Consider the following 108,637-nt stretch of genomic DNA (forward strand, 5'->3'; position numbering starts at 1 on the left):
CCCCTCCTTTTTTCCGCCGCGCCCGCCCCCGCCACCCCGCCCCGAGGCTTCCGTGGCGGACGGGTACCCCGGCGCCGGGCCGCCCCGCCCCCCCCGGCCCCCCCCCGGGCCCCCCACGGGGCGCTCTCGGCTGCCGCGCCGGGCCGGCGAGGTCCGGCACGGCAGCCGAGGTCAGCCCAGCATCACCCGTTGCGCAGCCGGTACGCCCGGATGACCGTCTGGTCGAGGCTGTTGCCCGCCCGGTCGGTGACCGAGGTACGCAACGACACGTACCCACCGGAGCGGGGGTGCTGGACCGTCGCGGTCCACTTCGTGCCGGTCGACCGGACCGTGGCCGGCTGCCAGGTCCTGCCGTCGTCGTAGGAGACCTGCACGGTGACCTTCTTCGGCGTCACCGCGACCCCCTCGTTGCCGAGCACCCGCAGCGGGATGTCGAGGCGCCCACCGGCCGGCGCCGCCGAGTCGCGGTCCAGCTTCGGATCGAACCGCACCACCATGACCGGCAGGCGTTCCCAGTCGTCCCCGGCCGGCCGGGCGGACCGGAACTGCCAGGTCAGAGCGACCTCGGTGGACAACTCGGTGAAGCTGCGCCGGGAGGAGGTCTCCAGTCGGTACGACGCCGCTTCCGGCGGCACCTCGAAGAAGCCGAAACCGGCGTCGAGCGCCCCGGTGTACTCGTCGACCAGTTCGTCGCCCCGATAGAGCGCGGTCCGGCCGGTGTCCCCGTTAGAGACGCCACCGTGCCCGGCCGCGTCACCGTGCAACGGGATGTCGATCCGCATGAAGTCCTCGAGCCGACTCGCGCTGCTGAACGGGGTGTCGTTGCGCAGCAGGGTCGGCCCGATCGGCGCGGCGTTCCACACGTCCCGGTAGGTGCGGCCGGCCCGGTATCGCTCCGACGCGCCGTAGAGGATCTTCCGGAACTCCTCGTCGAGCTCTCCGTCGCCGCTCTGCGCGACGCGGACGCCGCCCGACCAGGCGGTGTCCGTGGTGCTGTGGTACTCGGTCCAGGCGTCGCCGACCGGCACCGACGCGCTCGCGGTCCAGCCGTACACCCCGTCGAACTCCGCCGACATGCTCCGCTCGATCACGTCGCCCAGCCGTTCGCCGCGCAGTTCGTGCCGCACGGTGGCCAACTCCGCGCGCCGCACGTCCTTGCGGTAGCCGGTGGGCAACCGGCCGGGGAATCCCTCACCCAGGTGATAGATGTACGGGCTACCGGCGAAACCGCCGTCGCCATCCGGCCTGGCCCACTGGTGCGCGACGAAGCCGCTGATGTGGTCGTGGGTCGCCCGGTCACCGAGTTGGGCCGTGTAGATGCTGTCGAAGTCGCCGGCCCACACGTCGATCTTCGCCGGTGAGTTCTCGTACATGTCTACGAGCACCCCGGCCTGCACCAGCACCGGGCGGGCGGTGCGCTCCGGCACCGTCGCCGTGATCCGCTTGGCCTTCCGGGCGTCCAGCGTGATCGTCAGGTCCCGGGTCAGGTCGATCTCCGGTCGGCTGAGCACGGTGCTGCGCTCCCGCTCGCCGAACTCCTCGACGAGGCCGGTCACGGCGTAGCGGCCGGTGGGGATCCGGATGGTGGCGGGTCCGCCGGACGTGCCGTCGAGCGCCTCGTACGCCGGACCGTCGATCCCGTTGACCAGCGTCCAGTACGTGTCGGCCGCCGCCCCCGTCGAGTCGAGGTGCCGAACGGTCAGGTCGTAGCTCTCCACCTCGCGGTGCACCCCGACCGGGACGACGGTGCGCAGTTGGCCGGCGGTCGCGACCAGGTGCCCGCTGTAGTAGCCGTCCGCCCCGTCGACGCTGGTGTCCACCGTGGCGGCGACCTCGGCGGTGCCACCGGCCGGCACGGTGACCTTCGGCGCGGCGGTGCGGAACATGCCGGCGGGGGCGGCCTTGCCGTCCGGCCCGATGATCTGCCAGGTCAGGTCGAGGGTGAGCGGCTCGGTCCCGTCGTTGCGGAGGGTGACCGTCCGGGTGATCGGGTCGTCGTCGTGGTGCGGCCACTGGGTACGGCCGTACGACACGCTCGGCGGATCGGCGGTCACCGCCTGCCCGACGGCCCGCGCGACGTCGACCAGCCCCGCTCCCTGCTGGTACGCGGTGTCACCCGGCCGCGGGTTGGCCGAGCCCATCAGGGTGGACTTGAGGCGCGTCGCGTCCCAGTCGGGGTGCTGCTGCGCGAGCAGTGCCGCCGCGCCCGCCACGTGTGGCGCAGCCATCGAGGTGCCGGACTCGGCGACGTAGTGCTCGCCGACCGGTACACCCATCACGCCCTCGGCCGCCCGGGCGGCGACGATGCCGACGCCCGGCGCGGTGATGTCCGGCTTCACGGCGTCGTCACCGACCCGCGCGCCCCGGCTGGAGAAGTCCGCGAGACTTCCGTCCCGGTCGACCGCCCCGACGGTGAGCGCGGCGTCCGCGCTACCCGGCGAGCCGACCGTACGCGCACCCGGTCCGTCGTTGCCGGCGGAGACCACGAAGAGTGCGCCGGTCTGCGCGGTGAGGGAGTTCACCGCCTCCTCCATCGGGTCGATCTCCGGCCCGTCCCACCCGCCGAGGCTCATGTTGATGACCGTGGCCTGCTTGTCCACGGCCGCCCAGTGCATCGCCGCGAGGATCGCCGAGTCCTCGCACCAGTCGTCGCAGACCTTGGCGGAGACCAGGTCGGCGCCCGGGGCCACGCCCCGGTACGTGCCGCCGGAGGCGGTGCCCCGACCGGCGATGGTCGAGGCCACGTGCGTGCCGTGCCCGAACCGGTCGACCGGGTCGCCGTCCGGCAGGAAGGAGACCGCCTCGGTCACCGCGTCGGCCAGGTCGGGGTGGGTCAGGTCGACGCCGCTGTCGATGACCGCCACGGTCACCCCGACGCCGGTGAATCCGGCCTCGTACGCGGCCGGCGCGCCGATCTGCCGTACCCCACGATCCACCGCCGGTCGGCGCTTCCCGTCGAGCCAGATCCGTTCGACGCCGGGAATGCGGTCGGCCGCCTCCGGTCCGCCCCCGGTCAGCTCCGTCCAGACGTCGGCCAGGTCGCCCTTGTCCGCGCTGACCGCGACGCCCTCGATCGCCGGCAGCGCCCGGTCCACCCGGACGTCGCCACCGGGCACCGGCGAGCCACCCCGCCGGGCGGCGCCCCCGTCCGGGTACGCCATGATCATCGGCAGCCGGTCGCGAGCCGCGTCGTGGTAGCCGTACTCGATGAGCTTGCTGACGTTGAACAGTCGACGGTCCAGCACGCCGGAGGCGATCAGCGGCACCGCGTCCACGGGTACGACGTGCAGCTCGCCGCCGATCCGGTGGGACCGGAAGCGCATGTCCGCGCGATCCTTCGCCGGACGGATCGTCACCCGACCGCCCCGGTCGACGGTGATCCGGTCCCCCGTGATCAGCGTGACCGTGGCCGGCTGATGGTCGGCCCTGGCCGGCGTCCCGCCACTGCGGCCGGGTCCGCCGCCACCGGGCGTACCGCCGCCCGGCGCAGACCAGCCGGGTTGCCCCAGCCCCAGCACGAGAGCGGTGGCCAGCCCGGCCGCACCGATCCGTTTGAGTCCCCTCATCAGACCTCCACATCAGACGATCAAGACGTAGAAGCATCATCCGGACCACTCATCAGATTCCTGTTAGGACGGATCATTCACGGGCGCGCCGCAACACGGTGGAGCGGCATGGTCGATCATTGAGCGGTGATGGATCCCGCCGCGTCGTCGGCCGCTCCCGGTGGGTTCTCGTTGGCGGTTCCGCCCTTGTTCGCCGCGCTGGCTCCCGCGCGAAGCGTCCTCGTCGCCGGGGCCGGCGGAGGCTTCGACCTGTACGCCGGCCTGCCCCTGGCGCTCGCCCTGTCCAGTGGTGGCGCTCAGGTGCACCTGGCGAGCCTGTCCTTCTCCGAACTCGAACTGATCGACCGCACCGCGTGGCTGACGGAACATGTCGCGGCCGTGCAGCCGGACACCGGCAGCCCGGACTGGTACTTTCCGGAACGCACTCTCGCCCAGTGGTTGGCGACGCAGGACCTCCCGTCGACCGTGTACGCCTTCCCACCATTGGGCGTCCAGCCGCTACGGGCGGCGTACCGGCATCTGGTCGAGCACCTTGATGTCGACGCGGTCGTCCTGGTCGACGGCGGCACCGATGTGCTGCTGCGCGGCGACGAGAGCGACCTCGGCACCCCCGTGGAGGACATCACCAGCCTGGCCGCCGTCACCGCCCTGGACGTGCCGATCAAGCTGGTCACCAGCCTGGGCTTCGGCATCGACGCGCACGACGGCGTCAACCACGTCGAGGTCCTGGAGAATCTCGCCGCACTCGACCGTGAGGGCGGCTACCTGGGCGCACTGTCGATACCCAACTCCAGCCGTGAGGCGACCCTGTACCGCGACGCGGTGGCCCACGCCCAGCACGCCACTCCGGACCGGCCCAGCATCGTCCAGGGGCAGATCGCCGCAGCCACCCGTGGCGCGTTCGGAGACGTCCGATTCACCCGACGCACCAGCGGAGGCGACCTGTTCGTCAATCCGCTGATGGCGATCTACTTCACCGTCGACCTCGACGCGCTCGCCGCGCGGTGCCTGTACCTGGACCGCATCGAGAACACCATCGGCCGGCGACAGGTGATCGCACGCATTCAGACGTTCCGCGACGAACTCCTCCACTACCGCGTTCCCCGCGCCTTCCCGCACTGACCACCCCTCCCGTTGCCGGCCTGCGCGATCCGGGGCAGCTCTGTCGTACCCGCCTGAAGAATGGTGGGCATGTCGCAGCAGACCACGCACCGGCACCATGCCATCGACTACGTCGAGCTCACCGTCACCGACCTGGCCGACGCCAAGCGCTTCTACGCCGACGCGTTCGGGTGGCAGTTCACCGACTACGGGACGGCCTACGCCGGCATCCAGGGTTCGAGGCCCGGGTCTGAGGTGGGCGGTCTGCGCCTGGATCGTCGCTTCCACTTCACCGACCCGAGTGGAAACGAGCTGGGCGTCTGGGCCGAGGCGTAGTGGCACGCAGACAGTGACGAGAGGTCGGCGCCGGGCCGGTCGGTCCTCTCGTCCTTGGCGCCACCGGCACGAGCGTCGGGGGCGCAATCGGCACCAATGCCGGATACCCTTGCCGCATATGGCTACTTACCGCAGCGCCTCAGTGCTCCTTTCCGCCGACGGCACCAGGACCCCCGGCACCGCCGCACTCTTCGCCGAGCCGGCCCGCAAGGGTGGGATCCCGCCGTGGGCGGGTGACTTCCGGCCCGCCAACAGCGCCGGCAACGGCCCCAAGAACGCGGTCGGGAAGACCTTCACGTTGGAGCTGCCCGACGGCAGCACCGGCACGGTCGTGGTCCAGAGCCTCAAGCGCGGCAAGGGGGGCGTCGTCCTGGCGCTGATGGGCGAGGACGCACCCCCCTTCTGATCACGGCGACGGATCGCCGCCGCCTGCTGGTAGCACCGGTGACAGCGGGCGGCGGCGCTGCGTCACGACCAGGCGCCGGCCGTCGCGGCCCGCTCGGCGTAGGTGTCGAAGTCGATCGGTTCACGTCCGAGCAGCCGCCGCACCGTGTCGGTCGGCTCGGCGAGGTAGCCGGCCCGCATGCCGGCGAACATGAGGTTGAGCGCCGTCGCGTCCGCCTCCGACCAGCCCTCGGCGAGCACCTCGGTCCGGTACTCCTCCGGCGTCAACTCCACGTACTGGATCGATCGGCCGGACGCCTCGGCGATCGTCGCCACCGCCTCGGCGAAGGTGAGTGCCAGTCGACCGGACAGCTCGTACACCTGTCCGTGGTGGCACTCCTCGGTCAGCAGGGCCGCCGCCACGTCGGCGATGTCCTGGGCGTCGATGAAGGGTTCCGGCGTGGCGCCCATCGGCAGGGCGAGGCGACCGTCGACCAGCGGTTGGCGCCACAGGTCCTCGTCGAAATTCTGGTGGAAGTTGTTCGGGCGGATGATCGTCCACTCCACGCCGGAGTCGCGTACCGCCTGTTCCGCGCCGAGCATGCTCGGCGAGAAGTCGCGGTCGATCTTGTCGATCCCGCGTCCGGAGAGCGCCACGAATCGGCCGACGCCCGACTTGACCGCCGACGACACGAAGGCGTCGGCCACTGCCGGGTCCGCCGGGGCCGTCAGGTAGACAGCCGAGGCTCCCGCCACCGCCGGCTCCCAGGTGGCCGGCTCCGTCCAGTCGAAACGCACCTCGCCCGAACGGGAAGCCGCCCGTACCCGCTCGCCCGACGCCCGCAGCGCGCGCACCAGCCGACGTCCGGTCTTCCCGGTCCCCCCGATGACGAGGATCTCGTTCGCTTCTTTCGTCATGACCACGAGTCAACCCGCCCGGCCAGCGGCAGGACATGGCTCGTCGTACGCCCGGCATACGCGATCGTCCGCACCCCTATGGTGAGGCGATGGACCCGTTCGACACTCTGCTGCGGGACGTACGCGCCGAGGGTGCCGCCTTCGGCAGATCGGTACTCACGCCGTCGTGGGCGCTGCGGTTCACCGACGGCGCACCCCTGACGCTCTGCGTACCGCTGCGCGGCGAGGCGTGGATCGTCCATCCGGAACGCGACGAGCCGACTCGGGTGCGGGTCGGCGAGGCAGTCGTCGTGCGGGGGCCACGCCCCTTCGTCCTCTCCGCCGAGCCCCGGTCGACCTTCCGGCCCGACGAGCTGCGCGACGTCGACTGCCGCCAGTCGTCGGACTCCCGGCCACCGGTCCCGGGCACGGCCGAGCAGATGCTGCTCCTGGCCGGGGCGTACCACGTCCGGGGTCAGGCCCCGCAGCGGCTGCTCGGAGTGCTCCCGCCGGTGCTGGTCGTACCGGACGACCACGACTGTTCGTCGCTACGTGACTACCTGGACTTCCAGCTCGGCGGGTGCCGCCCGGGTCGGCAGGTCGTGCTGGACCGTCTGCTGGACTGGCTGCTGGTCTGCACGATCCGGGACTGGTTCGACCAGCCGGGCGCCGAGGCTCCCCGCTGGTATCGGGCGCTGGGCGACGACACGGTGGGCCCGGTGCTCCGCGCCATGCACGACGCCCCGGGTGAGCCGTGGACGCTCGCCTCCCTGGCGGCCCGGGCCGGGGTGTCCCGCACCACGCTGGCCAAACGATTCACCGAGCTGATGGGCGAGCCGCCGCTGACCTACCTGACCGACTGGCGGATGACCCTCGCCGCCGACATGCTGACCGACACCACCGCGACGGTCGCCGCCATGGCGCGTCGACTCGGATACTCCGACGCCTTCGGCTTCAGCACGGCCTTCAAACGGGTCCACGGGGTGAGCCCCAGTGAGCACCGCAGGCTCGCGCAGTCCGCAGGACAGGTGGCGGCGACGATCGACCCACCACCTTCGGGGCAGGTCCCCCGGCAGCCTCTCTCCCGCTGACGCCCTGACGAACGGGCGGTCGGCCTCAACCAGCTTGGGCAGGTGGGGCGGTGATGATCCGGTCGACCAGTTCCGGCACCCACTCGACGTACTCGACCTCGGCCCCACCGGCATGCCGGGCGTACAGGTAGCGGCCGGTCGGGCTGGTCGCCTCCGGCGTGGTGACCAACCCGCCCTCGGCGGTCAGCGCGGCCACGACGGCGTCCAGATCGTCGACGACGACGGTGGCCGAGGCATGCGCGTAGCGGGCGCGTTCCTCCGATGGGCCGGCGATCACCAGGAAGTCGCCGAGCGCGGCCAACTCGATCGCGTCGAAGGCGAATCGCAGATCCGGTTCCGCGCCGACCAGGGTCCGCAGCGACGGCAGCGAGGCGTCGAGGTCGTCCACCCACAGCCGGGCGTACGTCTTCAAGACGGTCATATCCACTCCTGTACGTTGAGGTCGTCGACAAGACCGTAGGGCCAGCATCACGGATGGGTAAGTACGCACCTTTCGGTAACCGGTGCGGGTGAAGGAGCAGCGGCACGTGGACGAGCCCGGCACGCCGGCGGCGGCGCAGGTGGACCAGGTGCACCTGGTGGCTCGCGAGGTGTTCGACGTGGTCGGCACCAAATGGGCCCTGCCGGTCATCGAGGCCATCGGTGCCGACACGCGTCGCTTCGGCGAACTGCGCCGGACCATCGCCGGGATCAGCCATCGGCTGCTCACCGCGACGCTGCGGCAGTTGGAACGGAACGGAGTGGTCGACCGGACGCTCCACCCGACCGTGCCGCCCCGCACCGAATACCGGCTCACCGCCGCCGGCCTGGAACTCCATCAGACGATCAACGGATTCTGCCGGTGGAGCCGCCGTCATCTGGACGAGGTCCTGGCCTCCCGCCGCCGGTTCGAACAGACGTGACGTCCGTACTCGCCGGCCGCGCGGTGGCGGCCCGTACGGTGGGGCCCGGACGAGGAAGACTGGCCGGTATGGCTGACGAAGACGACGCGAAAGCGGCGCTGCTGCACTACCTGCGGATGACGCGCGAAGACCTCATCTGGAAGCTCGACGGACTCAGCGAGCGCGAAGCCCGACTCCCCCGTACGCCGACCGGCAACAATCTGCTGGGGATCGTCAAGCATGCCCTGAACACCGAAGCCGGCTACTTCGGGCCCACCTTCGGTCGCGCGTTCCCGACCCCCGAGGAACTGGTCTCCGAGTCGACTTTCGACGAGGACCCGCAGGCGGACTGGTACGCGCGTGAGGACGAGACGAAGGATGGCCTGATCGACCTGTATCGCCGCGTCGCGGCCTTCGCGGATCAGACCATCACCGAGCTGCCGCTCGACGCGCCCGGACGGGTGTCGTGGTGGCGGCCGGAGCGGCAGGCGGTGACGTTGCAGCGGGTCATCATCCACGTGACCTGGGACCTCACGCGTCATGCCGGTCACGCCGACATCATGCGCGAGCAGCTCGACACGGCGATCGGCCTACGGCAGGACAACACCAACATCCCGACCGACTATCCGTGGCCGGAGTACCTCGCCAAGCTGACGCGACTGGCCGACCGCTTCGCCTAGCCGCTCCGGCCGGTCACCGCCTGTGGACGACGTTACGCTGGCCGCGTGCGGTTGGCACTCCCACATCCCCTGGGACAGCGAGGCGCCCGGTGGCCTGCGGCTGCTCAATCCCGGTTCGCCGACCGACCGGCGGCGTCAGCCGTACGCGACGTACCTCACCGCCGAGGTCGGCGATGGTCGGCTCGACGCCGTGACGCTGCACGAGGTGCCGCGATGACGAGGGGTGGACCGGCGGTCGGATCGGCATAGTCTGGGGACATGCCGAGAGCGATCTGGAACGACCTGGTCGTCGCCGAGAGCACGGACACCGTCGTGGTCGAGGGGAACCACTACTTCCCCCGTACGGCGCTCCGCGACGACCTACTGCGCAATTCCGACACGCACACGTTCTGCCCGTGGAAGGGCACCGCGTCGTACTACACGCTGGAGCACGACGGGAAGAGCAGCGTGGACGCGGTCTGGTTCTACCCGGAGCCGCTGCCGGAGGCGGAGATGGTCCGGGACCGGGTCGCGTTCTGGAAGGACGTCGAGGTCGTCGGGGAGGACTGACTCCCCGTCACACCCGACTCACCGTTTCCGGCGAGGTGCTGCTCGCCATCACCGGCCGGGTGACCACCAGCGCGGTCACCCAGAGCACCACGGCCGCGCCGAGCGAGGCGACGGCCGCTGCGAGTTCCGGCATTCCCAGGACGTACGAGACGAGGGACCCGACGGCCACCAGGGCGAGCGCGAGCGCTGTGCCCAGGTACTCGCGTTGCCGGAGGATCGCGACGAGCGGCACGAAGTGCGCCGCGACGATGGCAAGGACGAGGGTGGGGATGAGCCTCGGGTGTCCGGTCGGTATGGCGACCAGGCAGACGCCGCCGATCAGCAGTCCCTGCACGGCGCCGACCTGGTTGAACCGGCGCATCCAGGACGCCGCCAGGCGGCGGGTGACCTGCGGTCGAGGCCGCGTCAACCCCAGGGCGAGGACGATGGCGGTGAGCACGGTCGCGGCGACGAGCAGCGGGATGCGCGCGGCGGCGGGCGCGACGTGTAGGCCGGAGACCGCCCAGAGCAGCGCGAAGCCGGCGAGGACGAGGGTCCCGGTGCGGGCCAAGGCGCGCTCGGACACGGCAACCTCATCGGCGCGCGTCTGGGTCGATCCGGTCCCGGTCATGACGCCCCCTTCCGTGGTCGTGGTCATGGCCGCCGTTCGCTCGGAGACACTTGGTGAACTTCCGATCATCATAGTGAACATTTGTGCACCAGTCGACTCAGGGGCCGCTCCGAGGGCCTCAGCCGAAACGACTCGGCCCAGGAGGCGCACTCAGCCGTCGGCCGGAACGGGGTCCTGGATCGCGGTGCCGGAGTACAGCCGGTCGATGGTGTCCCACCAGCGTCGGAGGCCGTCGCGACCCATCGGATCGGTGCCGAGCACGTCGGTGATGCGGTCGCGCAGCAGGATGATGGACAGCTCATGGGCGAGCAGCACGACCGCGAGCTGTGCCCGGTCCACGTCCCGGGCGACCGCGCCCGCGTCGGCCATCCGGTTCATCAGCGAGTCGGCGAACCCCTGCAACATCCGGTACGCCTCGACCGAGCGCGACGTGGTGCCGACGAGCAGGTGCGCGAGATACCGGGTGGCCGCCGGAGAGGACAGCGCGTCGGCCGACGCGAGGAAACCGTCGGGCGGACCGGAACCGGCCGTCTCGGCGAGCGCCTCCAGCGCGTTACCCAGCACGCCCAGCACGTGCGCGTCGACGGCGGCGACCAGGCCCTCCCGCGACCCGTAGTGCTTGATGATGAGCGACTGCGAGACTCCCGCGCGCTCCGCCACCTGCTTGAGCGACGCCGCCGTCGGCCACTGCTCGCCGAAGAGCTCCAGAGCGGTATCCCGAATGATCGCCTTCGCGGTGCGATCCTCGGGTGCATACATGTTCACCACGGTAGCAACCCGGAGCATCGTCAGGCCGGGCCGGCAGTGCCACCGGCGTCAGCTGAGCGCCTCGGCCATTCGTCGCACTCCTTCGGTGACCAGCTCCGGGGTGGTGCCGAGGTTGAACCGCGCGTGTCCCGCGCCGCCGGTGCCGAAGACCGGGCCGGGACTGAGCGCCACCCGTCCGCGATCGAGGAAGGTCGCGGCGGGGTCGTCGCCGAGGCCGAGGGCGCGGCAGTCGAGCCAGGCCAGATAGGTGCCCTCGCCGGGCCGGTACCGCACCGCCGGGAGGTGGTCGGCCAGCAGCCGGGTGAACAGGCGACGGTTCTCGTCGAGATCGGCCAGGAGGGCGTCGAGCCATCCGACGCCGTCCCGCAGGGCGGCGACGTGGGCCAGCACACCGACGTGGCTGGGGCTCTCGTTGACCCAGGCGGGGATGCGGGCGAGATCGTCGACTGCCGTGGGTCCGGCGACGGCGACGGCGGCCTTGAGACCGGCGAGGTTCCACGCCTTGGAGGCGGAGATGACCGAGAAGCCGTTCTCGGCGCCCGGCACGCTCAGGTACGGCGTGAATCTCGCCCCCGGCAGCACCAGCGGCGCATGGATCTCGTCGACCACGACGCGGACACCATGCCGGCCCGCCAGCGCGGCGACCTCGGCGAGTTCGTCGGCGGTGTGCACCGTGCCGGTCGGGTTGTGCGGGCTGCACAGCAGGTACGCGGGCCGGGAGCCACGACGTGCCGCGCGCCGGAACGCCTCGTCCAGGACCGCCATGTCGAGCCGACCGTCCTCGCCGAGCGGGGCCTCCTCGATGGGTCGACCGGTGCGCCCCACGACCTGGTAGAACGGCGCGTAGACCGGGCAGTTGACCACGACGGCGTCGGTCGGGCCACAGATCACGTCGAGGACCTCGACGATGCCGCTCATCACGTCCGGGACCATCGTGGTGCGTTGTACCGCGATGCCGTCGAAGTCCCACCGGTCGCGGGCGAAGGCGGCCAGCGCCTCGGCGTAGTCGGTGCCGGCGGGGTAGCCCGTGTCGCCGCGCCGGACGGCCTCGGTGATCGCGTCGACGACCGGCCCGGCCAGCGGCGCGTCCATCTCCGCCACGAACATCGGCAGCACGTCGCTCGGGTAGGCGCGCCACTTCTCGCTCGTCCGCTTTCGGAGCTGTTCCAGGGTGAGCTGCCGCAGGGGTGTGGTCTCGGAGGTCACGACAGCGAGACTAGTGACTCGATCTTCCGGCAACGCCGACGGACGACGGTGTCCGGTAGGGTGCTCGGCGGCACGAACTGTTGCGAGGTGCCCCACCCGTGGTGGGGAGAATCGGGAAGCCGGTGAGAATCCGGCACGGGCCCGCCGCGGTGACCGGGGAGCTGCCGCCCACGCGCGTCACGCGCAGCCACTGGCCCGCACGGGCTGGGAAGGCGGGCGGTGAGGTGACGATCCGGAAGTCCGAAGACCGGCCTCGCGCCTGGTTGCCCTGCGCCGTGGCCAGGGCCTGGAGCGCAGCGGGAGCCTGCCCATGATCAACGAAGTGTACGAGGTCATCCACGCCCGTCGGGACGTACGCGGTCAGTTCACCGGCGCGCCGATCCCGGCCGAGGTCCTCGATCGGGTGCTGGCCGCCGCGCACGCCGCGCCCAGCGTCGGTCTGTCGCAGCCGTGGGACTTCATCCTGGTCAGCGATCCCGCGCTGCGGGCGGAGTTCCACCGCCACGTGCAGCAGGAGCGGGACGTCTTCGCCGCGACCCTGAACGGGGAGGAGGCGCGCCGGTTCTGCCGGATCAAGATCGACGGGGTGCTGGAGTCGACCCTGTCGGTCGTGGTGACGTACGACCCGGACCGGGGATCCCCGGCGGTGCTGGGTCGGCACGCCATCGCCGACGCCGGCCTGTACTCGGTGTGCCTGGCCATCCAGAACCTGTGGCTGGCGGCCACGGCCGAGCGGCTCGGCGTGGGCTGGGTGTCGTTCTACCGGGAGCCGTTCGTGCAGGAGCTGTTGCGGATCCCGGCGGGTGTCCGCCCGGTGGCCTGGCTGTGCCTGGGTCCGGTCACCCACCTGGAGCAGGTGCCGGACCTGGAGCGACACGGCTGGCGGCAGCGCCGTCCCTGGCGGGCAGCGGTGCACCGGGACCGCTGGGAGCCTTCGGGCCACTGACCCCGACGGCGCGAGGGTGCGTCAGCCGGGGGCGAGGAGGCAGAACTCGTTGCCCTCCGGGTCGGCCAGGACCGTCCACGGCAGATCGTCGCGGCCCACGTCCACGGTGGTGGCACCGAGAGCCCGCAGCCTGGCCGCCTCGGCCTGCGGGTCGTCACCGGGGTACGGGCGGACGTCGAGGTGGACCCGGTTCCACCCGGTCTTCACGTCGGGCGTACGCAGGAACTGCAGGTACGGACCCACGTCCGCAGCGGAGCGCAGCACCGCCGCACGGTCGGTCACCTCGTGCAGACGCCAGTCCGTGGCGGTGCTCCAGAAGTCGGCCATGGCGCGCGGGTCCGCGCAGTCGACCACGACGGCGGCGACCGGTCCGATGTCCCGGTGCGGCGGGCGGGGGTCCAGGACGCAGAACTCGTTGCCCTCCGGGTCGGCCAGCACCGTCCACGGGACGTCACCCTGGCCCACGTCCGCGAGGGTGGCGCCGAGATCCTTCAGGCGCGCGACCGTCGCGGCGTGGTGGTCCGCCGAGGTGGTGGCGAGGTCGAGGTGCACGCGGTTCTTCGCCGTCTTGGGTTCGGCGGAGACGACGAGGTCGACGAAGACGGCGATCGGGTCGGGATAGGCGACGCCCTCGGGTTCGAGGTTGGTGACGCCGGGCTCCTCGCTGGAGATCCCCCAACCGAGCGCCTCCGCCCAGAAAGCGCCCAACGCGGAGTCGTCCCGGGCCTTCATGTTGATCTGTACGAGCCGTGTTGCCATCCGGCGATGCTAGCGGCATCGCGAGTCGAATTCGATTCACTTGACACTGGTCGATACACCTCCGTGAAGTTTTGGGTTTTATGCCCGGCTTGTCCGCATTGGAGTTCTATCGTGTCCCTGCGTGACAGCACGCCAACGGGGATGCACGAGGAGGACAAGTTGACTGGACCGACAGGGATGACGACGGGCGAGTCGAGCAGTCGAGGAAACCGTCGCAAGCTCAAGGCGATCCTGGCCGGCGGGATCGCGCTCGGCCTCGGCGCGACGATCACCCTCGCCGCCTGGAACGACTCCGAGTACGCCTCGGGCACGTTCACCGCCGGTAGCTTCAGCATGGAAGGCAGCACGGACGGCACCACCTACGCCGAGCACCCGACAGCCGGCACGGCGGCGTCGTTGGCGTTCAGCACCGGCTTCGACAACATGAGCCCGGACGACGTGGTCGCAGCCCCGTTCGCGGTGCGCCTGACCGCGGCCACGACGTACGACGCGACCGTCACGGTGGCGTCGGCCACCCCCGCGCCGCCCACCTTCGCCGGCCTCACCTACGGCATCGCGACCGTCCCGACCTTCGGCGACTGCAGCCCGACACCCACGACTCCGACCTGGATCGTGCCCGAGGGCACCGCACTCGACTCGGTGACCGGCGCGGTGTCGTTCAACCTGACCCAGGGCACTCCGCCCACGACACCCGGTGCTCCGGTGTTCCTCTGCTTCGTCGTCACGGCGGATGCCGGTCTGGTGCAGGGCACGTCGGTCACGGAGACCTGGCAGCTTCTCGCCGAATCCGTATAGGTGGTGGCCGTGGTCAACCGTCGAACGCCGGCCGGGACACCACGGCTCCGCCGGACCCGTGCCGTACTCGCCGGTGCCCTGGTTCTCGGCCTGGGCACGACCTCCACGCTCGCCGCGTGGACGGACGGCGAGTACGGCACCGGGTCGTTCGCGGCCAGTGTCTTCGGCACCGAGTCGCAGACCGCCTCCAGTACCTGGGCCAGCCACACCCCGGCGGCGAACGCCGCGACGCTGGCGTTCAACGCGACGGCGATGTCCCCCTCGGTCTCGTTCTACGCCTATCTCGACATCCGGACGACGGCCACGACGAACGTCGGCGGCAGCGTCGCACTGACCAGTTCGTCCAACAACGGCGGTGCCCTGCTGCCGGCCCTGGAGTACCGCGCGGTGCGGACCGCCACCACCAGCACCACCTGTGCCGCCGCCGCCTTCACCGGTACCCCGACATGGATCGTCGGGCCCAGCTACCTGGGTGTCACCTCGGTCCCCGGGTCGCCGGTGTCGTCGGCCATCACGGCGCCGGCCGGCGCGACACCGCAGTTGCGGTTCTGCTTCGAGGTCCGCGTCCAGTCCGGTGCCAGCAACTCCTACCAGGGCACCACCGGTGCGGTCACCTGGGAATTCACTGCCACGTCTACGTAAAGGACACCTCGGATGGTGGGACGAGCGCGTCAGCGGCGCGGACTCCTCGCGCGGGTCGGCGACCTGGTGCTGACCCTGCTCGCCGTCGGCGGGACGGTGTGCGTCGTCCTCGTCCCGCTGGCGTTCTTCTTCGACATCTCGCTCATCCTGTTCAAGACCGGGTCGATGAGCCCGACCATCCCCGCCGGATCACTGGCGGTGGTACGGGAGATCCCCGCGTCCGAGGTCGCCGTCGGAGACGTCGTCACCGTCGACCGCACGCCGCTGGCGCCGATCACCCACCGGGTGGTCGAGATCGCCGACGGCGGCGGGTCCACGCGGCTGCTGACCATGCGCGGGGACGCGAACGAGTCCAACGACGCCGCGCCGTACGCGGTGAACCGGGTGCGGCTGGTCGAGTGGTCGGTGCCCCGGCTCGGGTACGCGGTCCGCACCGTGTCGAACGTGTACGCGATGAGCGTGATCACGATCGGCATCGCCGCGATCGTGACCTGGGCGTTCTGGCCACGCGCCGAGCCTCAGCCGCCGGGGCGTCATCGGCGGCCGGGCCGGTCGGGGCCGGACGGGGCGGATGGTGCGGTGGGCACGGCCGTGCGCAGCGGCTCGGCCCTGCGGTGCCTGCTCCTGGCCGTGACGGTGCTGCCGGGCGTGACCGCTGCGGTGCTGGCGGCACCCGGCCCGGCCCGTGCGGACCCGAACGAGGACGTCATCCGGAGCCGGTTCCTCACCCTGGTCTCGATCGGCGACGAGGCGCGGATGACCAACATGGCACCGGAGGAACCGGTGCCCTGGCAGGTGGGCGTCTCGGCACACGCGCAGCAGCCCGGCACGGTGACCATCTCGCTGTCGGCCTTCGGCCCGCTCGCCGCCAGGCCGGACGGACTCCAGGTGACGGCCGCCGTCTGCCCGCAGCGGTGGGTGCGGGGCGCCTGCCCCACCGGCCAGGAGCAGCAGGTCCTGGCGGACGGTCCGGCCACCAGGTTGACCACGGCACCGTTCACCATCAGCTCGATGCGCGCCGACCAGCAACGGTGGGTCCTGGTCACCGCGAGTCTGCTCGCGGGTTCGACGGCCTCCGGGTCGGCGGACCTGGTCGTCACCGCGACCGGGTTCGGTGACCGGGCCTCGGCCGGCGGCACGGTCGGGCCGCTTCCGCGTACCGGGCCCGACCTGCGGACACCGTTGGCCGTCGGGGCCGGCGCGCTGCTCGCCGGCCTGCTGCTCGTGCTCGCCGTACGCAGGCGTCGGGTCCGGGTGGAGCAGCCGTGAGGCGTCGGTGGAGGCCGGCCCGACGCACCTGGGCGAGGACCCGACGGCGCTGGGTCGTGGGTACGACGCTGCTCGCCTTCACGGTCGGGGTGCTCGCACCGCCCCGGTCGACGCTGGCCGCCTGGACCGACACCGAGTACGGCCTAGGGTCTCTGCAGGCCGGCACGGTCAGTCCACCGACCAACCTGCAGTGCAGCGCGGGTGTGCTCACCCCGCCGACCTTCACCTGGACACTGCCGGCCGGCGGCCTCACCCGCAGCGGCTTCACGTGGTCGCTGTCCGGCGGCTTCACCGGCGGCGGGACGCTCGGCCCCACCGCCACCAGCGTCACGGTGCCCGGCGCGCTGCTGGGCATCGGCAGCGGCACCTTCCGGCTGGTCGCGAACGGACCCGGTGGCTGGACGTCGACCCAGGTCACCGGCACGCTCGGCATGGTGACCGCGGTGCTCTACACCTGCAGCGTGCCGTAGTACCGCGACAGCCGTGCTCCTCGCACGGCTCAGGGCTGGGCCAGCAGCGCGAGGAACCTGCGCAGGGCCGGGTTCGTGCTGTCCCGGGGCCAGGCCAGGGCCACGTCCACGGTGGGCGTCGGGGCGGTGAAGCGGCGCAGGCGTACCCCGCGCATCCGCAGCGCGCGCGCCCGGCCGGCCGGGACGGCCGCGACCACGTCGCCCTGCGCCACCGCCCGCAGCAACTGCTCGTCGTCCGGCTCCTGCCGGACGAGCCGGAAGCCGCCGCGCGGCCAGACCTGCCCGATCGTCCGGTCGAACATGCCGGGGCCGTTCTCCCGGGGCCACATCACGGCCGGCAGGTCGACCACCTCCGCCCGGCTGATCCGGCGTCGACCGGCGGCCAGTGGGTGACCTGCGGGAAGGGCCAGCAGCAGTTCCTCGGTGTCGACCGTCCGGCAGGCCAGCGCCGGTTCGTCGAGCGGTGGGCGGACGAACGCCGCGTCGAGCCGACCGGCCAGCAGTCCGGCCACGTTCGGTGCCGTCCAGGCCGTCTCCGGGACCACCTCGACCTCCGGGTGGGCGGCCCGGAACCGGGCCACCAGATCGTCGACCCGACCGCCGCGCGCCGACCGGGTGTACGCCAGCCGCAGCCGGCCACCCCGCCCGTGCACCAGACCACGGATGCGGGCGGTCGTGGCGTCCACCTCGGCGAGCAGCCGAGCGGCTTCGTCGGCGACCCGCGCGCCCACCTCGGTCAGCGTGCAGCCCCGGCTGGTGCGGTGCAGGAGCGGCACGCCGAGCTGACGTTCCAGCGCACGGATCTGCTGGCTGAGCGCGGGTTGGGCGACGCGCAGCCGCGCGGCGGCCCGGGTGAAGTGCAGTTCCTCGGCGAGTACCGCGAAGTACCGCAGTCGGCGCAGGTCGGACCAGGCTTCCAGGGCCGGCGCGTCGGACATGCAGCCACCATAAGCGGCGCTTATCGCCGACTGCCCCGTTTCGTCTTGGACGTCAACGCAGCGTCGCCGCCACGATTCGAGACAGGCGGTCCGACCGACGGGAGCGAGCGATGACGGCAGCGACGGACGTGGTGGTGGTCGGCGGCGGGATCGTCGGGATGACGGCGGCCGTCACCCTGGCGCGACGCGGGGCGCGGGTGACCGTGCTGGCGGCCGACGATCCGGCGGACACGGTGTCGACGGTGGCGGCCGCGGTCTGGTATCCGAGCCACACCGACGAGGATCCACGGGTGTCGGACTGGGCACGTCGGACCCGGATCGAGTTGAGCCGCCAGGCGGCCGACGGCGTACCGGGGGTCGTCGACCGGCCGACCCGGATGCTGCTGCGCGGCCCGTACACCGGCCCACCGTGGTGGTCGGCGGCCTGCGCGGACCTGGTGGCGGAGTCGGCGGCGGCGCCGTACACGGCAGTGCTGCGGTTCACCGCGCCGACGGTGGAGATGACGCCGTACCTGGCCTGGCTCCGGCAGCGGTTGGAGGCCGACGGCGGGCGGCTGGTACGCCACCGGGTGGACCGGCTCACCGACGCGTTCGACCTCGCGCCGACGGTCGTCAACGCGACCGGCCTGGCCGCCGGTCGGCTCGCCGCCGACCCGGCCGTCCACCCGGCGCGCGGGCATGTGGTGTTGGTGGCGAACCCGGGCCTGACCGTCTCGGTACGCGACGAGGACGACCCGGCCGGGATCACCTACGTGCACCCGCGCCGACACGACGTGGTCCTCGGCGGCACCTACCAGCCGGGCGTGGGGCACACCGCGCCCGACCCGGACACCGCGCTGGCGATCCGACGGCGCTGCGTCGCCCTCGTGCCGGAACTCGCCGACGCCCCGGTGCTCGGCGAACGGATCGGGCTGCGTCCGGCCCGCCACGGCGGCCCACGGGTCGAGTTGGACCCGTCGGCCGGCCCCGGGCGCCGGCTCGTGCAGGCCTACGGGCACGGCGGGGCCGGGGTCACCCTGTCCTGGGGGTGCGCCGCCGAGGTGGCCGACCTCGCCATGGGCACCTGAGCGGGGGCACGACTGTCGGGGCCACCGGCCGCCACCACGCGGAGCCGATGCGGGAAGGACTTGACGCACCGCCGACCATCGAGCAGGGTCGATTTAATCGATGCTGTGACACGGGGAGGACTGATGAGGGGTCTCGTCACCACCGTCTCGGCTGCGGCCCTGCTGTTCCTGGCCACGGGCAGCGCGCCCGCCGGCCCGCCGCCGACCGACGCGCCCTGCACGGGGCAGATCCACGCGAACCCGGGGTTCGAACGCGGCACCACCGGCTGGACGGCCGGCCCCCGCATCGTCGTGCTCGGCGACGCGGCGCGGCCGGCACACGACGGCCGCGCCTACGCCACCTTCGCCGGGCTGGACGTCACGCGGTCGGACCTGCTGCGTACCACCGTGACCGTGCCGGCCGACTGTGACCTGACGGTCCGCTTCTGGGTCCGGACCACGACCACGGAGATCAGCCGGAGCGATTACCTGAACGTCGGACTGGCGGTCACCGGGATACCCCCGAAGACGAGATTCTCGCTGGCCTTCGACGGTGGGGCGCAGTGGCGCGAGTACGCGATGTCGACCGGAACGGCGACGACCGAACGCACCGCGACGGTCAGCTTCGTCGCCAGCGAGACGGCCGGCAACGGCGTCACGGCCTTCGACGTCGACGACGTGACCTTCACGTTGAGCTGACGCCGGAGTGGCCGTCGCGGCCGGGCTCGGACGTCTTCTCGGCGTCCGGCATCGCGGCGAGGACCTCGTCGAGACGCTGGTAGCGCTCCTCGGCCCGCTGGCGGTACCGCTCGATCCACCCGGCCATCAGGTCCAGGACCTCCACTTCGAGGTGGGCGGGCCGGCGACGCCCGTCCTGGCCACGGGTCACCACGCCGGCGTCCTCCAAGACCGCGAGGTGCTTGGCCACGGCCTGGAGGCTCATGTCGAACGGCTCGGCCAGCTCGGTCAGCGTGGCGTCCCCGGCGGCGAGCCGGGCCACGATCTGCCTGCGGGTCGGGTCGGCCAGCGCCGAGAAGACGGGCGACAGCGTGTCCGTGCTCATGCCCGCCGCCGTCGAATGGTCATGCGCCCTGCCCGGCGAGCAGCTCGTCGAGCTGCTCGTAACCTTCACGGACCCCGGTCTCCATACCCGAGGCCAGGAACGCGTCGCGGTCCTCGAACGAGTCGACGAGAGCGGTCGCGGTCAGTCGGGTACGCCCGCCCAGGTCCTCGAAGGAGAGTCGTTCCAGCGCGACGCCGTCGGGCATCCCCTCGAAGGTGAAGGTCTGGACGATCAGCTCACCCGGCCGCACCTCGTGGAAGCAGCCCCGGAACCCGCCCTCGAACCCGTCGGTCTGCTGGACGTAGCGGAACGACCCGCCGCTCCGGCAGTCCCACGCGTCGATCACGGTCGTGATGTCTCGCGGACCGATCCAGCGCGCGAACAACTCCGGATCGGTGTGCGCCCGAAACACCGCGTTCGGCGGGGCGTCGAACTCGCGGGTGATGATCACCTGAGGGACCGTGGGGTCGGCCACGATCCGGGTCTCACGGGTACTGGCGGTCATGGTGGTGTTCTCCTTCGCGGCAACGTCGACAAGCATGGTGAACTGCTATTTCAACCACGCGGTTGAGCATCGCAGGGCACCCCGATGATTGTCAACCCGTTGGTTGAGTAACCTCGGTCGGGTCTCGTCCGCCGCCGAAGACGGCTCTCAGAGACCGACGTCGCGGGCGAGGAGGGCCGCCTGGACCCGATCGGAGACCCCGAGCTTGGCGAAGACCGCAGAGAGCTGGTTGCGGACCGTCTTCTCGCTCAACCCGACCCGGCGGGCGATGCGGGCATTGGTCTCGCCGGCCGCCAGGTAGCGCAGGATGTCCCGTTCGCGCGGGGTGAGCTGGTTGAACGGTGCCGGCAGCTCCACCGGTTGGCGTTGCAGGCCGGCCAGCACCCGAGGGCCGACCCGGGGGCCGAGCACGAGTCCACCACCGGCCACGGTACGTAGCGCATCGATGATCACGTCGGGGTCGGTGTCCTTGAGCAGGTATCCCCGGGCGCCGGCGTGCAGCGACCGGCTCACCACCTCGTCGTCGTCGGCCATGGTGAGCATGAGCACGGCCGTCGTCGGACGATCCCGCACGATCCGGCGGGTGGCCTCGACACCGTCGACGTCGGGCAGGCCGACGTCCATGGCGACCACGTCGACCGGCTCGGTCATCACCAGGCGGATCGCCTCGGCGCAGGTGGCGGCCTCCAGCACGGCGGTGACCCAGTTCTCCCCCTCCAACATGATCCGTAGTCCACGGCGGACCACCGGATGGTCGTCCACGATCAGCACCCGGCTCTGTCCGGACATCTCACGCCCCACTTCCGGCCCGACCGCCTCGACCGGCCCGCCTCATGTTGTCAGCCGGGTTCGTCCACCGGAACGGGGGCCGACGCGATCGGCTGGACCGGCAGTCGTACCCGTACCAGGGTGCCCTGCGGTGTGCGGTCGATCAGGTCGCACTCGCCGCCCAGTTCGGCGGCGCGTTCGCGCATGGAGTCCAGGCCGACACCGCCCGGACGTCGGGCGCGGACACCGACGCCGTCGTCGGCCACCTCGACGACCAGGGCGCGGCCCCGGCGGACCACCACGTCGCAGGCGGTGGCCTGGGCGTGCCGGGCCACGTTGGCCAGTGCCTCGCCGACGATCCGGTACGCCGCCACCTCCACGGCGGCGGGCAGCCGGTCCAGTTCGTCCTCCACCCGCAGTCGCACGGACAGGCCGGGGCCGTCGAAGCGCTGGCACTCCGCCCGCAGGGCCGATTCCAGTCCACGGTCCAGGGCGGGTGGACGCAACTGGTCGACCAGTTGCCGTACCTCGGCGGTGCAGGTCCGGAGGTCCTCGGCGAGCCCGTCGAGGATGCCGACCAGCCGCTGCCGGTCGGTGGCGAGCTTGCGGGCGGCCCGTACCTGCATGGACATGCCGGCGAAGGTGGGACCGAGCCCGTCGTGCAGGTCGCGACGCAGCCGGCGCCGCTCCTCCTCCCGCGCGGTGACCAGTCGCTCGCGGGAGGCCCGCAGGTCACGGATCAACCGTGCGGTCGCCGCCGCCACCGAGGCGTGCAGGGCGACGTCGCTGAGCAGACGTCGCTCGACGGAGGTGAAGCGGGTCCCGGGGGTACGGTGTGCCACTACCAGCGAGCCGACGCGCTCGCCGTGGGTGACCATGTCGAACCGTTCCACCGAACCAGTGGGCCGCCCGTGTTCGGCGTGCACCCTCGGGGACCGATCCGGGTCGTGGTCGGCGGTCAGCTCGACCGCGACGTAGGGCACCTGGAGGGAGCCGGCGACGGTCCGGGTGAGCAGTGGCAGCACGGCCTGCGGCTCGACGGTCCGTTCCAGCAGCTCCCCGAGGCGGGCCAGGACCGCGTACGGTTCGTCGCGCTCGCCGTAGAGCAGCCGGTTGACGCCGCGCTGCACCCGGTGCCGCAACGGCTCGAAGGTCACCGCGATCAGCCCGGTGGTCACCAGCGAGGCGTTCGAGGTGTCGCCGCGCAGCACCAGGTCACGCAGCAGGCTCACGGTGGAGACGAAGGCCACGATCAGCAGCAGGCTCATCACCAGCCACACCAGCGTGCGGTTGATCACCTGTTCCAGGCCGTAGAGCCGATAGCGCAGCACGGCGAGTGTCATCGCCCCGGGAATGGCGATCACCATGAGCACCCAGGCCCCGGAGAGGTTGAGCGCGTCGAGCACGAGTCCGAGCAGGAACAACGCCGCGGCGGCGAGCAGGCAGGCCAACTGCTGGCGGATCTCACCGGTGGCGCGGCGCCAGCGCACGGCCAGCGAGAACAACACCGCCAGCAGCGCCAGCACCTCGACGCCGATCGCCAGCAGGGCGATCTGCACCAGCGTACGGGCCTGCGCGGTGGCGGCCGGCTCGGCCGAGAGCAGCAACCGGCGGGGGTCGCTGAGCGCGGCCACCGCCAACGCCACGGTGGCCACGGCGGTGGTGACGACGATCAGGTACGCGACCGGACGCCACCGCCGTCCCGGCAGCCGGCCGTCGGGGAAGACCAGCAGGGCGAGGATGACCAATCCGTACGGCGGCCACCAGAGCCACTGCCCCACCCAGGCGACCGGGGTGATCCCGGTCCAGCTCAACGACAGGGCGGCCACGGCGGCGGTGAGTCCGGCCGCGGTCATCAGCCGGCCGACCGGGTGGCCCGGCACACCGGCGAGCACCAGCGTGCCGAGCGCGGTGAACGCGGCGGCCATGCTGGCGGTCACCGCGACCGGGCCCTGGGCGGCGGCGTCCCGGCTCCACAGGTGGCCGATCACCACGAGCAGCGCGACGGCCGTCCCCGCCACCGCCAGGGCCCGACGGCGGACGGTCACTGGTGGCGGGGTCGGCGACAAGGGAGCCTCCGGGACGGTCGGAAAGGTGTCGGGTCAGCGAGCCCAGCCCGCCGCGTGCATGGCATTGTGCAGCAGATTGCCCCGATGGCCGTGTGAGTGCCACGGCAACGCGTCGATGACTTCGGTGAAGTTCGGAGCGTCGCAGTCGGGCAGCTCGGAGAGCACCTCCTCGACGTCGATCCGGTGGTCGCCGAGCACCTGCGGGCGTTCCCGGACGAACCGCTCGACGTGCGCCAGGACCGCCTTGAACCGTTCGCGCAGGACCTCCGGCGCGGCCGGGCGGGGCGACGGGTGCAGTTCCGCCAGCTGCCAGTCCTGCGAGAAGACCGGGATCAACTGCCGGCCGGTGGGGTCGAAGAACTCCACCGGGCCGTCGAGCTTGTCGTAGTGCCTCTGCTCGTCGAGCAGTTCGGCGAGGTTGCGGTAGACGTGGCAGAAGGTGTCGTCGCCGGCGACCAGCACGATGCGCGGGTCGGTGTCGGCGGAGGTGGCGTCGGGCGTACGGGTGGGCAGGGTCATGGTGGTCTCCTCAGGATCACGCGAAGCGTAGACACGCACGGGGTCCACAGTGGCACCGTCGCGGGTGTCGCAATCGTCGACGAAGGTCCGACCTGCCCATCGTCACCCGGCGGGTGTCCCGCCGACCCGGGGCGGATGTCCCGGGTCGGCGGGATGGTGGCCCGTCCGGTCAGCCCAACTGGATCGCGTAGCTGGCCGCGCGGGTCATGTCGGCCGTCGCGGTGACGTCCGGCAGCCCTTCGACGTGCGCCTTGGCCTTCACCCGCCCGGACCAGTGGGCGTACCGGGCGGCGAGCTGGTTGGCCCGCAGCTCGGCGGCGCCGAACAGGCACGCGCTGAGCGGGTCACGGGGTGCGCCGCTGGTCGCCTGCGGGCAGCCGGCACCGTACTGGCCCTGGTTGACCAGGGGGTTGAAGCCGGACCGGTCGCCGCCGCACGGGTCCCAGCCGTCGACCTGCGTGCAGCCGTCGTAGTTCGCCAGCGCCTGCGCCATCGCGTTGTGCAGGTGCCGGTTGGCGGACTGGTCGGCGTCGCTGCGGGGCCGGGCCCAGTCAGCGGGCAGGCCGTGGCTGCCGAAGAGCAGACCGCGCAGGCCGTCGTCGGACTCCAGGGCAGTGCCCCAACCCAACTCGGTGTACGCCTGCAGCAGTCGCAGCGCATCGGAGACCTTCTTGCCCTGCTGCCACAGTGCCTTGGCCGAGTCCCAGGTGCCGGGGTCCGGGGCGGCGGTGCCGCTGCCGGCCAACATGACCCGGTAGAAGTACTTCTGCCGACCGGCGAGCATGCTGGCGGCCTTGGCCCGGGCGGTCGCCGTCTGCGCGTCGACCGCCGGGATCGCGGCGGACTCGAAGGCCGTCCGATAGGTGGTGTTCCACCGCTCGTCGAGGAACTTGCGCTCGTCGTGGCAGTAGCCGTCGGGAATCTCCGAGCGGACACTCCAGGAGCAGTAGACGCCGATCGGGAAGACCCGGGTGGCGCTGCGGACCTGCTGCCAGTCCCCGCCGGCCCACTTCACCCGCGACCGTACGGTGATCTGGAGGTCCCCGCTGGTGGTGTGGAAGCGGGGTCCCTCGTTCTCCACCACGTTGACGAACTGCGCCTCGTAGCAGCTCGTGAAGGAGGGACGGTGGGCGGGCGGCAGGCCATGGGCGGCCAGCTGGAACGGGTTCGGCAGGGTGTTGTGCCGCAGGGTCGCCGGGACGGCGCGGTTGCCGAGAGTCCCGGTGCAGGGGCTGATCGAGCCGGTCTCGCCGATCCGGTTGGCGGCGGCGATCTGCTGGTCGGGGCTGCCCCACATGTCGTACTCGGGAATCGCGTCGCTGCCGTTCCAGAGCACCGCGCGCCGGACGTTGTCGGCCTGGTCCCGCCAGCCGTTCATGGCGGTGCGGTAGTCGGCGACCAGCGCGGTGAACAGCGGGTTGGTGGCTCCGTCGTCGGTCGGCTCGCTGAACTGCCGGACCCGCTCGTTGATCTCGTCACCGGCCAGGGCCACCGCCTCGGCCCGCCCGGTGTCGATCCGCCTGGCGTACTGAGGGTTCTGCAGTTGCAGGATGTTGTAGGTGCGGGCGGCGGTCTTCCAGGCGGCGGCGTTGGCCACCGGTCCGGTGGTCCAGGCACCGCCGACCCGATGACCGGCCCACTGGGTCAGGTAGTTGATCGAGCCCTCGGGCAGGAAGAGGTCGAGCTGCGAGACCGGGTCGACGGTGCTCGTCCCGGCCGGGACGGTGAAGGTGCCCTCGGCGGCGGCGCGCAGCGTGGCGAACTCGAACGTCGGCGACTCGGCCTTCGGGAAGTAGGTGTTGATGTAGTCCGGGATCGGTTCCCCGGTGATCTCCTTGTGGTGCACGTAGGTGGTGATGACCGTGTTCAGCGGGTCGCGGGCGATGTTCTGCAACGCCACATGGGTGGCGAGCGCCATCGCGTCGACCTTGCGTTCGATGGTCTGCAACTGGGTGGCGATCCGGCTCAGGTTGGCGTGGACCTGGTCCAGCGACCGGGTCAGTGCGTCGAGCTGGGCGACCAGGTTGGCGTACATCTCGCCGAGCGCCGCCTCGATCCGGTCGAAGCGCCGGTCCATACCCTGGGCCAGGCGGTTGATCTGGTCCCGGAGCTTGCCGATCTCGGCCTGCACGGCGGCGTTCGGGTCGCCGCCACCGGCGAACAGACCGATCAGGCTCACCGCCGCGCCGAGCAGGTTACCGGTGAGCACCGCGGTGCCCATGGCGATGGCGGCGGTGCTCAGCCCCTGACCGAGGACGGTGGTCATGTACGTGTTGATGGCGGTGACCGAGGTGACGATCGCCTTGCCGATCGTCTCCAACTGCTTGCCGAACTTCTTGTCGTGGAACCCCATCACGGTGGAGAGCACGCTCACCGTGGAGCCGAGCCCCTCGAAGATGGTCTTGTTCTCGGCGGTCTTGCGCTTCTCCTCGTCGATGACCGCCGAGGTCGGCTTCGGGTCGCCGTTGAGCGGGTAGGTCGCCGCCCTGGCTATCACCTCGTCGGCCCGGGCCCGTCCGCCCGCGTCCAGCACGGCCAGCGCCGCGTAGGCACGGTCCTGCACCAACGCGCGGAAGGCGGCCGGGTCGTCGCGCTCGTCCCGGATGGCGGCCAGCGGCACGTAGTGGCCGAGCGTGCCGGCGTTGCCGTCCGGACGCGGTTCGTGGATGCGGGTGGCCAGCAACGTGTCCACCGGGGTGCGGACCGCCGTCTTGGTGCGGCCGGTGAAAGCGGCGTCCCACCCGACGGTCAGCGGGTCGTCCACCTTGGCCCGTCGGTGCAGCTCCATCCAGGTCTCGCGGACGACGTCGCGGGACTTCGCGTTCCACGCGGCGTCCTGGTAGCCGCCACGGACCAGGTTCAGCATGTCCGGTACGACGTTGGCGCCCTCGGCGCCGACGGTGCTGTCCAGGAAGGTCCGCACCGTCGGGCCGGTGAGCACCGCGCCGCTGCTCGGGGTGTCCCCCAGCCGCGCGAGCAGGGCCATCGCCAGGGCGAAGCGGGACCGCTCCTCCCCGCTGCCGTCGGGCGCCACCGTGGCGACGGCCGCGCGGGTGCCGTTGGCGTGTGCTGCGACCTGGGCGGCGTCGGCGTTCGGGTTCGCCGTGCGCCAGTCCAGCAGTTCGGCGGTGAGCAGGGCATCGGTGAGCCCTGGGACACCGTTGTCGTGGAGCTGCACCACGGCCGCGAAGAGCGCACCGTGCACGGTGTGCTCGTCGAACGGCACCTGCTCGACCGCCCGCGCCGGAGTCTGGTGCATGGTCACGGTCAGTACCGCCGCGATCCCGACGGCACACCACCGTCCGAGGGTGCCCCGGCGGCCCGGGGGCCTGCCGTGTCGGCCGGGCGGTCTGCCCGACCCCTTCGCCGCTGTCGTCACCACGTGTGCCTCCCATGACCGGGACCGGACGGGCCGGGCCGCATCGAACCTGACCGTTCCGAGGCTGGTGGACGGGGTGTCCCGGAGGGCAGGGACGACCGCCCGTCGTCCAGGGACATCCGTACCGGCCGGGTGCGTGACACGAGGTGTGTGACAGGGCCCGTGCGGCGGACCTCCGGACGGAGGAGGCCCGTTAGGCCGATGGTCGAATCCGGCTCACTCCGCAGTGGGAGGCGAATCTCGCGCCTGAGTACGATGCGTCCCGACGGGGACGCATCGATGCTATTTCCATGTCTCGTACTCTTCGGACACTGAAGGTGGTGGCCACCAGCCTCACGCTGGTCGCCACGATCGCTGTCGTACCCGCCTCCGCCGTGGCGCAGCCCGGGGCGTCCGCCGGCAAGCTGGACCGCGCCGAGTTGCGTGCCGCACTGGCGGCCGTGCCCGAGGCCGGCGTGCCTGGTGTGCTGGCCGCCGTGCGCGACGGCCGACACGACTGGCAGGGTGCCGCCGGCCAGGCGTTCGTGACCAAGCCGCGACCGATGCAGCCGCAGATGCGTCACCGCATCGGCAGCGTCACCAAGACGTTCGTCGCCACCACCGTGCTCCAGCTCGTCGACGACGGCCGGCTGGGTCTGGACGACCCGATCGGGCAGCGGCTGCCCGACGTGGTGCCGGGCGAGCTCGGCACCCAGGTCACCGTCCGGATGTTGCTGAACCACACCAGCGGAATCGGCAACTACACCAACGCGATGATCGACTCGTACGCGGCGATCGACCGGATGCAGGTCACCACGTACGCGCCGGCCGAGCTGGTCGCCATGGGCCTGGCCATGCCGCCGACCAACGCACCGGGCGAGCGTTTCAGCTACTCGAACACCAACTACGTCCTGGCCGGAATGCTGATCGAGGCGGTCACCGGCAACAGCACGGCGGCGGAGGTGCAGCGGCGGATCCTGCGACCGTTGAAGCTGACCGGCACGTCCTTCCCGGGCACCGATCCGACGATCCGTGGCCCGCACGGTGGCGCCTACTTCGCCCCCTTCGGCGTTCGTGACATGAGCGAGTTCAACATGAGCTGGGGCGGCGCGGCAGGTGAGATGATCTCCACCACGGCGGACCTGAACACGTTCTTCCGGGCGCTGCTCCGTGGTGACCTGCTCCGTCCGGCCACCCTCGACCAGATGCTCACCCGGGTGCCGATGGTGCCGGAACTGCCGGCGGCCGGTGGCTACGGTCTGGGCATCTATTCGCTGCCCACCCCGTGCGGCGAGTTCTGGGGTCACGACGGCGCGGTCATCGGTCACCTGACGTACTCGCTGCACAGCCGGGACGCCGCCCGTCAGGTCTCCTCCGGGATCAACCTCAGCCACTACCAGCTCGGGCTGCCCGATGCGCATCCGATCGACATCGCCTGGCAGACGTTCGTGCTCACCGCGATCTGCCCGGCCAGCGGGGTGAACAGCCGTTCGGCGCAGGCGGCGCCGCAGTTGCCCAGTGTGACCCGGATGCCGGGCAACGACGCGGTGGTGGCGGGGCCCTGACCCGTCCGGACATCGACGGTTCACGGGCGATCCGATGATCGCCCGTGAACCGGTTTGGTCGGTGCGCGATCGGGAAGATCTTCCACATGTCTATCTGGAGCAGGTTCACCCAGCGGCGTAGGCGGAAGATCGAAGAGCAGCGCAACGCGGCCGTGGCCAGGGCCATGGCTCGTGGCGCGACCCCGGAGGAGGCAGCGGCCGCCGGAGACCGCGCGGCGCGCGGTGACACCGCCACCACGATGTTCCGCATCTCCAACATCTGATCCGTCCGTGTGGCCGGGACGCCACCGTCCCGGCCGCACGTGCGGCGCGGGGGCGTCGGTGTCGAGAACACTTCCGGCCTACAACCGCCCCCGGGCATTGGCTCGGCGTTCGATGATCTCCTGTGTGGTGAACCAGGCGAGCGGCCCCAGGGCGCTGATCACGAAGGCCGGCACCGGTATCCACGGAATGTGGTCCATGGACACCGTGACCAGACCGGTCCCGAAGGCCAACAGGGCGGCGACGCGGACGTACGTGAAGCTCAGGTTGTCCCCGAAGAGGTACTTCGGCCGTTCCCTGCGCAGCCGCCACAGCCGGTAGACCTGAAGCGCCGTGAGGACGAAGGCGGGCGGCAGGAACAGGAACAGCAGGGCGGCTCCCGGCGTCCAGGGATGCCGCACGTACTGCCCCTCGACGGTGACGAGGTGGCCATGCAGCATCCCCAGCCGTACGACCTGCCCCTCCTCGACGTCGAGGAACGTCGCCCGGCTCTGCATCGTGGAGACCCGATCGCCGCCGCCCGGCAGGCGATACCGCACCTCCTGCGCGCTGCCGTTGCCGCCGTACCCGCCGACGGCGGACGAGTAGTCGACCTCCCGCACCTCCGCCGGAGTCGGCACGAGCGTGCCCGAACGGTAGGCGGCGTACGCGGCCGTCTCCACGGCCACCCGGTGTCCGACGTAGGTCAGCAGGACACCCGCGAGCAGACCGGACACAAGTGCCACCCAGACGCGGAAGCGGACCTCTCCCCCGTCGATCGGTGGTAGACCACCACGCCGTCGTACTGACGCCATGCCCACCACGGTAGGGAACCGCCACCACTGTCCGTGGCACCCGTCAGGCGGATGACTCGCGCGCGGGTACCGTGCGGGACGTGCCGTAGGTGGTGCCGGCGCGGTCGCGTTCCAACCAGCCGGCGTCTACCAGCATCCGCCGAGCACCGGCCACGTCGTCGGTGACCGCGGACAACCGCCGGTTGATCTCGTCCTCGTCGCACGGACCGTCGAGGTCGAGGAAGCGGACCAGCATCTCGGCCAGCAACTCCCACCGTCGCGACAGGGTCGGCGGAAGCGTGGTCAACCGGCCGTGGGAGAAGAAGTTCCGCAGCTCCGGATAGATCACGAGCAGGCGGCTGATCGGCTGCTGACGGTCCAGGTCGGCGGCGGTCTCCCGGAGGGCGTCGAGCCGAGCCCGGTAGACCCCGGTGCCGGTGACCACGCCGATCGCGTGGAGCCGGGCGAGGGCCGCTCCGGCCTTCGGCACGGGGATGTCCAGCGCCTGGGCCAACTGGGTGGCCGTGAGGCCGTCCTCACCGCGGCGGGCCAGTTCGGCCAACACCTGTAGGCGCTCGGGAGCGGAGAGCGCGGCGAGGATCTCCGCGGCGTGCGCGGCTTCGACGGACATCCGATCATTCTGCCCAGCGCCGTTCGGGGCCGGCACGCGACATCGCAGGTTGTCGTGTGGATCATGACCACGTATCTTTACTGCCAAGATCAGGCAATTGCAATCTACCGGCAACAAGGTGGTGGGTCGATGTCCTTCGTGCTGAGAGAGCTGGACGGAGCCGGGCTGCGGCAGTTGGTCGCGCAACTCCATCCGATCTACCGGGAGTGCTTCGCGGCGGCGCCGTGGAACGAACCGGCCGAGAAGATCGCGGACTTCCCGGCCCGGCTCGCACGGCACACGGGTCAACCCGGGGCGTACGGCTGGATCGCCGAGAAGGACGGCGAAATCTGCGGTGCGGTATACGGGTGGCCGGCACCAGCAGTGCTGCCGGCGGCGAACGCGTTCGACATCGCGGTGCGGAAGGCCGCGCCGCCAGACGTGGCGGCGCGGCTGGTGGCACCGGCGATGGTGGTGGCAGAACTGATGGTCCCTGCGGCACGTCGAGGACGGGGGTTGGGCCGGGAACTGCTGGCGCGTCAGGTCGGCGACCGCCCTGCGTGGCTGGCCACCCACCCGGAAGCGGCGGCAGCGCGGCTCTATGAGCGGGCGGGCTGGCAACGCCGGTTCTCGTATCAGGTGGAGGGTCAGCCGTTGACGGTGTTCACCCGGGCGGCGGTGCCGATGGGCCGCTGAGGGCGCGGTCCGCGTGTACATCAGGGCGGTCCGCGTCCCACCGTCGTGCTCATCGGACGCCGCTCTCCACGGCCGCGACCGGAGGCAGTTCGGGCCGCGTCAGATGCCGGGAGACCCGCAGATCGGCGCGGCGGACCTCGAGCACGTGCCGTTGGTCCAGGTGGTGCCAGGGCGGGGTGGGCTGATCCCAGCCGGTCGAGGCGACCACCACCCGATCGGGTTCGACGAGGTAGTTGAGGGGGAAGAACCCCGGGCCGCGACGTCGGCTGACGGCGGAGTCCGGGTCGTGGTCGGCGTAGGCGAACAGGGACTGCTCCGTGAGCAGCAGGCAGTTGAGGCCGCTGTGCCGGGTGGCACGACGCCGCACCTCGGCTGCGGCCGAACTCAGCGCGGTCACCGGGTCGGTGCGGCGCAGGAACTGCCGGACCAGGAGGAAGAACCGTTCGCTGTCGGTCGTACCGGTCACCGCTTCGCGCATCGCCGGTTCGAGCAGATCGTCGACGGCGTCGGCCGGGGAGAAGTCACCGTTGTGGGCGAAGGCGACCGTCGCCGACCGGAACGGGTGGGTGTTGGCGAGGACGAGCGGTGACCCGGGATTGGCCAGCCTGATGTGCAGCAGGGCGGCATCGGTGGTGATCCGGCTCAGCGCGGAGGTGAACTCCTCGCTGGTACGGGCCGACGTCGGCTCCTTGTCGACGCGGAGTTCACCGTCGTGCCAGTGGGCCACGCCCCAGCCGTCGCCGTGTTCGGCCGACAGTTCGGTGAATCCGGGCAGTTCGGTGGCGAGCAGATCGGTCAGGCGACCGGCGGACGCGCCGACCACACCCAACAGACGGCACATGGGCATACTCCCGGGGTTAGGGCGGGCGGTCAGCTACGCCGCTGCAGTACCGCAGCGAGCCACGACAGCAGCGCGTTGACCGCGACGAACATGAGGGTCATCACGAGATAGGTCTGAATGAGGGCGTGCGTGTACTCGCCGAGCACCCGACCCGCGTGGAGCAGTTCGAGGAAACTCACCACGTAGCCGAGCGTGCTCTCCTTGAGCAGGCGGATGAACTGCGTCACCAGCGCCGGGGCGACGCGGCGCAGCGCCTGCGGGAGCACCACCAGCCGCATGGTGGCCGCCGGGCTCAGACCCACGCAGAGCCCGGCCTCGGTCTGTCCTCTATCGACGGCGAGGATCCCGGCGCGGAAGATCTCGGCCAGGGCGGCCACGTTCGAGACCACGATCGGTACGACCAGTTGCCAGAAGATCGGTAGCCGCAGCCCGAAGCGGGGCGCCAGGATCAGGAAGGCGAACAGCAGCAGGAGGATCGGCACCGCGCGGAACAGTTCCACGTACGCCACCGCCGGCCACCGGATGACCCGCCGCCGGGACAGCCGGCCGAGCGCGACCAGGAACCCCAACGGCGCGGCGATGACGGCGCTGACCCCGGCGGCCAGGAGGGTCGCCGCGAGGCCCCGGAGCAGGAAGGCCATCACGGGCCACTGCCCGAAGATCGTCCACTTGGCGGGGTCGAGTTGGCCGTGGGCGTGGAATTCGGTGATCGCCCGCCAGAACAGACCGACCAGGAGCACGGCGGTGCCGATGGTCGCCAGCCGGATCCATCGCCGGCCCCGGGGACCCGGCTGGTCGAACAGGGCCTGCTCGGACACGCTCATCGCTCGATCGCCACCTTCTTCTCCAGCAGCCCGGTGACGAAGCCGATGCTCAGGGTCAGGATCAGGTAGAGCGCCGTGCTGACCAGGAAGGTCGGGCCGGCGTCGGCGAACTCCAGGTTGATCAGGTCGGTCTCACCGGTCAGCTCGGTGACGCCGACCGCCGCGGCGAGGGAACTGCTCAGGGCGATGGCGATGAAGATGTTGCCCAGCGGCTGGACCATCGAGCGGAAGGCGCGCGGAAGGATGACGTGGCGCAGACTGCGTGCCGTGGTCATGCCCAGCGCCCGGGCCGCTTCCGCTTCACCGGGCGGTACGGTCCGGATGCCGGACCGGATCGTCTCGGCGATCAGTGCCGCCCCGTACATCGCCATCGCGGTGGTGACCGTCCAGAACAGGTCGTACAGAATCCCGATCTCGGGCAGCCCGAACACGAACAGCACCAGCAGGACCAGCAGCGGCGTGTTGCGCATGAACTGCACGTAGACCGCGGCGCAGAACCTCAGCAGCGGCACCGGCACGATCCGCATGATCGCCACCACGGTCCCCAGGACCATGGCGCCCGCGAACGAGGCCGCGGTGAGCTCGATGGTGACCAGGAGGCCGGCTCCCAGCCGGCCGAGGTGGCTGAGCACGCCGTCGACCAGCGGGAACCCAGCCACCTCCGACACGTACGACACGTGGATCGCGCTCAGCTTCCGGCGGCGGAGCCGAGAACCGGCGGGGCCGGCGGTTCACCCTCGATCGCGGTGCCCACGGTCAGCTTCCAGATCCGGTCCCACAGGCCGGCTTCGATGATCTTGGTGAGCCATCCGTTGACGAACGTCTTGAACTGCGCGTCGCCGGGCGGCAGTCCGATCCCGTAGGGGTCCTCGGTGAACGGCTCGCCGACGACCTTGACCTGCGGGTCGCGCTGCGCGTTGCCGAGCAGGATGGCCTGGTCGAGCACGTACGCCTCGGCCCGGCCCTGGCGAAGCGCCTGGACGCACTGGTCGTTGGTCTCGAGCAGGAGCAGCTTCGCGTCCGGCACCACCTGCTTGAGGGTGTTGACCGCCGTGGAGTTGGCCTGGGTCACGACCGTCCGACCGGCCAGGTCCGACGGCTTCGTGATGCCGGTCTCCGCCTTCTTCACCAGGATGGAGGTGCCCGAGTTGAAGTACGGTCCGGCGAAGTTGATCTTCTCGGCCCGGGCCGGGGTGATGGTGTAGGTGGCGAGCACCGCGTCGACGGTGTCGTTCTGCAGCAACAGCTCCCGGGTCTGGGCCGTCACCTGGACCAGCTCGACCGACGGCGTCCCGGTGATGTACTTGGCCAGGAGCTGGGCCAGATAGGCGTCGAAGCCGGACACCTTCCCGGTGGTCGGGTCCTTCAGCGAGAACAGGGCTGCGGTGGCGGTGCCGCCGACGCGCAGGGTGCCCGCCTGCTTGATGGTGGCCGCCCGACTACCGGCCGGCAGATCGGCCGGATCCGCGACGGGGGCGTCGGCCAGGATCTTCTCGATCGACTCGCCACCCGCTCCCCCGTCGGCGGCAGCGGTCCCGGGCGGTGCCGGCAGGGGGGCGGAGCTGCACCCCGCCGTCACGCCGAGGGCGGTGGCCAGCGCCACGGCGGTGGCCAGGACGACTGCCCGTCGACCCGAGGGCCGGCGTCGGCCGCGAGCGGCCAGGGCGGTTGACGGTTCCACTATGTCTCTCCTCAGGGGGTGTCCGGGGACTGCGCGGGGGTGGCCCGGTGAACACGGGCCGTTCGTGGTCGGTCGTGGACAGGACGGTGCCGCCGACGGATGCATTTGGCACCGTCCGATAGCGAGGGTCAGCCGGATCAGGCCGCGGACAAAGCATCGGTCCGACGCCGCCGAACGTCCAATCAAAACGTCACCGAGCATTCATAAGTGGTCTTTATGATTCAGCTCGTGTTGGACACGCATCAGTTGCTCATCCTGGCCGAGGTGGCGCGCTATGGCTCGTACACCGCCGCCGCCAAAGCACTCGGCTATTCCCAGCCGGCCATCAGTTATCAGATGCGGCTTCTCGAACGCACCGCCCGGGCGCCACTGGCGATGCGGGCGGGACGAGGAATCGTGCTGACCGAGGCCGGCCGCCGGCTGGCCGACCACGCCGAGATCGTGCTGACCGCCCTCGCGGCCGCCGAGTCCGAGCTCAGGGCGATGAGCGAGCAGCGGGCCGACACCGTCCGCCTGGGGGCGTTCCGGAGCAGCTGCGCCACCCTGGTTCCCAGGCTGTTGGACCGGCTCGCCCGGAGCACCCCGGACGACGGCGCGGACCCCGCACCGCAACTCGTCGTACAGCAGGTCGAACCACCCGAGGCCGCGCAGCTCCTGCGGTCAGGCAAGATCGAGATCGGCCTGCTCTGCGACTGGAGCAACGAGGGCACCGCCGACGCGGAGCGTGGCCTGCGCCGCGTCTCGCTGATGACCGATCGCCGGTGCGTCGTGGTGCCGGCCGACCACTGGCTGGCCCGGGAGACGTCCGGCGGTGACGAGGTCGACTTCGCCGACCTCGCCGACGAGCCGTGGGTCATGGAGACGGTGCGGGACCGCTTCCTCGCCGCCTGCGCGGCGGCGCGTTTCGAACCCCGCCTGGTGGCCACCGCGGACGACCATGTCACGATCCAGAACCTCGTCACCAGCGGCGTCGGCATCACCCTCATGAACGAGCTGGCCATCTCGGCCCACCTCGACAGTCGGCTGCGCGTCCGGCCGCTGGCCAACTGGCCGCAACGTCGGATCTACGCACTGGCGTCGCCGGAGGTCCTGAGCGAGGCGCCGGTCGCGCACACGGTGCGCGAACTGCGCACGGCCGCGCGCACCCTCCGGGGCCGCCTGCGGTCGGCCCCGATCGGCGTCCAGCGCCCTGGACTTCAGGCGGCGTAGGGGCCGCTGCGGGCGCGCCGCACGGGACGAGGCGCGCCCGCAACTCCCACTTAACCTATAGGTTAACGGGTGCATTGGATCACACTTGCTGACATCGCACCGCCGCCGGACCTAGCCTGTCGGCATGAGTGCAAGCAGGTGTCCCATTCGACGCCGCTCCGTCGAAATCCTTCGGTTCTGCGGCACCACTGGCTGAGCGTGACGACGAAGCCGCACACGGCTTCTCGATAGCGCCGTCGGTGGCTTCGACATCGCGGCGCATTTCTCCGCTCCGGCAGTCATTCCTGCATTTGTCATGCGCGGGTAGCGCATTCCTCGATCGCATCGCTCCGCCGTTGCGAACGGTCGTGCCCTCAGGCGGTGAACCGGTACGCGGACCGCCGTAAACGAAGGGGGGAACCAGCGGTTGACATCGCCACAGGACGAATCCGGGGAACAATCGACGCCCGCGGGCATCACCGAGGCGGTACGGCAGTACGGGTCGCGGTTCGACGGCATGCAGGGACTCGAACACATCGCGCCGGTGCCCGAGGCCGTGGTCCAGTGGCTGCTCGCGCAGGTGAAGGCGGCGGCCGGTTCGCGCGGCTCGCACGCTCCCCTCGACGCGGACCTTGAACGGCGTCTCACCTCGGACTACCTGCTCACCGAATGGCCCCGGATCCGCAGCGAGACCGGGTTGCCGCTGTCGAGCCCCGCAGACGGCGACCGGACCCCGTGGCTGCGGGTGCTGCTGCGCGACGCGGTGGAAGCGGACCCCGACATCGAGCAGATGCCCGACGGCCCACCCGTCACGCTCCAGCGCTGGGCGTTCGGCGGATGGGAGGTGGCGGAGAGCGGCGGCGCAAGCGACCTGCGGACCGTACGGGTGCCGTTCACCTATACGCACCCGGTGCCGGCGGACAGCGGCAACGTACTGCGGCGGTTGGCTCTGACGGTGCAGCCGACCGTGACGTACAACCAGGCGTCGACCTCGGCGACGGTCACCGGTGCGGTGCAGGCGCTGACGCTGTTGCGCAGTCGCGAACGCTCGTGGCCGTACCGCTACCGGATGCGGTGGCAGCTACGCATGGGCGACGACGTGCACCGTCCATGGGCCGACCTGGAGAGCCCACCGCCCGAGCGGTTGACGGTGTGGTTCCCGAAACACCTGGTGGAGGCCCCTAGCCCGGACGCGGAGCCGCTCGTCCCGGCGCCGCTGGACATCCTGCGTACCGACGTGCCCCTGTTCGGTGTGCAGTCGGTGGCGAACGCCGACCTGATCTTCCGTGATGTCATGGCGTCGTTCCGGCCGCAGCTCGCGGCGTTGTCGGAGGCGTCCAGACGGGACCTGTGGGAGTTCTTCGGCGAGTACAGCCTGCGCGCGAACATCCCGTTGTCGTGGACGGGCAGCCACCCGTCGCCGCTGTTGTTCGACGACGACGGGTTCGTCATCGGATATCTCCGGATGCGGACGGCGTTGGTCGCGCGGGAGGTCACCGGTCCACCGACGCAGGACGCCGTGCTGGAGTCGCACGTGCTGCGGATCCTTCGGGTCGACGGTTCGGCAGAGGTCACCAACGCGGTCGGCGTCGACGTCTTCGCGAATCTCGGCATGTCGGCGCCGTCCGCCGATCCCGACACCGAGCCGACCGGTGGGTCCGTCCGGGGGCAGGTCGGTGCGCGGCACCAGGTGTCGCACACGCTGGGATCGGGTGGTGGGGCGCGCACCTCGCACTCGCTGCGGGTACGCAAACCGCTGATCCCGCAGGCCGTCGACGTGATCTTCGAGGTGGAGCTGGTTCGCGCGACCGGTGCCGCGGCCCGCCCGGAACCGGTGACGCCGCTGGGCTCCGGCGTGACGCACCGGGCGATCCTGCGGGTGCCGTCCGCGGACGTCGTCAGCCGACGACCGACCACACCGCGCTACCTGCCACCCGAGATCGCGCAGCTCCGCTCGATCGGCGTTTCCACCACACCGTTGCGGGTCACGGCCGACGACTCGTTGTTCGCGGCGGTCGAGACCTGGCTGACGGAGCACGGCTTCCTGCCTCCCGAGGACGAGTCGGCGCTGGAGAAGCTGACCGACGAGGCGACCAGGGTGCAGCGCCTGGTGAACGCGCGCAAGCTCGACGTGGCCCGCTCCGGTATGGGGCTGCGCGGCGCCGTGGACGAGATGATCGAGGGTGGCTATCCGATCGTCTTCGAACTCCCGGTCCGTGGCGAGATCCAGCGTGCCGAGGCGCGCATCGTCGCCGAGCGTCGCTTCACCGGCGGACCCCAGGGAGGGGCCGTCCACTTCCTGTTCCTGCCCGACGTCCAGACGCTGAACTGGACCGGTTCGACCCTGCCTGCCAGTGAGGGTCGTAGTCGTTCGCCGTTCGGCTGGAACGGTGGCGTCGCCGGTTCCTCCACCAACCCGGCCGCAACGACCGAGGCGGATCGGCCGGTGCAGGGTCTCTCCGGCGGCGTCAACCGCTTCTCCCGGCCCGCCACCATCACCGACACCAACATCGGGTTCGGACAGGAGTCGTACGCCCTCAACCCGACCGGTGACGGTTCGCAGGCGTTCCAGGTGCCGGTGCGGTTCCGCCTGGAGATCTCGTGGAGCCACGGCGATTCGCCCCCGCCGACCGAGGCCGACGGAACGTTCGCGGTGGCGGTGCCCACCTATCGCACGCTCGCCGAGCCGGCGGAGATCCGCCCGCACCGGGATCCCGCGCCACGGGGTGTCACCGACCAGGATCGCGCCAGCCTGGACCAACCAGACGAGGCGATCTACCGCAACGGGGTGCTGCGGTTGCCCAGCCTGGCGCACGTGGACCGGGTGGAGGGCAGCCGGGTGATCCGGGCGGTGGTCAAGGCACTGATCGGGGCCGGACGCCACACGGTCGCCGCCGCCGACCAGCCCGCCGCCGTACTCCCCCGCATGCCCGGGGCGTACCCGGTCGACGACGTGCTGGTGCCGGTCGGGGGCGACCTGGAGATGCAGCCGGTGCGGCCCCCACGCAGGCTGCCGGGTGTGGCCGAGACGGATCGACCGCTCCCCATGCCCGGCGCCTTTCCGGTCGACGACGCGATCGCACCGGTGGCGGCCCTCGGTGACGACGCCCCGGCCCCGGAGAACCGGATGGTCTGGCCGTGGGGCGGTCGCACGGCCCGATGGCTCGGCGAGACGGCGATGTCCGGGTGGGCGTGGTTGCGGCGGCGGACGATCGGCGAGCCGCTGGACCGACCGGAGACCATGGCGCAGGAGGTGGCGCACGCGGCGTTGTCGCCGCACCATCTGGTGGCCAATGCCCTGCAGGTCTTCAACAACCAGTACGTGACCGAGAACATCGGCGGGCACGGCATGGTGTCGGGCACCGACGTGTCGGTGACGGTCGAGGGCTATCTCACCGACGTGAGACTGCTGCCCGCGCCCGGCGTCATGGACATGGAGAGCTGGCTGCAGTCCTTCGACGGTTCGTCGCAGACGGCGGAGGACAGCGTCGGGTACGAGCTGCCGACGACGCTGACCGGCACGTACGGCAGCGTCACGCAGTTCGTACCGTCCGGGACGTACACCCATCTCAGACGGACGGACACCCGCACGACGTTCAGCGACAACACGATGGCGTTCCGGGTCACGACCGAGAACGACGTCACGGTGCTCCGCTTCTCGGCGAAGGCCGTCTATCTGATCACGGTCACCAAGGGCATCCGCAACGTGGTGGCCGGGACGCTCGCGGGCCGGCCGTTCGCCGAGTGGCAGGTGGTGGTCGAGCTACCCGAGGCCGTGGAGTTCCTGCTCGTCGAGAACGACCTGCTCAACCACCCGGAGTTGCGGCAGATCCCCGGCGTCGCGCCGGCCGAACCGCAAACTGTCGCGATCGCCGACCGCACGCTGCCCTCCTGGTTCGTGCACGGCCACGGCAGGCTCGGTTTCGGCGTGGCCACCGCAGTGCTCCCCCGGGGTCCACGTCCGCAGTTGCGCACCCACGTCCGCGCGCTGGTCGAGGCCCAGGCACCGGGGGTGACCCGCCCCGGCCACGCCGCCTACCTGCCCGGTGTCCGATCGCGGATCGCCGACCACACGTCCACCCTGGGGTTGCGGACCCTGATCAACATCGGTCCCGAGGGCCGCGCCTCGTTCCACTTCGTGCACCGGTCGTGGCTCGGGCCACGGCTGGTGGAGGTCGAGTTCCGCGCGCGGCCGGTGGAGGACGCCACGCAGCTCACGGCACGGCGAGGCCGGCCGACCTCGTCCAGCGCGGGCCTGGACACCATCCTCGCCCACGCGTCCGGCGAAGGCGGCTCACTGCAGACTCCGGGCGCGAGCAAGCAGAGCGTCACCCGGGTCGTCGCCAACAGCGCTGCCTTCTCCCCGATGGCCAAGCAGCACGGCCACCAGGCACAGCCGACTCTCTCGATCGGCACCCAACACCAGCGTGTGCAGACCGCGACGTCGCTGCGGGAGTACCGCACCTGGGAACGGACGATCACCACCACCCAGTTCGACCGTGTCCCCTACACGCTCGGCGTGGCCGTCCGCTCGATGCCGTTGGACGACGCCCTCGTCGTCCGGGTGGGCCGGGCCGCGCTCAACGGGCTGCTCACCCCGGGCCGTCTCGTCCGGTTGGCCTGGCCGAACCTGCCGACGCTCAGTGCGGTCGGTGAGTCGTCCCACGCCTTCGCGGCCCTGGTCACATTGCGTTTCAGCGAGGCGGAGACACCGCGGGTCCGGGTCGCGGACCCGCGGCGGGTCTCGCCACTGCTGCTCGCCTCCGCCCCGACCTCCGTCGTACCCCCGCCCACCGACGCGGTCGTCATCGAGCTGGAGATCCCGGCATCGGTTCGGGCCCTGGTCACCGGCCCGTCCTGGCGGCCGAGCCGACCGTTCTCCGTGTACGACTTCGACGCGGTCACGCAGCTCGCCCAGGCCATCCGGACCGTCGACCCGTCCCTGGCCGACGACGATCAGCTGCACAACTCCACGTCTACCGAAGGCATCTTCGTCCGCCTGTCCAGCCTCGCCCGCACAGGCCGGGTCACCATGCTGGAACCCGCCGCGGTGGGCCGGTTACTGGGCCGCGCGGGCAGGCCGGGCACGTCGCTGCAGTTCGCTCTCTTCTCCCCACAGTCCGCCAGCTCCAGCCGCAACGTCGCCATCGACGGCATCAACGCCAACACCGACAGCTTCACCACTACCGTGGCCGGATCGGTGATCCCGACGATGACCTTCGGCGACGCCCACCCACTGACCCGGGACGTCACCAACACCGGTGGCCCGACGGTGCCGGTTCTCGGGGTCGACGCGCCGCACGGTCAGGGCGTCGGCGGCTCGGCGCAGCGCCGCGAGATCCTCCGGTTCGGCACTCCCATGGAGTCGGCCGCCGGGCTCGGCACACCCGGGTACCAGGTCGTCGCCGTCGCCGTGGTCCGGGTCGACGGTCCCCACGGCACCCGGTGGGTCGTGGGCAACATCGAGATGCGCACCACGGAAGCCCCGCCCGTCCCGGCACCGGTCGAGGTGGTCACGCCCAGGGCACCGGTACCGCCCACTCCTGCCCCGGACGTCGCGCCGACGCGTGCACCGAGCATGGCTTCGTTGGACGTCACACCGACACCGCCGCCGCGTACGCCCAGCGTCACCTCGCTGGATGTCGCACCGCCACCGCCGCCGCGTACGCCGAGCATTGCCTCGCTGGACGTCGCGTCGGCCTCGCCGGTGCGCTCCGCACCGCGTACGCCGCGCATCGCGTCGATGGACGTGGACGTGGAACCGGCGGTGGTGATCGCGCACGACGACGTCGCGCCCCTCGGGGCCGAGACCGGCGCGGAGCAGACGCCGGCCGACCTGCCGTCCACGTCGGCGGCCCCACCGTCCGTCGCGTCGACGGTCCGCGCGGACGGCGGTTCGGCGGTCGTCGTCGCCGACCCTGTCCAGGACGACCCGCTGATGCCCGAGGAGATCAGATCCGTGGACGGGGTCTGGTTCGCCGGCGCCCCGCCGGGACCACGTGACGAGCTGGCGCTGACCTCGCTGACGCAGGCAGTGCGGGCGGCGGGAGCGCAGCGGCACGTGGTGATCGTCAACACGCCCCGGCTACAGCCGCAGCACGCCTCCGTCGTCGCGGCGATTCGTCAGGCGGTGGATCGGCTCGCCTGGTGGGACGGGCGTGGCGTGGTCGTGGCGGTGCTGCGCGCCGACTCGCTGCTGGAGGCGTGGCTCGACCGTGCGGCGGTGGTGACCGTGCGGCGGGTACCGGCACCGGTCGACAAGGACCGGGTGGCCCTGGACACCGTATGGGAGCTTCGCGGCACGGGTGGTCGGCGCGAGCTGTTCCGGGAACGACCGACCGCCGACCTGGTGATCGCAGCGGTCGAGGCGAGCCGGGCGGTGGCACGCCCACCGCTGCCACGGGACCTGGCCCGGTGGCTCTCCACCAACACCTGGCCGCAGCGGCAGGCCATTCTCGACGAGTTCGGGGAGCGGCTCGTACGCCCTGAGCTGCTCGACGCGCTCGAACAGACCATGACCGCCGAGGGACGCCCGGGGGGCGTCCTGACCTGGCTCGATCAGGTTGGTCCGTGGCAGGTGGCCGAGCGCATCAGACGCGACTCGGAACGCGTTCGCCACGAGCTCGGGGTGGCCGATTCCCACAGCACGCGGCGCGGGATCGCCAACCGGGTGCTGGAGGAGATGTGGGCGGAGAGCCGCGCCGCTCGGGAACTCGCCGCGATGTCCGTGCTCCTGCGGCGTGAGCTGGCCGCCCGTGAGGACACCGCACCCCCGGGTGAGGCGGTGACCGCCCCGGTCGTCACCGACCCGTGGAGCCCACCTCCACCGGTCGTCGGGCTGTCGGCCGAGCAGATGTTCGCCTACCTCACGCGCAGCGAGCCGGAGTGGCGGGATCCCCACGCCGGCCGCTTCCTGCTTCGCGCGGTGTTCGACCGCCAACTGTCGTACGACGACTACGCCGCACTGGTCCTGGCGGGCGGCACCAGCACGAGCCAACGGGTGGAAGGCGTCATCGCCACGGCGGTCGCCGTCGTCCTGGAGCTGTCCCGCCGGGTCCCCGATCAGGACCGCGACGAGGAGGTGCTCCGCAGCATCGACGACGTGATCACGAGCGTGCAGTGTCTGATCGACCCGACGCTGCGGGTGGAATGGGTGTCGCGGACCGACCCGGCCTGGTGGAGCGGTACGCCGCTGGCCGCCAGGCTGCACCGCGACGGGCGGCTTTCGTCCGCGTCAGCCCGACTCGACCACCTCGCCGCGCTGATCGCCTCGTGCGGCTACTGATGCCGACGAGTTCTGCCGCGACATCGGCTACGTCATCCCCGACAAGGGTGCCCTGACCCTGGTCCTCTCGACATCCGGGGCTGCGGAGAGCAATTCATGTTGGATAGTGTCTGCCTCGCTACGGCGTGTGTTGGACGCCAGTGCCCCGCAGTGGACCGGAAGGACGGCATGGCCAGCATCGAGCAAGTCAAGGCCGAACTTGCCCAGGCAGCCGAGCAGTGCAACGCCACGACGAACCAGATCAGAGCCGCCATCGAGGGCACCGAGCAGGTGCTCTCCCGGCTTCGGGCGGTCGCGGCCGGCACCGGACATCCCGCGATCTCGGAGGCGATCAGCCGCGCCGAACAGAGCAAGCAGCGGCTGATCGAGGCCGCCACCGTCCTCCAGGGCAGCACCCAGGCCGCCCGGCAATACATCAGCATCCTTGGCTGACCGGTGAGCGTCGGCGAGGTCAAGGCAGCTCTCGGCGAAGCCAACTACCTGCTTGAGCAGGGCAAGAAGACGGTTGAGGGTGTCGGCGACTCTCTGGACGTAGTCTCCGGGCTCGTCCTCGCCACCCTGCACGACAGCCGACGGGACGAGGCAGCACAGGCCCGCAAGGCCATCGCCGACGCGGTACGCGAGGTGAAGTTGACCCTGCGGGCGATTACTGCCGCACAAGAAGCCGGCAACGCGTACCGGAAGGTGTTGGGATGAGCAGCATGCTCGCCCAGGTCATCGCTCAACTCAAGTCGGCCGTGGACGACCTGGACGGGCTCGCGGTCCGTGCCACACGCGCCGCCACGGATGTCACCGGGGGAAACGCGATCTACGCGGAAGTCGGTACGGGCACCGACCACGCAACGATGCGCGCCGCAGCGATGCAGAGCCGTGTCGGCGCCGACAAGGCTCACCGGCTCGCGCGGTTGAGTAGCAATGCCGCCCGACACATCGCCGCCTATCTGAACGTGATCGCACCCGGTTCGGCCGATCAGCCGGCCAGCGCAGGGCCGCCCTCCGGAGAAGAGCTACTGGCCGACAGCGATCAACGTGACCTGGGCCGCGCGAAGTTGAAAGGGTTCCTGAATCGGCCAGCCCGGAAGGCTGACGATGTTCAGGACCACGCGAGCACGACCGCCGACACGATCGAAAAATGGACCAGCGTGTTCCGTGACCGCAACGGCCCCAGTGGATCACACTCAACCGGAACCGCCACCCCGACAGCACCTGTAGCCTCGCCACGGCCGAAGATCGACGCTGCGGAGGCCGCAGGCAACCTCGCAGTCCTCGGCATCCTGGTGGGCGTTGCGGCACATAGGGTCACTGCGGTGATCAACGAACGGATAGCGAGGTTCAGAAGACGTGGACGTTAATCCGCTGCGCGACCTGATTCGGGCTCTCGCCAGGGCCGACTGGGATGCCGCCGACGCCGTGGCAGCCGACATCAGGCAGCACGGCCTACCCGGCAGCCTGCGGCTGATCGAGGCCGCTTTCGCCCTTGCGGTTCATCGGCACCTCGGAGCCAACGCCACCCCCACCGACATAGCCGCCTTCGTGTCGTCAGCTCGCTCCCAGTACCAGCAGGGTGCGACCCCACCCGCCCTTGAGGTGGAGGGCGTCATCCGGGCCGCTGTGGGCGAGCCGGAACTGATCGACAGCCTCACTGCCGAGACCGTGTTGGGAATCGAGATCTTCGTCCTCGGACAGATTCTCCTTGAGTCGAACCTGACCTCGACCGAGCTGGACGAGTTCGTGGCCGAGGCCGAGCAGCTCGCCGCCGAACACCCGTCGTAGCCAAGATCACCGACTGATCGACCCGCCTTCGGTGCGGTAGCACCTCAATGCGTAGACGGCTGACGGCTCGCCGTCCGACGCATTGATGCAGCCCAGCGTCGGTTCGCACTGCTTGCCAGAAGTGGCCTTCCCTCAGCTCTGCGAGTCGGCGGGACTTCCGTCGGACCACAGCGACTCGAAGTGCTCCACGTACCGGTCGAACACTCCGCCGTCCTGCGCACGCCGCAGGTGCAGCGTCACGGAGTCCTGCCCGAGCCCTGCACCGATGTGGGTGGCGACGATGGCCTCATCATCGAAAATCCAGACGGACATGGCGATATGGCGATCGGACAACCGGACCGGAACCCCTGCGTCGACCTTGCTGATCTCAGCCCGTGTCATCGCGATGCGCGTCGCCAAGGTGAGCGGGGTCGCTTCCAGCCGGTCTCGTTCGGCCGTGACCGGACTGTCCGGATCGCCGAGCAGGAAACGCACGTCAGCCCCGGCCTTGGCCTTGGCTGCGAGGACTGCGGCACCATCGGGCACTTCCAGCCACACGAAGTAGCTGGTGTAGCCACCGAACCACAACCGGGATTCGGCACGCGCGATCGCTTCGCGGAAGATCGATCGGGGAAGATCGGCCCGGCGCGGGTACATGCCGACCAGTTCCCGGTCAGTCCCAAGCTTCGCAGCGCGCCGGATGATGTCGGGCCACAGCATGCTCACATCTTTGCTCAACACCTCGGCGGCCCGCACCCTCGAACGAGGATGCGGCACACGTCCCCGGCTTACCCACCGTTCCACGGTCTTTGCGTCTACATCGCACCGTTCAGCTAGGTCAGCAGCGGTGAATCCGGCCGCCGACATTGCTCTCCTCAGTTCATCGTTCCGCGCCACGGCAGGGACCTTTCGAAGACGTCCCCGCATAGTCTCACGCTGGCGGTGCAACCGTCCGTGACGCACCGGCAACCTTTCGCATATGGCGACACTCGCCGTCAGGGTGAGGGGTAGAGGCTCGGCACCTTCCCTGCTCCCAGCGCACTCGATATGCAAGGGGAACCGTGGCTCACATGGCTATATCGGTCATACTCGGCGGGCTGGTACCGGGATTCCTGCTCGGGCTGTTCGCGTTTCGGGTGAAGTCGCGGTGGTGTCCGCGCTGTGGGGAGTCGACCGACGCCATGCCCCCGGCCGGGGGCCACAGATGACCCATCGGCGTGACCACAACTCCGCACCCCTGGGGCGGCGGGTGGCCGAACTGCGAGCACACCGGGGCATGACCCAGCAGGCGTTCGCGGATCGGCTCGGCAAGTCGAAGAGCTGGGTCGACAAGGTCGAACGCGGCGTACGTCAGCTCGACCGGTATTCGGTGATCCAGGAGATCGCCGACGCGCTGCGCCTCGATCCCGAGATGCTCCTCGGTCCCCGCCGGCCGCCACCCACGACGCCGAGTCTGGACGGCGTCGACGCGATCCGGGCCGCACTGGCCCGCTACCAGCACCAGCCGGAGCACACCGTCACGGCGCACCAGGCCGGCCGACAGGTCGCGCACGCCTGGATGAGCTACCAGCACGGCCGGTACCCGCAACTCGTGGGAACCCTGCCCGGCCTGCTCGACGCGACCCACGGTCTCCGAAGTCTGCTGGCGTCGACCTACCGGATCACCGCCGCCGTACTGGTCAAACTCGACCACGCCGACCTCGCCTGGCTCGCCGCCGACCGAGCCGTCGCGACCGCCGCCGGTGACCCCGCCCACGCCGCCAGCGCCACCATCGCCGTCGCCCAGGCGCTGCGTACCCTCGGCCATCACCGAATCGCGCTCACCGCCGCGCTCACGGCGGCGGACACCACGGACGACGACGCCGTACGCGGCACCCTGTTCCTCCAGGCCGGGCTCGCCGCCGCCGGTGACGGTGACCGTCGCAACGCCCACGACCTGCTCGACCACACCGCCGTTCTCGCCGAAGGCCCCCTCGACCACACCGACGAACACCACACCGGCTTCGGGGCGGTCGCCGTCCAGGTGGCACGCTGCCTCGCCGCCCACCGCCTCGGCGACACCGTCGAAGCCGTCCAGCGACACGAACACGCCCTCGCCAGCGACGGCTGGTCACGACTCCCACCTGAACACCGCGCGGCTCACCTGATCGACGCCGCCCGCGCCTACCTCGACGTCGGCGATCCCGGCCGGGCCGGACACGTACTGCTCGACGCCGACAGCGTCGCGCCCGCCGAGGTCCGCAGTCGCCCTGTCGCGCGTACCCTCCTCGCCGAGATCATCCAGCGCGGGCCCGCACCGGCCGACGTCGCGCGACTGGCCGCCGTGATCGGCCTGATCCGCCAGCCCTGACCACGCGACCCACGAGTCTCGACCTCGCCCGGACGACCTTGAGGCATGGTGCACGAAGTACCGCTCGGCGAGCTGATCCGCGCCTTCCCCCGAATCCTGGGCAGCGCCGCCCGTCGTCAGTTAGTGCCCGCGTGAGTGGGACGAAGATTGACTTCGGGTCGTGCGAAACGGAGACTCACTGGCGCGATTCGCGGCCCAACCCTGGCTATTCTGAACGCCCGTTCCGTGACTGTGGGAGATGGGCGTGGAGCCACGATGGAATGCGGACCCGACGGCGACGTTCACGCGACGACTTGGCCGCTCGGCTGGTGAGCTGGGCGAGAGTGGCGGCACGACGACCTGCCCTGACATCTGGGAGCTCTCGAATGGTGACGTGGCGGTCATCGGCCGCGACCTGACCGATGCCTACGCCAGCCGGCTTCCGGACGGCGTCAGCGTCGGCAGCGACGAGCGTCTGGTCGTCATCCCGCGCAGCATGATCCTCGCTGCGAAGCCGGACATCCCGGATGCGTGACCTGCTCCGGATGACGTCCGGGGAACGGCTGAGTCTGTCGGCCTATGAGGCGGACTTCTACGCCACGGTGGAGTCCATTGACGAGCCGATCCTGAAGACCGAGCGGATGCAGACGTTCCGGGAGCCCGGCAGCCCGAGCTGGGAGGCGTTCGACGCGGGCAGGTGGGACGAGGCGTTGCTGATCGCAGCGCAGCCCAACCCGGATCTGGCGCAGTTCTTCGCTCTGCTCGCCGAGCGAGAATCCGGGCTTCACCGTCTGCGGATCGTAGAGCTACCGCTCACGCCGTACCTGATCTGGGAATTGAATTTCCTCCGTTTCCGCGCCGAGGCTGGTGAGCTCATTCGGGTGCTCACCGCCGACAAGGTCTGGGAGTACGAGCAGGAGCACGGCGTGGTGCCGGAGCTGATGGTGGCTGGCGACAGGGCCGTGTACGACGTCCGCTACGACGCCGACGGAACTCCGATCGGCGCGGAGAAGTTCACAGAACCGCAGGTTGTCGAGGGCTGCCGATCGCAGGTACGGGTAATGCTCGCCCGGGCGGAGCCGTTCGACTCGTTCTTCGACCGTGAGGTCGACGGGCTGACACCACCCGACGCCCACCTGTAGTAGCCTCGCCTCCACGTTCGAGCGTGGAGGCGGTGTGTCCCGGTCACGGATGGTCACCGATTTGGCTCGCCGATCGATGACGCCGACCGTACTCCTCCTCGCAGTGCTGGCGATCCTTGCTGCGGTGCTGCTGTCTCCCGCCGGGCTGCTCTGGATCGGCGAGAGACCCGGTTACGACTGGTCGTTGCTCGGCAACGTCGGTGAGGCTTATGGAGCAGCCTCGGCGATCCTCGCCGGTCTCGCGCTCATGGGGGTCGCCATCTCCCTGATCGTTCAAGCGAGGGAGGCCAAAGCAGCTCGCGAGCAGGCACTTCGCGCGCTGCACACCGACCTGCTCAAGATGGCTATCGATGATCCGGGGCTGTTGGAGTGCTGGGGACCGATCGAGCAGTCAACGGACCTGGAGTGGTTCCGCAAACACGTCTACACCAACCTGATCGTGTCGCACTGGCAACTCATGTGGGAAGTTGATCTGCTGAGCGAAGTCCACCTGGAGGTCCTCGCTGATCAGTTCTTCAAAGGCATGGCCGGACGGCGCTTCTGGGCAGAGGCGAGGGGCCCACGCATGAAGGCGGAGACGTCCCGACGAGCGCGGCGTTTCACCCTGATCGTGGACCGTCGCTACCAGGCGGCCGTCACTGCGGGGCCGCCAGCCGATGCGACGGACGGCCGATCATCGTCGAACGATCGCGCGGTAGGTCCTGACCCGCATGAGGCGCAGAGCGGAAGGCCCCAGAGCCGCGCAGTAGACCTGGCGCTTGGTGCCGTCCTCGGCGGCGGTGTGGCTCTCGCCGCCCGCTACCTCGTCCGGCACGGCCGCGCTACCAGCGGAAGAGGCTGAACCCGCACAATGGCGGCGCCGCCGCCGGGCAGCCCACTGCCGGGCCGAACTCGGCCAGGCCACCACCGCGCTGCGCCAGTTCCGGCAGGTACTGACCCACGTACGCGCCGCCTCCCCCACCGCTCTCGACTACTCCGCAACATCGGCATGGTGTTGCTCTCCGAAGGTGAGGCGGCCGAGGCAGTCGACGAACTGCGGCCGCTGCACGATGACCTCTGCGTCGTCCACGCCCCTCAGCACGACGAGACCCAGGAAGTCGCCGAAGTCCTCGCCCGGCTCCGACTCACCCGCTGACCCGGATGTTAGGAAGGGACCCCTGCTATACACGAGGCGTTAGCAGGGGTCCCTTCCTTTCATGCGGTCAGTCGGGCCAGCAGGTCCTGTCGGTGGTCGGCATCGTGCCGTGGAGCAGGTACGACGTCGTCAGGTTCAGGGCGCAGGCGTTACCGCCGAGCACGTAGACGCCGTGCCCGCTCTCGTTGACGGTCACCAGCCGAGCACGCTGCCCGAACTTCTCGCGCAGCAGCTTGCCGCCCGCCAACGGGGTGACCGGGTCCTGTCGGTTCTGCAGGATCAGCACGTTGCGGGGTCCCTCGGCGCTGACAGCGACGGGCGGTTCGGACGGCTCGTGCGTCCAGTAGGCGCAGGGGGTGATGTTCGCACTGGCGGCGCCGAACAGCGGGTACCGCTTGCGGTCCTCGGCGACGGCGCGGCGGTAGGTGTCCACGTCCTCGGCCCATGCGACGTCGTTGCAGGTCACGGCGAGGAACACGGTGAAGGCGTTGTCATTCGGGCTCGGCGTTTCCGCCGCCGCCGGCTGCGGCGTCTCGGAGGGGTCGAGGTATGCCTGCCAGGTCCGGGCCAGGTTGCCGTACTGCATCTTTCCGTAGAGGTGGGCGAAGGTCAGGTAACGGAAGATGGGGCCGGTGAGCCCGTCGGACGACGGCGTCCGGTCGAGCCGCTCGGCGATGGCGAAGTAGGTCTTGCGTACCTGCTGCGGCGTCCGGCCGAGCCCGTAGGAGTCGTGCCGCGCCGCCGCCCACGTCGCGAAGTCGGGGAAGGTCTGCTCCATGCCGAGCGCGAACCGGCGCAGTCCGTCCCGGTCGAGGTGGGTGTCGCCGAGGTTGCTGTCCAGCACGATCCGGTCGGTGCTGGCCGGGAACATCGAGGCGTACGCCGCACCCAGCGCCGAGCCGTAGGACGCCCCGTAGAAGCTGGCCTTCGTCTCGTCGAGCGCGGCGCGGATCCGGTCCAGGTCGCGGGCCATGTTGGCGGTGGTCAGGTGTCGCAGCCGCCCGTCGGGGTCGTTCGCCGCACAGCGGGCGGCGACCTCTTCGGCGATCTCCGCCTGCCGGATGACGGCCGCGTCGTCGACCGCGTACGGCGGGATGTTCGCCCAGTAGGCGTCGGTGGCGGTGAAACCGCAGCTCATCGACGCGGAATGCCCGACGCCTCGGGTGTCCATTCCGATCAGGTCGTAGGCGTCCATGACGCTGGCCGGCAGTCCCTGCCCGATGAGGAACCCCGGCTGGTCCAGGCCGGTGCCGCCCGGCCCGCCCGGGTTGAACATCAGCACACCGCGCCGCTTCTCCGGCTTCGTGCTCGCGATCCGCGACACCATGATCTCGATCTGGGTGCCGTCCGGGTCGCCGTAGTCGAGCGGGACCGGCACCGTCGTGCACTGCACCTGTGCCTGTACCACCGGCGGCACCACCACGTCCGCCGGGCAGGCCGTCCACTGCAGTCCGTCCGCCGGTCTGCCGGTCGTCGACTCTCCGGCCGTCGCCGGGACGACCGCTGTCAGGGCACCGACCATGCTCAGTGTGCCGATCAGAGCGATGCCACGCCGTCGTCTCACGTCCAGGTCTCCTGTCGTCGTCGGGGTGGTCCACCGGATGCGGCACGGTGCCGTGAGGCACGGTCACGTGGGAGACGCGTCGGACTCCTTCGCCGACCGGCGCGATGGACCTACCTCGATGACAGCAAGCCCCGTCCGCGGCAAACAGTGACACCACGTCACCGCTTTCGGGGCGGGATGTCAGTGCGGGCGTACCGCGACGAGCTGCCGACTCAGAGCCAGTCGTGTTCGCGGGCGTACCGGGCCGCCTCGTGGCGGGTCCGGGTCTGCGTCTTGCGCATGGCGTTGGAGAGGTAGTTGCGGACGGTTCCGGGCGCGAGGTGCAGTCGGGCGGCGATGTCGGCGACCGAGTAACCCTCGCCGGTGACCCGCAGCACGTCGGCCTCCCGTTCGGTCAGCGGGCAGTCCTCGGTGATGGCCAACGCGGACACGTCCGGGTCGATCCAGCGTTTGCCCGCGTGCAGGGTGGCCACGACCGAGGTGATGTGGGCCGGCTCGGCGGACTTGCTGACGAAGCCCTGGACGCCGAGCCGCAGCGCCTTGCGCAGCACGCCGGGGCGGGCGTGCCGGGTCAGCATGAGGACCACCTGGTCCGGGAGCGTACGCCGGATCTGCGCGACCGCGCCGAGGCCGTCCACGCCGGGCATCTCCAGGTCGATGACGAGTACGTCCGGCCGGTGCCGCAGGGTGGCCTCGACGGCGGACTGGCCGTCGTGTGCCTCGGCCAGGACGGTGATGTCCCCTTCCAGGGGAAGCAGTGCGGCCAGGGCGGACCGCAGCAGCACCTCGTCGTCGGCGAGCACGATGGTGGTCATCGCTCGTCCCTGCCCACGGTCGAGGGGGTGCCGACGGGAACCGGCGGAAACGTCGCGGCGGTCCGGAACCGCCCCTGTCGCTGTTGCACGGTCAACTCGCCTCCGTCGTCCGCCACCCGTTTGCCGAGAACGGACAGCCCGCTGAGTTCGGCGGGTCCGTCCCCGGTCACGCCGTCGTTGACGATGGTGATGCCCGACTCGGAGAGGGTGATCTGGACCTGGGTCGCCTGCGCGTGCCGCAGGATGTTGGTGGTCGTCTCGCGCAACACCTGGCCGAGCAGCTCACCGACCCGGGAGTCGACCTCGCCCTCCCGGGTCACCCGGACCCGGATGCCGGCGGCCTCGAAGAGGTTCTTCGCGTTCTCGATCTCCGCGGTGAGGTTGAGCCGCCGAGACGCGTGGGCGAGTTCCTTGGTCTGCGCGATGGTGTCGCTGACCAGCGCGTACGTCTCCCGCAGTTCCTTCTCCGCCCGCGCGGTGTCGCGAACCATCAGCTTCTGCGCCAACGCGATCTTCAGCTTGACCACGTGCAGGGTGTGGCCCTGGATGTCGTGCAGGTCGCTGGCGAAGCGGAACCGTTCCCGCACGACCGCCAGCTCCGCCTCGCGTTCCCGGGTCTGTTCGAGTTCCCGGATCAGGTCGTAGAACCGCTCCCCCACCACCGTCATCAGCGTCACGACGACGGTGAGGGCGGCCGGGACGAGGACGTAGGCGACCAGGACCTGGCGTACGTCGTCGCGCTCCACCAGGAGCCGTGTCGCACCGACGGCGGCGACGTAGGCCAACAACGCGACCGCCGCCAGGACGCGCCGTCGCACCTCGCGCAGGGCGAGGGAGCCCACGGCGCAGACCCCCCACCAGGCGTTCGGGCTGCCGGTGACCAGCGCACCGAGCGGCCACACCGCTGCCGCGACGATCAGACAGGGCAGGGCGACCCGCGCGAGGTCGTCCGCGGTCCACCTCTCGAAGGCGACCAGGGCCGCCACCACCCCCGGGGCCAGGACGAGAGCGTGCCACCAGGTACGCGAGTCGAGGTACAGCAGGAGCAGCGCGGCGAACACCACCGGCGGCAGTGACGTGATGAGGTTGATCCGGCGCAGCCGTCCCCGCGTCGACTCGGTGAAGCGCGCCGATCTTGCAGTCACCACCCCAGTATCCGGCAGTCACCGGCTCTGACCAGTGACACCACGTCACATCCGGTCATGACGTCAGCGCACTGACGGATGCCGACGATCGACGCTGTCATGGATGCATGTCCAGCACACCAGTCATCGACGTCGAACGCCTCAATCTCACCTACGGCGACTTCCACGCCGTACGGGACCTCTCCTTCCAGGTCCGACGCGGCGAACTGTACGCACTGCTCGGCACCAACGGGGCCGGGAAGACCTCGACCCTGGAGGTCGTCGAGGGGCACCGGAAGCCGACCTCCGGCACGGTGCGTGTCTTCGGGCACAGCCCGCAGGACCGCCGCGCGGTACGTCCCCGGATGGGCGTGATGCTCCAGGAGAGCGGATTCTCCCCGGACCTCACGGTTCGCGAGTCCGTCGGTCTGGTCGGCCGGCTCACCCGGCGCACGGACGATGTCGACCGGGTACTCGACCTGGTGGACCTCACCGGCCGGGCCGGCCGGCGGGTGTCGCAGCTCTCCGGCGGTGAGAAGCGGCGGCTCGACTTCGCCACCGCCGCCTACGGCACCCCGGAGCTGATGTTCCTGGACGAGCCGACGACCGGCCTGGACATCCAGTCCCGCGACGACGTCTGGGCGACAGTGGACCGGATGCGGGAGAACGGTGCCACCATCGTGCTCACCACGCACTACCTGGAGGAGGCGCAGCAACGCGCCGACCGGATCGGGTTGATGCACCAGGGCCGTCTGCACCGCGAGGGCAGCGTCACGGAGCTGACCCGTACCCTGCCGGCGGTCATCCGCTTCACCCTGCCCACGGCGGTGCCGGCGCTGCCGCTGGCGGCGGTCGTCGACGCCGACGGCACGGTCGTGGCCGAGACCTTCGCCCTACAGAAGGACCTGCACCTGCTGCTGCGGTGGGCCGAGGACCACGCCGTGGAGCTGCGGGACCTCACGGCCGGACCGACCCGGCTCGACGACGTGTTCCGCGCCCTCGGTAACTGACCGCACCTTCGACAGGAGTGTCACCGTGTTGTCCATCGCGTCCAGCGAGCTGATCCAGATCTTCCGCAACCGGCTGGTCCTGATCACCAGCCTCATCGTCCCGGTCGCGGTCTGCGTGTTCTTCGTCCGCCAGCACGAGACCTTCGCCGCCATCGGCAGCCTCGGCTACATCGCGGCGATCGTGATGTTCACCGTGGCCGCGTTCGGTCTCTACGCCACCGCCGTCACCACCCTGGCCTCGCGGCGGCAGAACCTCTTCCTCAAGCGGTTGCGCTCCACCGCCGAGAGCGACACCGGCATCCTCGCCGGTCTGCTGCTACCCGTCGTCGTCCTCGCCGTGGTGCAGGTGACCGCCATCCTCATCGCCCTGGCCGTCGTCGCCGGTCAGCCCTCCGACGTCCTCCTGCTCGTGGTGGCGACCATCGCCACTCTCGCCATGATGGTCGGCCTGGCGCTGGCCACCGCAGGCCTGACGAACTCACCCGAGCACGCCCAGGTCACCACGCTTCCCGTCACGCTCGGCGTGATCGCCGTGGCAAGCTGGGTGGGTATCACCGGCACGGCGGACCTCGCCTGGCTCAAGCGGCTGCTGCCCGGCGGCGCGGCCACCGAGCTGACCATGAACGCGTGGAACGGCGGCGTCGCCGTGGCCGACTCCCTGCTCCTGCTGGCGCCCACGCTGGGGTGGGTCGCCGTCGCCGTCGCCCTCGCCACCCGACTCTTCCGCTGGGAGCCCCGCCGATGACCATCGACACGTGGAAGCCCTCGGACCCGCCGACCCTGGCCGAGGATCTCCTCCTGCTTCTCTTCCAGCCCCGGTCCGGCACCATCGCGGGCGAGAACACCCTCTTCTACGTACTCGCCGGAGCCGTCCTCGCCGACCTCGCACTCGGCGGCCACCTGGCGACCACGGCGAAGGGACGGATCGGCGGAGTCGCGGACCACGTACCCTCCGACGACCTCCTGCGCTCGACCTGGGACTACGTCTCGGAGAAGCACCGCAGCGCGCAGACCGTCCTGGCGGCTATGGGACCCGGCCTGCGTCAGCCGGTGCTGGACAGGCTCGTCCGACGTGGCGACATCCGACAGGAAGCGCGCAGGGTGCTCGGTCTGTTCCGCTCCACGACCCTGCGGGACGGCGGCACCGACCGGCGCGCACGCCTGCTGGCCGACGTCCGGCAGGTCCTCGTGGAAGGTGCGGAGCCGTCGGTCCGGGTCGCCGCGCTCGCGGCACTGCTCTCCGCCAGTGGAACGCTCCCCCAGTTCAATCGCGAGATCCCGTGGACGTCGCCGGTGATCGAGCGCGCGAAGGACCTCGAACGGGGCGACTGGGGCGCCACCGCCGCAGCGGAGGCCGTGACCCGCACCGTGACGGCCACCGTCGTCAACAGCGCCGTCGCGGCCATCACCGTGCTCCCCCGAAGCTGAGGCCGCCGAGCGTGCGCAACGCGGTCGAGGAGACCGCGGCCAGGTCGGGCTGGGCGGGCAGGAACACGGTGGGTACGCGCGCTGCACCTCGTCGGTGTCGGGATGTTTGACGCTGTTGACGGCGACGAGCACGATCACCTCGTCGAAGAGGTCGCGTGCCCGGCTCACCACGTTCAGGTGCCCCGGGGTGAAGGGGTCGAAGCTGCCGGGATAGAGGGCTCGCACGCGTACGCGACCGGGGGTGCGGGCGGTCGACGGCGCGGTCGTCACGGACGCAGGACCCGCTGTACGTCGCTGACGACCTGCGCCGAGGCGAGAGGCGCCCAGGAGGCGAACAGGTCCCGGAAATAGGAGCCGTACTGGTCCGCCACCGCAGGATCGCGCTCGATGACGTCCAGTTCGTTCACGATGGTGAGATCCACCAGCGCCCGGAGTCGCGCCGCGTCCGGCACCAGCATCCGCCCGGTGAACCGGTCGAACACCTGGCCGGTCTCTGCCAGCTTCGGCCAGGTGCGCTTGCGGTCGCAGGCGCCGTACAGGTAGACGATCTCCTCGGCGTCGGCACCGACGAGGTCGCGCAGCACCGGGCGATCGGCCAGATCGAGCAGAGTGAGATCGAACCCGTCGGTGCCGTAGACGGCATGGGTGAGGCCGGCGGTCGCCACGTCACTGCCGCAGCCGAGGGCGGCGAGTCGTTCGCCGACTCGACACAGGTGGGCATAGAGGGTGCCGCCGGGATGGTCGATCCGCTCGGCACCGTGCTCGCGAAGCCAGTCCCGCACGCCGTCATCCGTGCGCATGGCCCGACTGTAAATGTCGACCGCCGGATCCGTCGGCCCTTGCCGTGGGCAATACGTCACATCGCCGTGGAGATGTCGCCGGTCACCGGTTCTGGGCGAACAGAGCCGCGATCAGTGTCTGCGGCGCGACGGTGGCGGGACGGTCGCTGACCTGCCCGTCGCCGAGTTCAACGACCCGCCACACGCCGTCGGCGCGCAGCGCGAGGTCCACGGTGACGAAGGGTAGGCCGAGCCCGACGATCAGCGGTGTGACCGGGGCCAGGTCGACCTCGGCCGTCGCGGCAGCGTCCGGGCTGTCCGGGTGCGGTCCGATCAGGACGCACTCGCCGTCGACCCACCAGGTGCGGACCTCGGCGGAGGTGAAGTGTTCGAAGCGCCGCAGCACGAATCCACCCACGAAGTCGTCCTCGCGCAACTCCAGGAACCTGCGCGCGACGCCCCACGCGGCCGCGCCGTCGGCGAGGTCGGGGATGTACGCCGCCTCGTCCCAGTGGTGCTTCATCGACTTGCTGTAGTCCCGCAGCACCGCCGGTCCCGCACCCAGTGCGGCCCGCGCGTGGTCGAAGTCGACACGCTCCGCGCCCGTGGTCCACACCGAGGGCGGGGCGACCGAGGCCAGTGCGGCGTACCAGCCGGGCAGCTCGTGTGCCTGTCGGTACTGCGCACCGTCGGTCCGCAGCACCACACCGCGCTCGGCCAGCGCCTCGGCGAACGTGGCGTACTGCTCGCTGCGCAGCATCCAGCCCCGGTACACGGCCGTGCCGGGGCCCTGGACCGGGGCGACCGCCCGGCGCGCGTCCCCGCCTCGGGCCAACGCGTCGTGGTCGACCACGGCCACCGTGAATCCGAGGGCACGTGCCGCCTGCGCCTCCGCCGTGAAGTGGTCGTCGGGTTGGCGTGGGCGCATCGGATTCGCGGGAACCATCAGGATCACGGACACATCCTGCCCCACAAGAGCTACCGGCCCTCTCCCGCCGACGATCCCACGCGTTCGACCGGTGACCAGGGCGGCGTACCGCGAGGCGAAGCCGACACCGACACATCGATACGACCGTCGATATGATCGGCCGACGATCGACGCCTGCGGAGGTTCGGATGCGGATGGCACGGTTCTCGGCGGTGTGGCGCGGTGCCCGTTCCCGATTGGACCGCTGGCTGTCCATCGCCCATCTCCTCCCGCACGCGGGCATGCCGACGCTGGGCGCGGCCCTCGCGGTGAACGTCCTGCTCGGTCTGCTGCCGATCGGGTTCATCGTGGCCACGAGCATGATGGTGCAACGGCTCGCCGAGGCGATCGGGGGCGACGAGCAGGCGTGGAGCGCGACGGTGCTCGCGTTGGGTCTCGCCGCGCTGGCCTTCCTGCTCCAGCAGGTGCTCGCGCCGGCGCAGACGGCGTTGGGGCACCTGGTGACCTGGCGGGTGGACGCCTGGTGCACCCGCCGCCTGATGACGTCGGCGTTGGTGGACGCGCCGATCTCGGCGCTTGAGGACGCGACGGAGCTGGATCGGCTCAGTCGGGCCCGGGAGGCGTTCGGCCGGACCATGCCCACCCCGGGCGACGCCGCCGCCGGTGCGATGGCGCTGCTGCCCCGGTACGGGCAACTCGCCGGGGCGGTGGTGGTGCTCTGGGTGGCGCTCTCGCCGTGGGCGGCGGCCGTGGCCGGGGTGACGGCGCTCGTGGTGCGCTTCGGTCAACGCGGGGCGCTGGGACGGTTCGGGGCGTTCCTGAAGGGTCTGTTCCCGACCTGGCGACATGCGTCCTACGTGCGCTCGATGGCGGTGGGGGCGGCGTTCGCCAAGGAGATCCGGGTGTTCGGTCTGATCGGCTGGGTCCGGGAGCGGCACCGCTCGGAGTACCTGGACTACCTGCGGCAGTTCTGGGCGGGACGGCGGCGGATCAACCTGCGCCCGTTCCTCGGGTACGCGGCGGTCGGCCTGGTCGGGGCGGCGATCGTCTTCGTGTTGATCGCGCAGGCCGCCGCCGGTGGGCGGCTCAGCGTGCTCGAACTGGGTCTGGCGGTGCAGGCGGCGCTGATCCCGATCCGCTTCGGGGTGCACTTCCCGGAGAGCGACGTGCCGACGCAGTACGGGCTCCAGTCGTACGAGGCGATGACCGACTTCGCGCAGTCGGCCCGGTCGCGGGCGGCGCTGGCGGCGCCGGTCACCGGTGAGACGGCGGCCGGCCGCCCGGAGCGGGAGGTACGGTTCGAGCAGGTGCGGTTCCGGTACGCCCCGCAGGGTGCGGAGGTCCTGCGGGGGTTGGATCTGACGTTGCCGGCGGGCCGGTCGACGGCCATCGTCGGGCTCAACGGCGCCGGCAAGACCACACTGGTCAAGCTGTTGACCCGGTTGTACGACCCGGTGGCGGGCCGGATCACGGTGGACGGGCGGGATCTGCGCGAGTACGACGTGGCGCAGTGGCAGTCCCGGATCGCGGTGGTGTTCCAGGACTTCGTCCGGCTGGAGCTGAGCGCGGCGGAGAACGTCGACCTGGCGGCCGGCACCGACCCGGACGACGAGTCGCCGCTGTGGGCAGCGCTGGATCGGGCGGGGGCGCGTGAGGTGGTCGAGGGGCTGGACGCCGGTCTGCGGACGACGCTGTCGAGCCGGTACGCCGGTGGGCAGGACCTCTCCGGTGGGCAGTGGCAGCGGGTGGCGTTGGCCAGGGCGATGCGCAAGGTCGCCGCGGGGGCGTCGATGATCGTGCTGGACGAGCCCACGAGCCAACTCGACGTCCGCGCCGAGGTGGACTTCTTCGACCGTTTCTTGGAGATCAGCCGGGGGTTGACGACGGTGGTCATCTCGCACCGGTTCTCGACGGTCCGTCGGGCCGACCACATCGTGGTGGTGGCCGACGGGGTGGTGCAGGAACAGGGCACCCACGACGAGTTGGTGTCCGCCGGGGGCAGTTATGCCGAGTTGTTCCGGCTGCAGGCCGACCGGTTCGCCGACGCGGAGGCGGGCCGATGAGCGGGTTGGGGCGGGCGGCCCGGTTCCTGGTGGTGCTGGCGCTGCGGACCGACCGGCGGCGGGCCGGGCTGGCCGCCGTCATGATCGCGGCGGGCTATCTGGCCTCGCCGATGGTGGCGGTGCTGCTCGGTCGGCTGGTCGACGCGGCGCTGGCGGCGCGCACGGACGTGGCGGTGACGCTGGCGGCGGCGGTGGCCGTGGTGCTGGTCGTCGAGCTGATGATGGCGCACTTCGCGCACCTGCAGTATTTCGAGCTCGCCGAGTTGATGGAGTTGAAGCTGCACGGCGAGCTGATCGAGCGGGCCAACGGCAGCGTGGACCTGGCTCAGCTCGACGACTCCCGGTTCGCCGACGAGCTTCAGGTGGTGCGGGACGACATCTCGCCGATGCAGGTCCCGGTGGAGGGGCTGTTGCAACTGGCGGGGGTGGTCGGTCAGCTCGTGGTCACCACCGTACTGCTGGGGTTGTTGAATCCCTGGTTGGCGCTGCTGCCGCTGGCGGCGGTGCCGCCGGTGCTGCTGGCGCGGCGGGCGCAGCGGCTGGTGGATCGGGCCAAGGACGAGACGGCGGAGGGGATCCGGCGCTCGCAGCACCTGTTGCAGGTGGCCACCTCGGCGTCGTCGGTGAAGGAGTTGCGGCTGTTCGGCACCGGTCCGGACCTGGTGCGTCGTCAGCAGGCCACGATGGCGGCGGTGACGTCGACGGTCTGGCGGGCCCAGGCCAGCGGGGCGGCGGTCCGTGCGGCCGGGCAGGCGTTCTTCGCCCTCAGCTACGGGGCGGCGCTCTGGCTGGTGGTCCGGGACGTCGCCGACGGTCGGGGCAGCGTCGGCGACGTGGTGTTGGCGGTGACGTTGGCGGTGCAGGTGAGTCTGCAGGTCGCCAACGGTCTGGGGCTGCTCGGCACGCTCCAGGGGTTCGGCACGACGGTACGCCGGCTGGAGTGGCTGCGGGCGGCCAGTGCGGTGCCGGACGGCGCGTCGGAGTCGACCGGCTCGGCGGCACCGACCCGGCTCGGCGAGGGCATCCGGTTCGAGGGGGTGGGTTTCCGCTACCCGGGAGCCACCCGGTCGGTGTTGCGGGACGTGACCTTCGAGTTGCCGGCGGGCAAGACGGTGGCGATCGTCGGGGAGAACGGTGCGGGCAAGAGCACGCTGGTGAAGCTGCTGTATGGCCTGTACCAGCCGACGCAGGGCCGGATCCTCGTCGACGGTGTGCCACTGAACGAGGTGGACGCCGCGCAGTGGCGGTCGCGGACGTCGGCGATGTTCCAGGACTTCGCCCGGCTGGAGTTGACGCTGCGGGAGAACGTCGGGATCGGTGCGGTGCAGCGGATCGACGACGAGGAGTCGGTGCGGCGGGCGATCGACTCGGCGGGGGCGCAGCGGGTCGTCGACGCGGTGGAAGGTGGGCTGGACGGCTACCTGGGCACCGGTTTCACCGACGGGCAGGAGCTGTCGGGTGGGCAGTGGCAGTCGTTGGGCCTGGCCCGGTCCCAGATGCGGACCGAGCCGCTCCTGTTGGCGTTGGACGAGCCGGCGGCGGCGTTGGACGCCGCCGCCGAGCATGCGATCTTCGTCCGGTACGCCGAGTCGGCCCAGCGGGCACAGCGACGTGGCGGGATCACCGTCTTCGTCTCCCACCGCTTCTCCACCTTGCAGATGGTGGATCTGATCGTGGTGCTCCAGGACGGCACGGTGCGCGAGTCCGGGTCACACGCCGACCTGCTGGCCAGTGGTGGGCTGTACGCGGAGCTGTACCTGATGCAGGCGCGCGCGTACGGTCCGTCCGGTGAGGATCAGCCGCCGGTGGCGAGCTGACGGTCGATGAGCGCGGCGAGCCCGGCGACGCTGACGTTGTCCATCAGCTCGACGGCGGAGAGTTCGACGTCGAAGAGGTCCTCCGCCTGGGCGAGCATGTGGACCAGTTGCATGCTGTCGGCGCCCAGCGCGATGAGGTCCTGGCTCATCTCGTCGGGGGTGAATCCGAGGAGGGGTTCGACCACTTCGGTGACGAGTCGGCGTTCGGTGTCGGTCGGTGCGGCGGAGGGGCTCAGCTCAGTCATCTCGCTCTCCAGTCGGGGCCGCCCGCGATCTCGGGCGGAACCAGTATGGCCCGCAGTCGATGGACCGGTGGTGCCGTGTGGCATCACGGCATCCGACGATATTGACAGTGGCCGAAGTGGCTTCATAGGCTACCTTCCGGCCATAAGCGGCATCGCCGGACAGGTGGTGCCGGCGCCCAGACCGGAGCGGGGGATCCCGGTATGGAGAGGAAGCCCGGCCACGATCTCGTGGTGGCGGTGCGGGAGGCACGGCAGGCGCAGGCGTCGGCCACCTGGGCGCAGCGGGAGATCTGGGACGTCATCGACTGGTTGGGTGATCAGCCGCAGAGCTTCACGATGCGCGAGATGGTGCCGGTTCCGCAGGGTGTCACGGTCGCCGGGGTGCGGCGTGCGCTGGAGGAGGTCGTCGCGCGCGTCGACGTGCTCCGCACCCGGCTGGTCATGGGCGCAACGGGTCTGCGGCAGGAGGTGGACGGGTCCGGCACCCTGACGGTGCCGGTCTGGTCGGCGGCGCCCGACCGGGTGGTAGCGGACGCCAAGGAGTTGGTCGCGGCGATGACCGCGACGGTGTTCGACCTGGCCCGGCAGTGGCCGGTGCGGTTCGCCCTGGTCCTGGCCGACGAGACCCCCGCCGCGCTGGTGCTGAACGTCTCGCACGCGGCCGTCGACGCGAGCGGGTTGGCCCTGTTGAAGGCGGAGCTGCGCGACGCTCTGGCGGGTGTGCCGGTCGAGCCGGTCGAGTCGAGGTGGCAGCCACTGGATCAGGCCGCGTACGAGGCGAGCGAGCCGGGACGCAAGCGCAGCCGGCGGGCGGTGCGGTTCCGCGAGGACCTGCTCGGCGAGATGCCCGAGTCACTCGTGCCGCCGTCGTCCGAGTCGCCGCACACGCCGCGGATCGTGCAGGTCGACATCGAGTCGTCGGCCGTCGCGGTGGCCGCGCAGCTCTTGGCCGACCGGCAGCGGGTGAGCACCAGCGCGGTCCTGCTCGCCGCCCAGGCGGCAGTGCTCTCCCAGCACACCGGAGCGGACCCGATGTTCCTGACCCTGATCGTCGGTGGGCGGGTGGAACGTCGACTGCAGACGATGATCGGCCCGGTGGTGCAGAACGGTCTGTTCCGGGTCGACGTGGGTACGGGCACGTTCGCCGATCTGGTCACCCGCTGCTACCGGCAGGCCCTGCTGACCTATCAGCACGGCAACCACGACACCGCCGAGCTGGCCGAGGCACGGCAAGGGGTGGCGGCGCGCCGGGGGTTCGTGCCGCAGGTCGGCGTCTTCTTCAACGACGCCCGGGAGCAGCAGCGGTGGCCGGGGCTGCCGCAGGTGCGGTCCGACCCGCAGGAGCTGGCCGAGGATCTCGCCGCGCTGTGCCGCGACACCCGGATCGCGTACGTGACCGGTTGGGACCAGCAGGACCTGACCGTGTTCCTCAGTGTCTCGGACGCGCCGGGTACGGCCGCGATGCAGTTGCGGGTGGACACCGCGTACGTGGGAGTCGAGGATGCCCGGCGGATGCTGGCCGGGATCGAGTCGCTGCTGGTCGCCGCGGCGGTCGGCGATCTCGACATGCGGCAGGCGGGTCAGGTCGTCGGCGTCCGGCCGGCGGAGGGCCGCTCCGGGTCCCACTGACCACGTCCGGCCGTACGGCGGGTCCGGCGCGCCGACGACTCAGCGTGTTCGTGAAGCGTCCGGACAACGGCGGTGTGCCGGCACTAAGGTGGTGGGCCGACACGGCTGGAGGGGAGTTCGGTGGCTGAGGTTGATGCCGGCGACTGGGTGGCGCGAGTGGCCGACGACGTGGTGGCGGAGTGGGAGCGCAGACCCGGGACACCGGTGCTCGTCTGCGCCTCGGGGATCAGTCCGTCCGGGCCGATCCACCTGGGTAACCTGCGCGAGATCATGGTCCAGCACTTCGTCGCCGACGAGTTGGGTCGGCGTGGGTTGCCGAGCCGGCATCTGCTCTCCTGGGACGACTACGACCGGCTGCGGAAGGTTCCGGCCGGGGTCGACCCCTCCTTCGCGGAGTACGTCGGCCGTCCGCTGACCGGGGTGCCGGACCCGTGCGGGAAGCACGAGAACTGGGCCGAGCACTTCAAGGCCCCGTTCCGGGCGGCGCTGCGTCAGCTCGGTGTGGTCGTCGACGAGATCTCGCAGACCGCCATGTACACCGGCGGCCGATACCGCGAGCAGGTCGTCACGGCCATGCGGGCTCGGGAGCTGATCGGCTCGGTGCTGGGCAGATACCGCACCAAGGTCGACCAGGGCGAGTCCGAGGAGGGGCTGACCGCCGACGACAGCTACTACCCGTACAAGGTCTACTGCGCGGTCTGCCGGCGCGACGACACCACGATCGTGTCCTTCGACGACGAGACCACCGAGATCCGGTACACCTGCGTCTGTGGGCACTCCGACCATGCCTGGCTGGACCGGCAGGATCCGGGGAAGCTGGTCTGGAAGGTCGACTGGCCGATGCGGTGGGCGTACGAGCAGGTCCTGTTCGAGGCCGCCGGGGTGGACCACTCCTCCCCCGGTTCCAGCTACACCGTCGGCGGCGAGGTGGTCGACCGGGTGTACGGCGGCAAGGCACCGGTCTATCGCGGCTACTCGTTCGTCGGCACCAAGGGGGCGGCCAAGCTCAGCGGTTCCGCCGGTGCCGCCCCGACGCCCGACGACGCGTTGCGGATCCTGGAACCGGCCCTGGTGCGCTGGTTGTACGTGCGGCGTCGGCCGAACCAGTCCATCACGGTGGCCTTCGACCAGGAGGTGAGCCGGCTCTACGACGAGTGGGACGCCCTGGTGGGGCGGGTTCGGGCGGGCACCGCGTCGGAGGTCGACGCGGTGGTGCTGGACCGCTCACTGCGTACGGCCGAGGTGGAGCTGCCGCAGACCGGGCGGCCGATGTCCTTCCGCACCCTGGCGTCGGTGTACGACATCACCGCCGGCACCGAGGAGCAGACGCTGCGGATCCTGCGGGACATGACGCCGCAGGAGCCGGTGGGTTCGTTGGACGAGGTGCGCCCCCGGCTCGACCGCGCGGCGGACTGGGTGGCCACGCACGTCGCGCCGGCGGAGCGTACGCAGGTGCGGACGGAGCCGGACCGGGAGCTGCTGGCCTCCCTCGACCCGGTGCAGCGTGAGGGGTTGCGGCTGCTCGCCGAGGGGCTGACGGAGGACTGGACGCTGGACGGGCTGACCACCCTGGTCTATGGGGTGCCGAAGCAGCAGCTCGGGCTTCCGCTGGACACCGCGCCCACTCCCGAGCTGCGGGCCGCCCAGCGGGCGTTCTTCAGTCTCGTTTACCGGCTCCTGGTGCACCGCGACACCGGCCCTCGGCTGCCGACCCTGTTGCTGGCGCTCGGTGCCGACCAGGTCCGGGCGCTGCTCACCCCACAGGAGGCCGACGCGACCGCCGGTCGGGGCTGAGCAGGGGTCGACCAGGGTTGATCGCGCTCATCCATGGTGATGGATTGCCCGGTGGGTCGGTGATGGGTTAGGAAGGCTGTGCCCTCGACACCCGACATCCGACAGGACGCCCATGGCCCTCATCGCCGTCGAAGACCTTCGTCGACTGGTACTCGCACTGCTCGGTCAGGCCGGCACGCCGGACGACGTCGCGGAGGTCGTCGCCGATTCGCTGATCGGTGCCGACCTGGCCGGGCACGGCTCGCACGGTGTGCTCAAGCTGCCGTCGTACCTGCGGGACATCGCCCAGGGCCGGTTGAAGCCGACCGCGCGGCCCTTCGTCGTCGACGACGCGCCCGCCACCGCCGTGGTCGACGGCGCGGGCGGCTTCGGTCACCTGGCCGCCCGGTACGCCGTCGATCTGGTGGTGGAGAAGGCCGCCCACAGCGGACTGGCGGCGGTGGTGATGTCACACGCGCACCACACCGGGCGGCTGGGCGGCTGGTCCGAGCGCATCGCCGACGCCGGTCTGATCGGCTTGTTGACCGGCGGAGAGGGTCAGGGTCCGTGGAAGGTCGCGCCGCACGGCGGGACGGACGGCGCCCTGGCCACCAACCCGGTCACCTGGGCCATTCCGCGCGCGGCGGGCCGACCTCCGGTGGTGTTGGACTTCGCCACCAGCATGGTCTCGATCGGGAAGCTGCAGATCGCCCGGGCCGCCGGGGCGCAGACCGTGCCTCCGGGGTGGCTGCTGGACGCGCAGGGCGCTCCGAGTGTCCGCCTGGAGGACTTCTTCACCGGCGGGCACCTGTTGCCGTTCGGGGGCCACAAGGGTTTCGCGCTCGCGGTGATCGCCGAGTTGCTCGCCGTCGGGCTCAGCGACGGTGACCGGTTCGCCGGTGCCGAGCGGTCGAGTTGCCTGTTCGTGCTCGCCGTCGACCCGGCCCGGTTCGGACCGCCGGAGCGGTTGCACGACTTCGTCGAGGCGACGGTGCGGCGGCTCAAGGCGGTGCCGGCCGATCCGGACTCCGGCGAGGTGCTGGTGCCGGGTGAGCCGGAGCAGCGCGCCCGGGCGGCAGCCGACGGGGTGGTGCTGCCCGACGCCACGTGGCGGGACCTGTGCACGGTGGCTGCCGGTCTCGGCATCGACGCACCGGCGGCGGCCGACGCCTCGGGCGCGGGCGGGCCGGGCGCGGGCGGGTCGGACGCGGGCGGGTCGGACGCGGGCGGGTCGGACGCGGACGGGTCGGAGTCGATCCCGGCGGAGGGAACGGCGTGAACATCCTGGTGGCCGGGCGGCTCGGCCGGTACCCGGAGCGGATCATGACGTTGGCCGAGCGGGGGCACCGGTTGACGTACGTCACGATGCCGGCACCGGCGCAGCGGCCCACGCCGGACGTGCTGCCGTCGAGTGTGCCGCAGTACCGGCTGCCGGCGGGGCCGGCCGGCGCGGAGTTGACCCGGATCGCGGCGGAGCACCGCGTGGACGTGGTCTACAGCCTGAAGAACGTCTGGGACGGGTCGTTGCAGTTGCTCGGCGAGTTGCTCGATGCCGGGGTGGGGCCGGTGGTGCGCCACCACAAGGAGCACTTCTGCGAGGCGGCCGACCTGGAGCGGCGGGCGTTGACCGAGACCGCCGGGCAGATCTACATCAACCAGGAGTCGCTGGACTACTTCCGTGGTGCGTACGGGGTCAGCGACGCATCGGCGCACCTGCTGGACCCGGACTACCTGCCGGCGCGGTACTTCACCGACGAGCTGACCGGCAAGCTGCACGCCCGCGACTCAGAGCCGCACCTGTTGGTGGCCGGTGGGGTGTCCAGCACCCGGGGCCGTACCGACATCCGCGAGCTGTGTGCGGCGTTGAGCCGACGGCGGGTCCACGTGCACATCTACGGCGGCAAGTACATCGGCCCGAACGCCCAGTCGATCTGGAGTGTGGACAACGCGCACGCCCGCGCCGAGTACGCCCGGCTCGCCGAGAGCGGTTACGTGCATCTGCACGACCACATTCCGCCGGAGCGGTTCGTCGCCGAGTGGTCCCGGTACGACGCCGGGTTGATGCACGTGGTGGCGCAGGGCACCCACGAGGTGGGGTTCCAGCGGATGAACCGGCCGAACCGGCTGGTGCCGTACCTGGCCGCCGGGCTGCCGGTGGCGCAGCAGCGCGGCGGCCAGGAGGCCATGGAGCGCATCGTGCGGCAGGAGGGGATCGGTTTCCTGTTCGACGGGTACGACGACCTGGCCGACGTGCTGCACGACCGGGCGCGACTGGACCGGCTCGGTGCCGACGTGCTGGCCCGGCGCGGGGAGTACACCTTCGAGCGGCACGCCGACGCGCTGCTGGAGGTGTTTGCGGGCTACGCCGGGCGACGCTGACCGGCGTGCCGGTGCCGGTCGCCGGTGCCGGCCTGGGGTTAGGAAGGGTCCCCTGCTATGCACTAGGCGTTAGCAGGGGACCCTTCCTTACACGCCCAGGCGGGTGAGGCGGGCGCGGGTGTGGATCCAGCGCACGGTCGCGTCGCGCCGCCACCGGCGTACGGCGTTGCGGTCCTGCCGCAGCGATCGGTACTCGACGCCGGCCCGCAGGGCGCCCTCGCGCAGGCGCAGCAGGGCCGGATGGGGTGGTGCGGCGGGCCCGGCGACGTCGGCGGGGTAGCCCAGTTCGGCCATCACCGGCCCGGCGGCGGCCTCCACCAGGGCGACCTCGGCGGGGGCCAGGCGGCTGCGCCAGGTGCCGACGCTGCTGGTGGTCACCGGTCGGCCGGCGTTGCGCCAGGACTCCGAGAGGCTGGCCAGGGCCCGGGCCGTCGGGGTGCGGTCGTGGGCGAAGAGCGCGGGTTCCGGCGACTCCCCCAGCCAGGCGCAGAGCTGCGTGATCATGTCCTGGGGCTGCTGCACCAGGTCCTCGTAGCGCAGCAAGTGAACGGTGTCGGGGCCGTGGCGGGCCAGCGCGTCGGCGGCCGAGGTCTGCTGCCGGGCCCAGAGCTGCCCGGTGAGGTAGGGGTGGCAGTGCCCGAACACCGCGCGGCGGGCGGAGGCGGCCACGTCCCGGGGGTCGCGGACCAGCCAGACGAACCGGGCCGCCGGATACTCGGCCAGGACGTCGGCGACGTGGTCGACCATGAAGGTGCTCTTGCAGCCCCAGCGGGCCTTCCCCTCCGCTTCGCGGTACTGCTCGTAGAGTTCGGCGACCACCCCGAAGAGGGTGGGACTAGCCCGGGCCACCGCCAGGTCGGGGTCGACGCGGTGCGGCCACGGGGAGATGTGCCGGTCGAGCAGGAGGCAGGCGTCGTGGACGAGCCGTCGCCGGTTGCCCTCGTCGGTGAGGTCGCCGTAGCAGTCGGCCACCGGGGCCAGGTAGCGCATGAAGTGCGGCGGGTGCGGGACGGCGATGCGGGAGTGTGCGTTCAGCACCAGGCGGAGCAGGTTCGAGCCGGAGCGTTCGGTGCCGATGATCAGTACCGGGCTCCGGGTGCGTCCGCTCCGCCCGGTGCCGTCCATGGTCACGCCGCGCCGGCGGTGACCAGTCCTCCGGTCACCTTCTTCGCACCGCAGGCCATCAGGCTGCTTCCGGCGGCGGCCACCTCCGGCGAGGCCACCTGGTCCAGGGTGTACCGCTCGGAGCCGGGCACCAGCGGCGCGCCCGCGGAGCTGGCCTGCGCCCGCCAGCCCGAGCCGGCGTACGAGGTGGAGCGGGTCAGCCCGTCGTCGGGGTTGGGGTGGAAGTGCGTGAAGTTCTCGGGCCAGTGCTGGAAGTCCATCACCGGGCCGGGCTGGTAGGCGTCGTAGACGCGCTTGTAGGCGTCGCGGCATGCCTGCTCGGAGAGTCCGCTGACGTTGAGGAACTCGTCCTCGTGCAGGGCCTGCTCGATGGAGAGCCAGTTGACGTGGTCCAGTTCGCTGCGCATCAGGCCGGACTGGAGCGCCTGCTGGTAGACGGTGGTGCCCGGCATCGCGGAGAGGTACTTGACCCGGGTCACGTGGTTGTACGTCTCGGCGAACTCGACCATGTGGTTGAGCGACTCCTCGCTCTCGTTGGGCAGGCCGACGATGAGCAGGGCACCGAACCGTACGCCGCCGTCGAACGTGGTCCGCATGGCCCGGACGGTGATGTTCTCCGAGTTGCCCTTGCGGGCCTCGCGCAGCACCTCGGAGCCGAGGGACTCGACGCCGTAGAGGATGATGTCGGCGCCCGCGTCGCGCATCGCGTCGATCCTGGGCTTGTCCATGTCGGCGCACCGGGTCAGGCAGGTCCAGCGCAGGTCGTGGTCCTTGATGACGTCGCAGATCTCGATGGTCTGCCGGCGGTGGGAGCTGAACGTGAGGTCGACGAAGAAGCTGAACTCGATGCCGTAGCGGCTCTTGAGCCAGGCCAGGTCGGCGTCCATCTTCTCGGGTGACTTGGCGCGTACCTGGGGGGTGGTCCGATAGCAGAAGGAGCAGTCCATCTTGCAGCCACGGCTGTAGGAGGAGATGATCTGCGGCTGCAGGCCCATCGGGCTCTGCGCCTGCGGCCACAGTTCCAGGCGCATCCGGGGCAGCGCATCGAGGTCCATCATCTGTCCGCGCGGCGGGGTGCGCTTCACGACACCCTCCGGAGTGCGATAGAGGATGCCGCGGATGGTCGGCAGGTCCTGTGCCCAGCGGCCGGCGGCGTAGCTCTCCATCAGGTCGAGGATGGTGATCTCACCCTCGCTGATCACCGCGATGTCGCAGGCGGTGTGCTCCATGAACAGGTTGGGCACCGAGGTGACCAGCGAGCCGCCGCAGATGATGGGGATCTCGGGTGCGTTGTCCCGGACCATGGCCATCAGCTCGTTGCAGAACGGGAAGTTGTCCTCGAAGGTGCAGATGCCCAGGACGTCGGTCTGGCCGATGATCTGGTCGTAGGCGGCCTGGAGGGGGTTCGGGGTGTACCGGACGTCGACGATGCGCACCGGGTAGCCGGCGTTGTGCAGGACGGTGGAGATGTAGGAGGCCCCCTCGTAGGGGGACGTCAGGAAGAACTCCCAACCACGCGGCATGGTGAACGGTGACGGGCCGACGACCAGGGTGAACCGGGGCAGGGTGGGGTCGGTGGGTACCGGCGTCTTGTCCTGCTCCCGCATCTGTTCCTGGTAGCGGTGGTCGACGGAGTTCGTGGCGTTGGCGTACAGCTCGGGAGCGAGGGAAAGGACACGAGGCATGACTGAGACCTTCCTGTCGTCGCCGCCGGGCCGTCCGGTCGGGACACCCGGCGATTGAGCACGATTATATCGAGCTTTGTCGATCTAGAGGCGTCTCGTCGTCTCCCGGGCCGGACTCACCGGCCACCGGATAGACACTCGGGTCGTCGAGGGGGACCTTCAGCCACGAGATCATCTGACGCACCTGGTGGTACGCGGCCAGCCGACGGGCGTCGTCGTCCGCGGCCTCCGCCTCGGCGATCGGCTTCCACAGTCGCCGCACCATGACCGGGCCGATCTCCAACAGCCCTTCACTGCCGCCGGTCGCCCAGCGGGCCAGCACGTAGCGGGCCAGGACACCGACCGGGATGCCCAGGTTGCGCGACATCCCGCGCAGAGTCACCAGCGGGTCCAGCATGCCGTACCGCATCACCTCGTCGCGGAAGTTGGCGTGCGGGTCGTCCTCCGGCCAGGTGGCGTGCCAGCGTTCCAAGCGGACGAGCGGCTCCTCGGCCGGTTCCCCGCCGACGTTGCGCTCCGACGCTGATGTGGTCATCTCGCCTCCCACGTCGCTGCTTCCGTGCTCAGTCCGCCCGGTGCAGGATGCCCGTCATACAGCCCAGTGCCCCGGCGGCACGGACGTGCTGGTCGACGCCGACCTCGGTGACGGTCACGCCGACGCCCTCCAGACGACGGCGGATGCCCGGCGCGCCGGTCGGCATCAGGACCCGCCGGGGCCCCAGCGCCACCAGGTTCATCCCCCGCCGTCGCAGCAGCTCGTCGTCCGGCGCGAACTCCACCAGCCGCACGTCCCGGGAGCGCAGCAGCGCCCGCAGCTCGGCGGTCGCGGCAGCGGTGTGCACCGCCGCCAACCGCTCGTCGAGGAAGGTCACCGCGCCGAGGAGGTGCTGGACACCCGGACCGAGCCGGACGGTGACCACCTGCACGCCCTGGGCCGCCAGGACGCGGCGGAGACACTCCGCCCCGGTAGCGCTCGTCCGGAAACCCACCCCGACCATCACCGTGTCGCGGTCCAGCCACAGCGCGTCCGCGCCCTCCAACGTGGCGGTGCCCGCCACGGTGGCCAGCACCGGGTATCCGGCAGCGGCCAACGCGGCGGCGGCGTACCGCTCCTCGCCCGCCCGTTGCGCGGCGGCCGTCCGGCCCACCACCACGCCCGCCGGGGTGGCGACGAACAGGTCACGGGTGAAGACGAAGTTCGGTGGCGTGTCCACCGCCGGGCGGGCCAGCACCACCTGCACGCCCGCGTCCGTGAACGCGGCGGCGACCGCCTCGGTCTCCGCGCGCATAGCGTCGAGGTCCACTCGCGCGGTCATCAGCACGGCGGCCGGATCGGTGATCCGCGCCAGACTCTCCGGTGGCCAGCCGAGCAGCACCGCCCGCAGCGGCGCGGACTCCGACCGGTAGCCGCAGCGGGCCCAGAGCCGGCCGTCCGCCACCTCCTGCTCGTGGCTGGTCGACCGGGGCGACCAGCCGGCACCGCCGAGGGTGCTCGGCGGCGACGCCGTGGTCTCAGATCCAGGATTCGTCGTCGTCATATCCGAGCTCCTCGGCCAGTCGCCGCTCCGGTCCCCCGATCGCGGCGCGCACCAGCTCCGCCCGCCGCCGCCACCGGCCGGGCTGCGGCGGCGCGGTGGCGACCACCGTGTCCCGCAGTCCGTCGGCCGCGATCGCGCGCAGTGGTCCGTCCATCGGCACCCCGAGCCAGTCGGTGATCCGGGTCAGCACGCCCGCCCGGCCCTGCGGTGAGCGCACCAGGTCCTCGAACCGCACCCGCAGGTAGGGCAGCCGCAGCGCGGCGGCGTCGTCGAGGATCGCCCGGTGGCAGGAGCGCCACTGCAGGGCGCAGACGTCCGGCAACGGCGCCCGGGTGTAGTCCTGCCAGCCGTGCGGCAGGTCGAACTTCCACCACCAGCGGTCCTCGGGCCGGTCCCGTCCGTAGCCGGTGATGTTCAGCGGCCGGTCCATCCGGTGGGCGTGGAAGCCGTGATAGAGCCAGCCGTCGTACAGGCCGTTGATGGATCCGGCCGGGTTGCGGGTCAGGTGCAGCACGCGCATCCGGGCGTTCGGGAACAGTGCGCGGAGGAAGCCCAGGCGGTAGGCGTTGCTCGGGGTCTTGATCACCAGCGGACGGGTGGCGAGGTCGTGTGCGGTGGCGTAGCGCCAGCCCACGGTGAGCACGAAGGGCGGCTCCTCCACCAGCAGTTCGCCGGGCGCCCCCCGTACGTCCTGCCGCCACGGCGGTCCGGCGAGATGCGGTGGCATGTCGTAGTAGCCGGTGCGCACGGGCACGCCGCGCACGGCGAGGGCGGCGTGCAGCCGGGCGTGGAACCGGGCCGCGTGCGACAGGCAGGCGGGGTCGAAGTCGGGCTGGGACCGGAGCTCGGCCAGCACCCGGCGGGCCGTGTCGAGCCAGTCGGCCAGGTCGATCTCCAGGGTCGGCCACTGGATGGTGAACCGCCAGGCCGCGTCCAGGAGGAACTGTTCCGGCGAGACCGTCGGGTCCGGTCGGCCGACGTCCAGCGACAGTTCCTCGTCGAAGACCCGGCGGCGCGCGGGCGGCAGGGCGGCCAGGTGCGCGGCGTCGAGCTGGTCGGAGCCGGTCCCGCTGGCCGGCGGCACCAGGCCGGCCAGCCGCAGGTACGGGTTGAACTCCGCGCGCAGGTGCAGCAACGCGGGCGTGCGGCGCAGCATCTCGGCGAGCATGCTGGAGCCACTGCGTGAGCTGGAGGCCAGCACCACCAGGTCCCGCACCCGGCCGGTGAAGTCCCGCACCACGGGGCGCCGCAGCCGGCGCAGCTCGGTCAGCCGGTCCGCCAGGTGGGCGTTACCGGCGAGCCCGGGCGCGGTGCCGGTCAACACACCGGTTTCCGTACCGAGTACACACACCAGCGCCACTGGTCGCGTACCGATCCGTCGGCGGCTACCTCGAACGGGTGCACCGCCCGCACCTGGGCCGGGGCGTCGTAGAACAGCCGGTAGATCTCCTGGCGGGCGGCGGGGGTCGTCTCGTGGGTGTCGATCCACTTGTCGATCGACTCCCAGAGCAGGTACTCCTCCATCGCCAGGTCGGTGAAGCCGGCGCCCAGCAACAGCCGTCGGAAGTCCGGCTCACGGAACATCTGGAACAGCAGCGGCTGCTTCTTCTTGAAGATCCGGAACATCCAGTACGCGTCCTCGTCGGCGTACGGGACGATCTGGCCGACGATGAACTGCCCTCCCGGTTTGAGGACCCGGAATACCTCCGACACGGGCTTCTCCGGGTTCGGCAGCAGGTGCAGGACCTCGCGGTTGACGACGAGGTCGAAGCTGGCGTCCGGGAAGGGCAGGTCGTAGACGGTGCCCTGGTGGACCTTGTCGAGCCGGGTGGAGGCGAGCGCCACCATCTCCGGGGTGATGTCCAGGCCGATCATCTCGCCGACGCGGCCCCGGAAGGCGTTGCCGACCACTCCGCTGCCGCAGCAGACGTCCAGCATCCGGGCGTCGGGGGCGACGTCGCACAGCGCCGCGTGCTGGGCCAGCAGGCCCTCGTCGGTGAGCCAGGAGCAGGAGTCGTGCCAGTTGCGGGAGCGGATGCCGAACTGACGCTGGTAGACGGCGTAGTCGACCTCGATCCGGCGGCGCCGGACCTGTGCGGTGCGGCTGGCCAGCCGGGCGGCGAGGCGGGCGCGGGCGGAGTCGAGCGTCCGTTTGACCAGCCGCTGTCCCAGGTCGTCGTCGCGCGCCAACTGTCGGGTCAGTTCGGCTGACACGGCGGCGCGGACGAAGCCGGCGACCTCGCTGCTCTGCAACCGCTTCTTGGTCTGTCCGTCGAAGCGGGGGCTGCGCATCCGCACCGCCACGACCGCGGCCAGCCCTTCCAGGATGTCGACCGTGGTGATCCGTTCGCCCGCGGTCGGGTCGAGCAGGCCGCGGCTGGTCGCGTACTCGTTGATCACCTCGGCCAGCGCGGCGCGCAACCCGTCCACGTGGGTGCCGTGGTGGTCGGTCCGGACGGTGTTGACGAAGCTCTGGATGTCCTCGGTGTAGCCCTCGGTCCAGCAGAAGGCGGCGTCGAGCGCCAGGTCGTCGGTCTCGTGCCGGACGGCCAGCGGGTCCGGGTGCACCCATACCGCGTCGCGGTGCCGGTGCCGCAGGAACCCACCCACCCCGGACTGGTAGCTGAGCCGGACGTCCTCCCCGGTGCGCTCGTCGCGCAGCCGCAGGGTCAGCGCCGGGTGCAGGAAGGCGACCTCCTCCAGCCGGCTGCGGATCAGGGCGGCGGAGAACTGCGCGGTCTCCAGGACCGTCTCGTCGGGGAGGAAACGGATCCGGGTGCCGGTGCGGTCCGATGCGCCGACCCGCGCGAGGTCGCCGATCGGCGCGCCTCGTGCATAGGTCTGCCGGTGGTGGGCGCCGTCGCGCCAGACGTCCAGCTCCAGCCGCTCGGACAGGGCGTTGACGCAGGAGAGGCCGACGCCGTGCAACCCGGCCGAGGTGCGGTAGGAACCGGCCTCGAACTTGCCGCCGGAGTGCAGGGTGGTCAGCAGCACCTCGGCCGCCGGGCGGTGGTGCTCCGGGTGCGGGTCGACGGGGATGCCCCGGCCGTCGTCGCCGACCGAGCAGGAGCCGTCGCGGTGCAGGACGACCTCGACGTCGCGGCAGTGTCCCGCCTCCGCCTCGTCGACCGCGTTGTCGACCAGCTCGCTGACCAGGTGGTGCCAGCCGGCCACACCGACCGAGCCGATGTACATCGACGGGTGTCGGCGTACCCCGTCGAGGCCGGAGAGGACCCTGATCGTGCTGGCGTCGTACCTGGTGTCGGCGGGTGCCGGGGACGGCGTCGTGGCGGCCTGCGTGGACTCCATCGGCTGGCTCACTTCCTGATCGGCGGTCTGCGGGCCGGTGGTCATCCGGCGACCGGCTCGCCGAGCGGCCCGACCGGTACGCCGCGCAGCGCCTCGTGGGCGGCGCTCAGCTTGGCCAGGTGCGTGTGCTTGAGGGCGCGCAGGGTTTCCAGCCAGCTCGCGACGTCGGCCAGTCCCTCCTCGTGCGCCTGCTGCACCAGCGCGGGGTAGCGGGCGGTCGCGGCCTCCATCTCGCTGCTCAGCGCCGCGGCGAGGTTGAGGTCGGTGTCGCCCAGCGGCCGCCCGGTGGCCGGGTCGGCCACGGCCTGCAGGAAGTCGAGATGCCCGTGTGCCACGCAGGCCGCGCTCTCGGCGAGTTCGGTGAACAGCCGGGCGGAGTCGAGCGAGCCCTCGATCTCGGACACCTGGGCGAAGTACTGGAAACGCAGGACGGTCGATGCTTCCGCGATGAACGCCGCGCGGATCTCGTCGAACAATTCCTCGGTGAGCGCACTCATTATGCCGTTCCACTCCCCCGAATGATTCTGAGCATTTGCCGACCGGAGCGGAAAACGCCGGAGTCGGTATCGGGATTCAATTTTCCGAAAGGATGCGGGAGCAGCGCCCCCGAATCGCCGTTTAACGTTTACCAGGCACATCACTGCCCGGCTCACCAGGCCCGGTGGTCAGAACTATAGACGCGTCGACCATCACCCGTCTAGAGTCCAACGTCAATGTCAGTGAGCCTTCGGCAGGGCCGCTCGGGAGCCTTGCGGGGGTTCCTCATCGCCGCCGCGCGCTACCGCACAGCGGTCCCGTGCCGGCACGACCGGTCCCGAATTGTGGAAACGACAGGGGGAGCAGTGACAATTAGCGATCAGGACGTCGTCGACCACTTCACCGCACGGGCGCAGGGCTACGACCGCTCCAGCGCCTGGTGCACGGACACCGAACTCGGCCGCCTGGTTCTCGACCTGACCAGGCCCCGGCCGGAGCACGAGGTGCTCGACGTGGCCTGCGGCACCGGACTGGTCTCCCGGCTGTTCAGCGGCCGGGTGGCGCGACTCGTCGGCGTCGACGTGACCGCGGCCATGGCGGAGCAGGCCCGGCCGTCGCTGGACGACCTCGTCCTCGCCCCCGCCGAGGACCTGCCCTTCCCCGACGACTCCTTCGACATCACGGTCTGCCGGCAGGGCATCCAGTTCATGGAGCTGCCGGCCGCGGTCGCCGAGATGGCCCGGGTGACCCGGCCCGGCGGCCGGGTCGTCCTGATCAACCTCTGCGCCTACGGCACCGCCGACCGTGACGAGTACTTCGAGATCCTGCGGTTGCGCAACCCGGTGCGTCGACACTTCTTCCTGCCGGGCGACCTCGCGGACCTGCTGCGCGAGGCGGGCTGCGGGGAGGTGGAGACCCGCAGGTACGTCTCGGTCGAGGACGTCGATGTCTGGTCGGACAACGGCGCCATCGACGAGGACGCCAGGGAGGCGATCCGCCAGGTGTACCGGTCCATGTCGCCGGAGTTCCGTCGGCTGCACGCGGTGGAGCAGACCGACGGGCGGATCATCGACCGGATGCTCTTCGAGATCGCGGCGGGGCGTCCCGCCGGGGACTGACGCGCGGGCGGTCCCCGGCCGGCGAGGGGTACCTCTGCCCCGTCGGCCGGGGACCGCGTGCGCTCAGTCCACCACCGGCGGGACGGCGGGCGGCGCGACCGTCGGGGACACCAACGGGACGGGGTGGAACTCGTCCGGGTCGGTCGTCAGGTCGTACCAGTCGACGGCGCCGCCCTCCACGGGCTGCCAGATGGTCTTGCTGCGGCCGTCGGTGCGGACCGACGCCAGCGCCCGCAACTCGCGGTACTCGCTGGCCTCGCGCTTCTCCTGTGGGAAGTAGGTCTCCGAGTACGCGGGCCGGGAGGTGCCGGTCAGGTCCCGGAAGAACGACACCATGGACTCGCCGTCGGTGGGGGTCGCCGGCAGTCCCAGCAGGTCCAGCACGGTGGGCATGATGTCGACCAGTCGCACCTGCTCGTGGAACTCCCGGCCGGTCGGCACCCCCGGCCCGGAGAAGATCATCGGCACGTGCTGGGTGGCGTCGTGCAGCAGGCAGCCGTGCCCCTCCTCGTACGGGTGCCCCCGCTCCCCCGCGTGGTCGTTGGAGTACCAGCCACCGAGGTCCTCGCCGTGGTCGGAGAAGCAGACGACGAGCATCGAGTCGATGTCGTGCCCGGCGGCGGCCAGCCGGTCGAGCAGCACCCCGAGGTAGTGGTCGCTGTAGGCGACCTCGCCCTCGTAGGGGTTGTCGACGGCCACGCCGACGTCCTCCGGCGGCTCGTACGGCCAGTGCGCGTCGAAGAAGTGGGCGAACAGGAAGAACGGGGTGTTCTGTTCGGCCAACCAGTCGCCGGCCCGCTCGGCGACCATCGGCGCCCGCTTGAGGGCCAACCCGCGCAGCTTCACATCGCCCACCGCGAGGGGGTCCCGCCCGTCGGGCAGCAACGGGATCTCGTCGTCGTAGAAGTCGAAGCCGCGGTCGATGCCGTACCACTTGTTGAGACCGGGGCAGGAGACCACGGCGCCGGTCCGGTAGCCGACCTCGCGCAGTCGCTCGGCCAGTGTGGGCACGTCGGCGCGAAGTTGCTCACGGAACAGGTGACGGATGCCGTGGTTCGGTGGTTGCAGCCCGGTGAAGACCGTGGCATGGCTGACCGGAGTCAGCGGACAGGACGACACGGCCTGGCGGAACGTGACACCCCTGCGGCGGAGCCCCTCCACGCCGGGGAACTTCCCGGAATACGCGACGTCGGCGCGGACGGTGTCGAGCGAGACGAAAAGGACACTGGGCCGGTCCACGAGAACCCCCTCGCTGGCTACGGGCAGTCTGGGGATCGTAGCTGATCGATGCATGCATTGACGACCACGGAAGTGGTACGCCGTTGACACGTTGACGGTGATCATCGATGGCGTTATGTTCGTCGCCATCGGCTTAGGGGGGCGTAATGCGGTCGTGCATCCTGATGTGGAAATACCCGCAGATGGTGGTCCTCACGGCCGTCACTGCCGCCCTGTACGCGACGGCGTACATCGCGTTGTCGCCGTTCAGCATCGATCTGGTCCCGGGCGTCCTCAGCTTCTCGATCCGCACCATCTTCCCGATGGTTTTCGGAATCCTGTTCGGTCCGGCCGGCGCATGGGGCCTCGGCATCGGAAACATTGTCGGTGACCTGTTCACGGGCAGTCTCGCACTCGGCTCGGTATTCGGTTTCCTGTCGAACGCCCTGCTCGGATACCTCGGTTTCACCCTCTGGTCCCGCTTCGGTCCCCGTCCGGCGCAGTTCGACGCCGACACCGAGGACGCACCGGCCGGCGACCGGGTCCGCCCGGTGCTGACCTACCTGGCCATCGGTGTCGTCGCGGCGGCGGCGAGCGCGGTCGTGCTGGCCTGGGGCCTCGACCTGCTCGGTTTCGTGCCGTTCCGGGTGGTCGCGGTCACCCTGGCGGCGAACTTCGTGATCGGCAACTGGGTCGGCGGCCTGCTGTACCTCCTCCTGCACAAGCGGGTGCGGGCGATGGGCGTGACCTGGGACGAGATCATGGATCTGGACCAGCCACCGGGCCGAGGGCCGCGCGCGTTGCTGGGCACGGCGCTCGTCGCGGTCGGCGGCATCGCCGGTTGGCTCGTCGGCCTCCAGCTCGGCGGTTCCGACCTGCTCACCCCGGTCGTCGGCGTCGCCTTCGTGGCGGTGCTCCTCGGCTCGGCCCTCCTCTGACGGGACGATGTCCTCCTCGTTGACCGCGAAGCACCTGGGCTTCACCTATCGGCGGTCCTCCACCCCGGCACTGACCGGGGTGGACCTGCGCCTGCCACCCCAGCAGTTCACCGCGCTGCTGGGCGCGGCCGGCGCCGGGAAGTCCACCCTCGCCATGGCGCTGACCGGCCTGATCCCGCGCAGTGTCCGGGGACGCCGGGAGGGCACGGTGCACCTCGACGGCCGGGATCTCGCCGAGCTGACCGCCGCCGAGGTGGCGCAGCACATCGGCATCGTCTTCCAGGACTTCGAGAGTCAGCTCTTCGCCACCAGCGTCGCCCTGGAACTCGCCTTCGGGCTGGAGAACCTCGCGGTCGAGACCACCGAGATGCGCCAGCGGGTCGAGGACTACCTGCGCCTGCTCCGGCTGACCGAGCTGCGCGACCGGGAGCCGGCCACGCTCTCCGGCGGCCAGAAGCAACGGCTGGCACTGGCCGCTGCCCTGGCCCTCGAACCGGAGATCCTGATCCTGGACGAGCCGACCACCGACCTCGACGCGGCCAGCCGCGTCGAGGTGATCCGCGCGGCGCGCTGGTGGGGTGGACGGCCGCGCACCCTCGTGCTGGTGGAACACGACACCGAGGCGGTGCTGGGCCCGCCCGGCGGCCCCGGTGCGGACCGGGTGGTGCTGTTGGAGGCGGGTCGGGTGGTGGTGGACGGTCCCGCCGACACCGTCCTGCGGGACCCCGCGCTCCTGCGCCGGCACGGGGTCCGGCCACCGCAGGTCGCCGACGTGTGCGACCGGCTCGGGCTGCCCGAGATCGCCCTCACCGTGGCCGAGGCGGTGCCGCTGATCGGCTCACTGCGTCCCTCGGCGGGGCCCGCCCGGGCGCGCGCGGTGCCCGGACCGGCCGTGGTCAGCGCGCGGCACCTCGACCACGAGTATCCCGACGGTCGGACGCTGGCCCTGCGGGACGTGTCGGTGGAGATCCACGAGGGACAGTTCACCGCCATCATGGGGCGCAACGGGTCCGGCAAGACGACCTTGGCCAAGGTGCTCAGCGGGTTACTCGTGCCCGATGCGGGGCAGGTCGACGTGCTGGGCAGGGATCTGCGGGGGCTGCCCCGGGCCGAGGTGGCCCGCCAGGTGGGGTACGTCTTCCAGAACCCCGACCACCAGCTCTTCTCGGCGACCGTGGCGGACGAGATCGCCTTCGGTCCGCGCAACTTCGGCCTCCCGGACGACGAGGTACGCGACCGGGTGGACGCCGCGATGGCCGACGTCGGCCTGACCGAGCTGCGCCGGACCGACCCGTTCCTGTTGCGCAAGGGTGACCGGCAGCGCCTGGCCGTGGCGGCGGTGCTGGCCATGGGTCCTCGGGTGATCGTGCTGGACGAGCCGACCACCGGCCTCGACGAACGCCAGCAGCAGTCGGTCATGCGGTTGTTGCGCCGCCTCAATCGGGCCGACCTGACCGTGGTCATGGTCACCCACCACGCCAACCTCGTCGCCGAGTACGCCGACCGGCTCGTGGTGATGACCGACGGGCGCATCGTCCTCGACGGGCCGCCCGAGATGGTGTTCCGGCGTCGCGACGTGCTCGCCGCCGCGTCGGTGCTGCCGCCGCCCGTGGTGGACCTCGCCGACGAGCTGCGGGTAAACGCGCTCACGGTCGACGAACTCGCCGCCGCCGCCCGAGTGGGCGGGTGAGGCGTGTACCAGAGCCTCTACCTCAACCGCACGTCACCGGTGCATGCCCTCGATCCGCGGGCCAAGCTGCTGGGCCTGCTCGCCCTGGCCGGACTGCCGTTCGCCTTCAACGATCCCCGCTACGTGGCGGTGGTCGGGCTGATCGTGCTGGGGCTCTCCGCCGTCGCCGGGTGCCTGGGCAACCTGCGCCGCTTCCGTAACGTCTACCTGCTGGTGTTCGTGGTGAACGTCGTCCTGTGGCAGCTCACCATCGACGGCACCACCACGCTGTTCATGCTGGGTCCGGTCACCGTCACCCGGGAGGCGCTGCTGTACGGCATCGCCGCCGCGCTGCGCTTCGTCGTCGTGCTGATGGTCGGTACCCTCTTCGTCTCCTGCACCAGCACCGAGGACGTCACCGTCGGGCTGGTGCACCTGCGGCTGCCGTACACCGTGGCGTTCGTGGTCTCCACCACGTTGCGCCTGGTGCCGGCGTTCGTCACCGCGACCGGCACGGTGATCGAGGCGCAGACGGCGCGGGGCTTCGTGGCGGACAGCCGCAATCCGGTACGCCGGGTCCGCCAGCTCCTGCCCGTGGTGGTGCCGTTGATCGTCTATGCGCTGCGACACGGGTCGATGATGTCGCTGGCGATGGAGGCCCGGGGGTTCACCGTGCGCGGCAGCCGGACCAGCTACCGCACCCCGGTGATGACCGCTCGGGACGTCGCCGTGCTGGGCGGGCTGGCGATCATCCTGGCCGGTGCGATACACCTTCGCCTGTCCGGTTACGGCGTGGTGCTGCCCGGACGGCTGTGACCGAGCCGTCGTGCCGCGTCCATACTTCGTCTACCATCGATCTCTGTCGCGGCGTTTCGGGAGAGGATGTGACGAGGTGCTCACCGATGAGGAGCGCTTTCTGTTCGACCTGCGGGGCTTCGTGGTCCTCCGCGAGGTGCTCGGTCCGGAGCAACTGGGCGAGGTCAATCGGATCATCGACGGCCAGGAGCTTCCGCCGCCCGGTGACACGTTCGCCGACCAGATCTTCTCCGGCTTCCTGAGCTGGGGGCCGGCCTTCACCGACCTGCTCGACCACGAGCGGGTCTTCCCGATCGTGACCACGCTGCTGCAGCGGCCCCGGCTGGACCGCTACTACGGCATCCGGATGCGGGCCGGCACCACTGGCCTGCCCCTGCACGGCGGGGCGCTGGAGGCCGACGGCCAGTCGGAGTTCTACCACTTCCACCACGGCCGGATGGCCAACGGCGTGATCACGGTCAGTTGGGCGCTCACCGACATGCTGGCCGGTCAGGGCGGCTTCGTGTGCATCCCGGGCAGTCACAAGAGCAACCATCCGCTGCCGAAGTCCTGGGACTACCGGGCCGAGGCGGTGCACCACGTGCCGATGGCCGCCGGTGACGTGCTGGTCTTCAACGGGGCGATGGCGCACGGCACCCATCCCTGGCACGCCGATCACGAACGCCGGTCGGTGATGTTCAAGTACGCGCCGGGGCATCTCGCGTGGAGCAAGGTCTACCTGGATTGGGCGGCCGAGTTGCGGCAGTCCCTGAGTCCCCGTCAGCAGGCGCTGCTGGAGCCGCCGTACTGCCTGCCGCACCACGAGGACCCCACCGACCGCTTCGTGCGCTGACCCTCCGCTGCCGGTGCGCCCGCCGTTCACCCGACGGGCGCACCACCGTCGAGAGGAACGCGATGACCGCACTGCTGCTGTCAGGGCTCGGCCCGGCCTTCATGAACGAGGGGGTGCTGCGCGGCACGCTGTTCGACCCGGACAGCGTGGAGCGTCTCCGCACCGAGTACTACCCGCACCTGACCCTGGCCGACCTGGGGTTCGAGCGCGACGGTCGCCGGCACCCGCTGCTGCGGCCGGCGCGCGGACGGGGATCCAGTTCGCTGCGCATCGACGGGCTCGACGGGATCACCGCCGCGCCCGTACCGCACCTGACCACGGCCACCTTGGAGTCCATCCTCGACGCCGCCGCCACGGACTACGAGGCGTTCGACCTGTCCGGGGTCTGGCAGGGTGACCGAGAGCCGGTCACCCCGTCGTCCCGGGTGCACGTGGTGCTGCTGTCCACCACCTTCATCTGGGATCACCGCTCGATGTCCCGGGCGATCCGGTGGGCCGCGGACCGCTACCCCGGGGTGCCGATCGTGCTGGGCGGTCAGTACAGCAACCTCAAGTACCTGAAGATCATGGCCGCCCACCCGGAGGTCACCTGCGTGGTGCGCGGCGACGCGGAGGAGGCGTTGCCGCTGCTGCTGCGGGCCGTCGCGGGCGGCGGCGACTGGCGCGACGTACCGAATCTGGTGGTACGCACCGACGACGGTCGCATCGCGCACACCGACTTCCGGTACGTGGACATCGAGGCCCACCCCTCGCCCACGATGCGGGGGCGCCGCCCGATCGTGCCGTACGAGTCGATGCGCGGGTGTCCCTTCAGCTGCAAGTTCTGCTCGTTCCCGGCCGCCTCGCCGAAGTGGCGTTACAAGTCGGCGAAGAAGATCGCCACCGACTGGGCCGGATACGCCGAGGTCAACGGAGCCCGGCACATCAGGGCGTCCGACTCCACCTTCACCGTGCCACCGACCCGACTGCGGGAACTGTTCGATCTGCTGCCGGAGGTGGGCATCGGGTGGGAGGCGTTCGCCCGGGCCAACGCCATCCGGGACGCGGAGACGGTCGACCGGCTGCTCGCCGCGCACTGCCGGTGGTTGTCGATCGGGTTCGAGTCGATGAGCGACCGGACGCTGACGCTGATGAAGAAGCAGGTGACCGCCGCCGCCAACCGCCGTGCGTTCCAGTTGCTGTCCCGCAGCGACCTGGGGTACCGCTGCTCGTTCATCCTCGGCTATCCCGGGGAGACGCCGGACGACTTCGGCGAGACGGCCACGTTCCTGCGGGACGAGTACGCCGGTCACTTCACGCTGAGCATCTTCTCGCTCCAGGACGAGACGATGCCGGTCTGGGAGGACGCCGAGCAGCTCGGTATCGAGGTCGACGACCCGGAGGCGCCGGACTACTCCTGGCGGCACAACGGCATGGACATCCACCAGGCGCGGCAGTTGTGGCGGCAGACGCTGGAGGAGGTGCGGTGGGGCAGCGACACGGCGGTCCACCTGCTCTGGCAGAAGGACTACGAGACGCCGCTGATCCCCTGGCGTGACGCCCGGACCAACTTCCGTCTGGAGAAGCTGGTGGAGCGCCTGGCCATGCTGCCCACGGCCGAGCCGGACCCGCGCCGGGCCCGGCCGAGGATCGCGCGGATCCTCGACGAGTTGGCGCGGGAAGGGGTGTCGGCGCACCCGGCTGCGGCAGCGCGTCCGGCCGGGTGAGCCGACACCGGGACCGGTCAGATCGCGTACCCGAGTGACCGGAGCTGGGCGCGGATGTCGACGGTGGCGGGCACCGGCTCGGGGGTGCTCCGGGCCAGCGTGTAGGCGTCCAGCAGTGCTCGCAGGTCGCGGTCGTCGGCGGTGGGATCGACGTGTGGCACCAGGTCGTCGTCGAACCGTTCGACCCAGGCCGTCTGGACCTCGTCGATGCCGGCGTAGGACTTGCGGTACCTGCGGGGAACCCGGACGAGGCGGTGCCGGCCCTGGTAGGCGGCCTGCCCGACCAGGACGTGGCGCAGCGGGCCCTGCGCCTCGCCGGCCCGCTGCCGTTCCTGAAAGGCGATGAACTCGCCGAGGTCGGAGGTGTACGCCTCGGCGAGGGCCTCCGCGTCGGGAGGCGGGCCACCGGTCCCCCGGGCCGCGTCGACCAGGCTACGGCCGTCCAGGGCGTCATCGTCGGCCGGTCGCAGGCCGGCGAGGTCGAGCACGGTGGGCACGATGTCGACGGTGCGGATCCGGTCCCGGTGCAGACCGGCGGCGACACCGTCACCGACCAGGACGACGGGCACCCGCAACACCGCCTCCGCCATCGAGTTGAAGTGCCCGTTGGTGTGCTCGTCGAACTCCTCGCCGTGGTCGCTGAAGACGACCAGCAGCATGCGCCGACCGGCGGCGGCGACCCGACGGGTGAGCCGGTCAAGGAAGGGCTCCAGCCGAGTGGTCAGGAAGTGCGCGACACCTTCCAGGTACAGGCGCATCAGCAGGTCGTACGCGCCGGTCTCGTAGAGGTGGCCGGCGGCCCGCTTGTAGCGGAACAGCAGCTCGGCGTCCTCCGGGTCGCGGTGGCTCTCCACGAGCCGGTCGACGAACGCCGGTTTCTCCGCCGGCAGCATCGCCTCCAGTTCGTCGACCTTGTCCCGGAAGGCCTGGCCGCCGAAGCGGAGGTTGTGGAAGCCGTAGGGGATGTGCACGCCGCCGAAGTGGGCCAGCGCGACGCAGCCCTCGGAGGCGGCGACGGCCTCGACGAAGGCGTCGTCGTCCTCGTCGAGATAGACGTCGACGTCCGGGGTGAAGCCGAGCTCGGGGCCGAGGATGATCGGGAAGTCGACCTTCATGATGGTCTGTTTGCCGGCCCGCCTGCCGTGGGTGAAGATCGACGGTGCCCGCAACCGGCCGTTGTAGAACTCGTGCAGGCCGTTGTGCAGGGGGTAGCGCCCGGTGAGCAGCGCGCCGTGTGCGGCGGCGGTGTAGGGGGCCGCGGTGATCGTGTTCGGGAAGAACGCGCCCCGGCCGACGAGGTCGTCGAGGACGGCGGTGGGTGGTGCCGCCAGATCCGGGAAGCGTCGACGCCAGAGGTTCAACGGGTTGGCGGCGATCGCGTCGCCGCGCAGGGTGTCGATCGAGACGAAGACGATGTGGTCGTACGGCTGCTCGCCCACGGTGCTCCGATCCTTCGGTCCGGCGTGCCGGGACTGGTCGACGGCATCGATAGATTCCACTATTATCATGCCGATGATCTCGATCTACAACGGTCGGCGACACCGGTGTCGAGGACCCCGATGCGCGTCCTGGTGACCGGAGCGGCCGGCTTCATCGGCAGCCATCTGGTGGAACGGCTGCTCGCCCGTGGCGACGAGGTTCGCGGCGTCGACTGCCTCACCTCCGGCTACCCACCCGCGACGAAGCTGGCCAACCTGGCCGCCGTCCGGCACCATCCCCGTTTCGCCCTGGAGACCGTCGACCTCGCCGGCACTCCGACCACTCCCCTGCTCGACGGGGTGGACGTGGTCTTCCACCTGGCCGGTCAGCCCGGCGTGCGGACCTCCTGGGGCGACGGGTTCGGCGACTACGTGACGCACAACGTGCTCGTCACCCAGCGGGTGCTGGAAGCCGCCGCCGCGACCGACCCGGCCCCCCGCGTCGTGATGGCCTCCAGTTCCTCGGTGTACGGCGAGGGGCACCGATGGCCGACGCCGGAGGACGCACCGGCACGGCCGGTCAGCCCGTACGGCGTCACCAAGCTCGCCGCGGAACATCTGTGCCGGGTCTACGCCGACCTGCGCCGGGTCCCCACCGTGGTGCTGCGGTACTTCACCGTCTACGGGCCCCGGCAACGACCGGACATGGCGTTGCACCGGATGTTCGACGCCCTGGCCACGGGCCGGGAGTTCCCGGTCTACGGCAGCGGCGGGCAACTACGCGACTTCACCTACGTCGACGACGTGGTGGCCGCGACGCTGGCCGCCGGGACGCGTCCGGTGCCGCCCGGCAGCGTGCTGAACGTGGCCGGCGGGTCGGCACGGTCCCTGACCGACCTGATCGCGCTCGTCGAGGAGGTGACCGGCCGGTCCGTACCGGTGCGTGACGGCGGGGCGCCCCCGGGCGACGTGTCCCGCACCGGCGGGTGCATCGACCGGGCGCGGGAGCTGTTGGGCTGGACGCCCCGGGTCGGGCTGCGCGACGGGGTGCGGGCCCAGGCGGAATGGCACCTGCGTGGTGACTGAGCCGACCGGCGTCATCGCCGACCTGCACGGGCATTCCCGGCTCTCGGACGGCTGGAACCGTCCCGCCGAGCTGGTCACCGTGCAGGCCCGCGCCGGTGTCGAGTTGGTGTCGCTGACCGACCACGACACGCTGACCGGCACCGCCGCCGCAGCGGCCCGGGCCGCCGAGCTCGGTTTGTCCTATGTGGTCGGTGTGGAGATCACGGCGGCTCCGGTGCGGCACGACAACCACCTGTTGGCGCACGGCGTACGCGCTGACGACCCCGGCCTGGCCGCGTTGCTGGCCACCAACCGGCAGATCTGGCGACGGGACGCGCTGGCCGCCCGCGCGGCGCTGCGCGAGGCCGGGTTGACGGTGCCGGACAGCGCCGCGTACGACGACGGCGACGCCCTCGTCATGCCGCACAGTGTGGCGCGTGACGTGATCCGGACCGGCCGGGCGACCCACCCGCAGGTCTGGCAGGTCATCGACGACGCGCTGGCCCGCCAGCCCCCCGAGGCGTACGCGGGGATGCCGGAGCCGGTGGAGATCGCCGAGGTGGTGCACCACGCGGGCGGACTGCTGGTGTGGGCGCACCCGGGACGCTCCCGCAGCCCGGAGCGGATGCGGGCGGTGCTGCCGTTCCTCGACGCGATCGAGGTGCACACCCCCCGGCACGACGGCCACGCCACCGCCGAGTGGGCCGCGCTCTGCGCCGAGACCGGCATCCCCGCCTGCACCGGGCGGGACCACCACGGCTATCCGAGGTACCAGCCGCCGCCGGTGCCGTTGGACGCGCGCTACCTGGAACGGTTGGCGGACCGGATCGTCCGGCCGGACGGTCCGGTCCCGCCGTCACGATCAGCCGCTGGTGTCGACGGTCGACCCGACCAGGGTGGACCGGCGTAGCTTGCCGGTGTCGGTGTGCGGGATCGCCTCCCGGAACTCGTAGGTCAGCGGCATCTTCGCGGTGGAGAGCAGGAGCTGGCAGTGCCGCCGCAGGTCCGCCTTGGCCGGTGGTGCGTCGGCGACCGCCGGGACCACCACCGCGTGCACGGCCTGCCCGAGTACGGCGTGCGGGCGGGCGGCGACGGCCACGTCCGCGACACCGGGATGTTGACGCAGCACCTCCTCCACCTCGGCCGGATAGACCTTCACCCCGCCGACGTTGATCATTTCCGCGCGCCGACCGACGATGTGCAGGTAGCCCTCCTCGTCGAGGAAGCCGGCGTCACCGAGGCTCATGAAGCCGTCCCGCTCGGGCAGGGCCGGCCCGTCGCCGAGGTAGCTGGGCTGCCGGGTGAAGCGGGAGCGCAGGAACACCTCCCCCACCTCGCCCGTTGCCGCGACGCCACCGTCCTCGCGGTACACCCGTACCTCGCAGTCCACCGGTCGCCCGACGCTGCCCGGGTGCCGCAACCACTCGTCGCCCCGGATCCACAACGCGCCGATGCGCTCCTGGCTGGAGTACCCCTCGTAGAGGGTCTCCGGCGCAAACACCTCCATCCAGTCGCGCTTGAGCTCCGGCGGGGCGCCCGCCGAACTCTGGTGCACGCAGGTCACCGAGGAGACGTCGACCTCGCGCAACGCCGGCACGGCCAGCAGCCGACGCATCAGGCTGGGCACGATGATGAAGTAGTTGACCCGGAATCGCTCGATCAGCTCGGGGATCCGGGCCGGCACCACCTGCGGCACCAGCACCACCGTGTGGCCGAGCGCCAGACCGTGGTAGAGCTTGGTGAACCCCGCGTGGTGCAGCGGGATCATGGCGAGCTGGACCTGCCCGACGTCCAGGCCCACCGCCCGGTCGCCGGCCGACGGGAAGTCGTCGACCGGGTACACCCAGTCGGGTCGGCGCAGGATGATCCGGGGGCGTCCGGTGCTGCCGCCGGTGGCGTGTGCGGAGCGTGGGGTGCCGGCGGGAAACGCCGCGGGGTCGACCTGCGGTGCCGTCCACAGCTCCGCCGCCGGCACGGTGGTCACCGCGTCGTGCGGTGCGGTGGCCACGACGACGGCCGGGTGGGCCGTGTCGAGCAGGACGGCGAACTCCCGTTCGGTCGACTCGGGGTCCAGGGGCAGCACGGTGGCGCTCAGCTTCCAGGCGGCCAGGGTGGCCACCACATGGTCCAGGCCCATCGGCAGGCGTACCGCGACGAGCACGCCGGGGCCCACTCCGGCGGCTGCCAGTCGACCGGCCGCCGCGTCGCTGGTCCGGTCCAGTTCGCCCCAGGTCAGCGAAGGGGTCCCGACGGCGTCCGGTACGGTGACCGCCGTTCGCTCGGGATGCCGGGCGGCCAGCTCCCTGATCCGGTCGCCGATGCGGATCGTCGGGGCCGTCGTTGACAGCTTCTCGGAATGGATCATAAGGTCAATCATATCGAGAACTGTCTTTCGCAAAGACCTCCGAGCCCGGTCCGAGCCGAACCGTCCACGGCCCTGCGGCCGGTCCGCCTCGATGTCAGGGAGTCCTGAATGCGGGTGCAGGAAGCGATCGCCGCCTCGGTCCACCGGCTCGGGGTTCGGCACGTCTTCGGCCTGATGGGCCGGGGCAACATGGGCTTCCTGCTCGACATGGTGCACCGGCACGGGATCGGCTACATCGGTGCGCGGCACGAGACGAACGCGGTCACCATGGCCGACGCGTACGCGCGCAGCACCGGTCGGCTCGGTGTCGCGACGGTCAGTGTCGGTCCGGCGTTCAGCAACGCGCTGACCGGGATCCTGGAGAGCGCGCGGGGCCAGACGCCACTGTTGCTGTTCGCCGGGGACACCGTCACCACGCACGGCGACTACGGGCAGTTCCTGGCCCAGGCGCCGCTGCTCGACGCGGTCGGGGTCGCCCACCGTCGGCTCGACGCGCCGCACCGGATCGGCCCGGAGATCGCCGAGGCGGCCCGGCGTGCCGTGCACGAGCATCGGCCGGTGGTGTTGACGGTGCCGCTGGACGTGCAACGCCAGCCGGTCGAGACGTTGGTCGAGCCGGTCGGGCCGCCCGAGCCGGCACCGCACCCGCTTCCGGACGCCGCCGCCCTGGACGCTGCGGTGGAGGTGATCCGGCGTAGCCGTCGACCGGTGCTGGTCGCGGGTCGTGGCGCGCTCGCGCCGCAGGCCCGGGCGGCGCTGATCGAGCTGGCCGAGCGGGCCGGCGCGGTGCTCGGCACGACCCTGCACGCCGACGGGCTGTTCGCCGGTGAGCCGTGGAACGTAGGGCTGCTCGGCGCGCACTGCACCGCGTACGCCGCCGAGCTGATGGCCACGGCGGACACGATCATCGCCTTCGGCACCGGCCTGGACCGGTACACCACCCGGGGCGGGCACCTGTTCCCGCAGGTGCGGGAGATCGTGCACTGCGAGCTGGATCCCCGGCGTAGCGCCTCGGCTCCGGTCACCGTCCGACTGACCGGGGACACCACGGCCACCGCCCGGTCCCTCGCCGCCGAACTGCGGCGCGGCGGACACCGGGCCACCGGGTTCCGGACCGGCCCGTGGGACCCGCCGCCGCCGACCCCGGCGCCCGCGACCGGCGCGCCGGCACCCGGCTTCGTCGACCTCACCGAGTTGCTGTCCACGCTGGACGTCTGGCTGCCGGCGCATCGGTCGGTGGTGCAGGAGAGCAGTCACGCGGCCGGCAACGCGGTGGGTCACCTGCGGGTGGCCGCGCCCCGGGCACGAGTCAGCACGTTCGACTTCGAGTCGATCGGGCTGGGCCTGGCGACCGCCGTCGGCACCGCCGTGGGCCGTCCCGACGCCCCGACGGTCGCCGCCGTCGGTGACGGCGGCGCGCTGATGGCCCTCGGCGAGCTGGAGACGGCCGTCCGCCACCGGTTGCCGATCCTGCTGCTGGTGCTCAACGACAGCGCCTACGGCGCGGAGGCGCGGGAGCTGGAGATGCGCGGCCTACCCATCACCGACGCGCTCTTCCCGACCACCGACTTCGCCGCCGTCGGCCGGGCGTTGGGGGCGGCCGGGACGGTGGTCCGGGATGTCTCCGACCTGGTGGCGATCCGGGACTGGATCGCCCGCCCGGAGGGGCCGTACGTCCTGGACTGCCGGCTCGACCCGACCCTGGTCTCCGGCTGGTTCCAGCTCGCCATCGCCTCGCCCGACGGTTACCTGCGCAAGCCCCGGTGGCAGCCATGACGAGACGACGGCCGGCACCGGTCGGGCAGGAGGGACGAGACACGTGATCGTCATCATCGGAGCCGGACCGGCCGGTCTGTCGGCGGCCTATCACCTCGGCGACGAGGAGTACACCGTCCTGGAGTCGGAGGACGAGCCGGGAGGCCTCTGTCGCTCCTTCGACCTGGGGGGCGCCACCTTCGACCTCGGTGGGCACGCCTTCTTCACCAAGCACGACTACGTCCGGGACCTGGTCGAGCAGCTCTGCGAGCCGGGGGTGTACGCGCAGCCCCGCGAGGCGTGGGTGCACAGTCACGACACCTTCGTCCGGTACCCCTTCCAGAGTCATCTGCACGGGCTGCCGTCGGAGGTGGTGGAGGAGTGCCTGGTGGGCCTCTACGAGGCCGCCCGTCAACAACCGCTCGCCGTGCCACCGGCGAACCTGCGGGAGTGGATCGAGCTGACCTTCGGGCCCGGTATCGCGGCCCGCTTCCTGCTGCCCTACAACGAGAAGCTGTGGGCCTTTCCGCTGACGGACATCGCGCCGGGCTGGACCAGCAACCGGGTGGTCACTCCGGACGTGGCGGCGATCGTCGGCGGGGCGCTGCGCCCGGACCGTTTCTCCGACTTCCCGAACGCCGTCGTGCGGTATCCCGCCACTGGTGGCTTCGCCAACCTCTACCAGGGCTTCCTGCATACGGTCGGCGACCGGATCCGACGGCACAGCGTCGTCGAGGTCCGCCCCGGGGAGTCGACGGTCCGGGTCGAAGGTGGCGCCACGATCGGCTACGACCATCTCGTCTCCACCATGCCGCTGGACGAGTTGGTGCGGCGTACCGACGGTCTCGACGACTGCTGCCGGGACGCCGCGAACGAGTTGCGCCACAACAGCCTCTATCTGGTGAACCTGGTCTTCGACCGGCCGGCCATGACCGAGATGCAGCGGGTGTACTGCGCCGATCCCGACATCCCGTTCCACAAGCTGGTGCTCAACTCGAACTCCAACCCCGAGCTGCGTGCCCGCCCGTGCTTCGGCATCCAGGCCGAGGTGAGCTTCTCCGCGCACAAGCGGGTCGACCCGGAGGGCCTGTCGGAGCGGGTGCTGGCCGCGCTGCGGCGGATCGGCGTCGCCGGGGCCGACGACCAGGTCAGCGCCGCGAGTGTGGTCACCGTGCCTCGGGCGTACCCGGTGCAGACGTCGGCGACCGTCGAGGCACGCGCGCATCTGCTGGATGAGTTCCAGCGGCGTCGGATCCACTGTGCGGGCCGGTTCGGCGAGTGGCTCTATATCAACTCGGACGACGCGGTGCTGCGCGGCCGGGCCCGGGCCGAGGAGATCCTGGCGCACCGGGCCGGCAGCTCAGTCGACTGACTCCGCCGGGGGCAGCCCCAGCACCGCAGTCATCCACGGCAGCGCGACCTGGAGTTGGCGTAGCTGGAACTCGCGGACCAGCGGCAGCTTCGGCAGGAACGGCAGACCGGCCCGGCTGGCGAAGAAGCCGGTGACCAGGGTGACCACCCTCGGGTCGGGATCGGTGAGCACCTCTGCGGGCTGCGGCCCACCTTCCAGGGTGAGACTGGGCAGCCAGAATGCGAGGTCGAACTGCGGATTGCCGAGGGCGGCATGATTCCAGTCGAACAGCACCGGTTGGCTGCCGCGAAAGCAGAGGTTGTCACTGCGGACGTCGAGGTGGGTGACCGAGTCGCCGTCCATGCCGGTGAAGTCGGCGGCGTCGAGAATGGTGGGCAGGCATTTGTCCAGCCACTGCGGGGAACAGACCCGCAACGCCAGGAACTGCGCCGGGTCGCGGGCGATCTCGGGCCAGCCGCCCTGGCCGTACTGGGTGTGCGAGGCGGGGACCAGACCGTCGATGGCGGGGCGGGACGCCAGGTCACCGAGCGTGTCCCGGACCGCCCGGAGTTGCTCGGGTGACCAGGGCGGCGGCCAGGTCGAGGCGGAGAGGTCCTCCAGCACGAGTACGGGCAGCTCACCGTCGTCGTACCAGCCGAGCAGCTCCGGCATGAACGGCGCGTGCAGTTGCCGGTAGACGGCGTGTTCGCGGCGCAGCCAGATCGCGCCGGGCTCGTCGTCGGCGTGTTTGACGAAGACGGTGCGTCCGTCGTCGAGCCGGGCGAGCCATCGTCGGTTGTTGGAGTATCCGCGCCGGACGCGGACCGCGTGCACCACCCGTTGTCCGGTCGCGTGGGCGATCCGTTCCGCCTCGTCGATCGCGATCACCGCGTCCGCCTGCATCGAGTCACGATAACAGAGGGCATGATCAACCGATTCACGGCGGTCAGCCGCGACCGGGGACGGCGATCAATGGGTATTGCCCGCTCGACGGCCACCCCATATCGTCTGGCAATGCTGATTCGACCGGGCCGATCCGCCGTCACGACGGGTGTTCGCGGCCGGGCCGACGCGCGGTGATCAGGGCGGAGGGGCTCTCCAAGACGTTCCGGCGGTACGAGCGCGAGCCGGGCGTCCTGGGCAGTCTGCGGACCCTGTTCAGTCGGCGTCACACCACGGTGACCGCGGTGGACGAGGTCTCCTTCGAGGTGTCGGCCGGGACCCGGGTGGCGTACCTCGGGGCGAACGGTGCCGGTAAGTCCACCACGGTCAAGCTGCTGACCGGCGTGACGACCCCGACCAGCGGGCGGTGCACGGTCGACGGGATCGAGCCGTACCGCGAACGTGTCCGCAACAGCGGCAACATCGGTGTCGTGTTCGGCCATCGCAGCCAACTGTGGTGGGACCTGTCGGTGCCGGACTCCTTCCGGATCCTCAAACACATCTACGACATCGACGAGGCCGTCTACCGGCGCAACCTGTCGCTGTTCCGGGACGTGCTCGACATCGACGCGCTGGGCAACACCCCGATCCGGGAGCTCAGCCTCGGGCAGCGGATGCGCGCGGAGATCGCCGCCAGCCTGCTGCACACCCCGGCCGTGGTCTTCTGGGACGAACCCACGATCGGTCTGGACCTGGTGCTCAAGGAGGCCGTCCGGTCGCTGGCCAACCAGATCAACCGGGAACACGGCACGACGATCTTCCTCACCAGCCACGACATCAGTGACATCTCCGCCATCTGCGACCAGGTGCTGGTGGTCGACCAGGGCCGGATCGTGCACCAGGGCACGCTCGCGGCGCTGCTGCGCACGGCCCGCCACCGGGCGGTGCACTTCGACCATCGGGGAGACGAGTCGCCCGACCAGGTGGCGGCCCAGATCGAGGAGGCACTGACCGGCACCACCGTCACCGTCGACGACCAACGGCGGGTGACGATCGACTTCCCCGTCGACCGGCTCACCGCCCGGGAGGTACTCACCTGGGTGTTGCACCGCTTCGACGTGACCGACTGTTTCGCACCGGAGCCGGACCTGCAGACGGTGCTGCGGGAGATCTACGGTGGTCGTCAGCCGGCGGAGCACGGCTGAATGACGGTCGGTGTCCGCTCTCCCCGTCTGCGCCGCTACCTGCCGTTCGCGGTCAGCGGCCTGCAGGCGACCCTGCAGTACCGGGCGAGCTTCTTCGTCAGCCTGGCCACCACGGCGACCAGTACGGCGGTGGTGGTCTTCTTGTGGCGTGCGGTCTATGCGGCCAGCCCCGACGCGGGTCCCGGCGGTTTCGGGATCGAGGGCATCACCACCTATCTGATCGCCGCCCAGGTGCTCGGCGTGCTGCACGCCAACCAGGTCGACAGCGAGATCGGGCAGGACATCCTGCGCGGCGACATCGCCGTCGCGCTGATCCGCCCGGTCAGCTACCCGGTGATGCGGATCTTCACCGCACTGCCGGTGCTGATCACGAATCTGCTGATGGTGGGCCTGCCCACGTTGCTGATCTTTGCGGTGCTCTTTCCCCTGCAGTCCCCGGCCCCGGTGGACCTGCTGCTGTTCCTGGCGGCGGTGCCGTCCTCGGCGGTCATCGCGTTCAGCCTCAACATGCTGGTCGGGCTCTGCGGCATCGTCACCACCAACATCTGGGGCATCCGCATCGTCAAGGAGAGCGTCGTGGTGTTCTTCGCCGGTCAGCTCGTACCACTCGACCTGATGCCGGCGCCGCTGGCCGCCGTCGCCTCGGTCCTGCCCTTCCAGTCCATGGTGTACGCGCCGGTCCGCCTGCTGACCGGCCGCTACGACGGCGCGTCCGACGCGGCGGTCATCCTGGCCGGTCAGGTGGGCTGGGCGGTGCTACTCGCGGGCGCGTGCGCGCTGCTGTGGCGGGTGTTCGTCCGACGCGTACAGGTGCTCGGCGGATGACCCGCCCCGCGCGCACGCCGCGCCGTTCCCCGCTGCGCTACGCGCGGCTGACCTGGTTCCTCGGCGGGGTCAGCCTCCGGCGGCTCGTGGCGTACCGCACCGACTTCCTGCTCGGCGGCGTCGGTTTCCTGCTCCGGGTCGGCGTCCAGGTCCTGCTGATCGGCAGCATCTTCCAGTTGGTGCCCACGGTCGGCGGCTGGTCACTGGACAAGGTGTTGTTCCTGCTCGGCTTCGCGCTGCTGCCGCGCGGGCTGGACCGGCTCTTCACCGACTACCTGTGGGTGGTCGCCTGGCAGTTGATCCGCAGCGGCGACTTCTACCGGCATCTGATCCGGCCGGTGAACCCGCTGTTCAGCGTCCTGTCGGAGCGGTTCTTCTGGCCCGACGCGCTCGGCGAGTTGCTGGTCGGGTTCGCGCTGCTCGGGTACGCGGGCCGACGGCTGGGGCTGGACGTCGACGCCGAGATGGTCCTGGTCGGTGCCGGTCTGGTCGTCTGCGGCACGCTGATCTACACCGGGATCAAGCTCATCTTCGCCTCGATCGCCTTCTGGACGATCACCAGCCAACCGGCGATGCACGCCGCCAACCAGCTCTCCGAGTTCGCCGCGTTTCCGCTGGAGATCTACCCGGGCGTGCTGCGGCACGTGTTGACGTGGGTGCTGCCGTTCGCGTTCACGGCGTACATCCCGGTGGAATTCCTGCTCGGCGGCGACGGCCGGTTGGTCTGGCTCACCCCGCTGGTGGCGGCGGGCGCGCTGTGCGTCGGTTACGGCATCTGGAGCATGGGCATCCGCCGGTACGAGATGACCGGTAGCTGAGAGGAGAGGCATCGGTATGAGAAGACAGCTGCCGCTCGGTGAGCCGCTGGCGCGGGGCTACCAGTTCTATGCCTTCCCGTTGGCGATCCTGGCCACCGAGGCCCGGGCCCGGGACTGGATCCTGAGCAACTACATCCACGTCGCCTTCGATCCGAAGGCGCCGGACTCGCCGGTGCCGTTCGGTTTCTATCTCTACGACTACGCGGTCAGTCCGTGGCTGGAGGTGGTCCGGACCAGCCGCGAGTGGGTCGCCTGCGTCGGCGGGGACATCGTCGCGCTCTGCCGCGACTCCATCGGTGCCGGCTACTACCCCTATCTCAACCTGGACGAGCACCACCTGCCCGGCCGGGCGCCCTACCAGCAGTGGCACCAGACCCACGACGTGCTGCTCAGCGGCGTCGACGACGACGAGGGCACCTTCACCATCTACGGCTACACGGCCAACGGGTCGCTGCGGACCACCACGGTCGGGCAGGACGACGTCGCCCGCGCGTACGCGAGCCTGGACGAGGTGGAGAACGACTGCTTCCAGGTCTACTTCTACCGGGTACGCCCGGACGCCAGCTATCGGATGCGGCTGCACGTGGTGGGCGGCGCGTTCGAGGAGTACCTGTCCGGCGCCAATCCGAGCCGCCGGGTCGACATGCTCCAGGAGGAGTGGGACCGGGCGTACGGTGTCGACTCCTACGCGCCGATCCGTGGATATCTGCGCGACTACCTCACCGGCGACGCCGCGTACGACATCCGGTACCTGCACGTGTTGTGGGAGCACAAGCGGCTGATGACGGAGCGTTTCGTCCGTCTGGCCGAACTCGCCCCGGCACTGTCCCCGCTGGTGGACGACTGCCGTGCGATGCAGACCGACGCGGTGGCGTTGCGCAACGGGATGCTGTGGCACGAGCAGAAGGGACGGTCCTCCCGGTTCGACGAGGAGGCCATGCCGCGCCTGGAGCGGATCTTCGACACCGAGGTGCGGGTGCTGCGGCAGGCCGTCGAGGAGATCCGGCGCCATCGGACCCGGGAGTCGGACACGGATCACCGGCACGACCGCGAGGGAATGCCGGCGGGAGCGAGAGGGGGTGACGGAGCGTGAGCATGGACGCGGTGTGCACGGTGGTCCTGCGGATGCCGGCGCTGCGGCCGGACGACCACCTCCGGTTGCGGATCGTCGGCGGCGGCACGCAGGACTTCCGGTACGACGAGCCGCCCGGCGACTGGACGACCACGCTCGATCCGGCGGCGCATCCCGACGGCGTCGACGTCGTCGTCCTCCTCGACGGTGACCCCCAGCTCGACGGGCCGCTTCACCTGACCGCCGCCGACCTGGCCGCCCCGACCTGCCGCATCGACGGGCGGGTCCACTTCGCACGGCACCACGACATCCTCGTCGGCGAGACGCACGTCGCCCGGCACTTCTTCCCCGGCGACCCGGACTCCGACCAGCGCTACGACGTCATCGTCGTCGGCTCCGGCGCCGGCGGCGGCACCCTGGCGTACCAACTCGCCGAGACGCCGTGGCGGGGCGGCCGACCACCGCGCGTCCTGCTGCTGGAGGCCGGCAGCTACCTGTTCGGTACGCACACCGGCAACCTGGCCCGGTACCAACCGGTCGGTCCCGACGTGTACCCCAACATCTTCCACCACTGGGGTGCCTTCGGGCGACGGCGCTGGCGGGCCGCCGACACCGAGAGCGCCAGGGCACGGATCGCCCAGGGCTTCAACCTCGGCGGCCGGACCCTCTTCTGGGGAGCCTCGGCACCCCGGATGCACCGCTGGGAGTTCCGCGACTGGCCGGAGACGGTCCGCGACGAGCTGTGCGACGTCTGGTACGACCGCGCGGAGCAACTGACCCGCGTCACTCCCCTGGTCCCGTCGTCGTACCAGACGATGGTCAAGGCAAAGTTGCGGGAGTTGCCGGCGTTGGCCGAGTTCCGGCACTTCGATCCGCCGATGGCGATCGAGTACTGCGGCCCGGTCCCCGGGGCGGTGCCGGCGGGTATCTGGTCGGCGGCCGAACTGCTGCTCAGCCGCGCCATGCAGGACGACCGCTTCGGCAACCTGCGGGTACACCTGAACCACGAGGTGGTCGGGGTCGAGCGGGCGGCGGACGAGGTCACCGGTGTGGTCGCGTACGACCACCTGGCCGGCCGGGACCGCACCTACCGACTGGCCGACGACGGCGTGGTGGTGCTGGCCGCCGGCACGGTCGGCACTGCCACCGTCGCCCAGGCGTCCGGCCTCGCCGAGGACAATCCGCTGGTCGGGCGCGGCATCACCGACCACCCCATCCACGTGGTGAAGTTCTGGGTGCGGCAGGGCGGCGACTGGTACAGCCGGTTCGACTCCAGCAAGACCGTCTCCCGGCAACTCACCGACGCCGCCGACGTCGAACCCGTCCACCCGTACAGCGTCACGCTGGACCTGGGTGCGAACCTGAACCAGTTCCGCTTCGTCAACGCCCTGGAGTTCACCGGCGCGAACCTGGCCACCGTCGACGGGAAGATGCCGGGCGAGCTGGTGTTCATGGTCGAGGCGCCGCTGGTCGAGCAGAACGCCGTCACCCGGACCGAGTCCCGGCCGGACGGCGTGAAGCCCGCCGCGCTGCCCACCATTCGCATCCATCCCAGCCCGCGCGCCCGCCAGGTCCAGGACGCCCTCGACAAGATCACCGCCGACGTGGTGTCCGCCTTCGGCGGCGAGGTGTACGAGCAGCTCTGGGCTCCGCTCGGTGGAGTGTCGCACGAGGTCGGCACCATGCGGATGGGTCGCGGCACCTCGGGCCGGGAGCGGCCGGGGGTCGTCGACGAGGACCTACGCGTCGTCGGCCACCGCAACCTCTACGTCTGCGACCTGTCCGTCTTCCCCAACTCACCGGCGGCCAACCCGACGCTGACGTTGGCGGCGCTGGCGCTGCGCCTCGCCGCGCACCTGAGCACCTGACGGCACACCGCGAAGACGGCTTACTACTCCGCAGTCGAGGTCACGACCTCGCGTAGCCCGCGTAGGAGCCGGTCGACGTGCTCGACGGTCGTGCCGATGCCGATGCTGGCCCGGATCGCGTACCCGTCGGTGGGGCGGCCGAGCCGCTCGGCGGCGCCGGCCAGCAGCTTCCGGGTGAGCGGGTGGGCGCAGAACAAGCCGTCGCGTACGCCGATCCCGTGCTCGGCGGAAAGCCGGTGGGTGATGTCGGCGGCCTGCCGGTCGGCGACCGTGAAGCTGACGATGCCGACCCGGTCGTGGTCGACGTCGAACGTGCGCAGCTCCGCCACCTGCGGCAGGGTGCCGAGCCCGTCGCGCAACCGGGTCAGCAGCTCCTGCTCGTGGCGGGCGAGAACGTCCGGCGCGGCGGCGGAGATCGTGGCGCAGGCGGCGGCGAGCGCCACCGCGCCCAGCAGATTCGGTGTGCCGGCCTCGTGGCGAGCCGGGCCGGTCTGCCACTGCACCTCGGCGGGATCGTCGCCGACGTGCCTGGTGGCCCCGCCGCCGGACAGGTACGGGTCGGCGGCGTCGAGCCAGTCGGCGCGGCCGGCCAGGACCCCCGCGCCGAACGGCGCGTACAGCTTGTGCCCGGACAGCGCCAGGTAGTCGATGTCGGCGCCGGCCATGGAGACCGCGCGGTGCGGGGCCAACTGGGCGGCGTCGACGACGATCCGCGCGCCGTGTCGATGCGCGATCTCCGCGATCTCGGCTATCGGCCAGACCTCTCCGGTGACGTTGGACGCGCCGGTGACCGCCACCAGCACCGGCCCCGCGCTGGCCAGGTCGGCCAGTGCACGGGTCAGCCCGGACGTCACCTCGGGCAGGTCGGTGGGCACCGGCAGTCGGTGCACGTTCGGCCAGGCCAGGAGGTTCGCGTGATGTTCGCCGGCCCAGGTCACCACGGTGGTGTGCGGTGGCAGTGCCCGGGCGAGCAAGTTCATCGCGTCGGTGGTGTTCCGGGTGAAGATCACGTGGTCGTCCGGCCGGACGTCGAGGAAGTCCGCGACGGTCTGGCGGGACTGCTCGTATGCCAGCGTGCACCGACGCGAGGCGGCGCCGGCACCCCGGTGCACGCTGGCGTACCAGGGCAGCAGCTCGGTGACCGCGTCGGCGACCGTGGCGAGACAGGGCGCGGTGGCGGCGTAGTCGAGGTTGGCGTACGTGACGGTGGTGCCGTCGGACAGGCGGACAGGCAGGTCGTCGCCGAGCACGGCAGGAGCGATCGTGGGCACACTGGTCCTTTGTGACAGTGGACCCGTGCGGGTCCGCGCTTGCCTCTCCGGCGATCGCCGGCGGCCTGGTCCTCACCCGGAGGCACCCCACCGCGGATGTACGAGGGTTGCCGGTCAGCAGGCCGGGGCCTTGACGCTGACACTCATGACCGCTGCCGATGCTGCCACACCGGCGAGTGCCTCCGCCAGAGCGCTTCGCGCACCCGGCACGTCCCTGTTCGTACGACACCGGACGGTCCCTTGCGTCGTCCCTCCCGGCGCGGTGTGGCAGGTGTGCGGGAGGGACGGGATAGCCTGCCTGCGGTGTCCGGCGACCGCGTGACCGGAGGAGTCGATGCTTCGATGACGGCAGAGCGGCCGAGGCCCACCCAGGAGGACGTGCTCGGGTATTTCGACACGCTGTCGAACTGGGGTCGGTGGGGCGACGACGACCAGCTCGGCACGCTCAACCACATCACCGACGACGTCCGGTTGGCGGCGGCGCGGGCCGTACGCCACGGCCGGAGCGTGTCGTGCGCGTGGGAGGTCGCCGTGCCGGGAGAGATGGAGCGGTCGACGACGGCGTGCCCGTGTGCCGCCGACATGCCGGGTGCCGAGAACATGCCGCCCGCCTTCCACGCCGACCGGCGCTGGGGCTTCTCGTCCGAGCGGCTCAGCCTCTCGTTCCACGGCAACACCGTCACCCACCTCGACTCGCCGTGTCACATCTTCTGGGACGGCGTGATGTACAACGGGCGGTCGCACGCGTTGGTGGACGCCGCGACGGGGTCGGCGTGGGCGGCCGTCACGGCGGCGGCGAACGGGATCGTCACCCGTGGTGTCCTGCTGGACGTGGCGAGGGCCCGGGACGTGCCGTGGTGGGAGCCGGGGCAGGCCGTGTTCCCCGAGGATCTCGAGGAGGCCGAGCGCCGGCAGGGCGTACGGGTGGGGTCCGGCGACGCGGTGCTGTTGCGGACCGGCCGTGGTCGGGTCCGCCACGAGGGCGGTACGGCCGGCGGTGTCACCCAGGCCGGCTGGCACGCGTCCTGCCTGCCGTGGCTGCACGAGCGCCAGGTCGCACTGATCGGCGCGGACACTCCGCAGGATGTCCAGCCGTCGGGATACGACGACGTCTTGATGCCGGTGCACACCGTGAGCCTCGTCGCGATGGGTCTGTGGTTGCTCGACAACTGCGACCTGGAGGCGTGCGCGACGACCGCCGCCGACCTCGGTCAGTGGGACTTCCAGCTCGCCGTCGCGCCGGTCCGCCTGGCCGGGACGTCCGGTAGCCCGGTCAACCCGATCGCCACGTTCTGACCGGTACGCCGTCGGCGGCGCGCTGATCCCAGCGCGCCGCCGACGGGGGACGGGTGTTGCGAACAGGCTCGGTCGGTCAGCGCGTGGTGGCGCGGGCCGCCGTGTCGATCAGATCGGCCACGGCATGCGGCTTCGAGACCGTGACCGCGTGGGAGGCCGTGATCTCGACGGTGTGCGACCCGGCCCGCTCGGCCATGAACCGCATCGAGTCGGCCGGGATGGCCAGGTCCTGCGTGGTCACCATGAACCAGGACCGGATGGACTTCCACGCCGTCCTGGTGGCCGTGTCGTCCAGCGCGGCACTGGTGATCGGCCGCTGGGTGACGGCCATCAGATCGGTGACGTTCCGTGGGACGTCGGCCGCGAACACCCGCCGGAACTGGTCCTGCTTGATGTAGAGGTCGGTGCCCGGACCGGCGCCCGGGATCGACACCGGCACGGAGTCCAGGGCCGGTCCCAGTTGCCCGCCCGGGAACTTCGCGGCCAGGGCCGAGGTGCTCTCCCCCTGCTCCGGGGCGAAGCTCGCGATGTAGACCAGTGCGGTGACGTCGGTGTCGCCGTCGGCGGCCTCGCTCATCACCGATCCGCCGTAGGAGTGACCGGCCAGCACGATCGGGCCCCGCACGCTGTCCAGCACACTGCGCAGGTGTTCCGCGTCGGCGTGCAGGCCACGCAGCGGATTGGCGGCCGCGACCACCGGATAGCCGTCCCGTTTCAGGTGCGTGATGACGCCGTTCCAGCTCGACGAGTCGGCGAACGCGCCGTGGACCAACACCACCGTGGGCTTGGTCCAGGGGCGGTGCCCCGCCACCGCCTGCGCGGAACCGGCGACCAGCGCGGCCACCGCCACTCCTGCGGCGACGGCCGTCCAGGGGGCCACGCGCCTCGACAGGAAGGCAAGGTTGATCTTCATGGGTGGATCCTTTCGATCGGATGCGGCCGGCAGGCCGGGTGTCGGGTATGGACGAGATGTCAGACGGCAGTCGCGGCGCGGAGGATGACGTCGGCCACCGCCTGCGGCTGCGACGTCGGAAGCGCGTGCGAGGCGCCGGCCACCTCGACGGCCTCCCGTGCGTTGGCGCGCTCGGCCATGAAGCGGAACACCTCGATCGGGATGGCGAGGTCCCGTTCCGGGGAGACGAACCAGGACGGGATCGTCTTCCAGGCCGGTTCGCCGGACCCCTCGTTGAGGGCGGTGGTGTTGAACGGCCGCTGGGTGGTGGCGTCCAGGGCGGCCTGCTCCGCCGTGAGGTCCGCGCCGAAGTGCTCGTGGTAGCTCTCCGGGCGGACGTAGACGTCGGCGGTGCCGTCGCCGAGCGGCACCTCGTAGAGGTGCTCGCCGAGGGTGGCGCCGGGGAACTTTCCGGTCAGGTCGGGCACGTTCTCGCCCTTGTCCGGGGCCAGCGCGGCGACGTAGACGAGGGCCTTGACGTTGTCGTTGCCGGTCGCGGCGTTCGAGGCGACGGCCCCGCCGTAGGAGTGGCCGACCAGCACGATCGGGCCCTCGATCGTGGCCAGCAGGTCGGACACCGCGGCGGCGTCCCCGGAGAGGCTGCGCAGCGGATTCGCGGCCGCGATGGTGCGGTGTCCCGCGGCCTGTAGCCGGCTGATCACGCCCTTCCAACTGGCGGACTCGGCGAAGGCTCCGTGGATCAGGACGATGGTGGGCTTCATGAGCTGTCTCCTCGACGTGGACGGTGACGGCACGTACGGCGGCCGTCAATGGATCCACGATCGGCTCCCGGGCCGCTCGCCGAATCAGTCATCCGCCTGCCGTAGACGTCGGCGCGGCGCGGAAGAGACGCAGGATGACGTGCCCTTTCGCCTTGATTGTCCGCTCTCGATGATTGTTTCCGGCCGGCGCGACCCACCGACGAGTGCCCGACGGTCGGCGGCGGCGCACGGCTCGGTTAGGTCGTTCGACGGATGCCCGGCGCGCTTCCCCGCCGGCCGTTGTTCCTCCACATCGCCGCGTGGCGTCTGGTCGGGCTACGTGTGTCGCCGCACGAAGTTCACGCTTGTGACCATCATTTTCTGTCTACATAGTCATCGACTCATACCATTGCCGATTCTCGTGAGCCCGCGAAAAGCTGACCGTGGCGCACCCACACCACGCCACACGGACCTCGATCCAGGGAGGCAACACCATGGGCCGGAGAATTCGTACCGTCGCGGGCCTGACCGTGGCCGGCATCGCCGCCACGGTCGGTCTGTACGCTCAGCCCGCGCAGGCCGCCGTCGACGTCCCACCCTCGGGGCTGAGCATCTTCGAGGGCACGTTCGCCACGCTGCTGCTACACGTCGCCGAGCCCGACGGCACCTGCCTGGCCATGCCGCCGACCGCGGCCTCGCTGACCGGGGAACGCATCGTCGAGCAGGTCAGTGCCTTCAGCGGGCCCAACTGCACGGGTCTCCAGTGGAACCTCGGCACGTTCCGGACCTTCCCCGCCGGTAAGTACCAGTCCTTCCGCGCGTACTCGTTCTGATGTAAGGAAGGGTCCCCTGCTATACACCAGGCGTTAGCAGGGGACCCTTCCTTACATCTAGGCGGCACTGTCGGTGTGGAGACTCAGCCGGGTCAGGCGACGCCGGATCGCGTCCTGCTGCCGCCGATCCGCGTCGTTGCTCAGGCTCAGGGCCGCCAGCCATGCCGTCCGGGCGGCGTGCCAGTCCCCCAGCGCATAGGCGGTGTCCCCCAGGCCGAGCTTCGCCCGGACCATGAGTACGCGGCCACCGACGGCGGTGGACAGTTCGTCGGCTGCGGTCCAGTCCGCCAGGGACTCGGCGTACCGCCGCTCGCGCAGATAGAGGTTCGCACGCCGCAGGTGGCACTCGCTGCGGCGGGAACTGTTGGCGAGTTTCTCGCTCATGGCCAGGGCACGGCCGAGGGTCTCGAAACTCTCCGCGCGGTCACCGAGTTCGTAGCGCGTGTCGGCGAGACGACACAGCACATCCACCTGGGATACCTGCTCGCCGAGCGATTCGGCGATCCGCAGCGCCTCGTGGTGACAGGTAACGGATCGGTCGTAGTCACCGACCGCGAAGTTGACCTCGCCGAGATTGCGCAGTGTCAGCGATTCCCGGGACGCGTTGCCCAGCTCGATGAAGATCACGAGGGCACGTTCCAACAGGGTCAGGGCGGACGCGCTGTCGCCGAGGGAGAAGTGCGCTCCGGCCAGGCTGCGCAGCATGTTCGCCGCACCGTTCGAGTCACCGGCGCTCTCGGCCGCGTCCAGGCATTCGCGCACCACGGTCGCCCACTCCTGCCACCAGCCGTCACGCTGGTAGAAGCCCTGCACCGTGAGTTCCAGCTGCCAGGCGTCGTACACCCGGCCTCTGTCGTTGGCCTGACGCATGACGGCTTTGAGCACTTCGCGCTCGGCGGCGAACCACTCGACGGCCTCGCCGGCGTCCTGCGGGTTCTCGTCGACGACCCCGTCGTGCGCGGCGGGCGGGTCCGCGTCGATCTCGTGGTTGAGGTAGCGGTTGGCCGCGTAGGCGGCACGCCGGTGATAGCGGAGCAGCCGGTCCGCCGCAGCGTCGCGTTCCGCGGCGGAGTCGGTCTCGTGCAGCAGCTCCCGTGCGTACGCGGCGATCAGATCGTGGGTGCCGTACCGACCGGGCCGACGTTCCGTGACGAGCCTGCTCCACAACAGCTCGTCGACCACGTCGCCGGCCTTCGGCACGGCGAGACCGGCCAGGCTGGCCGCCGCCGGGAGCGTGTAGTCCGGGCCCGGATGCAGGGCCAGCAGGCGGAAGAGACGGGCGGCCGAAGGGCTGAGGCCACGATAGGACCAGGAGAAGATGGCGCGCAGGTCACTGTCGGGATCGCCGACGTCGAATCCGTCGAGGCTGCCCTGGGCGTCGCGCAGTTCACGCGCGACGGCCGACATCCGGTGTCCCGGGCGGGCCAGGGTCCGGGCGGCCACCACGGCCAATGCCAGCGGAAGTCCCGCACAGCGGTCGACGATCTCGTCCAGCGCCTGCCGGTCGGCCAGGGCACGCGCAGCCCCGACGCGTGAGACCACGAGCTCGCGCGCTTCGTCGTCCGGCAGGACGTCGAGCGCGAGCACGTGAGCTCCGTGTGTCGCGGCGAGACCGGACAGGCAGTGTCGGCTGGTGACCAGAACGAGGTTTCCCGGAGCGCCGGGCAGCAACGGCCGGACCTGGTCGGCGTCGCGGACGTTGTCCAGGACGATCAGGACCCGACGCTCCGCCAGGATGCTGCGGTAGAGCCCGGATCGGGCCAGTTCGCTGGAGGGGATGTCCGGGCCGCGGACGCCCAACGCGTGCAGGAACGAGTGCAGCACCTCTCCCGGGGCCAACGCGGCGTCCCGGTCCAGGCCCCTGAGGTCGGCATAGAGCTGGCCGTCCGGGAACTCGTCGGTCAACCGGTAGGCGAGATGGGTCGCCAGGCTGGTCTTGCCGACGCCGGGGATGCCCTCGAAGACCACGATGCGCAAGGCACCGGCGGCGGTGCGGCCGTGGATGAGCGCCAGCGCCCGGCGCAGACTGTCCCGGCGGCCCGTGAAGTGGGGCAGATCCGGCGGTAGCTGGGCCGGACTGACGAAGAAGTCGCCCGTCGACGAGCCCTCGTCGGGCAGCGGAGGCGGCGGCATCTCGGCGGCACCGTGCCGCAGGACGGTCCGGTACGCCTCCTGGAGCTCCCGGCCCGGATCGATCCCGAGATCGTCGGACAGTCGGCTACGGAGTTCCTGGTACAGAGCAATCGCCTCGGCCTGTTGCCCGGCCTCGGACAACGTGAGGAGCAACCTGGCCTGCACGGCTTCGTCCAGCGGGCGCTGCGTGGCGACGCGCCGCAGCATCGGTAGCACCACCCGGGCCGTTCCGGCACGCAGTGCCAGGTCGGTGGCCTCACCCACCACGTCGGCGTACTCGTTGTCCACCGCCTCGAAGTCGGCGACGGGATGGCTGAGCAGGTCCGGCGCGCCACCGCACGGCCCGCGCGACAGGTGCAGTGCCGCCACGTAGGTCGTCAACGCCTGGGCAGGATCGTCGGCGGCCCGCGCCCGGCGTACCAGGTCGCGGAAGCGCAGCAGGTCCAGCCCGTCCGCGTCGACCACCATGCGGTAGCCGGCCGCGTCACCGACGAGCCATCGGCCGGGTGCGCGGGGGCGCAGGCCGGGTTCGAACAACCGGCGAAGGGTACCCAGGTGAAGGTGCACGATGTTCACCGCGCTTCGGGGTGGCCGCTCGCCCCACAACAGCTTGACGAAGTCCGTGATGCCGACCGGCCGACCGGCCCGCGCCAGGAGCAGCGCGAGGATCAGACGCTGCTGGCGTGAGCCCGGGTCGACCTCGCCTGCGCCGCGCCACACCTGCACCGGCCCCAGCACCGCGAAGCGTACGAGCGGACCGTCCGGCGGACTCTCGGACCTCATCAGCATCGCGAGCGGTCTATGATCACGGCTCCAGCCTAGAACTGTCGGCGACGCGACTGAACCCTGACCGCCCGCAGTCGTAGTGCCCGGTGTGACGTCATCGCATGAGCTGTTGGTCGGGCGCGAGGTGGAGCTGGCGTGCATCGGCCAATTCCTGCAATCGGTACGGCGCGACGGGGATGTCCGGTTGGTGCGCGGCGAGCCCGGTGTCGGCAAGTCGGCGTTGTTGGACGCGGCGGCGGACCTGGGCGAGGCGGCCGGCTTGCAGGTGTTGCGGGCGTCCGGCTCGGAGTTCGAGGCAGATGTCAGCTACTCCTCGCTCAACCAACTACTGCTGCCGCTGTACGCCGAGATTCGGCGACTGCCCCCGGCGCTGCGCGACGCGCTCACCGTCGCGCTCGGTTTCGGCTCCGGCCCGACGCCTGCGGCGCTGCTGGTCTGCAATGCCGCCCGGTCCCTGCTCACCACCGTCGCCAAGAAGGCGCCCGTCCTGCTGATCGTGGACGACGTGCAGTGGGTCGACCGGTCCAGCGCCGTCGCGCTCGGCTTCATCGCCCGACGGGTGGCGAAATCGCCGGTCGGCGTAATCGCCGCCTTCCGGACCGGCACCGAGAGCTTCCTCGACCGCCGTGGCCTCACCGAGGTCACCGTCGAGCCGCTGAGCACCGAAGCCTCCACCCGGCTGGTGGACTCGCACTTCCCCACCATGACGCCGCGTTCCCGGCGGCGCCTGCTCGACCTCGCCCGGGGCAACCCGCTGGCCCTGGTCGAGCTGCCGGCGACCCTGGCCGGCCCGACGCAGCCTTCGACCTTCGCGGACGTGGTGCCGCTCAGCGACCGGCTCCAGGCCGGCTTCGCCCACCGCATCGCCGGTCTGCCCGAGCCCAGCCGGTTGCTGCTGCTGCTCGCCACGTTCGAGGGCAGCGGCGACGTCCGCACCCTGCGGGGCATGACCGACCTGACCCATCTGGCACCGGCCGAACGACACCAGTTGGTACGGGTCGACGACGCGACCGGGCGTATCACCTTCCGGCATCCCCTCATCCAGTCGGCGATCGTGGCGTCGTCCACGCACGAGGAGCGGCGCCGGGCTCATCTGGCCGTCGCCGAGGCGTTGCCGGACGATCCGGAACGTCGGAGCTGGCATCTGGCCGCAGCCGCCGCCGGTCCGGACGAGGCAGTGGCGGCAGAACTGGAGCGGGCCTCCCATCGCGTCATGCAGCGTGGTGACTCGCTGGCCGCCATCGCTGCGCTGATGCGTGCGGCGGAGTTGAGCGCCACTGCGCAGAGCACCGCACGACGACTGGCGCAGGCGGCGTACATCGGCGCGGAGGCCGGTGGCTCGGGTGACGCGACCACCCTGCTCGCCCGCTCGCGGGAGATGAGCGTCGGTTCGGCCGGTGCGCTGCACGCCGCCGGCGCTGCGGCCCTGCTGATGATCAATGGTGACGGCGACGTGCACACCGCGCACCGTCTGCTCGCCGGCGCGATCGAGACGGGCGAGCACGGCTGGCGGGCGGACGATCCGGCGCTCGACGAGGCCATGCACACGCTGCTGTTGCTGTCCTGGTATGCCGGCAGTCCCGACCACTGGGCCGTCTTCCACCGACTGCTGGGGATGTTCACGCCGGGTCCGTCCGACATCCTCTCGGTGCTGAGCAGGACCTTCCCCGATCCGGTACGCACCGGGGCCGCGGCGTTGCCGGACCTGGAAGCGCTGATCGCGTCGTTGCCCGAGGAGGAGGATCTGACCCGGGCCATGCGGATCGGCACCGCCTCGGTCTATCTCGACCGGTTGGGCGAGAACCGCGAGTATTCGTGGCGACTCGTGCGGCAGGGACGCGACGGCGGGGCGCCACGGCGGCAGTTGGCCGCCATGATGCATCTCTGCCTGGACGGTTTCCTCACCGGCCGGTGGGACGAGACGGAGGCGTTGGCCGTCGAGGCGCAGCAGGTCTGCGGCGACAGCGGTCTGGTGTTCCTGACGTGGTACTTCCTGTACAACCGGGCCATCGTCGCGGCCGGCCGGGGCCGGTCCGGCGAAGCCTTCGAGCTGGCCGACGAGATCACCCACTGGGCGCTGCCGCGCGGGGTCGCGGGAGCGGCGGCCATCGCCCATCACCCGCGTACGCTGGCCGCCGCCGCACAGGGCGACTTCGAGTCCGCGTACCGGCACGCCGCCGCCTCCAGTCCTCCCGGTGTCCTCGCCCGGTACGTGCCGAACTGCACCTACCTGATGTTCGACCTGGTGGAGGCCGCCGTCCGCACCGGGCGCATGACGGAGGCCCGGGCACACGCCGACGCCATGCGCGAGGCGGACGTGGCCGCCCTGTCGAGCCGCATGACGCTGCTGCAGCACGGCGTCGACGCGCTCGTGCTCGACAGCGACGACGCCGGTGTCCGGCTCGCGCGGACCCTTGACGACCCGGCCTCCGAGCGTTGGCTGTTCGAGGCGTCGCGGATCCGGCTCGCCTACGCCGAGAAGCTGCGCCGCCATCGGGACCTGTCGGCCGCCCGCACCCATCTCCTCGCCGCCCGCGACGGTTTCGCCGCCATGGGCGCCGAGCCGTGGCTGGCCCGGACCACGGCCGAGCTGCGCGCCACCGGCTACCGACCGGTCGTCGCCGAGGAACCGGCCACCGGTCTCGCCGGTCTGACCAGTCAGGCAGGGTCTTTGCGTAGTCGTTTGATGTGCGTCTGACCTGGCCGTATGTGGTGCCGCAGCCTGTGTGGAGGGTGATGCTGAACGGGTGTGGCCCAT

General features: G+C 71.0%; 97 protein-coding genes, 2 pseudogenes and 2 riboswitches. Of the genes and pseudogenes, 56 read left to right on the forward strand and 43 right to left on the reverse strand.

Features of this window, described 5'->3' with window-relative positions:
• Positions 1 to 182: 182 nt before the first annotated feature.
• Positions 183 to 3,566 (reverse strand): S8 family serine peptidase, encoded by a 3,384-nt coding sequence (locus tag ABT008_RS26765; RefSeq protein ID WP_350699533.1) that lies wholly within the window; start codon positions 3,564 to 3,566, stop codon positions 183 to 185.
• Positions 3,567 to 3,695: 129 nt separating this feature from the next.
• Here ABT008_RS26765 and ABT008_RS26770 point away from each other — a divergent pair, with 129 nt between their 5' ends.
• The 3 genes from ABT008_RS26770 to ABT008_RS26780 all read left to right on the forward strand — a co-directional run bounded on the left by ABT008_RS26770 (position 3,696) and on the right by ABT008_RS26780 (position 5,409).
• Complete coding sequence (locus tag ABT008_RS26770; protein WP_350699687.1) at positions 3,696 to 4,688, forward strand: DUF1152 domain-containing protein; 993 nt, start codon at positions 3,696 to 3,698, stop codon at positions 4,686 to 4,688.
• A 69-nt stretch (positions 4,689 to 4,757) separates the two neighbouring features.
• Positions 4,758 to 5,003, forward strand: coding sequence for a VOC family protein (locus ABT008_RS26775; RefSeq protein ID WP_350699535.1), 246 nt, complete (start codon positions 4,758 to 4,760; stop codon positions 5,001 to 5,003).
• A 118-nt stretch (positions 5,004 to 5,121) separates the two neighbouring features.
• The gene (locus ABT008_RS26780; protein WP_350699536.1) at positions 5,122 to 5,409 is read left to right on the forward strand and encodes a hypothetical protein; all 288 of its coding nucleotides are present in this window, start codon (positions 5,122 to 5,124) and stop codon (positions 5,407 to 5,409) included.
• A 62-nt stretch (positions 5,410 to 5,471) separates the two neighbouring features.
• Here the strand turns inward: ABT008_RS26780 and ABT008_RS26785 are convergent, their stop codons facing one another.
• Positions 5,472 to 6,305 carry an NAD(P)H-binding protein gene (locus tag ABT008_RS26785; protein WP_350699538.1) on the reverse strand — a complete coding sequence of 278 codons (834 nt, stop codon included), beginning with the start codon at positions 6,303 to 6,305 and terminating at the stop codon, positions 5,472 to 5,474.
• Positions 6,306 to 6,394: 89 nt separating this feature from the next.
• On the opposite strand from ABT008_RS26785, the gene ABT008_RS26790 reads away from it, so the two are divergent.
• Positions 6,395 to 7,375 (forward strand): AraC family transcriptional regulator, encoded by a 981-nt coding sequence (locus ABT008_RS26790; RefSeq protein ID WP_350699540.1) that lies wholly within the window; start codon positions 6,395 to 6,397, stop codon positions 7,373 to 7,375.
• A gap of 25 nt (positions 7,376 to 7,400) precedes the next feature.
• Here the strand turns inward: ABT008_RS26790 and ABT008_RS26795 are convergent, their stop codons facing one another.
• On the reverse strand, positions 7,401 to 7,796 hold the full coding sequence (locus ABT008_RS26795) for a hypothetical protein (protein ID WP_350699542.1): 396 nt from the start codon (positions 7,794 to 7,796) through the stop codon (positions 7,401 to 7,403).
• An 88-nt stretch (positions 7,797 to 7,884) separates the two neighbouring features.
• Here ABT008_RS26795 and ABT008_RS26800 point away from each other — a divergent pair, with 88 nt between their 5' ends.
• The 4 genes and pseudogenes from ABT008_RS26800 to ABT008_RS26815 all read left to right on the forward strand — a co-directional run bounded on the left by ABT008_RS26800 (position 7,885) and on the right by ABT008_RS26815 (position 9,485).
• Positions 7,885 to 8,277 carry a winged helix-turn-helix transcriptional regulator gene (locus ABT008_RS26800; protein ID WP_350699544.1) on the forward strand — a complete coding sequence of 131 codons (393 nt, stop codon included), beginning with the start codon at positions 7,885 to 7,887 and terminating at the stop codon, positions 8,275 to 8,277.
• A gap of 68 nt (positions 8,278 to 8,345) precedes the next feature.
• The gene (locus ABT008_RS26805; protein ID WP_350699546.1) at positions 8,346 to 8,936 is read left to right on the forward strand and encodes a DinB family protein; all 591 of its coding nucleotides are present in this window, start codon (positions 8,346 to 8,348) and stop codon (positions 8,934 to 8,936) included.
• 55 nt (positions 8,937 to 8,991) lie between these two features.
• Positions 8,992 to 9,153, forward strand: a pseudogene (locus ABT008_RS26810) (YfcE family phosphodiesterase); the annotation flags it as partial.
• Between the two features lie 41 nt (positions 9,154 to 9,194).
• Positions 9,195 to 9,485: a DUF427 domain-containing protein gene (locus ABT008_RS26815; protein ID WP_350699548.1), complete on the forward strand. Its 291-nt coding sequence runs from the start codon at positions 9,195 to 9,197 to the stop codon at positions 9,483 to 9,485.
• 7 nt (positions 9,486 to 9,492) lie between these two features.
• Here the strand turns inward: ABT008_RS26815 and ABT008_RS26820 are convergent, their stop codons facing one another.
• The 3 genes from ABT008_RS26820 to ABT008_RS26830 all read right to left on the reverse strand — a co-directional run bounded on the left by ABT008_RS26820 (position 9,493) and on the right by ABT008_RS26830 (position 12,069).
• The gene (locus ABT008_RS26820; RefSeq protein ID WP_350699549.1) at positions 9,493 to 10,050 is read right to left on the reverse strand and encodes a hypothetical protein; all 558 of its coding nucleotides are present in this window, start codon (positions 10,048 to 10,050) and stop codon (positions 9,493 to 9,495) included.
• A 195-nt stretch (positions 10,051 to 10,245) separates the two neighbouring features.
• Positions 10,246 to 10,854, reverse strand: coding sequence for a TetR/AcrR family transcriptional regulator (locus ABT008_RS26825; protein ID WP_350699551.1), 609 nt, complete (start codon positions 10,852 to 10,854; stop codon positions 10,246 to 10,248).
• A gap of 57 nt (positions 10,855 to 10,911) precedes the next feature.
• On the reverse strand, positions 10,912 to 12,069 hold the full coding sequence (locus tag ABT008_RS26830) for a MalY/PatB family protein (protein WP_350699553.1): 1,158 nt from the start codon (positions 12,067 to 12,069) through the stop codon (positions 10,912 to 10,914).
• A 68-nt stretch (positions 12,070 to 12,137) separates the two neighbouring features.
• Positions 12,138 to 12,339, forward strand: a riboswitch (cobalamin riboswitch).
• Positions 12,340 to 12,379: 40 nt separating this feature from the next.
• Here ABT008_RS26830 and bluB point away from each other — a divergent pair.
• Positions 12,380 to 13,015: a 5,6-dimethylbenzimidazole synthase gene (gene bluB, locus ABT008_RS26835; RefSeq protein WP_350699555.1), complete on the forward strand. Its 636-nt coding sequence runs from the start codon at positions 12,380 to 12,382 to the stop codon at positions 13,013 to 13,015.
• Positions 13,016 to 13,036: 21 nt separating this feature from the next.
• Here bluB and ABT008_RS26840 read toward each other — a convergent pair whose 3' ends face one another.
• On the reverse strand, positions 13,037 to 13,774 hold the full coding sequence (locus tag ABT008_RS26840) for a VOC family protein (RefSeq protein WP_350699557.1): 738 nt from the start codon (positions 13,772 to 13,774) through the stop codon (positions 13,037 to 13,039).
• A gap of 159 nt (positions 13,775 to 13,933) precedes the next feature.
• Here ABT008_RS26840 and ABT008_RS26845 point away from each other — a divergent pair, with 159 nt between their 5' ends.
• The 4 genes from ABT008_RS26845 to ABT008_RS26860 are packed head-to-tail and all read left to right on the forward strand — an operon-like array spanning position 13,934 to position 16,950.
• The gene (locus ABT008_RS26845) at positions 13,934 to 14,569 is read left to right on the forward strand and encodes a SipW-dependent-type signal peptide-containing protein (RefSeq protein ID WP_350699558.1); all 636 of its coding nucleotides are present in this window, start codon (positions 13,934 to 13,936) and stop codon (positions 14,567 to 14,569) included.
• A 9-nt stretch (positions 14,570 to 14,578) separates the two neighbouring features.
• Positions 14,579 to 15,211 (forward strand): SipW-dependent-type signal peptide-containing protein, encoded by a 633-nt coding sequence (locus tag ABT008_RS26850; RefSeq protein ID WP_350699560.1) that lies wholly within the window; start codon positions 14,579 to 14,581, stop codon positions 15,209 to 15,211.
• Positions 15,212 to 15,223: 12 nt separating this feature from the next.
• Positions 15,224 to 16,480: a signal peptidase I gene (locus ABT008_RS26855; RefSeq protein ID WP_350699561.1), complete on the forward strand. Its 1,257-nt coding sequence runs from the start codon at positions 15,224 to 15,226 to the stop codon at positions 16,478 to 16,480.
• Positions 16,481 to 16,536: 56 nt separating this feature from the next.
• The gene (locus ABT008_RS26860) at positions 16,537 to 16,950 is read left to right on the forward strand and encodes a hypothetical protein (protein ID WP_350699563.1); all 414 of its coding nucleotides are present in this window, start codon (positions 16,537 to 16,539) and stop codon (positions 16,948 to 16,950) included.
• 29 nt (positions 16,951 to 16,979) lie between these two features.
• Here the strand turns inward: ABT008_RS26860 and ABT008_RS26865 are convergent, their stop codons facing one another.
• On the reverse strand, positions 16,980 to 17,888 hold the full coding sequence (locus ABT008_RS26865; protein ID WP_350699565.1) for a LysR family transcriptional regulator: 909 nt from the start codon (positions 17,886 to 17,888) through the stop codon (positions 16,980 to 16,982).
• A 110-nt stretch (positions 17,889 to 17,998) separates the two neighbouring features.
• Between ABT008_RS26865 and ABT008_RS26870 the strand changes: the two genes are divergently transcribed.
• Positions 17,999 to 18,955: an FAD-dependent oxidoreductase gene (locus ABT008_RS26870; RefSeq protein ID WP_350699566.1), complete on the forward strand. Its 957-nt coding sequence runs from the start codon at positions 17,999 to 18,001 to the stop codon at positions 18,953 to 18,955.
• A gap of 123 nt (positions 18,956 to 19,078) precedes the next feature.
• Positions 19,079 to 19,633: a hypothetical protein gene (locus tag ABT008_RS26875; protein ID WP_350699568.1), complete on the forward strand. Its 555-nt coding sequence runs from the start codon at positions 19,079 to 19,081 to the stop codon at positions 19,631 to 19,633.
• Here the strand turns inward: ABT008_RS26875 and ABT008_RS26880 are convergent.
• From ABT008_RS26880 to ABT008_RS26905, 6 genes are all read right to left on the reverse strand, one after another.
• Entirely contained in the window at positions 19,620 to 19,997 is a 378-nt protein-coding gene (locus tag ABT008_RS26880) for an ArsR/SmtB family transcription factor (RefSeq protein WP_350699569.1), read from the reverse strand. The genes ABT008_RS26875 and ABT008_RS26880 overlap by 14 nt on opposite strands.
• A gap of 19 nt (positions 19,998 to 20,016) precedes the next feature.
• A complete protein-coding gene (locus tag ABT008_RS26885) occupies positions 20,017 to 20,502 on the reverse strand; it encodes an SRPBCC family protein (protein ID WP_350699571.1) in 486 nt (161 codons plus the stop codon).
• A gap of 147 nt (positions 20,503 to 20,649) precedes the next feature.
• The gene (locus tag ABT008_RS26890) at positions 20,650 to 21,291 is read right to left on the reverse strand and encodes a response regulator transcription factor (RefSeq protein WP_350699572.1); all 642 of its coding nucleotides are present in this window, start codon (positions 21,289 to 21,291) and stop codon (positions 20,650 to 20,652) included.
• A 50-nt stretch (positions 21,292 to 21,341) separates the two neighbouring features.
• Positions 21,342 to 23,318 (reverse strand): sensor histidine kinase, encoded by a 1,977-nt coding sequence (locus ABT008_RS26895; protein WP_350699574.1) that lies wholly within the window; start codon positions 23,316 to 23,318, stop codon positions 21,342 to 21,344.
• 54 nt (positions 23,319 to 23,372) lie between these two features.
• Positions 23,373 to 23,858, reverse strand: a complete 486-nt coding sequence (locus ABT008_RS26900; RefSeq protein ID WP_350699576.1) for a hypothetical protein — start codon at positions 23,856 to 23,858, stop codon at positions 23,373 to 23,375.
• Positions 23,859 to 24,027: 169 nt separating this feature from the next.
• On the reverse strand, positions 24,028 to 27,123 hold the full coding sequence (locus ABT008_RS26905) for a hypothetical protein (protein ID WP_350699577.1): 3,096 nt from the start codon (positions 27,121 to 27,123) through the stop codon (positions 24,028 to 24,030).
• A 434-nt stretch (positions 27,124 to 27,557) separates the two neighbouring features.
• Here ABT008_RS26905 and ABT008_RS26910 point away from each other — a divergent pair, with 434 nt between their 5' ends.
• Both ABT008_RS26910 and ABT008_RS26915 read left to right on the forward strand, forming a co-directional pair.
• A complete protein-coding gene (locus tag ABT008_RS26910; RefSeq protein WP_350699689.1) occupies positions 27,558 to 28,781 on the forward strand; it encodes a serine hydrolase domain-containing protein in 1,224 nt (407 codons plus the stop codon).
• 86 nt (positions 28,782 to 28,867) lie between these two features.
• Positions 28,868 to 29,044: a hypothetical protein gene (locus ABT008_RS26915; RefSeq protein WP_350699579.1), complete on the forward strand. Its 177-nt coding sequence runs from the start codon at positions 28,868 to 28,870 to the stop codon at positions 29,042 to 29,044.
• Between the two features lie 78 nt (positions 29,045 to 29,122).
• On the opposite strand, the gene ABT008_RS26920 is transcribed toward ABT008_RS26915, so the two are convergent.
• The gene (locus tag ABT008_RS26920) at positions 29,123 to 29,836 is read right to left on the reverse strand and encodes a hypothetical protein (RefSeq protein ID WP_350699581.1); all 714 of its coding nucleotides are present in this window, start codon (positions 29,834 to 29,836) and stop codon (positions 29,123 to 29,125) included.
• 43 nt (positions 29,837 to 29,879) lie between these two features.
• Entirely contained in the window at positions 29,880 to 30,446 is a 567-nt protein-coding gene (locus ABT008_RS26925) for a DUF2087 domain-containing protein (protein ID WP_350699582.1), read from the reverse strand.
• Here ABT008_RS26925 and ABT008_RS26930 point away from each other — a divergent pair.
• Positions 30,426 to 31,121, forward strand: coding sequence for a GNAT family N-acetyltransferase (locus tag ABT008_RS26930; RefSeq protein ID WP_350699584.1), 696 nt, complete (start codon positions 30,426 to 30,428; stop codon positions 31,119 to 31,121). The two genes, ABT008_RS26925 and ABT008_RS26930, sit on opposite strands and share 21 nt — an antisense overlap.
• 49 nt (positions 31,122 to 31,170) lie before the next feature.
• On the opposite strand, the gene ABT008_RS26935 is transcribed toward ABT008_RS26930, so the two are convergent.
• Genes ABT008_RS26935 through ABT008_RS26950 form a run of 4 tightly spaced genes read right to left on the reverse strand, consistent with a single transcriptional unit; the run spans position 31,171 to position 34,467 of the window.
• The gene (locus ABT008_RS26935; RefSeq protein ID WP_350699586.1) at positions 31,171 to 31,962 is read right to left on the reverse strand and encodes a class II glutamine amidotransferase; all 792 of its coding nucleotides are present in this window, start codon (positions 31,960 to 31,962) and stop codon (positions 31,171 to 31,173) included.
• Between the two features lie 29 nt (positions 31,963 to 31,991).
• On the reverse strand, positions 31,992 to 32,786 hold the full coding sequence (locus ABT008_RS26940; RefSeq protein WP_350699587.1) for an amino acid ABC transporter permease: 795 nt from the start codon (positions 32,784 to 32,786) through the stop codon (positions 31,992 to 31,994).
• Positions 32,783 to 33,454 (reverse strand): amino acid ABC transporter permease, encoded by a 672-nt coding sequence (locus tag ABT008_RS26945; RefSeq protein WP_350699589.1) that lies wholly within the window; start codon positions 33,452 to 33,454, stop codon positions 32,783 to 32,785. Before ABT008_RS26945 ends, ABT008_RS26940 begins: the two co-directional genes overlap by 4 nt.
• Before the next feature lie 20 nt (positions 33,455 to 33,474).
• On the reverse strand, positions 33,475 to 34,467 hold the full coding sequence (locus tag ABT008_RS26950) for a glutamate ABC transporter substrate-binding protein (RefSeq protein WP_350699590.1): 993 nt from the start codon (positions 34,465 to 34,467) through the stop codon (positions 33,475 to 33,477).
• A gap of 228 nt (positions 34,468 to 34,695) precedes the next feature.
• On the opposite strand from ABT008_RS26950, the gene ABT008_RS26955 reads away from it, so the two are divergent.
• The 6 genes from ABT008_RS26955 to ABT008_RS26980 all read left to right on the forward strand — a co-directional run bounded on the left by ABT008_RS26955 (position 34,696) and on the right by ABT008_RS26980 (position 44,713).
• Complete coding sequence (locus tag ABT008_RS26955) at positions 34,696 to 35,676, forward strand: LysR family transcriptional regulator (RefSeq protein ID WP_350699592.1); 981 nt, start codon at positions 34,696 to 34,698, stop codon at positions 35,674 to 35,676.
• Between the two features lie 406 nt (positions 35,677 to 36,082).
• Positions 36,083 to 42,940 carry a hypothetical protein gene (locus ABT008_RS26960; protein ID WP_350699593.1) on the forward strand — a complete coding sequence of 2,286 codons (6,858 nt, stop codon included), beginning with the start codon at positions 36,083 to 36,085 and terminating at the stop codon, positions 42,938 to 42,940.
• 168 nt (positions 42,941 to 43,108) lie between these two features.
• Positions 43,109 to 43,372: a hypothetical protein gene (locus ABT008_RS26965; RefSeq protein WP_131050847.1), complete on the forward strand. Its 264-nt coding sequence runs from the start codon at positions 43,109 to 43,111 to the stop codon at positions 43,370 to 43,372.
• A gap of 3 nt (positions 43,373 to 43,375) precedes the next feature.
• Entirely contained in the window at positions 43,376 to 43,636 is a 261-nt protein-coding gene (locus ABT008_RS26970; protein ID WP_350699595.1) for a hypothetical protein, read from the forward strand.
• Positions 43,633 to 44,292: a hypothetical protein gene (locus ABT008_RS26975; protein ID WP_350699597.1), complete on the forward strand. Its 660-nt coding sequence runs from the start codon at positions 43,633 to 43,635 to the stop codon at positions 44,290 to 44,292. The genes ABT008_RS26970 and ABT008_RS26975 overlap by 4 nt, the downstream gene beginning before the upstream one ends.
• On the forward strand, positions 44,282 to 44,713 hold the full coding sequence (locus tag ABT008_RS26980; RefSeq protein WP_350699599.1) for a hypothetical protein: 432 nt from the start codon (positions 44,282 to 44,284) through the stop codon (positions 44,711 to 44,713). The genes ABT008_RS26975 and ABT008_RS26980 overlap by 11 nt, the downstream gene beginning before the upstream one ends.
• Before the next feature lie 132 nt (positions 44,714 to 44,845).
• Here the strand turns inward: ABT008_RS26980 and ABT008_RS26985 are convergent, their stop codons facing one another.
• Positions 44,846 to 45,448 carry an XRE family transcriptional regulator gene (locus tag ABT008_RS26985; protein WP_350699601.1) on the reverse strand — a complete coding sequence of 201 codons (603 nt, stop codon included), beginning with the start codon at positions 45,446 to 45,448 and terminating at the stop codon, positions 44,846 to 44,848.
• Positions 45,449 to 45,896: 448 nt separating this feature from the next.
• Between ABT008_RS26985 and ABT008_RS26990 the strand changes: the two genes are divergently transcribed.
• The 5 genes from ABT008_RS26990 to ABT008_RS27010 all read left to right on the forward strand — a co-directional run bounded on the left by ABT008_RS26990 (position 45,897) and on the right by ABT008_RS27010 (position 49,298).
• Complete coding sequence (locus tag ABT008_RS26990; protein WP_350699602.1) at positions 45,897 to 47,042, forward strand: helix-turn-helix domain-containing protein; 1,146 nt, start codon at positions 45,897 to 45,899, stop codon at positions 47,040 to 47,042.
• 244 nt (positions 47,043 to 47,286) lie between these two features.
• Positions 47,287 to 47,556: a hypothetical protein gene (locus tag ABT008_RS26995; protein WP_350699604.1), complete on the forward strand. Its 270-nt coding sequence runs from the start codon at positions 47,287 to 47,289 to the stop codon at positions 47,554 to 47,556.
• Positions 47,549 to 48,163, forward strand: a complete 615-nt coding sequence (locus tag ABT008_RS27000; RefSeq protein WP_176093624.1) for a DUF6879 family protein — start codon at positions 47,549 to 47,551, stop codon at positions 48,161 to 48,163. Before ABT008_RS26995 ends, ABT008_RS27000 begins: the two co-directional genes overlap by 8 nt.
• Before the next feature lie 49 nt (positions 48,164 to 48,212).
• Positions 48,213 to 49,004, forward strand: a complete 792-nt coding sequence (locus ABT008_RS27005) for a DUF6082 family protein (RefSeq protein WP_350699606.1) — start codon at positions 48,213 to 48,215, stop codon at positions 49,002 to 49,004.
• Between the two features lie 150 nt (positions 49,005 to 49,154).
• A complete protein-coding gene (locus ABT008_RS27010) occupies positions 49,155 to 49,298 on the forward strand; it encodes a hypothetical protein (protein WP_350699608.1) in 144 nt (47 codons plus the stop codon).
• Positions 49,299 to 49,365: 67 nt separating this feature from the next.
• Here ABT008_RS27010 and ABT008_RS27015 read toward each other — a convergent pair whose 3' ends face one another.
• The 3 genes from ABT008_RS27015 to ABT008_RS27025 form a co-directional block, all read right to left on the reverse strand.
• Positions 49,366 to 50,862 carry an alpha/beta hydrolase gene (locus ABT008_RS27015; protein WP_350699609.1) on the reverse strand — a complete coding sequence of 499 codons (1,497 nt, stop codon included), beginning with the start codon at positions 50,860 to 50,862 and terminating at the stop codon, positions 49,366 to 49,368.
• Positions 50,863 to 51,074: 212 nt separating this feature from the next.
• The gene (locus ABT008_RS27020) at positions 51,075 to 51,677 is read right to left on the reverse strand and encodes a response regulator (RefSeq protein ID WP_350699610.1); all 603 of its coding nucleotides are present in this window, start codon (positions 51,675 to 51,677) and stop codon (positions 51,075 to 51,077) included.
• The gene (locus ABT008_RS27025) at positions 51,674 to 52,822 is read right to left on the reverse strand and encodes a sensor histidine kinase (RefSeq protein ID WP_350699611.1); all 1,149 of its coding nucleotides are present in this window, start codon (positions 52,820 to 52,822) and stop codon (positions 51,674 to 51,676) included. Before ABT008_RS27025 ends, ABT008_RS27020 begins: the two co-directional genes overlap by 4 nt.
• A gap of 107 nt (positions 52,823 to 52,929) precedes the next feature.
• Between ABT008_RS27025 and ABT008_RS27030 the strand changes: the two genes are divergently transcribed.
• From ABT008_RS27030 to ABT008_RS27040, 3 genes are read left to right on the forward strand one after another with little or no spacing between them, the layout of a single operon-like run.
• The gene (locus ABT008_RS27030) at positions 52,930 to 53,811 is read left to right on the forward strand and encodes an ABC transporter ATP-binding protein (protein ID WP_350699613.1); all 882 of its coding nucleotides are present in this window, start codon (positions 52,930 to 52,932) and stop codon (positions 53,809 to 53,811) included.
• A gap of 25 nt (positions 53,812 to 53,836) precedes the next feature.
• Positions 53,837 to 54,556, forward strand: a complete 720-nt coding sequence (locus ABT008_RS27035) for an ABC transporter permease (protein WP_350699615.1) — start codon at positions 53,837 to 53,839, stop codon at positions 54,554 to 54,556.
• Positions 54,553 to 55,239: a GOLPH3/VPS74 family protein gene (locus tag ABT008_RS27040; RefSeq protein WP_350699617.1), complete on the forward strand. Its 687-nt coding sequence runs from the start codon at positions 54,553 to 54,555 to the stop codon at positions 55,237 to 55,239. Before ABT008_RS27035 ends, ABT008_RS27040 begins: the two co-directional genes overlap by 4 nt.
• A 138-nt stretch (positions 55,240 to 55,377) precedes the next feature.
• Here ABT008_RS27040 and ABT008_RS27045 read toward each other — a convergent pair.
• The 3 genes and pseudogenes from ABT008_RS27045 to ABT008_RS27055 form a co-directional block, all read right to left on the reverse strand.
• A pseudogene (locus ABT008_RS27045) lies at positions 55,378 to 55,509 on the reverse strand (adenylyltransferase/cytidyltransferase family protein); the annotation flags it as partial.
• Entirely contained in the window at positions 55,506 to 56,039 is a 534-nt protein-coding gene (locus ABT008_RS27050) for a DUF6817 domain-containing protein (protein WP_350699619.1), read from the reverse strand. The gene ABT008_RS27050 and the pseudogene ABT008_RS27045, both read right to left, overlap by 4 nt.
• An 82-nt stretch (positions 56,040 to 56,121) precedes the next feature.
• Positions 56,122 to 56,964 (reverse strand): ATP-grasp domain-containing protein, encoded by an 843-nt coding sequence (locus ABT008_RS27055; RefSeq protein WP_350699691.1) that lies wholly within the window; start codon positions 56,962 to 56,964, stop codon positions 56,122 to 56,124.
• 170 nt (positions 56,965 to 57,134) lie between these two features.
• On the opposite strand from ABT008_RS27055, the gene ABT008_RS27060 reads away from it, so the two are divergent.
• Both ABT008_RS27060 and ABT008_RS27065 read left to right on the forward strand, forming a co-directional pair.
• Positions 57,135 to 59,009: an ABC transporter ATP-binding protein gene (locus ABT008_RS27060; protein WP_350699621.1), complete on the forward strand. Its 1,875-nt coding sequence runs from the start codon at positions 57,135 to 57,137 to the stop codon at positions 59,007 to 59,009.
• Complete coding sequence (locus tag ABT008_RS27065) at positions 59,006 to 60,826, forward strand: ABC transporter ATP-binding protein (protein ID WP_350699623.1); 1,821 nt, start codon at positions 59,006 to 59,008, stop codon at positions 60,824 to 60,826. The genes ABT008_RS27060 and ABT008_RS27065 overlap by 4 nt, the downstream gene beginning before the upstream one ends.
• Here ABT008_RS27065 and ABT008_RS27070 read toward each other — a convergent pair.
• Positions 60,805 to 61,071 carry an acyl carrier protein gene (locus ABT008_RS27070; protein ID WP_350699624.1) on the reverse strand — a complete coding sequence of 89 codons (267 nt, stop codon included), beginning with the start codon at positions 61,069 to 61,071 and terminating at the stop codon, positions 60,805 to 60,807. The genes ABT008_RS27065 and ABT008_RS27070 overlap by 22 nt on opposite strands.
• Before the next feature lie 201 nt (positions 61,072 to 61,272).
• Between ABT008_RS27070 and ABT008_RS27075 the strand changes: the two genes are divergently transcribed.
• The 4 genes from ABT008_RS27075 to ABT008_RS27090 all read left to right on the forward strand — a co-directional run bounded on the left by ABT008_RS27075 (position 61,273) and on the right by ABT008_RS27090 (position 66,852).
• Positions 61,273 to 62,700, forward strand: a complete 1,428-nt coding sequence (locus ABT008_RS27075; protein WP_350699626.1) for a condensation domain-containing protein — start codon at positions 61,273 to 61,275, stop codon at positions 62,698 to 62,700.
• 120 nt (positions 62,701 to 62,820) lie between these two features.
• Positions 62,821 to 64,494, forward strand: coding sequence for a lysine--tRNA ligase (gene lysS / locus ABT008_RS27080; protein ID WP_350699628.1), 1,674 nt, complete (start codon positions 62,821 to 62,823; stop codon positions 64,492 to 64,494).
• Positions 64,495 to 64,606: 112 nt separating this feature from the next.
• Positions 64,607 to 65,752 (forward strand): Ldh family oxidoreductase, encoded by a 1,146-nt coding sequence (locus ABT008_RS27085; RefSeq protein WP_350699630.1) that lies wholly within the window; start codon positions 64,607 to 64,609, stop codon positions 65,750 to 65,752.
• A complete protein-coding gene (locus ABT008_RS27090; RefSeq protein WP_350699632.1) occupies positions 65,749 to 66,852 on the forward strand; it encodes a glycosyltransferase family protein in 1,104 nt (367 codons plus the stop codon). Before ABT008_RS27085 ends, ABT008_RS27090 begins: the two co-directional genes overlap by 4 nt.
• Before the next feature lie 87 nt (positions 66,853 to 66,939).
• On the opposite strand, the gene ABT008_RS27095 is transcribed toward ABT008_RS27090, so the two are convergent.
• The 7 genes from ABT008_RS27095 to ABT008_RS27125 form a co-directional block, all read right to left on the reverse strand.
• Positions 66,940 to 67,977 carry a sulfotransferase family protein gene (locus ABT008_RS27095; protein WP_350699633.1) on the reverse strand — a complete coding sequence of 346 codons (1,038 nt, stop codon included), beginning with the start codon at positions 67,975 to 67,977 and terminating at the stop codon, positions 66,940 to 66,942.
• A 2-nt stretch (positions 67,978 to 67,979) separates the two neighbouring features.
• On the reverse strand, positions 67,980 to 69,662 hold the full coding sequence (locus ABT008_RS27100; protein WP_350699635.1) for a B12-binding domain-containing radical SAM protein: 1,683 nt from the start codon (positions 69,660 to 69,662) through the stop codon (positions 67,980 to 67,982).
• Positions 69,663 to 69,726: 64 nt separating this feature from the next.
• Positions 69,727 to 70,197: a DUF6027 family protein gene (locus ABT008_RS27105; protein WP_350699636.1), complete on the reverse strand. Its 471-nt coding sequence runs from the start codon at positions 70,195 to 70,197 to the stop codon at positions 69,727 to 69,729.
• Between the two features lie 28 nt (positions 70,198 to 70,225).
• Positions 70,226 to 71,200 (reverse strand): dimethylarginine dimethylaminohydrolase family protein, encoded by a 975-nt coding sequence (locus ABT008_RS27110; protein WP_350699638.1) that lies wholly within the window; start codon positions 71,198 to 71,200, stop codon positions 70,226 to 70,228.
• Positions 71,175 to 72,524 (reverse strand): sulfotransferase, encoded by a 1,350-nt coding sequence (locus ABT008_RS27115; RefSeq protein ID WP_350699640.1) that lies wholly within the window; start codon positions 72,522 to 72,524, stop codon positions 71,175 to 71,177. The genes ABT008_RS27110 and ABT008_RS27115 overlap by 26 nt, the downstream gene beginning before the upstream one ends.
• Positions 72,518 to 74,509, reverse strand: a complete 1,992-nt coding sequence (locus ABT008_RS27120; RefSeq protein ID WP_350699642.1) for a methyltransferase domain-containing protein — start codon at positions 74,507 to 74,509, stop codon at positions 72,518 to 72,520. The genes ABT008_RS27115 and ABT008_RS27120 overlap by 7 nt, the downstream gene beginning before the upstream one ends.
• A 41-nt stretch (positions 74,510 to 74,550) precedes the next feature.
• Positions 74,551 to 75,006, reverse strand: coding sequence for a ferritin family protein (locus ABT008_RS27125; RefSeq protein WP_350699644.1), 456 nt, complete (start codon positions 75,004 to 75,006; stop codon positions 74,551 to 74,553).
• Positions 75,007 to 75,351: 345 nt separating this feature from the next.
• On the opposite strand from ABT008_RS27125, the gene ABT008_RS27130 reads away from it, so the two are divergent.
• Positions 75,352 to 76,104, forward strand: a complete 753-nt coding sequence (locus ABT008_RS27130; protein ID WP_350699646.1) for a class I SAM-dependent methyltransferase — start codon at positions 75,352 to 75,354, stop codon at positions 76,102 to 76,104.
• A gap of 63 nt (positions 76,105 to 76,167) precedes the next feature.
• Here the strand turns inward: ABT008_RS27130 and ABT008_RS27135 are convergent, their stop codons facing one another.
• Positions 76,168 to 77,343: a sulfatase gene (locus tag ABT008_RS27135; protein WP_350699647.1), complete on the reverse strand. Its 1,176-nt coding sequence runs from the start codon at positions 77,341 to 77,343 to the stop codon at positions 76,168 to 76,170.
• Between the two features lie 182 nt (positions 77,344 to 77,525).
• On the opposite strand from ABT008_RS27135, the gene ABT008_RS27140 reads away from it, so the two are divergent.
• From ABT008_RS27140 to ABT008_RS27160, 5 genes are all read left to right on the forward strand, one after another.
• A complete protein-coding gene (locus tag ABT008_RS27140) occupies positions 77,526 to 78,260 on the forward strand; it encodes a QueT transporter family protein (RefSeq protein WP_350699649.1) in 735 nt (244 codons plus the stop codon).
• A 19-nt stretch (positions 78,261 to 78,279) separates the two neighbouring features.
• On the forward strand, positions 78,280 to 79,950 hold the full coding sequence (locus tag ABT008_RS27145; RefSeq protein ID WP_350699651.1) for an ABC transporter ATP-binding protein: 1,671 nt from the start codon (positions 78,280 to 78,282) through the stop codon (positions 79,948 to 79,950).
• Between the two features lie 3 nt (positions 79,951 to 79,953).
• The gene (locus ABT008_RS27150) at positions 79,954 to 80,745 is read left to right on the forward strand and encodes an energy-coupling factor transporter transmembrane component T family protein (protein WP_350699653.1); all 792 of its coding nucleotides are present in this window, start codon (positions 79,954 to 79,956) and stop codon (positions 80,743 to 80,745) included.
• Between the two features lie 76 nt (positions 80,746 to 80,821).
• A complete protein-coding gene (locus tag ABT008_RS27155) occupies positions 80,822 to 81,577 on the forward strand; it encodes a phytanoyl-CoA dioxygenase family protein (protein WP_350699655.1) in 756 nt (251 codons plus the stop codon).
• A 62-nt stretch (positions 81,578 to 81,639) separates the two neighbouring features.
• A complete protein-coding gene (locus tag ABT008_RS27160; protein WP_350699657.1) occupies positions 81,640 to 83,283 on the forward strand; it encodes a B12-binding domain-containing radical SAM protein in 1,644 nt (547 codons plus the stop codon).
• A gap of 17 nt (positions 83,284 to 83,300) precedes the next feature.
• Here the strand turns inward: ABT008_RS27160 and ABT008_RS27165 are convergent, their stop codons facing one another.
• Positions 83,301 to 84,722: a sulfatase-like hydrolase/transferase gene (locus ABT008_RS27165; protein WP_350699658.1), complete on the reverse strand. Its 1,422-nt coding sequence runs from the start codon at positions 84,720 to 84,722 to the stop codon at positions 83,301 to 83,303.
• Positions 84,723 to 84,842: 120 nt separating this feature from the next.
• Here ABT008_RS27165 and ABT008_RS27170 point away from each other — a divergent pair, with 120 nt between their 5' ends.
• Both ABT008_RS27170 and ABT008_RS27175 read left to right on the forward strand, forming a co-directional pair.
• Positions 84,843 to 85,787 (forward strand): NAD-dependent epimerase/dehydratase family protein, encoded by a 945-nt coding sequence (locus ABT008_RS27170; RefSeq protein ID WP_350699660.1) that lies wholly within the window; start codon positions 84,843 to 84,845, stop codon positions 85,785 to 85,787.
• Positions 85,780 to 86,676 (forward strand): PHP domain-containing protein, encoded by an 897-nt coding sequence (locus ABT008_RS27175; RefSeq protein ID WP_350699661.1) that lies wholly within the window; start codon positions 85,780 to 85,782, stop codon positions 86,674 to 86,676. Before ABT008_RS27170 ends, ABT008_RS27175 begins: the two co-directional genes overlap by 8 nt.
• On the opposite strand, the gene ABT008_RS27180 is transcribed toward ABT008_RS27175, so the two are convergent.
• A complete protein-coding gene (locus ABT008_RS27180) occupies positions 86,629 to 88,131 on the reverse strand; it encodes a class I adenylate-forming enzyme family protein (RefSeq protein WP_350699663.1) in 1,503 nt (500 codons plus the stop codon). The genes ABT008_RS27175 and ABT008_RS27180 overlap by 48 nt on opposite strands.
• 108 nt (positions 88,132 to 88,239) lie before the next feature.
• On the opposite strand from ABT008_RS27180, the gene ABT008_RS27185 reads away from it, so the two are divergent.
• Together ABT008_RS27185 and ABT008_RS27190 are read left to right on the forward strand one after the other, a co-directional pair.
• The gene (locus ABT008_RS27185) at positions 88,240 to 89,907 is read left to right on the forward strand and encodes a thiamine pyrophosphate-binding protein (RefSeq protein WP_350699665.1); all 1,668 of its coding nucleotides are present in this window, start codon (positions 88,240 to 88,242) and stop codon (positions 89,905 to 89,907) included.
• A 43-nt stretch (positions 89,908 to 89,950) separates the two neighbouring features.
• Entirely contained in the window at positions 89,951 to 91,258 is a 1,308-nt protein-coding gene (locus ABT008_RS27190; protein WP_350699666.1) for a protoporphyrinogen/coproporphyrinogen oxidase, read from the forward strand.
• Here the strand turns inward: ABT008_RS27190 and ABT008_RS27195 are convergent.
• Positions 91,247 to 92,140 (reverse strand): aminoglycoside phosphotransferase family protein, encoded by an 894-nt coding sequence (locus ABT008_RS27195; protein ID WP_350699667.1) that lies wholly within the window; start codon positions 92,138 to 92,140, stop codon positions 91,247 to 91,249. The genes ABT008_RS27190 and ABT008_RS27195 overlap by 12 nt on opposite strands.
• Before the next feature lie 173 nt (positions 92,141 to 92,313).
• Between ABT008_RS27195 and ABT008_RS27200 the strand changes: the two genes are divergently transcribed.
• Genes ABT008_RS27200 through ABT008_RS27220 form a run of 5 tightly spaced genes read left to right on the forward strand, consistent with a single transcriptional unit; the run spans position 92,314 to position 97,907 of the window.
• Positions 92,314 to 93,324, forward strand: a complete 1,011-nt coding sequence (locus tag ABT008_RS27200; protein ID WP_350699669.1) for an ABC transporter ATP-binding protein — start codon at positions 92,314 to 92,316, stop codon at positions 93,322 to 93,324.
• Entirely contained in the window at positions 93,325 to 94,149 is an 825-nt protein-coding gene (locus ABT008_RS27205; RefSeq protein ID WP_350699671.1) for an ABC transporter permease, read from the forward strand.
• Positions 94,146 to 94,967, forward strand: a complete 822-nt coding sequence (locus ABT008_RS27210; RefSeq protein WP_350699672.1) for an ABC transporter permease — start codon at positions 94,146 to 94,148, stop codon at positions 94,965 to 94,967. Before ABT008_RS27205 ends, ABT008_RS27210 begins: the two co-directional genes overlap by 4 nt.
• Positions 94,968 to 94,983: 16 nt before the next feature.
• Positions 94,984 to 96,060: a hypothetical protein gene (locus ABT008_RS27215; protein ID WP_350699674.1), complete on the forward strand. Its 1,077-nt coding sequence runs from the start codon at positions 94,984 to 94,986 to the stop codon at positions 96,058 to 96,060.
• A gap of 2 nt (positions 96,061 to 96,062) precedes the next feature.
• Complete coding sequence (locus ABT008_RS27220) at positions 96,063 to 97,907, forward strand: GMC oxidoreductase (RefSeq protein WP_350699693.1); 1,845 nt, start codon at positions 96,063 to 96,065, stop codon at positions 97,905 to 97,907.
• A 23-nt stretch (positions 97,908 to 97,930) separates the two neighbouring features.
• Here ABT008_RS27220 and ABT008_RS27225 read toward each other — a convergent pair whose 3' ends face one another.
• A complete protein-coding gene (locus ABT008_RS27225; RefSeq protein WP_350699694.1) occupies positions 97,931 to 99,157 on the reverse strand; it encodes an aminotransferase class V-fold PLP-dependent enzyme in 1,227 nt (408 codons plus the stop codon).
• Between the two features lie 51 nt (positions 99,158 to 99,208).
• Positions 99,209 to 99,329: riboswitch (SAM riboswitch) on the reverse strand.
• 191 nt (positions 99,330 to 99,520) lie between these two features.
• Between ABT008_RS27225 and ABT008_RS27230 the strand changes: the two genes are divergently transcribed.
• A complete protein-coding gene (locus tag ABT008_RS27230) occupies positions 99,521 to 100,474 on the forward strand; it encodes a cyclase family protein (RefSeq protein WP_350699676.1) in 954 nt (317 codons plus the stop codon).
• A gap of 76 nt (positions 100,475 to 100,550) precedes the next feature.
• On the opposite strand, the gene ABT008_RS27235 is transcribed toward ABT008_RS27230, so the two are convergent.
• Positions 100,551 to 101,387, reverse strand: coding sequence for an alpha/beta fold hydrolase (locus ABT008_RS27235; RefSeq protein ID WP_350699678.1), 837 nt, complete (start codon positions 101,385 to 101,387; stop codon positions 100,551 to 100,553).
• A gap of 59 nt (positions 101,388 to 101,446) precedes the next feature.
• Positions 101,447 to 102,148 carry an alpha/beta fold hydrolase gene (locus tag ABT008_RS27240; protein WP_350699680.1) on the reverse strand — a complete coding sequence of 234 codons (702 nt, stop codon included), beginning with the start codon at positions 102,146 to 102,148 and terminating at the stop codon, positions 101,447 to 101,449.
• A gap of 473 nt (positions 102,149 to 102,621) precedes the next feature.
• On the opposite strand from ABT008_RS27240, the gene ABT008_RS27245 reads away from it, so the two are divergent.
• Complete coding sequence (locus ABT008_RS27245) at positions 102,622 to 102,960, forward strand: hypothetical protein (protein ID WP_350699682.1); 339 nt, start codon at positions 102,622 to 102,624, stop codon at positions 102,958 to 102,960.
• Between the two features lie 57 nt (positions 102,961 to 103,017).
• Here ABT008_RS27245 and ABT008_RS27250 read toward each other — a convergent pair whose 3' ends face one another.
• Positions 103,018 to 105,882, reverse strand: a complete 2,865-nt coding sequence (locus ABT008_RS27250) for an AfsR/SARP family transcriptional regulator (RefSeq protein WP_350699684.1) — start codon at positions 105,880 to 105,882, stop codon at positions 103,018 to 103,020.
• An 85-nt stretch (positions 105,883 to 105,967) separates the two neighbouring features.
• On the opposite strand from ABT008_RS27250, the gene ABT008_RS27255 reads away from it, so the two are divergent.
• Positions 105,968 to 108,577 carry an ATP-binding protein gene (locus ABT008_RS27255; protein WP_350699685.1) on the forward strand — a complete coding sequence of 870 codons (2,610 nt, stop codon included), beginning with the start codon at positions 105,968 to 105,970 and terminating at the stop codon, positions 108,575 to 108,577.
• The last annotated feature ends 60 nt before the right edge of the window (positions 108,578 to 108,637 follow it).

Origin of the sequence: Micromonospora sp. NPDC002389 (assembly GCF_040296095.1) — a bacterium.
Classification (GTDB): Bacteria; Actinomycetota; Actinomycetes; order Mycobacteriales; family Micromonosporaceae; genus Micromonospora.

Coding starts and splice junctions, on each gene's coding strand:
- ABT008_RS26765 (WP_350699533.1), bottom strand. CDS start 3,566: ATGAGGGGACTCAAACGGATCGGTGCGGCCGGGCTGGCCACCGCTCTC.
- ABT008_RS26770 (WP_350699687.1), top strand. CDS start 3,696: ATGGATCCCGCCGCGTCGTCGGCCGCTCCCGGTGGGTTCTCGTTGGCG.
- ABT008_RS26775 (WP_350699535.1), top strand. CDS start 4,758: ATGTCGCAGCAGACCACGCACCGGCACCATGCCATCGACTACGTCGAG.
- ABT008_RS26780 (WP_350699536.1), top strand. CDS start 5,122: ATGGCTACTTACCGCAGCGCCTCAGTGCTCCTTTCCGCCGACGGCACC.
- ABT008_RS26785 (WP_350699538.1), bottom strand. CDS start 6,305: ATGACGAAAGAAGCGAACGAGATCCTCGTCATCGGGGGGACCGGGAAG.
- ABT008_RS26790 (WP_350699540.1), top strand. CDS start 6,395: ATGGACCCGTTCGACACTCTGCTGCGGGACGTACGCGCCGAGGGTGCC.
- ABT008_RS26795 (WP_350699542.1), bottom strand. CDS start 7,796: ATGACCGTCTTGAAGACGTACGCCCGGCTGTGGGTGGACGACCTCGAC.
- ABT008_RS26805 (WP_350699546.1), top strand. CDS start 8,346: ATGGCTGACGAAGACGACGCGAAAGCGGCGCTGCTGCACTACCTGCGG.
- ABT008_RS26815 (WP_350699548.1), top strand. CDS start 9,195: ATGCCGAGAGCGATCTGGAACGACCTGGTCGTCGCCGAGAGCACGGAC.
- ABT008_RS26825 (WP_350699551.1), bottom strand. CDS start 10,854: ATGTATGCACCCGAGGATCGCACCGCGAAGGCGATCATTCGGGATACC.
- bluB (WP_350699555.1), top strand. CDS start 12,380: ATGATCAACGAAGTGTACGAGGTCATCCACGCCCGTCGGGACGTACGC.
- ABT008_RS26840 (WP_350699557.1), bottom strand. CDS start 13,774: ATGGCAACACGGCTCGTACAGATCAACATGAAGGCCCGGGACGACTCC.
- ABT008_RS26855 (WP_350699561.1), top strand. CDS start 15,224: ATGGTGGGACGAGCGCGTCAGCGGCGCGGACTCCTCGCGCGGGTCGGC.
- ABT008_RS26865 (WP_350699565.1), bottom strand. CDS start 17,888: ATGTCCGACGCGCCGGCCCTGGAAGCCTGGTCCGACCTGCGCCGACTG.
- ABT008_RS26870 (WP_350699566.1), top strand. CDS start 17,999: ATGACGGCAGCGACGGACGTGGTGGTGGTCGGCGGCGGGATCGTCGGG.
- ABT008_RS26875 (WP_350699568.1), top strand. CDS start 19,079: ATGAGGGGTCTCGTCACCACCGTCTCGGCTGCGGCCCTGCTGTTCCTG.
- ABT008_RS26880 (WP_350699569.1), bottom strand. CDS start 19,997: ATGAGCACGGACACGCTGTCGCCCGTCTTCTCGGCGCTGGCCGACCCG.
- ABT008_RS26885 (WP_350699571.1), bottom strand. CDS start 20,502: ATGACCGCCAGTACCCGTGAGACCCGGATCGTGGCCGACCCCACGGTC.
- ABT008_RS26890 (WP_350699572.1), bottom strand. CDS start 21,291: ATGTCCGGACAGAGCCGGGTGCTGATCGTGGACGACCATCCGGTGGTC.
- ABT008_RS26900 (WP_350699576.1), bottom strand. CDS start 23,858: ATGACCCTGCCCACCCGTACGCCCGACGCCACCTCCGCCGACACCGAC.
- ABT008_RS26915 (WP_350699579.1), top strand. CDS start 28,868: ATGTCTATCTGGAGCAGGTTCACCCAGCGGCGTAGGCGGAAGATCGAA.
- ABT008_RS26920 (WP_350699581.1), bottom strand. CDS start 29,836: ATGGCGTCAGTACGACGGCGTGGTGGTCTACCACCGATCGACGGGGGA.
- ABT008_RS26925 (WP_350699582.1), bottom strand. CDS start 30,446: ATGTCCGTCGAAGCCGCGCACGCCGCGGAGATCCTCGCCGCGCTCTCC.
- ABT008_RS26935 (WP_350699586.1), bottom strand. CDS start 31,962: ATGTGCCGTCTGTTGGGTGTGGTCGGCGCGTCCGCCGGTCGCCTGACC.
- ABT008_RS26940 (WP_350699587.1), bottom strand. CDS start 32,786: ATGAGCGTGTCCGAGCAGGCCCTGTTCGACCAGCCGGGTCCCCGGGGC.
- ABT008_RS26965 (WP_131050847.1), top strand. CDS start 43,109: ATGGCCAGCATCGAGCAAGTCAAGGCCGAACTTGCCCAGGCAGCCGAG.
- ABT008_RS26975 (WP_350699597.1), top strand. CDS start 43,633: ATGAGCAGCATGCTCGCCCAGGTCATCGCTCAACTCAAGTCGGCCGTG.
- ABT008_RS26990 (WP_350699602.1), top strand. CDS start 45,897: ATGACCCATCGGCGTGACCACAACTCCGCACCCCTGGGGCGGCGGGTG.
- ABT008_RS27000 (WP_176093624.1), top strand. CDS start 47,549: ATGCGTGACCTGCTCCGGATGACGTCCGGGGAACGGCTGAGTCTGTCG.
- ABT008_RS27005 (WP_350699606.1), top strand. CDS start 48,213: ATGGTCACCGATTTGGCTCGCCGATCGATGACGCCGACCGTACTCCTC.
- ABT008_RS27020 (WP_350699610.1), bottom strand. CDS start 51,677: ATGACCACCATCGTGCTCGCCGACGACGAGGTGCTGCTGCGGTCCGCC.
- ABT008_RS27030 (WP_350699613.1), top strand. CDS start 52,930: ATGTCCAGCACACCAGTCATCGACGTCGAACGCCTCAATCTCACCTAC.
- ABT008_RS27040 (WP_350699617.1), top strand. CDS start 54,553: ATGACCATCGACACGTGGAAGCCCTCGGACCCGCCGACCCTGGCCGAG.
- ABT008_RS27050 (WP_350699619.1), bottom strand. CDS start 56,039: ATGCGCACGGATGACGGCGTGCGGGACTGGCTTCGCGAGCACGGTGCC.
- ABT008_RS27055 (WP_350699691.1), bottom strand. CDS start 56,964: ATGGTTCCCGCGAATCCGATGCGCCCACGCCAACCCGACGACCACTTC.
- ABT008_RS27060 (WP_350699621.1), top strand. CDS start 57,135: ATGCGGATGGCACGGTTCTCGGCGGTGTGGCGCGGTGCCCGTTCCCGA.
- ABT008_RS27065 (WP_350699623.1), top strand. CDS start 59,006: ATGAGCGGGTTGGGGCGGGCGGCCCGGTTCCTGGTGGTGCTGGCGCTG.
- ABT008_RS27070 (WP_350699624.1), bottom strand. CDS start 61,071: ATGACTGAGCTGAGCCCCTCCGCCGCACCGACCGACACCGAACGCCGA.
- ABT008_RS27075 (WP_350699626.1), top strand. CDS start 61,273: ATGGAGAGGAAGCCCGGCCACGATCTCGTGGTGGCGGTGCGGGAGGCA.
- ABT008_RS27085 (WP_350699630.1), top strand. CDS start 64,607: ATGGCCCTCATCGCCGTCGAAGACCTTCGTCGACTGGTACTCGCACTG.
- ABT008_RS27095 (WP_350699633.1), bottom strand. CDS start 67,977: ATGGACGGCACCGGGCGGAGCGGACGCACCCGGAGCCCGGTACTGATC.
- ABT008_RS27100 (WP_350699635.1), bottom strand. CDS start 69,662: ATGCCTCGTGTCCTTTCCCTCGCTCCCGAGCTGTACGCCAACGCCACG.
- ABT008_RS27105 (WP_350699636.1), bottom strand. CDS start 70,197: ATGACCACATCAGCGTCGGAGCGCAACGTCGGCGGGGAACCGGCCGAG.
- ABT008_RS27110 (WP_350699638.1), bottom strand. CDS start 71,200: ATGACGACGACGAATCCTGGATCTGAGACCACGGCGTCGCCGCCGAGC.
- ABT008_RS27120 (WP_350699642.1), bottom strand. CDS start 74,509: ATGGAGTCCACGCAGGCCGCCACGACGCCGTCCCCGGCACCCGCCGAC.
- ABT008_RS27125 (WP_350699644.1), bottom strand. CDS start 75,006: ATGAGTGCGCTCACCGAGGAATTGTTCGACGAGATCCGCGCGGCGTTC.
- ABT008_RS27140 (WP_350699649.1), top strand. CDS start 77,526: ATGGTGGTCCTCACGGCCGTCACTGCCGCCCTGTACGCGACGGCGTAC.
- ABT008_RS27160 (WP_350699657.1), top strand. CDS start 81,640: ATGACCGCACTGCTGCTGTCAGGGCTCGGCCCGGCCTTCATGAACGAG.
- ABT008_RS27170 (WP_350699660.1), top strand. CDS start 84,843: ATGCGCGTCCTGGTGACCGGAGCGGCCGGCTTCATCGGCAGCCATCTG.
- ABT008_RS27180 (WP_350699663.1), bottom strand. CDS start 88,131: ATGATCCATTCCGAGAAGCTGTCAACGACGGCCCCGACGATCCGCATC.
- ABT008_RS27185 (WP_350699665.1), top strand. CDS start 88,240: ATGCGGGTGCAGGAAGCGATCGCCGCCTCGGTCCACCGGCTCGGGGTT.
- ABT008_RS27195 (WP_350699667.1), bottom strand. CDS start 92,140: ATGCAGGCGGACGCGGTGATCGCGATCGACGAGGCGGAACGGATCGCC.
- ABT008_RS27205 (WP_350699671.1), top strand. CDS start 93,325: ATGACGGTCGGTGTCCGCTCTCCCCGTCTGCGCCGCTACCTGCCGTTC.
- ABT008_RS27210 (WP_350699672.1), top strand. CDS start 94,146: ATGACCCGCCCCGCGCGCACGCCGCGCCGTTCCCCGCTGCGCTACGCG.
- ABT008_RS27215 (WP_350699674.1), top strand. CDS start 94,984: ATGAGAAGACAGCTGCCGCTCGGTGAGCCGCTGGCGCGGGGCTACCAG.
- ABT008_RS27220 (WP_350699693.1), top strand. CDS start 96,063: ATGGACGCGGTGTGCACGGTGGTCCTGCGGATGCCGGCGCTGCGGCCG.
- ABT008_RS27230 (WP_350699676.1), top strand. CDS start 99,521: ATGACGGCAGAGCGGCCGAGGCCCACCCAGGAGGACGTGCTCGGGTAT.
- ABT008_RS27235 (WP_350699678.1), bottom strand. CDS start 101,387: ATGAAGATCAACCTTGCCTTCCTGTCGAGGCGCGTGGCCCCCTGGACG.
- ABT008_RS27240 (WP_350699680.1), bottom strand. CDS start 102,148: ATGAAGCCCACCATCGTCCTGATCCACGGAGCCTTCGCCGAGTCCGCC.
- ABT008_RS27245 (WP_350699682.1), top strand. CDS start 102,622: ATGGGCCGGAGAATTCGTACCGTCGCGGGCCTGACCGTGGCCGGCATC.
- ABT008_RS27250 (WP_350699684.1), bottom strand. CDS start 105,882: ATGCTGATGAGGTCCGAGAGTCCGCCGGACGGTCCGCTCGTACGCTTC.